General features: G+C 61.6%; 100 protein-coding genes and 5 pseudogenes (1 of these 105 cut by a window edge). 39 read left to right on the forward strand and 66 right to left on the reverse strand.

Annotated features, from left to right (window positions below):
- Positions 1–155: 155 nt before the first annotated feature.
- From gspF to gspG, 7 genes are all read right to left on the reverse strand, one after another.
- Positions 156–1367: a type II secretion system inner membrane protein GspF gene (gene gspF / locus ACR52_RS28025; protein WP_048731542.1), complete on the reverse strand. Its 1212-nt coding sequence runs from the start codon at positions 1365–1367 to the stop codon at positions 156–158.
- A complete protein-coding gene (gene gspE / locus ACR52_RS28030; protein ID WP_048731543.1) occupies positions 1367–2785 on the reverse strand; it encodes a type II secretion system ATPase GspE in 1419 nt (472 codons plus the stop codon). The genes gspF and gspE overlap by 1 nt, the downstream gene beginning before the upstream one ends.
- Before the next feature lie 472 nt (positions 2786–3257).
- The gene (gspD, locus tag ACR52_RS28040) at positions 3258–5591 is read right to left on the reverse strand and encodes a type II secretion system secretin GspD (RefSeq protein WP_048731547.1); all 2334 of its coding nucleotides are present in this window, start codon (positions 5589–5591) and stop codon (positions 3258–3260) included.
- Complete coding sequence (gene gspM / locus ACR52_RS28045; RefSeq protein WP_048731549.1) at positions 5588–6100, reverse strand: type II secretion system protein GspM; 513 nt, start codon at positions 6098–6100, stop codon at positions 5588–5590. The genes gspD and gspM overlap by 4 nt, the downstream gene beginning before the upstream one ends.
- A complete protein-coding gene (gspL, locus tag ACR52_RS28050) occupies positions 6093–7175 on the reverse strand; it encodes a type II secretion system protein GspL (protein ID WP_048731550.1) in 1083 nt (360 codons plus the stop codon). Before gspL ends, gspM begins: the two co-directional genes overlap by 8 nt.
- Entirely contained in the window at positions 7172–8062 is an 891-nt protein-coding gene (gene gspK / locus ACR52_RS28055) for a type II secretion system minor pseudopilin GspK (RefSeq protein WP_048731551.1), read from the reverse strand. The genes gspL and gspK overlap by 4 nt, the downstream gene beginning before the upstream one ends.
- Positions 8063–8070: 8 nt before the next feature.
- Entirely contained in the window at positions 8071–8520 is a 450-nt protein-coding gene (gene gspG / locus ACR52_RS28060; RefSeq protein ID WP_048731553.1) for a type II secretion system major pseudopilin GspG, read from the reverse strand.
- Positions 8521–8668: 148 nt separating this feature from the next.
- On the opposite strand from gspG, the gene gspI reads away from it, so the two are divergent.
- On the forward strand, positions 8669–9034 hold the full coding sequence (gene gspI / locus ACR52_RS28065) for a type II secretion system minor pseudopilin GspI (RefSeq protein WP_048731555.1): 366 nt from the start codon (positions 8669–8671) through the stop codon (positions 9032–9034).
- On the opposite strand, the gene ACR52_RS28070 is transcribed toward gspI, so the two are convergent.
- Positions 9021–9452, reverse strand: coding sequence for a type II secretion system protein N (locus ACR52_RS28070; protein ID WP_048731556.1), 432 nt, complete (start codon positions 9450–9452; stop codon positions 9021–9023). The genes gspI and ACR52_RS28070 overlap by 14 nt on opposite strands.
- A 93-nt stretch (positions 9453–9545) precedes the next feature.
- Between ACR52_RS28070 and gspH the strand changes: the two genes are divergently transcribed.
- From gspH to ACR52_RS28090, 4 genes are all read left to right on the forward strand, one after another.
- Positions 9546–9998 (forward strand): type II secretion system minor pseudopilin GspH, encoded by a 453-nt coding sequence (gene gspH, locus ACR52_RS28075; protein WP_048731558.1) that lies wholly within the window; start codon positions 9546–9548, stop codon positions 9996–9998.
- On the forward strand, positions 9995–10618 hold the full coding sequence (locus ACR52_RS28080; protein ID WP_048731560.1) for a type II secretion system protein GspJ: 624 nt from the start codon (positions 9995–9997) through the stop codon (positions 10616–10618). The genes gspH and ACR52_RS28080 overlap by 4 nt, the downstream gene beginning before the upstream one ends.
- Before the next feature lie 158 nt (positions 10619–10776).
- Positions 10777–15114, forward strand: coding sequence for an RHS repeat-associated core domain-containing protein (locus ACR52_RS28085; protein ID WP_082143270.1), 4338 nt, complete (start codon positions 10777–10779; stop codon positions 15112–15114).
- 1 nt (position 15115) lies between these two features.
- Positions 15116–15505, forward strand: coding sequence for a hypothetical protein (locus ACR52_RS28090; RefSeq protein ID WP_048731807.1), 390 nt, complete (start codon positions 15116–15118; stop codon positions 15503–15505).
- A 143-nt stretch (positions 15506–15648) separates the two neighbouring features.
- On the opposite strand, the gene ACR52_RS28095 is transcribed toward ACR52_RS28090, so the two are convergent.
- From ACR52_RS28095 to ACR52_RS28105, 3 genes are read right to left on the reverse strand one after another with little or no spacing between them, the layout of a single operon-like run.
- Positions 15649–16575 (reverse strand): FecR family protein, encoded by a 927-nt coding sequence (locus tag ACR52_RS28095; protein ID WP_048731563.1) that lies wholly within the window; start codon positions 16573–16575, stop codon positions 15649–15651.
- Between the two features lie 37 nt (positions 16576–16612).
- Positions 16613–17158 carry an RNA polymerase sigma factor gene (locus ACR52_RS28100; RefSeq protein WP_048731565.1) on the reverse strand — a complete coding sequence of 182 codons (546 nt, stop codon included), beginning with the start codon at positions 17156–17158 and terminating at the stop codon, positions 16613–16615.
- Entirely contained in the window at positions 17155–17799 is a 645-nt protein-coding gene (locus ACR52_RS28105; protein WP_048731808.1) for a secretin and TonB N-terminal domain-containing protein, read from the reverse strand. The genes ACR52_RS28100 and ACR52_RS28105 overlap by 4 nt, the downstream gene beginning before the upstream one ends.
- Before the next feature lie 212 nt (positions 17800–18011).
- Here ACR52_RS28105 and ACR52_RS28110 point away from each other — a divergent pair, with 212 nt between their 5' ends.
- The gene (locus ACR52_RS28110; protein WP_048731567.1) at positions 18012–18323 is read left to right on the forward strand and encodes a hypothetical protein; all 312 of its coding nucleotides are present in this window, start codon (positions 18012–18014) and stop codon (positions 18321–18323) included.
- Positions 18324–18337: 14 nt separating this feature from the next.
- On the opposite strand, the gene ACR52_RS28115 is transcribed toward ACR52_RS28110, so the two are convergent.
- Positions 18338–19405 (reverse strand): NAD(P)-dependent alcohol dehydrogenase, encoded by a 1068-nt coding sequence (locus tag ACR52_RS28115; protein WP_048731568.1) that lies wholly within the window; start codon positions 19403–19405, stop codon positions 18338–18340.
- A gap of 140 nt (positions 19406–19545) precedes the next feature.
- Here ACR52_RS28115 and ACR52_RS28120 point away from each other — a divergent pair, with 140 nt between their 5' ends.
- The 3 genes from ACR52_RS28120 to ACR52_RS28130 all read left to right on the forward strand — a co-directional run bounded on the left by ACR52_RS28120 (position 19546) and on the right by ACR52_RS28130 (position 22739).
- On the forward strand, positions 19546–20442 hold the full coding sequence (locus tag ACR52_RS28120; RefSeq protein ID WP_048731570.1) for a VOC family protein: 897 nt from the start codon (positions 19546–19548) through the stop codon (positions 20440–20442).
- Positions 20439–21830, forward strand: coding sequence for an alginate export family protein (locus tag ACR52_RS28125; protein WP_048731572.1), 1392 nt, complete (start codon positions 20439–20441; stop codon positions 21828–21830). The genes ACR52_RS28120 and ACR52_RS28125 overlap by 4 nt, the downstream gene beginning before the upstream one ends.
- Positions 21831–21920: 90 nt before the next feature.
- The gene (locus ACR52_RS28130) at positions 21921–22739 is read left to right on the forward strand and encodes an alpha/beta fold hydrolase (protein ID WP_048731575.1); all 819 of its coding nucleotides are present in this window, start codon (positions 21921–21923) and stop codon (positions 22737–22739) included.
- Positions 22740–22793: 54 nt separating this feature from the next.
- Here ACR52_RS28130 and ACR52_RS28135 read toward each other — a convergent pair whose 3' ends face one another.
- Together ACR52_RS28135 and ACR52_RS30730 are read right to left on the reverse strand one after the other, a co-directional pair.
- Positions 22794–23180 (reverse strand): DoxX family protein, encoded by a 387-nt coding sequence (locus ACR52_RS28135; protein WP_048731577.1) that lies wholly within the window; start codon positions 23178–23180, stop codon positions 22794–22796.
- Between the two features lie 81 nt (positions 23181–23261).
- A pseudogene (locus ACR52_RS30730) lies at positions 23262–23351 on the reverse strand (LysR family transcriptional regulator); the annotation flags it as partial.
- On the opposite strand from ACR52_RS30730, the pseudogene ACR52_RS31960 reads away from it, so the two are divergent.
- Both ACR52_RS31960 and ACR52_RS28140 read left to right on the forward strand, forming a co-directional pair.
- A pseudogene (locus ACR52_RS31960) lies at positions 23329–23502 on the forward strand (MFS transporter); the annotation flags it as partial. The pseudogenes ACR52_RS30730 and ACR52_RS31960 overlap by 23 nt on opposite strands.
- Entirely contained in the window at positions 23499–24497 is a 999-nt protein-coding gene (locus ACR52_RS28140; protein WP_048731578.1) for an NAD(P)H-quinone oxidoreductase, read from the forward strand. The pseudogene ACR52_RS31960 and the gene ACR52_RS28140, both read left to right, overlap by 4 nt.
- 224 nt (positions 24498–24721) lie before the next feature.
- Here ACR52_RS28140 and ACR52_RS28145 read toward each other — a convergent pair whose 3' ends face one another.
- The 3 genes from ACR52_RS28145 to ACR52_RS28155 all read right to left on the reverse strand — a co-directional run bounded on the left by ACR52_RS28145 (position 24722) and on the right by ACR52_RS28155 (position 27229).
- Positions 24722–25846 carry an alkene reductase gene (locus tag ACR52_RS28145; protein ID WP_048731581.1) on the reverse strand — a complete coding sequence of 375 codons (1125 nt, stop codon included), beginning with the start codon at positions 25844–25846 and terminating at the stop codon, positions 24722–24724.
- Between the two features lie 79 nt (positions 25847–25925).
- Positions 25926–26603, reverse strand: a complete 678-nt coding sequence (locus ACR52_RS28150; protein WP_048731584.1) for a type 1 glutamine amidotransferase domain-containing protein — start codon at positions 26601–26603, stop codon at positions 25926–25928.
- Positions 26600–27229, reverse strand: a complete 630-nt coding sequence (locus ACR52_RS28155; protein ID WP_048731586.1) for a TetR/AcrR family transcriptional regulator — start codon at positions 27227–27229, stop codon at positions 26600–26602. Before ACR52_RS28155 ends, ACR52_RS28150 begins: the two co-directional genes overlap by 4 nt.
- 174 nt (positions 27230–27403) lie before the next feature.
- Between ACR52_RS28155 and ACR52_RS28160 the strand changes: the two genes are divergently transcribed.
- Positions 27404–28345 carry a GlxA family transcriptional regulator gene (locus ACR52_RS28160; protein WP_048731589.1) on the forward strand — a complete coding sequence of 314 codons (942 nt, stop codon included), beginning with the start codon at positions 27404–27406 and terminating at the stop codon, positions 28343–28345.
- Between the two features lie 34 nt (positions 28346–28379).
- Here the strand turns inward: ACR52_RS28160 and ACR52_RS28165 are convergent, their stop codons facing one another.
- A complete protein-coding gene (locus tag ACR52_RS28165) occupies positions 28380–28886 on the reverse strand; it encodes a GNAT family N-acetyltransferase (RefSeq protein WP_048731810.1) in 507 nt (168 codons plus the stop codon).
- Positions 28887–29066: 180 nt separating this feature from the next.
- On the opposite strand from ACR52_RS28165, the gene ACR52_RS28170 reads away from it, so the two are divergent.
- Positions 29067–29939, forward strand: a complete 873-nt coding sequence (locus ACR52_RS28170) for an undecaprenyl-diphosphate phosphatase (RefSeq protein WP_048731592.1) — start codon at positions 29067–29069, stop codon at positions 29937–29939.
- Between the two features lie 86 nt (positions 29940–30025).
- Here ACR52_RS28170 and yghU read toward each other — a convergent pair whose 3' ends face one another.
- Together yghU and ACR52_RS28180 are read right to left on the reverse strand one after the other, a co-directional pair.
- Positions 30026–30859 carry a glutathione-dependent disulfide-bond oxidoreductase gene (yghU, locus tag ACR52_RS28175; protein WP_048731594.1) on the reverse strand — a complete coding sequence of 278 codons (834 nt, stop codon included), beginning with the start codon at positions 30857–30859 and terminating at the stop codon, positions 30026–30028.
- Between the two features lie 88 nt (positions 30860–30947).
- Complete coding sequence (locus ACR52_RS28180) at positions 30948–31715, reverse strand: SDR family NAD(P)-dependent oxidoreductase (RefSeq protein ID WP_048731596.1); 768 nt, start codon at positions 31713–31715, stop codon at positions 30948–30950.
- A 137-nt stretch (positions 31716–31852) separates the two neighbouring features.
- On the opposite strand from ACR52_RS28180, the gene ACR52_RS28185 reads away from it, so the two are divergent.
- Positions 31853–33001 carry an aldose epimerase family protein gene (locus tag ACR52_RS28185; protein WP_048731598.1) on the forward strand — a complete coding sequence of 383 codons (1149 nt, stop codon included), beginning with the start codon at positions 31853–31855 and terminating at the stop codon, positions 32999–33001.
- 218 nt (positions 33002–33219) lie between these two features.
- Here the strand turns inward: ACR52_RS28185 and araH are convergent, their stop codons facing one another.
- The 7 genes from araH to ACR52_RS28220 are packed head-to-tail and all read right to left on the reverse strand — an operon-like array spanning position 33220 to position 41625.
- Complete coding sequence (gene araH, locus ACR52_RS28190) at positions 33220–34188, reverse strand: L-arabinose ABC transporter permease AraH (RefSeq protein ID WP_048731600.1); 969 nt, start codon at positions 34186–34188, stop codon at positions 33220–33222.
- Positions 34189–34197: 9 nt separating this feature from the next.
- Positions 34198–35724, reverse strand: a complete 1527-nt coding sequence (araG, locus tag ACR52_RS28195; protein ID WP_048731602.1) for an L-arabinose ABC transporter ATP-binding protein AraG — start codon at positions 35722–35724, stop codon at positions 34198–34200.
- Positions 35725–35780: 56 nt separating this feature from the next.
- On the reverse strand, positions 35781–36785 hold the full coding sequence (locus ACR52_RS28200) for a substrate-binding domain-containing protein (RefSeq protein WP_048731603.1): 1005 nt from the start codon (positions 36783–36785) through the stop codon (positions 35781–35783).
- A 38-nt stretch (positions 36786–36823) separates the two neighbouring features.
- Positions 36824–37687 carry an SMP-30/gluconolactonase/LRE family protein gene (locus tag ACR52_RS28205; protein ID WP_048731605.1) on the reverse strand — a complete coding sequence of 288 codons (864 nt, stop codon included), beginning with the start codon at positions 37685–37687 and terminating at the stop codon, positions 36824–36826.
- Between the two features lie 15 nt (positions 37688–37702).
- Positions 37703–39283, reverse strand: coding sequence for an aldehyde dehydrogenase (NADP(+)) (locus ACR52_RS28210; RefSeq protein WP_048731607.1), 1581 nt, complete (start codon positions 39281–39283; stop codon positions 37703–37705).
- An 11-nt stretch (positions 39284–39294) separates the two neighbouring features.
- Positions 39295–40287, reverse strand: coding sequence for an AraD1 family protein (gene araD1, locus ACR52_RS28215; RefSeq protein WP_048731609.1), 993 nt, complete (start codon positions 40285–40287; stop codon positions 39295–39297).
- 15 nt (positions 40288–40302) lie between these two features.
- Positions 40303–41625 (reverse strand): MFS transporter, encoded by a 1323-nt coding sequence (locus ACR52_RS28220; RefSeq protein WP_048731611.1) that lies wholly within the window; start codon positions 41623–41625, stop codon positions 40303–40305.
- A 192-nt stretch (positions 41626–41817) separates the two neighbouring features.
- On the opposite strand from ACR52_RS28220, the gene ACR52_RS28225 reads away from it, so the two are divergent.
- Together ACR52_RS28225 and ACR52_RS28230 are read left to right on the forward strand one after the other, a co-directional pair.
- A complete protein-coding gene (locus ACR52_RS28225) occupies positions 41818–43554 on the forward strand; it encodes an IlvD/Edd family dehydratase (protein WP_048731614.1) in 1737 nt (578 codons plus the stop codon).
- Between the two features lie 47 nt (positions 43555–43601).
- Positions 43602–44324, forward strand: a complete 723-nt coding sequence (locus ACR52_RS28230) for a FadR/GntR family transcriptional regulator (RefSeq protein WP_048731616.1) — start codon at positions 43602–43604, stop codon at positions 44322–44324.
- 123 nt (positions 44325–44447) lie between these two features.
- On the opposite strand, the gene ACR52_RS28235 is transcribed toward ACR52_RS28230, so the two are convergent.
- Positions 44448–46574 (reverse strand): TonB-dependent siderophore receptor, encoded by a 2127-nt coding sequence (locus ACR52_RS28235; RefSeq protein WP_048731617.1) that lies wholly within the window; start codon positions 46572–46574, stop codon positions 44448–44450.
- A gap of 204 nt (positions 46575–46778) precedes the next feature.
- Positions 46779–47870, reverse strand: a complete 1092-nt coding sequence (locus ACR52_RS28240) for an NADH:flavin oxidoreductase/NADH oxidase (RefSeq protein ID WP_048731619.1) — start codon at positions 47868–47870, stop codon at positions 46779–46781.
- Between the two features lie 92 nt (positions 47871–47962).
- On the opposite strand from ACR52_RS28240, the gene ACR52_RS28245 reads away from it, so the two are divergent.
- Complete coding sequence (locus tag ACR52_RS28245; RefSeq protein WP_048731621.1) at positions 47963–48262, forward strand: ArsR/SmtB family transcription factor; 300 nt, start codon at positions 47963–47965, stop codon at positions 48260–48262.
- Between the two features lie 41 nt (positions 48263–48303).
- On the opposite strand, the pseudogene ACR52_RS28250 reads toward ACR52_RS28245, so the two are convergent.
- Positions 48304–49059: pseudogene (locus ACR52_RS28250) on the reverse strand (Fic family protein).
- Entirely contained in the window at positions 49056–49319 is a 264-nt protein-coding gene (locus tag ACR52_RS28255) for a hypothetical protein (RefSeq protein ID WP_048731813.1), read from the reverse strand. Before ACR52_RS28255 ends, ACR52_RS28250 begins: the two are co-directional and overlap by 4 nt.
- A 188-nt stretch (positions 49320–49507) precedes the next feature.
- On the opposite strand from ACR52_RS28255, the gene ACR52_RS28260 reads away from it, so the two are divergent.
- The 3 genes and pseudogenes from ACR52_RS28260 to ACR52_RS31970 form a co-directional block, all read left to right on the forward strand.
- On the forward strand, positions 49508–50398 hold the full coding sequence (locus ACR52_RS28260) for a bestrophin family protein (RefSeq protein ID WP_048731623.1): 891 nt from the start codon (positions 49508–49510) through the stop codon (positions 50396–50398).
- Between the two features lie 147 nt (positions 50399–50545).
- Positions 50546–51625: pseudogene (locus ACR52_RS31965) on the forward strand (HAMP domain-containing protein); the annotation flags it as partial.
- A gap of 327 nt (positions 51626–51952) precedes the next feature.
- Positions 51953–52489, forward strand: a pseudogene (locus ACR52_RS31970) (methyl-accepting chemotaxis protein); the annotation flags it as partial.
- A 177-nt stretch (positions 52490–52666) separates the two neighbouring features.
- On the opposite strand, the gene ACR52_RS28270 reads toward ACR52_RS31970, so the two are convergent.
- A complete protein-coding gene (locus tag ACR52_RS28270) occupies positions 52667–53842 on the reverse strand; it encodes a XylR family transcriptional regulator (RefSeq protein ID WP_048731625.1) in 1176 nt (391 codons plus the stop codon).
- A gap of 139 nt (positions 53843–53981) precedes the next feature.
- Between ACR52_RS28270 and xylA the strand changes: the two genes are divergently transcribed.
- From xylA to ACR52_RS28290, 4 genes are all read left to right on the forward strand, one after another.
- Positions 53982–55298 carry a xylose isomerase gene (xylA, locus tag ACR52_RS28275; protein ID WP_048731626.1) on the forward strand — a complete coding sequence of 439 codons (1317 nt, stop codon included), beginning with the start codon at positions 53982–53984 and terminating at the stop codon, positions 55296–55298.
- Between the two features lie 240 nt (positions 55299–55538).
- Positions 55539–56537, forward strand: a complete 999-nt coding sequence (gene xylF / locus ACR52_RS28280; protein WP_048731627.1) for a D-xylose ABC transporter substrate-binding protein — start codon at positions 55539–55541, stop codon at positions 56535–56537.
- 131 nt (positions 56538–56668) lie between these two features.
- The gene (xylG, locus tag ACR52_RS28285; RefSeq protein WP_048731628.1) at positions 56669–58213 is read left to right on the forward strand and encodes a D-xylose ABC transporter ATP-binding protein; all 1545 of its coding nucleotides are present in this window, start codon (positions 56669–56671) and stop codon (positions 58211–58213) included.
- Positions 58214–59350, forward strand: a complete 1137-nt coding sequence (locus ACR52_RS28290; RefSeq protein ID WP_048731630.1) for a sugar ABC transporter permease — start codon at positions 58214–58216, stop codon at positions 59348–59350.
- A 51-nt stretch (positions 59351–59401) separates the two neighbouring features.
- Here the strand turns inward: ACR52_RS28290 and soxR are convergent, their stop codons facing one another.
- Complete coding sequence (gene soxR / locus ACR52_RS28295; protein ID WP_048731631.1) at positions 59402–59854, reverse strand: redox-sensitive transcriptional activator SoxR; 453 nt, start codon at positions 59852–59854, stop codon at positions 59402–59404.
- Between the two features lie 88 nt (positions 59855–59942).
- Here soxR and ACR52_RS28300 point away from each other — a divergent pair, with 88 nt between their 5' ends.
- Positions 59943–61358: an MFS transporter gene (locus tag ACR52_RS28300; RefSeq protein ID WP_048731633.1), complete on the forward strand. Its 1416-nt coding sequence runs from the start codon at positions 59943–59945 to the stop codon at positions 61356–61358.
- A gap of 147 nt (positions 61359–61505) precedes the next feature.
- Here ACR52_RS28300 and ACR52_RS28305 read toward each other — a convergent pair whose 3' ends face one another.
- The 3 genes from ACR52_RS28305 to ACR52_RS28315 form a co-directional block, all read right to left on the reverse strand.
- A complete protein-coding gene (locus tag ACR52_RS28305) occupies positions 61506–62756 on the reverse strand; it encodes a glycoside hydrolase family 68 protein (protein ID WP_048731634.1) in 1251 nt (416 codons plus the stop codon).
- Positions 62757–63007: 251 nt separating this feature from the next.
- The gene (locus ACR52_RS28310) at positions 63008–63946 is read right to left on the reverse strand and encodes a pectate lyase family protein (protein WP_048731636.1); all 939 of its coding nucleotides are present in this window, start codon (positions 63944–63946) and stop codon (positions 63008–63010) included.
- 306 nt (positions 63947–64252) lie between these two features.
- On the reverse strand, positions 64253–65752 hold the full coding sequence (locus ACR52_RS28315) for a CoA-acylating methylmalonate-semialdehyde dehydrogenase (RefSeq protein ID WP_048731638.1): 1500 nt from the start codon (positions 65750–65752) through the stop codon (positions 64253–64255).
- Between the two features lie 109 nt (positions 65753–65861).
- On the opposite strand from ACR52_RS28315, the gene ACR52_RS28320 reads away from it, so the two are divergent.
- The 4 genes from ACR52_RS28320 to ACR52_RS28335 all read left to right on the forward strand — a co-directional run bounded on the left by ACR52_RS28320 (position 65862) and on the right by ACR52_RS28335 (position 69932).
- Positions 65862–66800 (forward strand): LysR family transcriptional regulator, encoded by a 939-nt coding sequence (locus ACR52_RS28320; protein WP_048731640.1) that lies wholly within the window; start codon positions 65862–65864, stop codon positions 66798–66800.
- A 403-nt stretch (positions 66801–67203) separates the two neighbouring features.
- On the forward strand, positions 67204–68151 hold the full coding sequence (locus ACR52_RS28325) for an ornithine cyclodeaminase family protein (protein WP_048731642.1): 948 nt from the start codon (positions 67204–67206) through the stop codon (positions 68149–68151).
- Between the two features lie 21 nt (positions 68152–68172).
- A complete protein-coding gene (locus tag ACR52_RS28330) occupies positions 68173–69306 on the forward strand; it encodes an NAD(P)/FAD-dependent oxidoreductase (protein ID WP_048731644.1) in 1134 nt (377 codons plus the stop codon).
- Complete coding sequence (locus tag ACR52_RS28335; protein ID WP_048731646.1) at positions 69306–69932, forward strand: helix-turn-helix transcriptional regulator; 627 nt, start codon at positions 69306–69308, stop codon at positions 69930–69932. The genes ACR52_RS28330 and ACR52_RS28335 overlap by 1 nt, the downstream gene beginning before the upstream one ends.
- Before the next feature lie 151 nt (positions 69933–70083).
- Here the strand turns inward: ACR52_RS28335 and ACR52_RS28340 are convergent, their stop codons facing one another.
- Positions 70084–70860 (reverse strand): ABC transporter substrate-binding protein, encoded by a 777-nt coding sequence (locus ACR52_RS28340; RefSeq protein WP_048731648.1) that lies wholly within the window; start codon positions 70858–70860, stop codon positions 70084–70086.
- 283 nt (positions 70861–71143) lie between these two features.
- On the opposite strand from ACR52_RS28340, the gene ACR52_RS28345 reads away from it, so the two are divergent.
- The 4 genes from ACR52_RS28345 to ACR52_RS28360 all read left to right on the forward strand — a co-directional run bounded on the left by ACR52_RS28345 (position 71144) and on the right by ACR52_RS28360 (position 76512).
- Positions 71144–72013, forward strand: a complete 870-nt coding sequence (locus ACR52_RS28345; protein WP_048731650.1) for an isocitrate lyase/PEP mutase family protein — start codon at positions 71144–71146, stop codon at positions 72011–72013.
- A gap of 455 nt (positions 72014–72468) precedes the next feature.
- Positions 72469–72924 (forward strand): (2Fe-2S)-binding protein, encoded by a 456-nt coding sequence (locus tag ACR52_RS28350; RefSeq protein WP_048731651.1) that lies wholly within the window; start codon positions 72469–72471, stop codon positions 72922–72924.
- On the forward strand, positions 72924–75155 hold the full coding sequence (locus ACR52_RS28355) for a xanthine dehydrogenase family protein molybdopterin-binding subunit (protein WP_048731653.1): 2232 nt from the start codon (positions 72924–72926) through the stop codon (positions 75153–75155). The genes ACR52_RS28350 and ACR52_RS28355 overlap by 1 nt, the downstream gene beginning before the upstream one ends.
- Positions 75156–75171: 16 nt before the next feature.
- A complete protein-coding gene (locus tag ACR52_RS28360) occupies positions 75172–76512 on the forward strand; it encodes a c-type cytochrome (protein ID WP_048731654.1) in 1341 nt (446 codons plus the stop codon).
- A gap of 8 nt (positions 76513–76520) precedes the next feature.
- On the opposite strand, the gene ACR52_RS31035 is transcribed toward ACR52_RS28360, so the two are convergent.
- Positions 76521–76670, reverse strand: a complete 150-nt coding sequence (locus ACR52_RS31035) for a hypothetical protein (RefSeq protein WP_173439354.1) — start codon at positions 76668–76670, stop codon at positions 76521–76523.
- Between the two features lie 214 nt (positions 76671–76884).
- Here ACR52_RS31035 and ACR52_RS28365 point away from each other — a divergent pair, with 214 nt between their 5' ends.
- Complete coding sequence (locus ACR52_RS28365) at positions 76885–77142, forward strand: hypothetical protein (RefSeq protein ID WP_048731656.1); 258 nt, start codon at positions 76885–76887, stop codon at positions 77140–77142.
- Positions 77143–77158: 16 nt separating this feature from the next.
- Here ACR52_RS28365 and ACR52_RS28370 read toward each other — a convergent pair whose 3' ends face one another.
- From ACR52_RS28370 to pstS, 6 genes are all read right to left on the reverse strand, one after another.
- Positions 77159–77746 (reverse strand): hypothetical protein, encoded by a 588-nt coding sequence (locus ACR52_RS28370; RefSeq protein WP_048731658.1) that lies wholly within the window; start codon positions 77744–77746, stop codon positions 77159–77161.
- Positions 77746–78444 (reverse strand): hypothetical protein, encoded by a 699-nt coding sequence (locus tag ACR52_RS28375; RefSeq protein ID WP_048731815.1) that lies wholly within the window; start codon positions 78442–78444, stop codon positions 77746–77748. Before ACR52_RS28375 ends, ACR52_RS28370 begins: the two co-directional genes overlap by 1 nt.
- A gap of 37 nt (positions 78445–78481) precedes the next feature.
- Complete coding sequence (gene pstB / locus ACR52_RS28380; protein ID WP_017847588.1) at positions 78482–79243, reverse strand: phosphate ABC transporter ATP-binding protein PstB; 762 nt, start codon at positions 79241–79243, stop codon at positions 78482–78484.
- A gap of 76 nt (positions 79244–79319) precedes the next feature.
- On the reverse strand, positions 79320–80213 hold the full coding sequence (gene pstA / locus ACR52_RS28385; RefSeq protein ID WP_048731661.1) for a phosphate ABC transporter permease PstA: 894 nt from the start codon (positions 80211–80213) through the stop codon (positions 79320–79322).
- Positions 80213–81178: a phosphate ABC transporter permease subunit PstC gene (gene pstC, locus ACR52_RS28390; protein ID WP_048731663.1), complete on the reverse strand. Its 966-nt coding sequence runs from the start codon at positions 81176–81178 to the stop codon at positions 80213–80215. Before pstC ends, pstA begins: the two co-directional genes overlap by 1 nt.
- A gap of 74 nt (positions 81179–81252) precedes the next feature.
- The gene (gene pstS / locus ACR52_RS28395; protein ID WP_048731665.1) at positions 81253–82284 is read right to left on the reverse strand and encodes a phosphate ABC transporter substrate-binding protein PstS; all 1032 of its coding nucleotides are present in this window, start codon (positions 82282–82284) and stop codon (positions 81253–81255) included.
- Positions 82285–82478: 194 nt separating this feature from the next.
- Here pstS and ACR52_RS28400 point away from each other — a divergent pair, with 194 nt between their 5' ends.
- Positions 82479–84896, forward strand: coding sequence for a DUF3772 domain-containing protein (locus tag ACR52_RS28400; RefSeq protein ID WP_048731668.1), 2418 nt, complete (start codon positions 82479–82481; stop codon positions 84894–84896).
- A 54-nt stretch (positions 84897–84950) separates the two neighbouring features.
- Here the strand turns inward: ACR52_RS28400 and ACR52_RS28405 are convergent, their stop codons facing one another.
- The 12 genes from ACR52_RS28405 to nac form a co-directional block, all read right to left on the reverse strand.
- Positions 84951–85784 carry an ABC transporter substrate-binding protein gene (locus ACR52_RS28405; protein ID WP_048731671.1) on the reverse strand — a complete coding sequence of 278 codons (834 nt, stop codon included), beginning with the start codon at positions 85782–85784 and terminating at the stop codon, positions 84951–84953.
- A 58-nt stretch (positions 85785–85842) separates the two neighbouring features.
- The gene (locus ACR52_RS28410) at positions 85843–86571 is read right to left on the reverse strand and encodes an amino acid ABC transporter ATP-binding protein (RefSeq protein WP_173439366.1); all 729 of its coding nucleotides are present in this window, start codon (positions 86569–86571) and stop codon (positions 85843–85845) included.
- Between the two features lie 23 nt (positions 86572–86594).
- A complete protein-coding gene (locus tag ACR52_RS28415) occupies positions 86595–87338 on the reverse strand; it encodes an amino acid ABC transporter permease (protein WP_048731674.1) in 744 nt (247 codons plus the stop codon).
- Positions 87339–87344: 6 nt separating this feature from the next.
- A complete protein-coding gene (locus tag ACR52_RS28420) occupies positions 87345–88046 on the reverse strand; it encodes an amino acid ABC transporter permease (RefSeq protein ID WP_048731676.1) in 702 nt (233 codons plus the stop codon).
- 110 nt (positions 88047–88156) lie between these two features.
- On the reverse strand, positions 88157–88909 hold the full coding sequence (locus ACR52_RS28425) for an SDR family oxidoreductase (protein WP_048731678.1): 753 nt from the start codon (positions 88907–88909) through the stop codon (positions 88157–88159).
- Between the two features lie 112 nt (positions 88910–89021).
- Positions 89022–89804 carry a LamB/YcsF family protein gene (locus ACR52_RS28430; protein WP_048731680.1) on the reverse strand — a complete coding sequence of 261 codons (783 nt, stop codon included), beginning with the start codon at positions 89802–89804 and terminating at the stop codon, positions 89022–89024.
- A gap of 16 nt (positions 89805–89820) precedes the next feature.
- A complete protein-coding gene (locus ACR52_RS28435) occupies positions 89821–90213 on the reverse strand; it encodes a biotin/lipoyl-containing protein (RefSeq protein WP_048731683.1) in 393 nt (130 codons plus the stop codon).
- Between the two features lie 12 nt (positions 90214–90225).
- On the reverse strand, positions 90226–91197 hold the full coding sequence (locus ACR52_RS28440; protein WP_048731685.1) for a 5-oxoprolinase subunit C family protein: 972 nt from the start codon (positions 91195–91197) through the stop codon (positions 90226–90228).
- Entirely contained in the window at positions 91194–91856 is a 663-nt protein-coding gene (gene pxpB, locus ACR52_RS28445; protein ID WP_048731687.1) for a 5-oxoprolinase subunit PxpB, read from the reverse strand. The genes ACR52_RS28440 and pxpB overlap by 4 nt, the downstream gene beginning before the upstream one ends.
- Positions 91853–93205 carry an acetyl-CoA carboxylase biotin carboxylase subunit gene (gene accC / locus ACR52_RS28450; protein WP_048731689.1) on the reverse strand — a complete coding sequence of 451 codons (1353 nt, stop codon included), beginning with the start codon at positions 93203–93205 and terminating at the stop codon, positions 91853–91855. Before accC ends, pxpB begins: the two co-directional genes overlap by 4 nt.
- Positions 93206–93236: 31 nt before the next feature.
- Entirely contained in the window at positions 93237–93665 is a 429-nt protein-coding gene (locus ACR52_RS28455; RefSeq protein ID WP_048731691.1) for an acetyl-CoA carboxylase biotin carboxyl carrier protein, read from the reverse strand.
- Positions 93666–93779: 114 nt separating this feature from the next.
- Positions 93780–94685 carry a nitrogen assimilation transcriptional regulator NAC gene (gene nac, locus ACR52_RS28460; RefSeq protein ID WP_048731694.1) on the reverse strand — a complete coding sequence of 302 codons (906 nt, stop codon included), beginning with the start codon at positions 94683–94685 and terminating at the stop codon, positions 93780–93782.
- A gap of 414 nt (positions 94686–95099) precedes the next feature.
- On the opposite strand from nac, the gene ACR52_RS28465 reads away from it, so the two are divergent.
- The 3 genes from ACR52_RS28465 to ACR52_RS28475 all read left to right on the forward strand — a co-directional run bounded on the left by ACR52_RS28465 (position 95100) and on the right by ACR52_RS28475 (position 99258).
- Positions 95100–96308 (forward strand): aspartate transaminase, encoded by a 1209-nt coding sequence (locus ACR52_RS28465; RefSeq protein WP_048731697.1) that lies wholly within the window; start codon positions 95100–95102, stop codon positions 96306–96308.
- A gap of 10 nt (positions 96309–96318) precedes the next feature.
- Positions 96319–97863, forward strand: coding sequence for an MFS transporter (locus ACR52_RS28470; protein ID WP_048731699.1), 1545 nt, complete (start codon positions 96319–96321; stop codon positions 97861–97863).
- A gap of 63 nt (positions 97864–97926) precedes the next feature.
- The gene (locus tag ACR52_RS28475) at positions 97927–99258 is read left to right on the forward strand and encodes an OprD family porin (RefSeq protein WP_048731700.1); all 1332 of its coding nucleotides are present in this window, start codon (positions 97927–97929) and stop codon (positions 99256–99258) included.
- A 172-nt stretch (positions 99259–99430) separates the two neighbouring features.
- Here the strand turns inward: ACR52_RS28475 and ACR52_RS28480 are convergent, their stop codons facing one another.
- The 8 genes from ACR52_RS28480 to ACR52_RS28515 all read right to left on the reverse strand — a co-directional run bounded on the left by ACR52_RS28480 (position 99431) and on the right by ACR52_RS28515 (position 109695).
- On the reverse strand, positions 99431–101674 hold the full coding sequence (locus ACR52_RS28480) for a TonB-dependent receptor (protein ID WP_082143272.1): 2244 nt from the start codon (positions 101672–101674) through the stop codon (positions 99431–99433).
- A gap of 150 nt (positions 101675–101824) precedes the next feature.
- Entirely contained in the window at positions 101825–102808 is a 984-nt protein-coding gene (locus ACR52_RS28485; RefSeq protein WP_048731701.1) for a siderophore ABC transporter substrate-binding protein, read from the reverse strand.
- Complete coding sequence (locus tag ACR52_RS28490; protein ID WP_048731703.1) at positions 102805–103587, reverse strand: iron ABC transporter ATP-binding protein; 783 nt, start codon at positions 103585–103587, stop codon at positions 102805–102807. The genes ACR52_RS28485 and ACR52_RS28490 overlap by 4 nt, the downstream gene beginning before the upstream one ends.
- The gene (locus ACR52_RS28495) at positions 103584–104534 is read right to left on the reverse strand and encodes an iron chelate uptake ABC transporter family permease subunit (RefSeq protein ID WP_048731706.1); all 951 of its coding nucleotides are present in this window, start codon (positions 104532–104534) and stop codon (positions 103584–103586) included. The genes ACR52_RS28490 and ACR52_RS28495 overlap by 4 nt, the downstream gene beginning before the upstream one ends.
- Positions 104531–105475 (reverse strand): ABC transporter permease, encoded by a 945-nt coding sequence (locus ACR52_RS28500; protein ID WP_048731709.1) that lies wholly within the window; start codon positions 105473–105475, stop codon positions 104531–104533. Before ACR52_RS28500 ends, ACR52_RS28495 begins: the two co-directional genes overlap by 4 nt.
- Complete coding sequence (locus ACR52_RS28505) at positions 105472–107241, reverse strand: ABC transporter ATP-binding protein (protein ID WP_048731711.1); 1770 nt, start codon at positions 107239–107241, stop codon at positions 105472–105474. Before ACR52_RS28505 ends, ACR52_RS28500 begins: the two co-directional genes overlap by 4 nt.
- Complete coding sequence (locus ACR52_RS28510; RefSeq protein WP_048731713.1) at positions 107235–109040, reverse strand: ABC transporter ATP-binding protein; 1806 nt, start codon at positions 109038–109040, stop codon at positions 107235–107237. The genes ACR52_RS28505 and ACR52_RS28510 overlap by 7 nt, the downstream gene beginning before the upstream one ends.
- 142 nt (positions 109041–109182) lie before the next feature.
- Positions 109183–109695 (reverse strand): sigma-70 family RNA polymerase sigma factor, encoded by a 513-nt coding sequence (locus ACR52_RS28515; RefSeq protein ID WP_048731715.1) that lies wholly within the window; start codon positions 109693–109695, stop codon positions 109183–109185.
- 228 nt (positions 109696–109923) lie between these two features.
- Between ACR52_RS28515 and ACR52_RS28520 the strand changes: the two genes are divergently transcribed.
- Positions 109924–112080 carry a condensation domain-containing protein gene (locus tag ACR52_RS28520; RefSeq protein ID WP_048731717.1) on the forward strand — a complete coding sequence of 719 codons (2157 nt, stop codon included), beginning with the start codon at positions 109924–109926 and terminating at the stop codon, positions 112078–112080.
- 43 nt (positions 112081–112123) lie between these two features.
- Here the strand turns inward: ACR52_RS28520 and basC are convergent, their stop codons facing one another.
- A complete protein-coding gene (gene basC, locus ACR52_RS28525) occupies positions 112124–113440 on the reverse strand; it encodes a putative histamine N-monooxygenase (RefSeq protein WP_048731820.1) in 1317 nt (438 codons plus the stop codon).
- A gap of 85 nt (positions 113441–113525) precedes the next feature.
- Positions 113526–115343: the 3' end of an amino acid adenylation domain-containing protein gene (locus tag ACR52_RS28530; RefSeq protein ID WP_236692213.1), read on the reverse strand. The gene runs 2511 nt beyond the window's last position; 1818 of the gene's 4329 nt are visible here — the last part of the coding sequence; its start codon lies beyond the right edge, outside the window; the stop codon is at positions 113526–113528.

Below are 115343 nucleotides of genomic sequence, written 5' to 3' on the forward strand. Positions count from 1 at the left end.
GAGGAACCCGAGGTTGGGCATGTCGCATCGGGATGCCAGACAATTTTGTTGAAGAAACACGGTTCAACTGTGGGGGGCTTGCTCCCGATAGCGGTGGGTCAGTCACCTCAGTTGTTGCTGACCCGCCGCTATCGGGAGCAAGCCCCCTCCCACATTCAGGTGACGAGTTGGTTGATCTCAATGATCGGCAACAGCACCGCCATCACGATCACCAGCACCACGGCGCCCATCACCACGATCATCAGGGGTTCGAGCAACGCGGTCATGCCCATGGCGCGGCGCTCGATATCCCGCGACAAGGTCTGCGCCGCACGCTCAAGCATCGGCGGCAGCGAGCCGGTTTTTTCGCCGCTGGCGATCAGGTGGATCAACACCGGCGGGAACACTTTTTCCACCGCCAGCGCCGGGGCCAGGTTGACGCCCTCGCGCACCTTGGCCGTGGCATCGTTGACGCACTGGCTCAGGCGGTCGTTGGACAGGGTTTGCCGCGCCGCTTCCAGAGCGCGCAGCAGCGGCACGCCGGCGCCGCCGAGAATCGCCAGGGTCGAGGCAAACCGCGCGGTGTTCAGGCCCAGCACAAAGCGCCCGATCAGCGGCAAACGCAGTACCCGACTGTGCCAGTTCAGGCGCGCCACGGGGTTGCGCAAGTACAGGCGCCAGCTCCAGAAACCACCCACGATGCCGGCAAAACACAGCCAGCCCCAGGCGCGGATAAAGTCGCTGGCGTTGAGCATCGCCAGGGTCAACCCCGGCAGGTCCTGGCGCGCCTGGGAAAACGCACTGACCACCTGGGGCACCACGTAACTCAACAGGAAAATCACAATGCCGATGGACACCAGCCCTACCACACCGGGGTAGATAAACGCCGTGAGAATCTTGCCGCGCAGGTTGTTGCGTTCCTCGATGTAGTCGGCCAGGCGCTCCATCACCTGGGCCAGGTCACCGGACTCCTCCCCCGCCGCGATTAATGCGCGGTAAATCGACGGGAAGTCCCGTGGCCGCGCCGCCAACGCATCGGCCAGGCGCATGCCGCCGCGCACATCGGCACGCACACCGGCCAGGGTCTGGGCGATATGCTTTTTCTCGGCCTGTTCCACCGTGGCGCTCAGCGCCGCTTCCAACGGCAAGCTGGCACCGAGCAGGCTCGCCAGTTGCCGCGTGGCCCAGGCCAGGTCGTTGTCCGACAGCTTGGCGCTGAACAAGCTACTGCCGCCCGCTGCCTGCTGATTGCCTTCGACCTGCACCAGCAGCGCGGTCAGGCCACGGCTGCGTAACGCGGCAAACGCTGCGCTCTGGCTGTCCGCCTCCAGGTGCCCGGCCTCGACCTTGCCGCTGGCGTCGGCGGCTTCATAACGATAGCGATTCATCAGGCGTCCCGTGTCACACGCAGGATTTCTTCGGCGGCGGTGGTGCCACTGCGCACCCAGCGCTCGCCGTCCTCACGCATGCTGAACATGCCAGCACGGCGTGCGGCGAGGCGCAGATCCTGCTCGCCGGCACCCTGGTGGATCAGGCTGCGCAGGTCGTCGTCGATGCAGAACAATTCATGAATACCGGTGCGGCCGCTGTAGCCCGTCTGGTTGCACTGCGCACAACCCACCGGGCGCCAGGTGCCGGGCGCGGCCGGGTCTTCCTGCTTGCACTGCGGGCACAGGCGGCGGACCAGGCGCTGGGCCAAGACGCCCAGCAATGACGAGGCCAACAGGAACGGCTCGACGCCCATATCGATCAGGCGGTTGACCGCCGACACTGCATCGTTGGTGTGTAGGGTCGCCAGTACCAGGTGGCCGGTGAGCGAGGCCTGTACCGCGATTTGCGCGGTCTCCAGGTCGCGGATTTCACCGATCATGATGATGTCCGGGTCCTGGCGCAGAATCGCACGCAAGGCCAAGCCGAAGGTCATGTCGATCTTGGCGTTGACCTGGATCTGGCTGATCCCCGGCAGGTCGTATTCCACCGGGTCTTCGACGGTGAGAATGTTACTGGTACTCGCATCCAGCCGGGCCAGGGCGGCGTAGAGGCTGGTGGTCTTGCCGCTGCCCGTCGGCCCGGTCACCAGCACAATGCCGTGGGGCTGGCGGATCAGCGTGTCGAGGCGCGCCAGCAACTGCGGCTCCATGCCGAGGGTTTCCAGCTGCAAGCGCCCGGCCTGCTTGTCGAGCAAGCGCATCACCACGCGCTCGCCATGCCCGGTGGGCACCGTCGACACACGAATATCAATCGGTCGCCCGGCCACGCGCAGGGCGATACGGCCGTCCTGGGGCAAGCGTTTTTCGGCGATGTCGAGCTGGGCCATGATCTTGATCCGCGACACCAGCGCGCCATGCAGCGCCTTGCGCGGCGACACCACGTCACGCAGGGTGCCATCGACGCGGTAGCGCACCACGGAATGGGTTTCATAGGGTTCGATATGGATATCGCTGGCTTCGTCGCGCGCGGCCTGGGTCAGCAAGGCGTTGATCATACGAATGACCGGCGCGCCGTCCTGGGTGTCGAGCAGGTCGGTGATCTCGGGCATGTCCTGCATCAGGCGGTCGAGGTCGACTTCGTTTTCGGCGGCGCCTACCACGGCGGCGGCGCTGCCAGTGTCGGCGTAAGCGCTGGCGAGGAGGCCATCGAGTTCGTCGTCGCGCACGTGTTCAAGGCGCGACTGGCCGAACTGGCGGTGGACTTCGCTGATCGACCAACCGGGGGTTGAGGGGCAGACGGTGAGCAGCATGCCGTCATCGCCGGGACGCAGGAGGATGCGTTGGGATTTGGCCCAGGCGTAAGGCAGCAGACTCATGGCGTTGCCTCGTTCCCACGCGCAGCAAAGGAATGCATCCCGTGACGCTCCGCGTCACCTTGCGCAGGGCTGGAGATAGGCGTCGACGTCAGGACGCGGAGCGTCCGGGGCGGCATTCCTTTGCCGCGCGTGGGAACGATCAGCGAGATCAGCGATGCGAAGCGAGCCGCTTTTGATCTTGATCTTGCTCTTGATCTTCGGCGCCCCGTTAAACCACGCTGGCCGAACGCAGGCTTTGGAGCGTGGGTAACCCGGCAGGACGCCGGGTTAGCCGCCCTGGGCCAGGGATGGCCCATGGCGGCGGCCCACGCTCCAAAGCCTGCGTTCGGGCACACCGAGCCTAGGCGAGGTGCCGAGTGGTGGGGCGAGGACCTTTTGGTTACTTTTGGGTCCTTCCAAAAGTGACCCGCTGTAAGAGCGGAACCATAAGCGGCCATTACCAAAGGAACGGATATGTACTCGGCCAAAAAGCTCACGGCCGCGCCCCCGAAACCGGCACCGGCACCGGCACCGCCCTGATCACCGCCCGCGGCCCCTGCTGCTGTTGCGCCCCCGGAATCGCCTTCTCCACCGAAGGCAACTGCGGCGCCTGCACATCCGGCATCGCCCAACTGCGCTCCGGCTGCAACCCACTCTGCGCCCGACGCATAAACTCATAGCGGTTCAACGTAATACTGCGCCCCGCCCCACTGTCCCGAATAATGTAGGGCCGCAAAAACACCATCAAATTGGTCTTGCTCACACTGCGCTTTTCGTTGCGAAACAACGCGCCCAACCCCGGAATATCCGACAACCACGGCACCGCGTCATTGCTCTGGCTGTAGCCGTCCTGCAACAACCCGCCCAGCACCATGATCTGCCCATCGTCCAACAAAATGCTGGTATCGATCGCCCGCTTGTTGGTCACCGTGCCCGCGTCCACCGACGCCCGCGAATCCACGCTGCTGACCTCCTGGTAGATATCCAGCTTCACCGTGCCGCCCTCGGAAATTTGCGGCCGAACATTAAGCTTGAGCCCCACCTCTTCACGCTGCACCGTCTGGAACGGGTTGTTGCTGGTGCCGCCACCACCGGTCACATAACTGCCCGTGACAAACGGAATGGTCTGCCCGACAAAAATGCTCGCCGCCTCGTTGTCCAGGGTCAGCAGGTTCGGCGTGGACAGCACGTTGGTGCCGCCCTTGCTCTTCAACGCGCGAGCCAGCACCTTGAGGTCGAGCACTTTGCCGATCCCCGGGATATCCACGGTGCCATCCACCAGGCCGATATTCAGGCCCTTGGGCAGCACATCGATGCTGGTCTTGCTGGTGGGCGTGGCATTCAGGCCGCTGCCGCCCAGGTTTACCCCACCAAAACCGCCCTTGCCGCCCAGGTTGCCCGCTTGCCACTGCACACCGAATTCACTGGCATCGTCTTCGCTGACCTCGACGATCAGGCTTTCGATCACCACTTGGGCGCGGCGCTGGTCGAGCATGTCGATCACTTCGCGCAGGTTGCGGTACAACGGGTCCGGCGCGGAGATCAGCAAGGTGTTGGTGGTGGCGTCCGCCTGGATCGTCACACCGCCGGCGCTGAACGCGGTGCTTTGATCGTTGGGGGTGCTGCCGGTCGCTTGTTTGTCCTGGCCATACACCGGTTGCACACCGTTGCCGGTGGGCGTACCGCTGCTGTTCTGTGCAGCGCTGCCTTGAGTGTTCTGGCTGTTGCCCCCCATGGCACTGAGCTTGCCACGGGACTCGTCGTTGCCCCCGGACTCGCTCTCGCCGGTCAGCAGCCCGCGCAACGACTGGGCCAATTTGCCCGCCTGGGCGTTGCGCAAGTACACCACGTGCATATTGCTCGGGTTGCTCTGGGCGTTATCAAGCTTGTAGATCAGGTTACGCGCCAGCTCCGTACGCTCGGGGCTGCCGGAACGAATGATGATGGAGTTGGAGCGCGGGTCACCGACCACGTTGATTTTCTGGGTCTGGTCGGCGCCCTGGGTTTCCAGCAGCTCGGCGACCATGGCGGCGATGTCCACGGCAATGCCGTTCTGCACTGTCACCACATCGGTGTCGATGGCGCTGGGGGTGTCGATGCCGTCGATGATCTGCGCCACCCGCGCGAGGTTTTCCGCGTAGTCGGTGATGACGATGCTGTTGTTGCCGGGGTAGGCATTGATCGGGTTATTCGGCGACACAATGGGGCGCAGTACCGGGATCAGGTTCACTGCGTTTTCGTATTGCAGGCGAAAGGTGCGGGTCTGCATGCCGCTGCTGCCGGCGCTGTAGATCGGCCCGCCGAGCAACTTGGCATCGGCCTCCGGCACCACCTGCGCCACCCCGCCCACGTCGACCACGCTGAAGCCCTGCATGCGCAGCGCCGCCAGCAGCATGTCGTAGGCCTGGTGCGCCGGCACCTGGCCTTCGCTGACCAGGGTGAGGTTGCCCTTTACCCGTGGGTCGACCAGGAACTGCTGGCCGGTGGCACGGGAGAGCGCGCGCACCACCGCCTGGATATCGGCGTCGACAAAATTCAGTTGCACCGGCTGGTCGCCCAGCGGGTTGCGCGCCTTGACGGCGGCCGGGGCATGGCCACGGGCGCTGTTGGTCACTGGGTGTTGTACGCGTGGCTTGGGCGCCAGCTCGCGTTGGCGGTCGAGCACGGTATCAGCACTACGCCGGGTGTCGGCGAGGGGCTGGCCGAGTTCGCTGTCCACCAGCAACGGCGGCGTGGGCGACTGGCTGGTGCTGCACGCGCTCAGCGCCAGCAACAGCAGCGGCGCGACCTTGTGAAAAGGCGCAGGGTTGGAGACTGACCACTTCATGAAGCTTCCTTAGCGCCAAGCGCCTGATCCATGCGAACGGTCCCGGACACAGTGCCGGCCGAGTTGTCTTCGGCATCCGCGCTACGCTGCAAGCGCGCCTCGGACACCTCCAGGGAAAACGCACGCGGGTTGCCCAGTAACCAGTCCACCACGGCATCGGCCGGGGCGTTGTCGAAGGTCAGGCGCCAGCCGCCAGGCTCCAGTGCCTGCACCTGATAGCGGCCTTGCAGACCGGCGCCATCCAGGGTTTGTCGCAGCGCGGCTTCGTCAGCGAGACGCGGTGCGGCGACCCCCTGTAACAGCCCTTGCAAGGCGTCGGCCTGGGCGCGCAACTTGGGTGTTTCAGCCTGCCAATACGCGATCTTCTTCAAGGGTGGCTGAATCAGCACCAGCCAGGTCAGCAGACTCGCCAGTACCAGGCCGGCGCCGGTCAACATGCGTTTTTCACGCAGGGCCAAGCCGCTCCAGAACACCTGGGCCTGGCCGCGCAAACGGCGCCATTTATTCATCGCCGGCTCCCGGTTTTTCTGTTGTCTCCACCGGGCCGAGGGTCCAGCCGTGGTCATCACGGGTCGCGGCAAAACCGGCCTGGGCCAGGGCGGCCTGCCAATCGCCAGCCACCGCCGGGCTGCGGCTGTCGGCCAGCAACCCGACGCGCAAGCGCCCCTGTTCGAAGGTCAGGCTGTCGACACTGCCGACCATGAACGGCAGGGTGCTGCCGGCGGTTCGCAGCAGGCCGGTGAAGCGCTGGCCAGGGTCGGCGCCAGCGCCGTTTTGCCGCGCAGCCAACTGTTGACGGGCCTGCTGCAAGGGGTTGAGCACCACCGGCAATTCGGGAAAGGCCTGGCGCACCTGCTGGCTCATCCCGGCCTTTAGCCGTTGGCCTTCGTCCACCTGGCGGGCGGCGTAGAGGTTCAGGCCGAGGGTCCAGACAGCGGTGGCCAAGGCAACACAGGCCAGCGCCCTGCCCCATCCCTCGGTCGTGGGTGGGTTGAGGCGGCCATGCAAACCCCAGGCGGGCACAGCACCACTCCAGCGCAGCGCGTCATCCACCAGCGGGACCGCCAGCCCTTCGTCCAACGCCTGCTGCCCCAGCGGATGCACAGCCGCTTGTTGCAGGCTCTGTCGCGTGAGCAAAAACCCTTCGTCCAGCGCCGCAGCGCCAACCGGCAAGGCATACGGCGCCGGGTAGACGCCGCGCACCTTCAGTTGCACCTGCGCCAACACGTGGCTCAGTTGCGCGAGCCCGGCCTTGGGCACCCAGGCCACCTGCACATGCCCATCGTTTTCACGCGGGCCATGGGCGACCTGCATCTGGTCCACCGGGCCCAGGATCAGCGCCTGCGCCGCGCAGGCCACAGCCGCAGCAGTTTTCGCAGGCGCTAACGGCGGCAGCTCCAGGCTGGTCAGCAGGCTGTCTCGGGGATGCAGAAAGCAGTCCACGGCCTGGCGATTTTTACCCAATTGGGCCAGGCGCTCATGGCCTTCGCCGACCACCACGCCACGGTCCAGCCAGGCAAATTTCACCCGGCTTTCAGCGGTCAGTTGATCGAGTGGCGGCAAGCTTATGCGCAAGCGTTTCATACGCCCACCCGTGACCAGATCACCTGGGGCTGACGGTCTTCGGGGCGATGCAACAGCGCGTCGATCGTCACCCGGCGTTGCTCGCGGCGGGCCTGGCCGTGCACACGAAACCACTCGCTGGTGATACCCACTTGCACCGTATCCACGGCCAGTTGAGGCATACGCAGACGGTTGACGAAATCGCCCCGGTTGATAAACCAGTGCCCGCTGTCGCGCTCGGCCACCAGCGCCTGGGCCTGGGACAGGCTGAGCTGCGGCACCACGGCGCTGAGCACTTCGGCGCTGGCGGTGTTGCCGTTGACCCAGGTCGTGCGGGGCAGCACGCTGAGGTAAGTTTGCATGCGCCGCAGCAGCACCGGGTCAAGCCCTTCGATACCACTCAAGTCATCCAGGCTGCGCAGCATCGGGTAGTGGGCGGGCAGTCGATCGTTGCCGGCGCGCTGATCATAGGAGGCGATAACACGCCGGCTGATACGTCGGCTCACGGCCGGATCAACGCCAATCAGCCGGCACAGGCGCTCGAAGCTCTGCAACTGCTCGGCATCCGGCTGCTGGCGGTTGACCAGATTGCGCAGGTTGAATTTGCCCTGCTCGTCGTCAATGCGCCCCACAAATACACCGCCCTGGGCGCGGGCCCAGGGTTGATCGAGGCGGGTCAGCACGTCCTTCTGGCGCGCGTCCCAGAGCATCTGGCGGCTATATTCAAGGCCACCCTGCAACAACCACTCGCCCTGGATGCGCGACTGCTCGGCTTCCAGGCTGCGGGTGAAGACGGTCTGGCGCGTCAGCATGGCGCCTGCGATCACCGCCACCACGGCGGCGATCAGCAAGGCGCTGATGATCGCCATGCCGCGCTGCTTCGCCGCTGCGGGCGAATACCGTTTCATCAGGCGCCTTACAACTGCCAGGAGCCGATATCGGCATTTACGCCGTCGCCATCCGGTTGGCCGTCGGCCCCCAGGGAAAACACATCGACCTCACCGTTGGCGCCTGGGTTGAGGTAGTGGTAAGGGTGGCCCCATGGGTCGTTGGGCAGGCGGTCGAGGTAAGCGCGCCAGTTGCTGTTCTTCGCATCTGCCGGGCGCTCCACCAGTACTTTCAAGCCCTGGTTGAGGCTGGGGTAAGTGCCGTGGTCGAGGCGATAGAGTTTCAGCGCCTGCATCAAGCCGCCGATGTCCTGTTTCGCCGCCGTGGCCCGTGCCTGGTCCGGGCGATCCAGCACCTTGGGCACCACCATCGCCGCGAGTATTCCGAGAATGACCACCACCACCATGATCTCGATCAGGGTGAAGCCACGCTGGCCGCGAGGGCCTGGCAGTGGGGACGTTAGGCGTGCGATATCCATCTCGACATTCCTTGGCTTGGGTGTATTTCGTGGCGCAGTGTTGCAAGAACACATGTCAGTCGTATTGAAAATCCTCGGGAGGTTCGGTCGCCAATCGGTCAACTCACGGCGCTAGTCTGCGGGCCTGTTTCCGGGTTTTGAGAACGCCATGTGCGGTCGTCGCAACGAGCAAGGTTTCACCCTGATTGAAGTGTTGGTGGCGCTGGCGATCATCGCGGTGGCCATGGCGGCAGCCATTCGTGTGGCCGGGTTGATGACCCAGGGCAACGGGCTGTTGCGCGACAAGTCCATGGCGTTGCTGGCGGCGCAAAGTCGGCTGGCGGAGTTGCGACTGGAGGGGCGTTTCAGCAACGGCACAAAGACGTTCAACTGTGATCAAGGCCGCTTGAAACTGCGTTGCGAGCAGACGCTCACGGGCGATGGCCGCCTGTTCCAGGTCAACGTGCAGGTGCTGGACGCCAGCCGCGAGGCGCCGCCCCTGGCTCGCCTGCAGACGCAGGTCAGGGTCGAGTGAGCAGCGGCAAGGCGGGCCCATCCGGCAACTTGTCGAGCTTGACGCGCAGCTTCTCGCCGCCGCGCTCGACCTCCACGCCGTCGCCTTCGATGGCCGTCAACCGTACACCCGGGCTGAGGCGTTCACCCAACAAAAAACTGCGCGGCGGGCCGTCGTTGAGGCTGAGAATCGCCACTGCACCGCGTGCGCCGGCGAGTACCCCGGTCACTTTGACCTGCAATGCCATCGGCGCATTGGCAAACCATTGCAACGCCGGGTTATCGCTACGCGCCGCCAAGGCCTGGGACGTGACTGAGGGCGTATGGGATTCGGCGGAGGTGAGCAGCAGCGGCGTCCATATTGCAACACCGGCCAAAGCCGCCAGCAATGCCAGGGCCTGCACGCCATGGGCGGGTGAAAAACCAAGGGGGAATGCCATGGGGAGAACCTCCTGTTTGTCCGTGGCACTAGCGTACAGGGCAATTCGCACGTTTTTATTTCACAAGCTCTCCAGTTCTCCAGGGGTCATCCGATGAAACAGCAAGGCTTCACCCTGATCGAGTTGATGGTGGTGCTGGTGATCATCGGTATCGCCAGCGCCGCCATCAGCCTGACGATCAAGCCCGACCCGCTGCACCTGCTGCGCAAGGACGCCGAGCGCCTGAGCCAAGTGCTGCAAGTGGCCCAGGCCGAAGCCCGCGCCGATGGCCGCGCCATCACCTGGCGCGCCGACGCCAAGGGCTTTCGCTTCAACCGCCGCAGCGATGACGGCCTGGGCGTGGAGTCGTTCCAGGGCGATTCCCAACTGCGCCCGCGCCCGTGGGAGAGCACGCCGATGCAAGTCAACATCGAACCCAGACAAACCCTGGTACTCGACGCCGAATGGATCAACCCCCCGCTGCGGATGGTGCTGTCCGACGGGCAGCACAGCCTCAGCCTGCAACGCGATGCCGCAGGCAGGATGCGCGTGGTGAGCCAGCCATGAACAACGCCCAGCAAGGCTTCACCCTGATCGAAGTGATGGTGGCGATCATGCTGATGGCGGTGGTCAGCCTCATCGCCTGGCGTGGCCTCGACAGCGTTACCCGTGCCGATCAGCACTTACAGGCCAGCACCGAACAGACCGAAGTGTTGTTGCGGGCGCTGAACCAACTGCAGCGCGATATCAGCTTGCGTGCCAGCGTCGAGTTGGCCGTACCGGCTACGACTGAAGACGCCATAACCAAAACCGATAAGCTCGCGGCCGTGACGGTGCGCAGTTCCGACAGCAAAGGTTTTCGGCTGGACGTGATCCGCAGCGCGCCGGTCGCGGGAGACGGTTTACAACGGGTGCGCTGGTGGCTCAAGGGCGACAACCTGTACCGCGCGGCGGCGCCTGCACGGGATCGCTTCCCATTGCCGGCAGCGAAGGACGCGGTGGTGGTGCTGACCGGGGTCAGTGATCTACAGGTGCGGGTCTGGGAGGCTGATAAGGGCTGGCGGCAGTTGAGCGGGAATCGGCGGGAAGATCCGCTGGGGATGGAGATCAGCATGGAGCGGCAGACGGCGCAGGGCGTGGAACGGTATCGGCAGGTGTTGGGGCCTTTCAGGAGCCAGCTTGACTGACTCGCGGCCTCGTCTCTTTCGCGATTGGAAGCGCCTTCTCTCTCTTTGCTGATGGTCTGCTTTGGGAAAACTCTTACGAAAACCTCGGAAAACACCACCTGAGCAAGGCAGCAACCGCGTGATTTGATCCGGGTCTTTTCGGACAGGGATCGTTGCGCATGACAGACACGCTGTGGGCCGCCCGCGAGGGTGATGCGCTTCTGCACAGTTTAATGCTGGCGGATGTATTGGGCGGTGTATTGGAGATTGCGGCCAGCGTGGCGGTGACTGCATTGGCGACTGCAGCGGTGGTTGCAGCGACAGGTATCACCGTGGCTACCGGTGGCCTCGGCTGTTTTGTACTGGGCGCCGTCGTCGGTGTGGTAGTCGGCATCGGCATGAGCAAGACCGGTGCGGATAAAGGCCTCTCACGATTATGTGAGTCTTTTGCCGATGCGCTGTTCCCGCCTGTCATCGATGCATTTATCCGCAGCGGTTCGCCCGACGTATTTATCAACGGCAAACCGGCTGCGCGCGCGGCCGGCAAAATTGCGGCTGTCGTCGAGGCGCCTGGTGATGCACCTGCTTATCTGGATATCGCAGAAGGTTTCTTCTCTCAGCTATGGCGCCCTGCGGTGGCTACCCCGGTGGCGGGCGCCGTGCCTAGTCCTGCCGATAAAGTCGACTGCAATAAACACCCGCCGATGCCGGAACAATACGTGGCCGAAGGCTCGAGCAAGGTGTTCATTAACGGTCAGCCCGCCGCACGCAGCGGGGACCGCAGTACGTGCGAGGCCAAGGTCGGGGCGGTCAAGGGGCTGATTTCGTCGAATGTGATCATCGGCGGAGCGCCCCTGGTGGTTCGCGAGATTCGCAGCGGCAAGACGCCCGGTGTGGGGCTGGCGGTGACGGCGCTGCTGACGTTGCGCGGTGGCGGCTCGAAATTTTTCAGCAAGCTGCCCTGTATGGCCGTGGGCGGGCTGGTGTCTTGGGGCACCAGTCAGGTGACCAACGCCATGACCTCGGCGGTCGTGGGTTCGCCCAACCCGGTGCACAGCGCCACGGGGGCGAAAATTTTGGACGGCGAGGATGACCTGGACTTCGCCCTGCCCGGTCTGCTGCCTATCGAATGGCAACGCTATCACAGCAGCCGTGATGAACGTCGGGACGGCTTTTTTGGTGCCAGTTGGAGTGTGATCTACGAGGTCTTCGTCGAAGTTGATGTACATCCCGAGGGCGGCGAAAGACTGATCTACACCGACGAGCAGGCCCGGCAGATCGATATGGGCTCCATCACCCTGGGTGGCGCGGTGTTCAGCGCGGGCGAAGGCTTGAGCGTACGGCGCGATACCAACGGCCAGTTGCTGATTGAAAGCGTCGACGGGCTCTATCGGCTATTCGAACCAACGCCGGGTAACCCGTCGCACCTGCGCTTGAGCCAATTGGGGGATCGCAACGACAACCGCATCCTCCTCGACTATGACGCCCAAGGCCGCCTGGGCCAATTACACGATCCCTTCAACGATGTACGAGTGGAACTGGGCTACAGCCAGCAATGGCCTGGCCGGGTCGCTCATATTGATCGCCTGTTCGCCGATCACAGCCGAGAAACCCTCGTCAGCTATGCCTATGACACGCGCGGCGACCTCGCAGAAGTGCGGGATACCACCGGGCATTTACAGCGCCGCTTTGCCTACGACAGCGGCCAGCGCATGGTCGAGCACCAACTGCCCACCGGCCTGCGTTGTTACTACGAGTGGGCGTGCGTGGAGGACACCGAGTGGCGCGTGGTGCGGCACTGGACCGATGAGGGCGATCATTACCAATTTGACTATGACCTGCTGGCCGGGATCACGCAGATTACCGATGGCTTGCAACGGGTCAGCACACGCCGCTGGAACCCGCAGTACCAAATCACCGAATACACCGACAACCTCGGCCAAACCTGGCAATTCGAATGGAATGACGAGCGCCAGTTACTCAGCGCCACCGATCCCCAAGCCGGTCAGTGGCGGTTCAGCTACGACGAGTCCGGCAACCTGTGCGATACGCAAGATCCGTTGGGCCGCATCGAGTCCACGTTGTGGCTGGAACATTGGTCACTGCCGTTGGTGGAGACCGATGCAGCGGGCCAAGCGTGGCAATACCGGTACGACCAGCGCGGCAATTGCGTCAGAGAGACCGACCCCTTGGGGCACGTCACGCGCTACCGCCATGACGCGTTTGGGCAGGTGGTGGAAATCACCGATGCCACCGGCAAGAGCAAAACCTTGCGTTGGAATGAATTCGGCCAGGTGACACACCACGCCGATTGCTCCGGCTACCCGACCGATTTCAAGTATGACCGGCGCGGGCACCTACGCGCTGTCATCGACGCCTTTGGTGAACATGTTCGGTATACGCACGACCCCCAAGGGCGCCTGCTGCACGTCGAAATGCCCGAAGACCGCACGGAACGCTACGTACGTGATACCTGTGGGCAACTGGTTGCCTTCACTGATGCCGCCGGCAGCACCACGCGCTACCAATACGGTCGTCGTGGGCAGATACGCCAACGCATTGATGCCCATGGCCGCCAGATCGAGTTCCGCTACGACGCCTATGGCCGCTTGCAAACCCTGGCCAATGAAAATGGCGAGCGCTACCGTTTTACCTGGGACGCCGCCGACCGGCTGCGCGAACAGCAAGACCTGGACGGCAGCGCCCGGCGCTACACCTATGACCCGCTGGATAACGTATCCGCAGTTGAATACGCCCCATCACCCGCTGACGAGGGGCCGACGCCAGCAACCTCCATCATCCATCGACTGGAACGGGATGCAGCGGGCCGACTGCGGGTTAAAACCACGGATGACGGCCGTACCGAATACACCTATGACCTCCACGACCAACTGACCGCCACCACCTTCACTGGCAACGACGGTCACACTCAGGCATTGGCTTTTGCCTACGACCCACTCGGCCAACTGCTCACCGAACAAAGCGCCGTCGGCAGCCTGAACCACCACTATGACGAACTCGGCAACCTGACTCAGTCCGAACTACCCGACGGCAGCTGGCTCAATCGCCTGTACTACGGCAGCGGCCACCTGCACCAGATCAACCTCGACGGTCGCGTTATCAGCGACTTCGAACGCGACCGCCTGCACCGCGAAGTACTGCGCACCCAAGGCCAGATCACGACGCGCAGCGAATATGACCGCAGCGGCCGCCTGCACTCGCGCGCCCGCCGCCCTACAGGCCACCCCCGGCAGCTGCCGGCGGCCCAACAAAAAAACTATGAGTACGACCCGGCCAACAACCTGATCGGCCGCCTGGAGTCGGACCAACGTCAATTGCTGCACTACGACGCGACCGGTCGGATCATCGCGACCCAGGACAACACCCTGGGCCAACGCGAAACCTTCGCCTACGACGCCGCCGCCAACCTGCTCGACGGCCCGCAAACCTCGGGCGGCTTGGTGCGCCATAACCGGCTGCTGACCTACCAGGACAAGCGCTACCGCTACGACGGCTTCGGCCGACTGATCGAAAAACGCAGCGCCGCGAGAGGCTTGCAACGCTTCGCCTACGACGCAGAACACCGCCTGATCGAAGTTCGAAGTCGAAAGGGCGAGCGCGAAACAGTCGTGAACATGACCTATGACCCGCTCGGCCGGCGCATCGCCAAAACCGAATACGACAGTCACGGGTATCCGTTGGGTGAAACCCGCTTCGGCTGGGATGGCTTGCGCCTGTTGCAGGAGCATCGGCATAGCCAGACCAGCCTCTATATCTATGAGGACGATGGCTATGTACCCCTGGCCCGAGTCGACGGGACGGGCGAACATCAGCGCGTGCGTTATTACCACAACGACCTGAACGGGTTGCCGGAACAACTGACAGAAGACGATGGAAAAACGGTGTGGCAGGCGCGGTATCAGGTGTGGGGTAACACGGTTGAAGAGGTGCGGGAGCCGTACTTTGTTGAAGGGCAGAATTTGCGGTTTCAGGGGCAGTACCTGGACCGGGAGACCGGGCTGCATTTCAATACGTTTCGGTTCTATGATCCGGATGTGGGGCGGTTTACGACGCCGGATCCGATTGGGTTGGCGGGTGGCTTTAACCTTTATCAATATGCTCCGAACCCTTTCGAATGGGTCGACCCCAAAGGCTTGGCGTGCGGCGCCTACAAGGGAAAACTGAATAAAAAATCCTCGCAGATGCGCGTACTAGCTAAAGGCTCAAAAGAGTGGAAGCAAGCCGTCGCAGATAACAGGATAGCCATGGCCAATGGAGAAAAATTTCAAGTAAAGGTAAATTCAAGCTCTGACGCAAAGGCTTTCTTGAACGATTCACAAGGTAATATGAACCGTTATAAGGCTCATACCCAAAGCGCTCGCGCCGATGGTGTAGCAAAATACCCGAAAGGCTACGAGCAACATATGGCTCCAGAGGGCGGCTTTGGGGATACGCCTCACATCAAGTGGTACAACAATGGAGGGGATGGTCATATTTTCTATGACATCCCAAACTAGCATGAACAATAATTATCGCTTTGAAAAACTTAAAAAACTTGAATTAGGCCCTAACGAAAATAAAGAAGACATCTACTCGCTGATGCTAAGGCCAACTCTGTCGGGCAACATAATTCAAGTTTTTGATTCGCTCGCGGAGCTGAAGCCTAACTTGAGTTCAGATTATTACTACATTGCGCACAACCTAGTTACGCGAAAAGGTAAAAAAATATTTTTTAAAGGTGATCTGTATAAAGCAAAAATACATGACCTTTTGAATTTTCTTGATGAGGCCATAAACTCAGATGACTTAAGAGAACTATTAATTTCTCCAGTCGAAGCAAACTCAACGAGAAAAGTATTCTACTGTTCAGAAGATGCATTTTATATGTACGCAGCAGAAGACAATTAAAAAATGCGCACCCCATAAGCCAAACGGGACAGATCTATTTACAGTCAACCGAGGCGAATGGCCGGACGGCCTGGAAGTCTCGGTAACCGATGCAGGGGAACGCTGACATCGCCAGGCACCGCAGCAATGGATCGGTCATCAAACTAACTCAACAACACAACGCCCCCCGGCAACTCCGTACACTTCGCCCCATACGCATCCCGAATCAACAACGCCACACCCGCCAGCTGTTGCAAACTGAACCGCGCCTGCACCCGCCGCTTGCCCAGTTCGGTGTTCAACAACACCAACATCCCCGGCCGATAGCGATTGATCTCATCGACCACCGTCGCCAACGTCGCGTTGTTGAACACCAATACCTGCTCACGCCACGCCACCACCGCCTGCGCGTCGACGGTTGCCGGCTCACCCACGCCGGCGGCGCCGTAGGTCAATTGCCGACCGCTCTCCAGGCGCACACTGCGCCCTGCGACATCTACCGAAAGCCAGCCCTCGATACAGGTCACGCAGACATTGCGGTCGGTATGACGCACATTGAACCGTGCCTGGGCCGCGCTCACCCAACCCTCCCCGGCCTGGACCTTGAGTGGCTGCGCAACGTGGGCAACCACCTCGACTTCGCCTTCAAGCAGTTCAATCCCCTGCCCCACCCGGCTGATGCGCGTTTGGGTGTTGAGCTCCAGGCTCACGCCCTCGCTCAACAGCACCTGGCGCTGCTCGCCGACGTCGGTGCGATAGTCTGCGGCCAACCCGGCAAACCCGCCCGGCACGCCGACGCGCACCATCACCAGCGCCGCCGACGCCGCAATGGCGCCGCCCAGGAACGCACGCCGACCAAAGTGGCGCGGGCGCTCCGACTGTTCAGCCGCGGCGCCCAAGTGCTGCCACAACGCCTTGGCCCGCTCGAACGCCTGGGCATGCTCAGGGCTTTGGGCGCACCACACGTTCAAAGCCTTGGCATCGGCCACGGTGGCGCGGCCGGAGGTCAGCAGCACCAGCCAGTCACGTGCTTCATCGTGCAATGGGCTGGCGGGTGTCTGCCGGGCGGTGGAGAGACTAAAAATATTCAAGCGCGCAAATACTCACGGTTTTATCAGGAACTCAACACTAAGACGGTTTTCCGGCCCCGGGACCGAACCGCTGAATCACTTTTCTTTCCAGGCGCTTGGCACAATGGCCCAGGGCGGCCTTGATTTCCTTCTCGACCATGCGTGTGGAAATGCCGAAACGCTGGGATATTTCCAGGTGCGGCGCCTCTTCCAGGCGCGCGGCGATGAGGATCTTGCGCCGGCGTGCCGGCAATTCGTAGAGGGCCTTGACCAGGGACTGGATTTCTTTCTGCCCGCCTACCACCCGCGAGGGGTCCTGGGCTTCGTCGGCGCGTTGCAGCAACTCTTCGACCTCACTGCCGGTGAGCAGCCGGGCATCGGCCTCGCGGCGGTCGGCGGCGATGTTCAAGGCCATGCGGTACAGGTAGGCATTGGGTTGCGCAATGTTTGGCGGCACCTCCATGCGGTCGACCCGCAGGTAGGTTTCATGCAGGACGTCGTTGGCCAGGTCCTCCGAGCCCAGGCGCTTGCGCAAACGCACCTTGAAGTCTTCGTAGGACGCCAGGAACAAACTGACCATCGTACTGTGCCCGGTGTTCTTCATCCGCCCGAGGCTCCTTTCCCTGCTGTGCAGTCCATGCGTGTTCCTGTTGTGTCAGGCATCAAAAGTAAAGTCACCGGCTGACGCAGTGAGCTGGGCGCAGGGCGTTCAACCCTGGCAGCGCCCAGGCTACGTACCAATGCTTCATCGCGTTGTTCATCGCCGGTGGAGCTGACCAGCCGGCTGTGTTCAATCATGCCGTCGGGGTTGACCCACACCTGCACCAGCGCCCTGAAACTGCCGGGCCGGGTCAACGGCGAACGGCACAAACCTGTCTCGATCGCCTGCTGCAACGCGGTGGCATAACTGGTGTTGATCCGTGCAGCGTTGCGTGCCGACGTACCACGGGACGCACGCGGCTGGCTGACCTCAGGCAGCTGTAAGGTAAACGCATCATTGCGTACATAACGCGCCATCAGGCCACTTCCTGTCAGCAGCATCGCCAGAGCCTCCTGCGCCGTGAAGCGCCCGCGCACACTGATGGCGCGCCGGCCCCGCGTCAGGTCACGGTCGACCAGCACGGCCATCCCGCTGGCGCGGCTGTACGCTTGCAGTGCGTGTTCCAGGTCTTGCGCCGGCAGGTCCAGAATCAACAGCGGTGTTTCTGCGTTTGCGGGCTGGGCAACCGCCAACAGCAAGACCAGCACGCCTACCGCGCGTCGCCAAGCCCCCTGTTCCCCCCCCGCGTTGCCTCGCTGCACGGCCGACGTGTCCTCGAAAACCGTCATCCTGAGGCCAGTTTATGAATCTGATGTTACGGTGATAGCAAAAAAAACATCACGGTGACGGCAAGCCCGTTGCACTACACTTCGCAGCGAAAAGGCCTACTCCCTCGGGCCCTGCCAGGAGGCCCAAGATGAAGCGGTTCCCGACCCTCGCCAGCCTGTTGTTGTGTGCACTGCTGCCGCTGATCGCCCATGCCGAAAACGCCGCCAATAGCTGCGCCGAAGTCACGGTGGATGGTTACAAGGCCCCCGACTATGCCTGCCTGGGCCAGCAGATGGGCAACACACCGAATGCGGCCAAGGCCACGCAGAAGAACCGCGAGGCCCAGATCGTGCCGGTACAGAAGCGGCCGCCGAATCAGGTGGGGTTGTCCACCCCGGCGACCACCGGTATCCGCATGGGCAATACCTTCGGGACTTCGGTCAAACCGCAGCGGCCGTGAGGGCACCACCGACGTCAAGCGGCGTGGCTTTCTTTCTTCAAACTCTCCATATCAATCACAAACCGATACTTCACATCGCCCTTGAGCATCCGCTCGTACGCTTCGTTGATGCCCTGGATATCGATCATCTCCACGTCCGAGACGATCCCGTGTTTGGCGCAGAAATCCAGCATGTCCTGGGTTTCCTGGATGCCGCCAATCAGCGAGCCGGCCAGGCTGCGGCGCTTGAAGATCAGGTTGAACACCGTCGGCGACGGGTGCGGGCTGTCGGGGGCGCCGACCAGGGTCATGGTGCCGTCGCGCTTGAGCAGGTTGAGGAACGCGTCGAGGTTGTGCGGTGCGGCGACGGTGTTGAGGATGAAGTCCAGGCTGTTGGCGACCTTGGCCATTTCGTCCGGGTTCTTCGACACCACCACCTGGTCGGCACCCAGGCGCAGGCCGTCTTCGCGTTTGTTCGGTGAGGTGGTGAATAGCGTCACATGCGCGCCCATGGCATGGGCGATTTTAACCGCCATGTGACCGAGGCCACCGAGGCCGACCACACCGACCTTCTTGCCGGGGCCGACCTTCCAGTGATGCAACGGCGAATACGTGGTGATACCGGCGCACAGCAGCGGTGCCACGGCCGCGAGGTTGGAGTCGTCGTGGGAGATGCGCAGCACGAACTTCTCCTTCACCACGATGCTGTCGGAGTAGCCGCCAAAGGTGTTTTCACCGCCGAACACCGGGCCGTTGTAGGTACCGGTAAAACCGTTCTCGCAGTATTGCTCCTCGCCCTCGGCGCAGGACGCGCAGTGCTGGCAACTGTCGACCATGCAGCCGACACCGGCCAGGTCACCGACCTTGAATTTACTGACATTGGCCCCGATCGCCGTCACGCGGCCGACGATTTCATGGCCGGGCACCGAGGGGTAAAGGGTGTTGTTCCACTCGTTGCGCGCGGTGTGCAGGTCGGAGTGGCAGACGCCGCAGTAGAGGATGTCGATCTGTACGTCATCCGCCCCGGGCGCGCGGCGCTCGAAGCTGAAGGGCTTGAGCGAATCCTTGGAATCCCGCGCGGCGTAGCTGTAAGTCTTGGCCATTTGGTTCACCTGTTGATTTGACGGTAGAGGTCAGTGGACCAGCATAGATGCTGAACCGTTCAACCGAGCACGCCCGTACAAGCCGCGTGACTGCCCTGCCCCTAAGCTCCTGACTTTCTAAAAAGCGCTGGAGAGTGGGCATGTGTAGAAAAGTACGGGCGGTATCACTGGCATTGACGCTGCTGACCGGCGCCATGATGAGCAGTACCTTTGCCGCAACGCCGGCCGTGGCCGTGGCGCCGCAATACGACACTAGCCACGTCTACGTCGCCCCGGCCGATGTGGATCGTTTTACCCAGAGTTTCCTCGCCACCTTCGGCGGCAAGAGCACGGCTCAGGTGGTGGTGAATGTGCTGCCGGTGCCAAGCAGCACCACCTCGCAATTGCTGCAAACACCGGCCGGCACCGTGTCGCTGTTCGGTTTCACCACGCCGATCCCGCACCCGTTCGGGCAGGAGCGTAACGGCTACCTGGTCAAGGACATGGACGCCGCCCTCAAGGCCGCCAGGGAAAACGGTGCAGCGGTGATCGTCAGCGATTTCCCCGACCCCATCGGGCGTGACGCGGTGGTCCAGTGGCCGGGCGGCGTGAACATGCAGCTCTACTGGCACACCAAGACCCCGGACTACGCGGCGTTCCAGACCGTACCGGAAAACCGCGTGTATCTTTCCGCCGACCGGGCTGACAGCTTTATCAAGTCCTTCCTGGGCTTCTCCCATGGCAAGGTCCTGGCGGATGACAAGCACGCCTCCGCCGTCGATGTGGGCCAGGCCGGCGGCACCTACCGTCGCGTCGATATCGAGTCGCCGTTCGGGCGTATGGCGGTGCTGGTCACCAACGGCCAATTGCCCTACCCCTTTGGCCATGAAACCACCGGCTACCAAGTGGCGGACCTGACGGCGACGCTGGCCAGAGCCACCGGCTCCGGCGCCAAACTGCTGGTGCCAGCCTTCGACAGCAAAGGCCGTCGCAGTTCGCTGGTGGAGTTCCCGGGCGGTTACGTCGCGGAGATTCATCAACTCAGCGCGGCAAAATGATCCGCCGCACAGGCTGGGGCCTGGCCGTGCTGTGGCCGCTGCTCGCCGGCAGCGTTCATGCCGACGAGCAACCGACACGGCCGACCATCAAGGCCAACCGCTGGCAGGAAGACTGGTCTGTGCTCAAGGACCCGGCGCTGCACACGCAACCGCTGGACAGCTTGAAATACATTCCGCTGTCCAGCGCCAACCCGTTCACGTACCTGTCGTTGGGCGCGACGTTGCGCGAGCGTTTCGAGATGAACGATGCCAGTGGGTTCGGCGTGAGGAACGTGGCGCGTGATCGTTACCTGATCCAGCGTTTCCAGGTGCACGCCGACCTGCACCTCAACGAACACTGGCGGGTGTTCACCCAACTGGAAGATGTGCGGGCCTATGACAAGACCACGGTCGGCGGTGCCGACCAGAACCGCGTCGACCTGCGCCTGGCCTTCGCCGAGTACGTGAACACCTTCGACAGCGGTACCTTCAAGAGCCGTGTCGGCCGCCAGGACTTTGCCTTCGACTTGCAGCGTTTCATCTCGTCACGGGACGGCCCGAATGTGCGGCAATCCTTCGACGCCATATGGGCCGACTGGGAGACCACCCACTGGCGCTTTATCGGCATCGCCAGCCAGCCGGTGCAGTACCAGGACGGCCGGCATTTCGACGACAAGTCCAACCGTGACGCACGCTTTCACCTGCTGCGGGTCGAGCGGCTGGTAGGCGGCAAGAATGAGCTGTCGGCCTACTACGGCGTGTACGAGCGCCGCGCCGCGCACTATCTGGACGCGGACGGCGATGAAACCCGCCAGCTGTTCGACGCGCGCCTGGGCGGCGCGGCAATGGGTTTTGATTGGGACATCGAAGCCATGCTGCAAGGCGGCTCGGTGGGCAGCAAGGATATCCGTGCGTGGGCCGGTGGCAGCCGCACGGGCTACACCTTCGACAGCCTGGCGTGGAAACCGCGCCTGGGCCTGCAACTGGACATCGCTTCGGGCGACCGCAAATCCGGCGACGGCACGGTCGGCACGTTCAACCCGCTGTTCCCCAACGGCTACTACTTTTCCCTGGCCGGCTACACCGGCTACAGCAACCTGATTCACGTCAAACCGTCGATCACCGTCAAGCCTATCGACAAGCTGAGCGTGCAGACTGCCGTCGGCCTGCTCTGGCGGCAAACCACCAGCGATGCGGTGTACACCCAGCCGAACCTGCCGGTGGCTGGCACCGCAGGCCAGGGTGAACGCTGGACCGGCGCCTACGGTCAACTGCGTACCGACTACGTGTTTACGCCGAACCTCACGGGCGCGGTCGAAGCGGTGCATTACGAAGTGGGCCGAACCCTGCGCGATGCCGGCGGCGATGACAGCAATTACCTGGGGGTCGAGCTCAAGTTCAGTTGGTGACCCCAGGCAAGCACACCCGTACAAGCCGTTTATGCGGCTTCGGGCGATAGTGATCCTGAATTTTCTTATCCCTCAAGCAAGGAGTTTTCCATGAGCACATTCGTTGCCAAAGACGGTACCCAGATCTACTTCAAGGACTGGGGCAGCGGTAAGCCCGTGCTGTTCAGCCACGGCTGGCCACTGGACGCCGACATGTGGGAATACCAGATGGAATACCTGAGCAGCCGCGGCTACCGCACCATCGCGTTCGACCGCCGTGGTTTTGGCCGGTCTGACCAGCCGTGGACCGGCAACGATTACAACACCTTCGCCGACGACATTGCCCAGTTGATCGAACACCTGGACCTCAAGGACGTGACCCTGGTGGGCTTCTCCATGGGTGGCGGCGACGTCGCTCGCTACATCGCGCGTCATGGCAGCGCACGGGTTGCCGGCCTGGTGCTGCTGGGCGCCGTGACGCCGATCTTCGGCCAGAAACCGGACTATCCGCAGGGCGTGCCGACTGAAGTATTCGACGGCATCAAGGCCGGCCTGCTCAAAGATCGCGCGCAGTTCATCGCCGACTTCAACCCGGAGTTCTACGGCATCAACAAAGGCCAGAAAGTCTCCGAAGGCGTGCTGACCCAAACCCTGCAAGTCGCCCTGCTGGCGTCGCTGAAATCGACGGTGGATTGCGTCACCGTGTTCTCCGAGACCGACTTCCGCCCGGACATGGCCAAGATCGACGTGCCGACCCTGGTGATCCACGGCGACGGCGACCAGATCGTGCCGTTCGAAACCACCGGCAAGGTGGCGGCCGAGATGATCAAGGGCGCTGAGCTGAAGGTTTACAAGGATGCACCGCACGGGTTTGCAGTGACCCATGCCCAAGCCTTGAATGAAGACTTGCTGGCGTTCCTGAACCGCTGAAACCGCTGACGTACCCTCTCCTTATTTGGCCGGGCTTGCCCGGCCTTTTTTTGTTCACGCAAACCGCTGACTGACCACAAGGCGACCCGGCCCGGCGATCAAAATGCTGGTGAAAATGATCAACAGCAGCCAGCCGAACTGCCCTTCAAACAACGTCCATTCCGGATGCACCACCAACATAGCGATCAACAACACGGCCAGGATTGGCAGGCACGCCAGGCGCACCCGCACCCCGGCGATGATCAGCAGCGGGCACAGTACTTCGGCAAAAATCGCCAGTAGCAGTGTGAGGTGAGCGCCGAGGTGAAACGGGTCTTCGATCAGCTTCAATTGCTCGCTGTAGCCAAACAGTTTGGGCAAGCCGTGCACCCACAGCAGGAACAGCGCCCCGCTGACCCGCAGAAACAACAGCCCTGTGTCCTGAGTTCTTGATTCATTCATAGCTCACCTACGCCTGTAAAAAAACACCGGCATCGATTGTGTTCGCAGAGGCGTGCGCAAACTTGCAAGCTTGTGCTGACCTCACTCCCCGGTACCCGCAAACCCCGCGACGATTTCATCGATCACCACCCGCACCCGCGCGGTTTGGCGCAGGTCGGCGCTGTTCAACAGCAGCGGCGGCCAGCATGCACTGTTGTTCATGATCGCGGCGGGGGCCATTGTGGTCGCCCTGGTGCTGGAACTGGGCATGATCCTGCTGAACCGTCGGCCGCTCGATGCGGTCCCAACCCATACGCTCATCGCTGCAGGAAATCTCAAATGACGCTCCCTAAAGAAATGACCCTGATCGAAATCACCACCCCCGGTGGCCCCGAAGTGCTGCAACCACGCCGGGCGGACGTACCGGTGGCGGGCCCCGGCGAGATCCTGATTCGGGTGCACGCAGCCGGGGTCAATCGCCCCGACGCCCTGCAACGCGCCGGCAAGTACCCGATGAAACCCGGCATGAGCCTGATTCCGGGGTTGGAAGTGGCAGGCGAAGTCGTCTCGCTGGGTGACGGTGTGAGTGAGTACGCTGTCGGCGACAAAGTGTGCGCCCTGACCAATGGCGGCGGTTATGCGCAGTTCTGCGCGGTGCCCGCCAGCCAGGCGTTGCCGATCCCCGAAGGCATGGACTGGATTCAAGCCGCCGCCGTGCCCGAAACGTTTTTCACCGTGTGGGCCAACCTGTTCGGCCTCGGCGATGCGCACACCGGCCAGCGTGTGCTGATCCACGGCGGCACCAGCGGTATCGGCACCACCGCGTTGATGCTCTGCCGTGAGTACGACATCCAAGCCTTCGCCACCGCCGGCAGCGCCGACAAATGCGCCGCCATCACCAAGCTGGGTGCCGAGCCGATCAATTATCGCGAGCAGGATTTTGCCGAAGTCATCGCCGAAAAAACCGATGGCCAGGGCGTCGATGTGATCCTCGACATCATGGGTGCCTCGTACCTGAACAACAACCTCAAGGCCCTGGCCATGGACGGGCACCTGGTGATGCTGGGTTTCCTGGGCGGTGGCAAGGCCAATGACGTCGACCTGCTGACTATCCTCGGCAAGCGCGCGGTGATCACCGGTTCACTCTTGCGCGCACGCACAAAAGATGAAAAGGCCGCGATTGCCGAGCAATTGCGCGAGTATGTGTGGCCGGTACTGGAGGCCGGGCGTTGCCTGCCGATCATCGACAAGGTGTACGAATACACCGACGCCGCCCAGGCTCATGCGCGGATGGAAGGTGGGGATCATATTGGGAAGATTGTGCTGCGGGTGGAGTAAGGGCCACTCGGGGCCATCTGTGGCTGTGGCGAGCGGGCTTGCCCCGCGTTGGGCTGCGAAGCGGCCCCAATACATAAGAACGCAGTGTGTCAGACACTCCTAAGTGGCTGGTTTTGGGGCTGCTTCGCAGCCCAACGCGGGGCAAGCCCGCTCGCCACAACAAGCCCGCTTGCCACAGGAAGCCCACTCGCCACAAGAGCATGGCCTCCTGTTAAGCGAGGTGCTTACTCGGCATACGTCGGGTAATCGATGTAGCCCGCCTCGGTTCCGCCGTACAGCCCTTCAGCCTTCAGCGGGTTCAACGGCCAGCCATTGAAAATCCGCTGCGGCAAATCCGGGTTGGCAATGAACGGTCGCCCGAACGCGATCAAATCCGCCAGGCCCGCTTCGACCAACCGGGCACCGCGCTCAGCGGTGTAGCGACCGGCGTAGATGATCCGCCCGCTGAACGTGTCACGCACAGCCTGGCGGAAGGTGTCGGGCAGGACGGGCGCGTTGTCCCAGTCGGCTTCGGCGATGGACACGTAGGCGATGCCCGACTCCTCCAGCACCTTGATCGCTTCGATGTAGGTCTGATGCGGATCTTCTTCTACCAGGCCAATGTAGACCCGGTCCTGATCAGTCCCGCTGAACAACGGCGAGAACCGCACACCGAGACGTTCCGGGCCGACCACCTTGCTGACCGCTTCGACGATCTCGCGAAGGAAGCGCAGACGATTGTGCAAGGAGCCGCCGTATTCGTCGTCACGCTGGTTGGCGTGGGCCGAGATGAACTGGTTGACCAGGTAACCGTTGGCCGAATGAATCTCCACCCCGTCAAACCCGGCGTCCAGCGCGTTGCGTGCGGCCTGTGCGTAATGCCCGACCAATTCCTCGATTTCCAGCGTGCTCAACGCACGAGGTACGGGTGGCTGCACCAACTCTCCGACGCCAGGCCCGGTTTCGATAAAGGCTTTCGCTTGCTCAGCCGCAATCGCAGACGGCGCGACCGGTGCGGCACCTTCTGGTTGCAACGCGTTATGGGACACACGGCCGACATGCCACAGCTGGGCGAAAATCACCCCGCCTTCGGCGTGCACCGCGTCGGTGACTTTACGCCAGCCGTCGATCTGCGCCGGGGCGTAGATACCGGGTGTCCAGGCGTAACCCTGGCCACGGGGCTCGATCTGCGTGCCTTCGCTGACCATGAAACCGGCACTGGCGCGTTGGCGGTAATACTCGGCCATCAGGTCGGTGGCGATATCGCCGGGTTGGGCGCTGCGCTGGCGGGTCAGGGGCGGCAGGACGATACGGTTGTTTAATAGGTGGTGACCCAGTTTTACCGGGGTACTTAACACATTGTCAGTCATTCTAATATTTCCAAATTCAAGACGAGCGAAAGGATTGGCGACTCGTGAGAGTCGCCAATCAATCAAACGATTTATTAATTTACGCGGTGAGTTTCAGCAGCGCTTTTGCAACGTCGCTGGAACTTGCAGGGTTTTGCCCGGTGATCAACAACCCATCTTCCAGTACAAAGGATTGCCAATCAGCGCCCTTCTCATACTTGCCGCCGAGGGTCTTGAAATCATTTTCAATCAGGAACGGCACAACATCAGTCAGGCCGACAGCCGCTTCTTCGGAATTGGAGAAGCCGGTGACCCGACGGCCCTTGACCAGCGGCTCACCGTTGACCGCCTTGACGTGACGCAAGGCGCCCGGTGCATGGCAAACAAAGCCGATCGGCTTGCCGGCACGCTCGAAAGACTCGATCAGAGCGATGGAAACAGGCGACTCCGCCAGGTCCCACAGCGGCCCGTGGCCACCTGGGTAAAACACCGTGTCGAAATCGGCAGCGTTGACCGTGTCCAGCTTGACGGTATTGGCCAGGGCCTGTTGTGCAGCTGGGTCGGCGGCAAAGCGGCGGGTCTGCTCGGTTTGTGCGTCCGGCTGATCGCTGACCGGGTCCAGCGGCGGCTGGCCACCGGCCGGGGATGCCAGCACCAGTTCGGCGCCGGCGTCCTTGAACACGTAATAGGGTGCAGCAAATTCTTCGAGCCAGAAGCCGGTCTTGCGGCCGGTGTCGCCAAGCTGGTCGTGAGAGGTCAGTACCATTAATACTTTCATTTTCCAGTGCCTCGATCGATGTGATTGTCAGTGTTTTCAGGGCGACCCAACAGCTGTCGGGTCAGCAGCAACGCCTCCTCAAAAGGCGCGAATGTTCGGGTGATCTTGCTCATGACGCTGGCGCCCAGCCATAACGCGTACAGCTGATGGGCCAAGTCCTGCGGGCGGTGTTCAAGCAACAACGAACCGTCTTCAACGCCGCGCTGCATGGCCACGGCGAGCAATTCGATGGTGCGTGAGGTGCCGCGATGCAGCGCCAGTCGCATGGGTTCTGAAAGGTCTGACACCTCAGCACCCAGTTTGACGGCAAGGCATTTGCCTGCATCGGTGCAGCCGGTCTGGTTGTCTATCCAGCATTGCCAATACCGCATCAACTTGGCGTGCTGGGTTAAACCGGGCTGATTAAAGAGTTGTTGCATGCCATTTACGTAGTTGTCGAAGTAGTTATCGAGCAACACAACACCGAACGCATCCTTGGAATTGAAGTAATGATAAAACGAACCTTTAGGCACCTCGGCGGCTTGAAGTATTTCGTTCAACCCCACCGCAGAAAATCCTTTACGACCCACAATTAATTGCGCCGTGTCCAGAATGCTCTGTTTTGCACTTTTAGTTTCGCTGCTCATTATTCATCCCGTCCGATTAGACCAGTCGTCTAGTTCGTTGGGTGAATGTTAGGAGCCGGGCCAAACTCGCACAATGTCATATCCGCAAGGATTCCGGACATGACGCAAAGCCGGTTGCCGTTTTCCCGGCAGCCGCCGACAATCCCCACCTTCCCACGCCCCTGGAGACATGCGATGCACAGCGTTGCGCTGATGGTTTACCCGAACTTCCAATCCCTGAGCCTCAGCCTGGGCTCGGTGTTCGAGTGCGCGAACCTGCTGCGGGGCGAGCCGGCCTATGAATTTCACCTGGTGTCGCAGAGCGGTGGCGCGGTGATGACGTCCCAGGGCTTCTCGGTGAATACCGCGCCGATCCGCCCTGAGGGCTATGACACGTTGATCGTCAGCGGCTACCTGGAGTTTCGCCTGCCGGAAGCCAACCTGCTGGAAATGGTCAAGGCCGCGTCCGCGCAATCGCGGCGGATCGCCTCATTGTGCATGGGCATTTTTGTGCTGGCTGAAGCTGGGTTGTTGGAGGGCAAGCGCGCCACCACCCACTGGATCCACGCACCGGCGTTCCGCAAGCGCTACCCGGATATCCGCCTGGAAGACGACAAGCTGTTCGTGGTGGACGGCCAGGTGTGGACCGGTGCCGGCATGAGCGCCGGGGTCGACCTGGCATTGGCGATGGTGGAGAACGACCTGGGCAGCGACCTCGCCCGCCGCATCGCGCGCAAGCTGGTGATCGCCCAGCGGCGGGGCAGTGAGCAGTCGCAGCTGTCAGCGTTGCTGGAGCTGGACCCCAAGTCCGACCGCGTGCAACTGGCCCTCGCTTACGCCCGCGAAAACCTCACACACGACCTGTCGGTGGAAGCCTTGGCCGACGTCGCCCGGCTCAGCCCGCGCCAGTTCAGCCGAGTATTTCGCGAAGAAACCGGGCAGACGCCGGCCAAGGCCATCGAATCCCTGCGCGTGGAAGCGGCGCGGGCGATGATGGAAACCAGTCGTCACCCGGTGGAAGTCGTCGCCCGTGAAACCGGCTTCGGCGACCGCGAGCGCATGCGCCAGGCGTTCCTGCGCGCGTTCGGGCAGCCGCCTCAGGCGATGCAGCAGGTGCTGTTCAATACGGGGGGCTAGGGACGGGCGGGCTCCTTTAAGTTCAACCTAGGGTTTAATGCAACACCGCCCGCGTGATCAAAAAGCTCATCAGTTGCGGGTCATCTTCCAGCTCGATGGTCTGCACCGGGCGCGGCAGATTATCCAGCACCGAACGCCAGAACGCCTGGGACACTTCGTCCTGGTCATAGAAGCGCACCAGCCAATCGACCTCGCCACTGCACAGCACTTGAGTGGCGATGGCGCGGCCGATGCCCTTGCGGCGATAGCGCTTGAGCACAAACAAGTCGGCCAGCTCCAGGGCATGGATGCCCGGCAGCTCGCTGCCTTCGATCAGCATGAAACCGGCAATAAAACCATCGACCAGCAGCAGGTTGGCGCTCCATTGCGGGTCTTGCCAGTAGCGGGTCAGGTGTTCGTCATGAATGTAGAAACGGCCGTCAGCCTCCACATCTTCCTGCTCCCAGTCCGACGACTCGTAGGCGTAGTACTGGTAGAGGTTACGGATCAGCTCGGACGATTCAGGGCCGGTCTGGATCAATTCAACAGTGGTTTCAGGCATTAGGCTCTCGGTCAAAAAAAGCAGGGCGCCATTGTTCACAAAAGTTCTACTCAAGCCAATCCATTGTCAAACCTTTCTACTTGCTGAACCGATTGCAGATAGGTGTTGGCTCGTCCGAATTCTTGAAACATTTCGAATAAACTTCGCTGGATTGCCACTTTTTCCTGAAGGACATGTACTTTGACCAACGTCTGTTCCGCCGGCCTGGATGTGGGCTTTGCCTCCCTGGATTACCTGCAGATTTTCATCCTGGGCGTAATCCAGGGTATTACCGAACTGTTGCCGGTGTCGTCCACGGCCCACATGCGCGTGGTGCCCGCCCTGCTCGGCTGGCAGGACCCGGGCTCGGCGTTTTCCGCCGCCATGCAGTTGGCGGCGCTGGCGGCGGTGGTCAGTTACTTCTGGCGTGATGTGCGCCAAGTGACCACCGGCAGCATTGGCGCGGTGCGCCGCGGTGACTACAACGACCGATGGTTCAAGCTGGCGGTGGCGATTGTGCTGGCGACCGTACCCATCGGCATCGCGGGCCTGGCCTTATCGTCGACCTTGAACAGCTGCAACTCGCCGTTGCGCGGGCTGATGGTGATCGGCATTTCCTGTGTGGTGATGGCGGTATTGCTGGCAGCGGCCGAGTTGCGCGCACGCCACACGCGGGACGTCAGTGAAATGCGCCTGCGGGATGCGTTGATCGTGGGGGTTGCACAGATTGGCGCGTTGATCCCTGGCGTATCGCGCTCCGGCTCCACACTGACCGCCGCGCTGTTTCTCAACTTCAAGCGCGAAGAGGCCGCGCGCTTTTCCTTCCTGCTCGGCCTGCCCGCCATCGCCCTCGCCGGCTTGAAGGAGCTGTGGGTGCTGCTCCACGCCGAACTGCCCGCCCACGCCTGGCCGCATTTGTTGTTTGGCCTGGTGGTGGCGAGTGTCTCGGCGTTTTTTGCGATTTGGGGCCTGATGAAGTTCCTTGAGCGGTTCTCCACCTGGCCGTTCGTGATCTACCGCGCGTTGCTGGGGATTTTCCTGATTGTGGCGGTCAGTACCGGCTTTCTAAACTGACCCCCTGTAGGCGCCAGGATCAGGACGCGGAGCGTCGGGGGCGGCATTCCTTTGCTGCGCGTGGGAACGAGAAAACGGATATGTACTCAGTCCAGATCACTCGCCTCATGCCGCTCCCGCACCTGCTCTCCAACCTCCCCCGACACCCGATTAACCTTACGCCCCCGCTGCACCGCCGGCCTTGCCTCAATCGCATCCGCCCAACGCAGCACATGCTTATACTCGTGCACCGACAGAAACTCCGCCGCCCCATACAACCGCCCTTTCACCAACCCGCCATACCAAGGCCAGATCGCGATATCGGCAATCGTGTACTCATCCCCCGCAATGTACTCACTTACCGCCAAGCGCTGGTCAAGCACATCCAGCTGCCGCTTGGTCTCCATGGCAAACCGGTTGATTGCATACTCCATCTTGCTCGGCGCATACGCATAAAAATGCCCGAAACCACCGCCCAGGTAAGGCGCGCTGCCCATCTGCCAGAACAGCCACGACAGGCACTCCGCACGCGCCGCAGGCTCGGTGGGAAAGAACGCCCCGAACTTCTCCGCCAGGTACTGCAGGATCGCACCCGACTCAAACACCCGGATCGACGTGGCGCCGCTGCGGTCGAGCAATGCCGGGATTTTTGAGTTCGGGTTGACCGAGACAAAACCACTGCCGAACTGGTCACCATCACCGATCTTGATCAGCCAGGCATCGTATTCCGCGCCGCTATGCCCGAGGGCCAACAGCTCTTCCAGCAGGATCGTGACTTTTTGCCCATTCGGCGTGGCCAGCGAATACAGCTGCAGCGGGTGTTTGCCCACCGGCAGTTGCTGGTCATGGGTGGCGCCAGCGACTGGCCGGTTGATGCTGGCGAAGGTGCCGCCGCTTTCGGTGTCCCAGGTCCAGACCTTGGGGGGTACGTACTCGGTCATGCTCACTGCTCCTGAAGCGCTTGCGATCAACGAAGCGCTCCAGACTAAACCAAAGGCTGCGGTGCTGGCCAATCCAGCGCGTTAACCCCTACACCCACCCACCATCCACAATAAAGTTCTGCGCCGAACACATCGCCGACGCATCCGACGCGAGGAACAGCGCCATGTTGGCGATGTGTTCGGGCAGTACGCTGCCCGGCAGGCACTGGCTGCGGCTGATCAATTCCCTGGCCGCATCGTCCACCCACATGGTCAGTTGTTTTTCCGTCATCACCCAGCCCGGCACCAGCGTGTTGACCCGAATGCGGTTGGGGCCCAGCTCACGAGCCAACGCGCGCGTCATGCCATGGGCTGCGGCCTTGCTGGCGGCGTACACCGGGTAACCGGCGGAGGCCATCATCCAGCCCACGGAGCCCAAGTTGATGATCGAGCCACCACCGGCGCCCTTCATCATCGGCACCACCGCCTTGGCGGCAAAAAATGCGTGCTTGAGGTTGACTGAAATCAGCTTGTCAAAGGTGTCCGAATCGACTTCCTCCAGTGTGTGTCGCACGTCATTGGCGGCGTTGTTCACCAGCACCGTGATCGGCCCCAGGGAATGTTCAAAGCGCCCGATCGCCGCCTTGTAGGCGATCTCGTCGGTGATATCGCAATGGCCGAATTCCACCGCGTGCCCCTGGGAATTCAACAGCGCCGCCAGCCGCTCGCCCTGGCTTTGCGCGCGGTCCACAAAGGCCACCTTGGCGCCCTGCCTGGCAAAGGCCCGCACCATAAACTCGCCAATGCCCGAGGCGCCTCCGGAGATCAGTACGGTCTTGCCTTTGAGGTCGGGATAAACGGCTTGCTCAGTACTCATGTCAGGGTTGCCTCGATCAATTAGTCTTATTTTATTTTACGAAACCGGGGTTAAAGGCTATAAATTCGCAGTCACACGACAAAATATCGCACATTAGTAGAACTATTCCACTCAAAACAACAAAAGGAAGTTCGACCATGAAGCACCCTCGATACCTGCTTTCCGGCCTGGCGCTGTCCATGATGATCGCCAGTGGCGGCGCCCAGTCTGCAGGACTCACCAGCGAACAAAAACCTTTCGGTAAAACCAACGACGGCACCGCTGTCGAGCAGTACGTGTTGCGCAACAGCCACGGCATGCAAGCCACAGTGATTACTTACGGCGGCGTGTTGCAGTCGCTGAAGGTGCCGGACAAACACGGCAAGGTCGACGACGTAGTGCTCGGTTTCGACGACGTGCAGGGCTACCAGAGCGGCACGGCGTTTTTCGGTGCGACCATCGGGCGCTTCGGCAATCGCCTGGCCGGCGGTGCCTTTGAACTCGACGGCAAGCGCTTCCAGGTGCCGCTCAACGATGGCCCCAACTCGCTGCATGGCGGCGCCCAGGGCTTCGACAAGCATGTGTGGAAAGCCGAGCCGGTCAAGGATAAGGATTCAGTCGGCGTGAAGCTGAGCTACCTGTCCAAGGACGGTGAAATGGGCTTCCCCGGCAATTTGAAAACCGAGGTCACCTACCGCCTCAATGACAAGAATGAACTGCACATCGACTACACCGCCACCACCGACAAACCCACGGTGCTCAACCTCACCAACCACAGTTACTTCAACCTCGCCGGCGCCGGTAATGGTGACATCCTCACGCAGGTCGCAACCTTGCACGCCAGCCACTACACGCCGGTGAATGCCACGTTGATCCCGACGGGCGAACTGGCCCCGGTCAAGGGCACGCCGATGGATTTCCTGAAGCCGACGCCGATCGGCCAACACATCAAGGCCGATCACCCGCAACTAAAATTCGCCGAACCGAAACAGGGCGGGTTTGACTTCAACTGGGCGCTGGATACAAAAGGCGACGTCAAACAGCTCGCCGCCGAGGTGCATGACCCTGCGTCGGGTCGGCGTTTGCAGCTCTATACCACGGAGCCTGGGGTGCAGTTTTATACCAGCAACTTCCTCGATGGTTCGGTGAAGGGCAAGGCCGGCAAGACGTATAAGCACTGGAGCGGGTTTACCCTGGAGACCCAGCATTTTCCAGATGCACCGAACCAGCCGAAGTTTGCTTCGACCCGCTTGAACCCGGGGCAGACCTACACCCAGAACACCGTCTTCAAGTTCTCCGCCGATTGATCTGGTAGGTGAAGAGCCCGCTTGTTGTGGCGAGCGGGCTGGTCGTGGCGAGCGGGCTTGCCCCGCGTTGGGCTGCGAAGCGGCCCCATTGAGGAAGAATGCGTTGTATCAGGCAAACCTCCGCGCCAGGTTTTGGGGCTGCTTCGCAGCCCAACGCGGGGCAAGCCCGCTCGCCACAACAAGCCCGCTCGCCACAACAGCCCCGCTCGCCACGACAATCAGCGTTGTTTCATGCGGTCGATGACCACGGCCAGCAACAGGATCGAGCCCCGGATGACGTACTGGTAGAAGGTATCGATATTCTTCAGGTTCATCGCGTTCTCAATGATCGCCAGGATCAACACCCCGGCGATCACATGGCGGATCATGCCCACCCCGCCACTCAGCGACACCCCGCCCAACACGCAGGCAGAAATCACCGTCAGTTCAAAACCCTGGCCGATCATTGGTTGGCCGGAGGTCATGCGCGAAGCCAGGATCACCCCGGCCAGGGCGCCGATCACGCCGTGCACGGCGAAGATCAGGATCTTGGTGCGGTCGACGTTGACGCCCGCCAGCAACGCCGCTTCCGGGTTGCCGCCGATGGCCATGGTGTTGCGCCCGTAGGTGGTGTAGTTGAGCAACCAGCCGAAAAATACAAAGCAGACGATTGTGATCAGAATCGGCACCGGCACGCCCAATAATTGGCCGTTACCAAAGATAAAGAACTGATCCTGGGACACCCCGACCGCCTTGCCATTGGCAAAGATGTACGCCAGGCCACGCACGATCTGCATGGTCGCCAACGTGGTGATCAGGGCATTGACGCGCAGCTTGGCGATCACGATGCCGTTGATCAGCCCGACGATCAGCCCCATCAACAACGCCGCACCGATGCCCAGCATGACGCTGTCGGTATCGCGCATCACAATCGCCGCCACCACGCCGGCACAGGCGATCACCGAGCCCACCGACAAGTCGAAATGCCCCGACGCCAGGCAGAACAGCATGGTGCACGCGGCGATGCCCACCGTGGAAATCGCCAGGCCCAGCCCGCGCATGTTCAGCGGCGAGAGGAAGTTGTCGATGAGCAAGGCGCACAGCAGGAAAATACTCACCGCCGCCAGCAGCATCGCCCAATTGTCGAGCAGCGCGCGCAGGTCCAGGGGTTTGCGTGCCGTCGGCAGCACGTTGTTTTGAGTTGTCATAGTGTTCTCTCAGTTCGCCAGGCCGCGCGGCAAGGCCAGTTGCAGCAGGTTGGATTCAGTGGCGTGTTCGCGGCGTTGCTCGCCGCGCATCGCGCCTTCACACAGCACCAGGATGCGGTCGGAGATGCCCATCACTTCCATCAGGTCGCTGGACACCACGATGACGGCAATGCCGCTGGCCGCCAGGTTATGGATGATCTGGTAGATCTCGGCCTTGGCACCGATATCGATGCCACGGGTCGGCTCGTCCAGTAGCAGGACCTTCATCGGCATCGACAGCCAGCGACCGAGAATGGCCTTCTGCTGATTGCCGCCTGAGAGGTACATGATCTTCTGCGCCGCGTTCGGCGTTTTGACTTTCATCGCCCGGATCTGCTGGTCGGCATTGCCCTTTTCCCAGCCGTCGCGCAATAGCCAGCCGAAGGTGGAATGGGCGCCACGGGCACTGATGTTGATGTTTTCGGCGACGCTTGCGAGCGGAATGATGCCCTCCTTCTTGCGGTCTTCCGGGCACAGCAACACGCCTGCGGTAATGGCGTCGCGCGGTGAACGCAGTTGCAAGGTTTGCCCGCAGAGCTCCAGTTGCCCGGCAGTGGTGCGCTCCAGGCCGCTGAGCAGACGGAACAACTCGGTACGCCCTGCCCCCACCAGGCCGAACAGGCCGAGGATTTCGCCCTTGTGTACCTGGAAGCTGACCGGTTCGCGCAAGCCCGGGCCGAGCAAACCGTCGACTTTGAGCGCCACTTCACCGTGCTCACGCGGGCGGTAGTCGTAGATGTCCTGGATGTCGCGGCCGACCATGCACGTCACCAACTGGTCGTGGGTCAACGTGCTCATGTCCTCGAAAGTGCGCACGTAGCGGCCGTCCTTGAACACGGTGACCGCGTCGCAGATGCGGAACACCTCTTCCATGCGATGAGACACGTAGAGCACCACTTTGCCCTCGTCGCGCAGGCGCGTGATGATCGCCATCAAGCGGTCGATCTCGCGGGCGGACAAGCTGCTGGTGGGCTCATCAAAAGCAATCACATGGGCACCACGGGACAACGCCTTGGCGATTTCCACCAGTTGGCGCTGGCCCAGGGACAGGCGGCCGAGCTTTTCCTGCGGGTCAATTTCGTCAGCCAGGCCCTTGAGACACGCCAGCGCCTGCTTGCGCAGCAACCCACGATTAACCACGCCGAAGCGCGACGGCAAATGCCCGAGGAACAAGTTTTCCGCCACGGTCATTTCCGGCACCAGATGCAGCTCCTGATGGATCACCGCAACGCCGCTGGCGATGCTGTCAGCGGCGCACTTGAAAGCCATGGTCTGCTCGCCGATCTGCAACGTGCCACTGCTGGGGATATAGGCGCCGCCGAGGATCTTCAACAGCGTCGACTTGCCCGCGCCGTTCTCGCCCATCAAGGCATGCACCTGCCCCGGCTGGGCGGTGAAGCTGATGCCGTCCAGCGCCTTGACCCCGGGGAAGGTTTTGCCGATGCCCGTGAAGCTCAACCGGGCGCCGGCGTTGTGTGTCTGTAATTGCGCGTGCATAACCACCTCTGAACACCGGTCAGGCGGCCCCGTTGCGGCGGCCGCCGGGGTAAAAATCAGTTCCACAAGCCGATTTTTTCCAGTTCCTGCTTGAAGTTGTCGCGGGTGATCAGCGTCACTTCATCCATGGCGGTGTACTTCGGGGGTTCCTTGCCGGTGGTGACCCAGTCGAACATCATCTTCGCGGTGTTGTAGCCCTCGATGTGCGGGCTTGGCAGCATCGAACCGAAGAAGCCGCTGTTGGCTTTCTTCAATTCGCCGATGGCGTCGGTGCCATTGATGCCGATGCCGATCACGTTGGCTGCGGCAAAGCCGGCGCTTTCCGTGGCGCGCACGCCGCCGAGCACGGTGTTGTCGTTCATGCCGCCGATGATCAGGTTTTTCGCACCGCTGGGCAGTTTGACCAGCGCCGAGTTGGTGGCGTCCATGCTGCCGGGTACATCGAGAGTCTTGGCGGCGGTGAACAGGATGTGGTCCTTGGGCATGCCGGCTTCTTCCAGGGATTTTACCGAGCCGTCAGTGCGTTTTTTGCCGGTGTCGAGTTCGTTGAAGGTGTTGATCACCGCGTAGGTGTCCTTCCAGTCCCAGCCGCGTTTTTTCGCCTCGGTCGCCATGGCGGCGCCCTGCTTCTGGCCGACTTCAAAGGCGGCCATGCCGAGGTACGGCACGTCCTCCATGAAGTTGCCCTTGGCGTCGACGAAGCGGTCATCCACGGCAATTACTTTCAAGCCGTTGGCCTTGGCTTTGGCGACGATGGCCGGGCCGAGGGACACGTCCGGCGGGCAGATCACGAAGCCCTTCGCACCGTTGGCGGCCAGGCTGTCGATGGCCGAGAGGGTTTTCTCGCCATCGGGCACGGCGATCTTGATCACGGTGAAACCATGCTCTTTGCCGGCTTTTTCGGCGAAGGCCCATTCGGTCTGGAACCATGGCTCTTCAGCCTGCTTGACCAGAAAACCGATCTTCACTTGCTCAGCGGCCAGCAGCAGGCCGCTCACGCTCAGGGCCGAGACCGCCACAGCGGCGCAGCACAGGGAACGCAAACCACGACGACGATTCATACGGGTGACTCCTTGTTGTTGTTTTTAAAGTCTTGGGTTTAACCAGCAAAGCGGTGACAGGGTGTGCCTGGCACGTCAACCTCGACGGCCAGTACCGCGCCATCCAGGGGGTGATCAAGGGGGCTAGCGGCGCTGGTGATGTAGAGGGTGGTGAGGTTCGGCCCGCCGAAGACACAACTGGTCGGGCGGCTGACGGGCAGTTCGAGGATGCGGTCGACCTCCCCCTCCGGCGTCAGGCGCAGCAGGCAACTGCCGTCCCAACGCGCGTTCCAGATATGGCCCTCGGCGTCCATGGCCGAGCCGTCCGGCCCACCGCGCGCGTGCGGGCCAAACCACACCTGAGCGTCGTGCAAACGGCCGTCAGGCTCGATTGAATGCTGATACAGCGTGCCATCCAGGCTGTCGCCAAAATGCACCTGGGTGCCGTCCTCGCTCCAGAGCAAGGTGTTGGGGATGCCCAGGCCGTGCAGCAGCGGCGTGACCTGCGCATCGGCGTCGATGCGAAACAGGCCACCGGAGCGCCGGGTGATGGGCAAATCTTCACCCTGCTCGCCGATGTTGTTCTGCATGGTGCCCAGCCACAGCCGGCCCTGGGCATCGCAGCGCGCTTCATTGCCACGGTTGCCCGGTTGCGGGTCGGCCACGCACAGCAGGGTCAAGGCTTCGGTCGCCAGGTCCAGCCGATAGACGCCGCTGCTCAGGGTCACCAGCGCATCACCGCTTTCACACGGGATAAACGCGGAGACATGCTCCGGCAACTGCCAAATCTGCAACTGCCCGCCCATCAGGCGAAGGGCCTGTTTGCCGGCAATATTGACCCAATACAGTGCCTGGGTCGGCGCGTCCCAGAACGGACCTTCGCCCAACTGCGCACGGTGCGGGGTGACTGCGTTCAACGGCATGCTGCCTCCTGTTTTTTACAGTGCATCGCGCGATGGCGTGCCATCCACTAGCCGCTGGATACGCAACGGGTTGGCGTTTTTCAACGCGTCGGGCAGCAGGCTATCAGGGTAATTCTGGAAGCACACCGGGCGCAGGAAGCGGTCGATGGCCAACGTGCCGACCGAGGTGCCACGGGCATCGGACGTCGCCGGGTACGGGCCGCCATGGACCATTGAGTCGCAGACTTCCACGCCGGTTGGATAGCCGTTGAGCAGGATGCGGCCGACTTTCCGCTCCAGCAACGGCGTGAGTTGGGCGAACTGCTCGAAGTCGGCCGGCTCGCCGATAATCGTTGCAGTGAGTTGGCCGTGCAGGCCATTCAGCGCGGCGCTGAGTTGCGCCTCGTCGGCCACTTCAACGAACACTGTGGTGGGGCCGAACACTTCTTCCTGCAGCACTTCATCACCGTCGATCAGCAGGCGCACGTCAGCCTTGAACAACTGCGGCTGCGCCTGATTGCCCGCCTGGGCGCTGCCGGCCAGATGTTGAATGCCAGGGTGCGCCAAGAGTTTTTCCAGGCCCTTGCCATAGCTGCTCAAGGTGCCGGCGTTAAGCATGGTCTGCGCCGGTTGATCACCGATCAGTTGCGCCACCTGTTGGGTAAATGCAGTGAATGCGGGCGACGCGATCCCGATCACCAGGCCGGGGTTGGTACAGAACTGACCGCAGCCTTGCACCACCGAGGCGGTCAGGTCGCGGGCGACGCTTTCTGCTCGCGCCTGCAACGCCTGAGGCAACACGATCACCGGGTTGATGCTCGACATCTCGGCGAATACCGGGATCGGTTGCGGGCGCGCCGCTGCCATGTCGCACAGCGCACGACCGCCCTTGAGCGAGCCGGTGAAACCGACCGCCTGGATCGCCGGGTGCTTGACCAGCGCTTCGCCGACGCCGCCGCCGAAGATCATATTGAACACACCCGCCGGCATCTCGGTGGCCTCGGCGGCCCGAATGATCGCATCGGCGACCTGTTCCGCCGTCGCCATGTGCCCGCTGTGCGCCTTGAACACCACCGGGCAGCCGGCCGCCAACGCAGCAGCGGTGTCGCCGCCTGCGGTGGAAAATGCCAGGGGGAAATTGCTCGCGCCGAACACCGCCACCGGGCCGAGGCCGATGCGGTATTGGCGCAGGTCCGGGCGCGGCAGCGGTTGACGGTCCGGCAGTGCCTTGTCGATGCGTGCACCGTAAAAATCGCCGCGACGCAGCACGGTAGCGAACAGGCGCATCTGGCCGCTGGTACGCCCGCGTTCGCCTTTGATACGCGCAGCGGGCAGCGCTGTTTCACGGCAGACCAGTTCGATGAAATTATCGCTCAGGGCATCCAGTTCGTCGGCGATCGCATCCAGGAACTGCGCGCGGCGCGCGGCGCTTAACACCCGGTAAGCCGGGTAAGCTGCTGCGGCAGCCTTGGCGGCAGCGTCGACTTCTTCCGGGGTGGCCTGGTAGAAGTCCTGAGGCAAGGCTTCGCCAGTGCTGGCATCGACGCTTTGCAGCTTGATGCTGCCGTTGGCGCTGCGCTGGCCGCCGATGTAGTTGTGGCCGAGGAACTGGGTCATGTTGATCTCCTTTAAAGGGTGACGACGTTGCCGGGTTCGAATGCCGCATGGGCGCTGCCGACACTGTTGATCAACGGCGCGCCGAACTCCGCCTGGCTGATCTCGAACACATCGCCCGGTTGGGTACGTATACCATCGGCGAATGACAGGGTGGCAGTGCCGAAGAAGTGGATGTGCACGTCTCCCGGCTTGAGGAACTGGCTGTATTTGAAATGGTGGTACTCAAGGTTTTCCAGGCTGTGGCACATATTGGCCTCGCCACTGAGGAATTCGTTCCGCCAGATCTCCTCACCGTTGCGCAGGATACGGCTGGTGCCGGCCAGGTGCTGGGGCAACTCGCCCACGCGCAGTTCCGGGCCATAGCTGCAACTGCGCAGTTTGGAGTGCGCCAGGTATAGATAATTTTTGCGCTCCATCACATGGTCGGAGAATTCATTGCCCACCGCGAACCCGAGGCGATAGGGCTTGCGGTCGTGGCCGATCACGTACAGGCCGCCGATCTCGGGCTCTTCACCGGCGTCTTCAGCAAACGGTGGTACCGGGAAAGCCTGGCCAGGGCGCACGACGATGCTGCCGTCGCCTTTGTAGAACCATTCCGGTTGTACGCCCGCCTGGCCCTCCGCTGGTTTGCCACCTTCCACGCCCCATTTGAAGATGCGCATGGTGTCGGTCATCGCGCTGTCATCACCGGCCTGCTGGTGCATTTTGTCCCGCGCCGAGGCGCTGCCCAGGTGGGTCAGGCCGGTACCGCTGATCAGCATGTGGGCCGGGTCCGGATGGTCCAGCGGTGGCAGGATTTTCAGGTCGGCCAGCAGCGCGGCGTAGTCGTAACTGTCGCCCAGGCCCAGGCTGTCCACCTGTTGCTGCAACTTGACGCCCGCCTCGATGGCCGCCAGCGCCAACTCGCGCACGCTGCGGGCCGTCTTCACTTCGCGCAACTGGGTGCCTTCCACCACACCGACGCGGCGCTCGCCGTTGCTTAACTCGAACTGAACTAAACGCATGAAGCTTCTCCTGGATTAAGTACGTGTGGCGCCACGAGCACTGGCGGCGAATTGGTCGGCGGGCAGCACATGCTTACGCTCCAGCAGGCGGTAGACCACGCCGGTCAGCAGCAGCCCGAAGACCATGACGGCCGACAGGAAGTACAAGCCCGAGGCCAGGTTGCCGGTGTATTCCTTGAGCGCGCCGATCACGAACGGACCGATATAGCCGCCGAGGTTGCCCACCGAGTTGATCAGTGCAATGCCCGCCGCCGCACTGGCACCGGCAAAGAACCGCCCCGGCAAGGTCCAGAACACCGCCGTGCAGGAAAACATCGCGAACGCCGCCAGGCACAGCGCCGCCATCTGCAATACCGGCACGCTCAGCCAGGCACTGAGGAACAGGCCGATGGCGCCGAGCACGTAGAGCACGGCGAGATGGCCGTAGCGGTCGTTCAAACGGTCGGAACTGCGCGGAATGATCAGCAGCCCGATGATCCCGAAGATGTACGGCACGGCGGAGACGAAGCCGGTGGTCAGGTCACTGCCGCCGAACTGTTTGATCAGGGTCGGCAACCACAGGCCCAGGCCATAGATGCTTAAGGTCACCGGCAGGTAGAACAGCGCCAGCAGCAACACGCGCTTGTCCTTGAGGGCGTGCAGCGGGTTGCCGTGGCGCGTCTGGCCGTAGGCTTGCAGGTCTTTATTCAGCTCGTCGGTGAGCCAGGCCTTTTCGTCCTCGCTCATCCACTTGACCTGCTTGGGGCCATCCGGCAGGTAGCGCAGCACCGGCCAGGTCAACAGGATCGCCGGGGTGCCGATCACGATAAACAGCCACTGCCAGCCGTGCAGGCCGAAGATGCCGTCCATGCCCAGCAGGCCGCCGGACACCGGGCCGGTAATCATCATCGCGATGGGTTGGGAGAGGATGAACAGCCCGAGGATCTTGCCGCGATGGCGCACCGGGAACCACTGCGTAATGTAGTAGAGGACGCCCGGAAAGAACCCGGCTTCAGCCGCGCCGAGCAGAAAGCGCATCACATAGAAGCTGTGTGGCCCTTGCACAAACGCCATGCCGATGGTGATGGCGCCCCAGGTCAGCATGATCCGCGCGAACCAGCGCCGCGCGCCGAAGCGGTCGAGCATCAGGTTGCTGGGGATCTCGAACAGGAAATAGCCAATGAAGAACAGCCCCGCGCCCAGACCATACGCGGCGTCGCCGATACCGACGTCGGCGCCCATGTGCAGCTTGGCGAAACCCACCGCCGAGCGGTCCACGTAGGCGATCAGGTACAGCAGGATCAGGAAGGGAATCAGTTTCAGCGTGATGCGCCGTATAAGCCGCAGTTCCTGGCTCATGGGGTCGATCTCCGATTGTTGTTTTTATAGAAGCTCGGGGCACGCCTCTCGCGAAAATTCGCCAGGGCCATACCTCAGTTAAGACCGACTATATAGTATGACTATTTGCAAAACAACACTTCCAAAGCTTCGATTTTGCGCTTATGTTTAGCTACGCATAGATCATATAGTCATACAATAAGAGAAACCGACATGCCTGATAAAAAGCCCGGCCTACGCTCCGCCCAGTGGTTTGGTACCGCCGACAAAAACGGCTTCATGTACCGCAGCTGGATGAAAAACCAAGGCATCGCCGACCATCAGTTCCACGGCAAACCGATCATCGGTATCTGCAACACCTGGTCGGAGCTGACCCCGTGCAACGCGCACTTCCGCCAGATTGCCGAGCACGTCAAACGTGGGGTGATCGAGGCCGGTGGCTTCCCCGTGGAGTTCCCGGTGTTCTCCAACGGCGAATCGAACCTGCGCCCCACCGCCATGCTCACCCGCAACCTGGCGAGCATGGACGTGGAGGAAGCGATTCGCGGCAACCCCATCGACGGCGTGGTGCTGCTGACCGGGTGCGACAAGACCACCCCGGCGCTGCTGATGGGTGCGGCCAGTTGCGACGTGCCAGCCATCGTGGTCACCGGCGGGCCGATGCTCAACGGCAAGCACAAGGGCCAGGACATCGGTTCGGGCACGGTGGTGTGGCAGCTCAGCGAACAGGTCAAGGCCGGCACCATTACCCTGGATGATTTCCTCGCAGCCGAGGGTGGCATGTCGCGCTCGGCGGGCACCTGCAACACCATGGGCACCGCGTCGACCATGGCCTGCATGGCCGAAGCACTGGGCACCTCCCTGCCCCACAACGCGGCGATTCCTGCGGTGGATGCGCGGCGCTATGTGCTCGCTCACATGTCCGGCATGCGCGCCGTGGAGATGGTGCGTGAAGACTTGAAGCTGTCGAAGATCCTCACCAAGGAAGCTTTTGAAAACGCGATCCGCGTGAATGCGGCCATCGGCGGCTCGACCAACGCGGTAATCCACCTCAAAGCCATCGCCGGGCGTATCGGTGTCGAGCTCGACCTCGACGACTGGACCCGCATGGGCCGCGGCATGCCGACAATTGTCGACCTGCAACCGTCGGGGCGTTTCCTGATGGAGGAGTTCTATTACGCCGGTGGTTTGCCCGCCGTGCTGCGCCGCCTCGGTGAAGCCAACCTGATCCCGCACCCGAACGCCTTGACGGTCAACGGTAAGTCTCTGGGCGAGAACACCAAGGACTCGCCGATCTACGGCCAGGACGAAGTGATCCGCACACTCGACAACCCGATCCGCGCGGACGGCGGCATTTGTGTGCTGCGCGGTAACCTCGCGCCGCTGGGCGCCGTGCTCAAGCCCTCCGCCGCCAGCCCGGAGCTGATGCAGCATCGTGGCCGCGCCGTGGTGTTCGAGAACTTCGACATGTACAAGGCGCGCATCGACGACCCGGAACTGGACGTGGATGCCAATTCGATCCTGGTCATGAAAAACTGCGGGCCCAAGGGTTACCCGGGCATGGCCGAAGTCGGCAACATGGGCCTGCCGGCCAAGCTGCTGGCCCAGGGTGTGACCGACATGGTGCGGATTTCCGATGCGCGCATGAGCGGCACGGCGTATGGCACGGTGGTGTTGCACGTGGCGCCGGAAGCTGCCGCCGGCGGGCCGTTGGCCACGGTGCAGGAAGGCGACTGGATCGAGCTCGATTGCGCCAATGGCCGCCTGCACCTGGACATCTCCGATGCAGAGTTGGCGGCGCGCATGGCCGACCTGAAACCGCCGCAAAACCTGATCGTCGGCGGCTATCGCCAGCTGTACATCGACCATGTGCTGCAGGCCGACCAGGGGTGCGACTTTGATTTCCTGGTGGGTTGCCGTGGGGCCGAAGTCCCCCGTCATTCCCACTAAGTGGGATGCTATGATGCCGCCTATTTAGCCAGAGCATCGCCCCTGTTATGGATCACCAGCCGCCCAAGCCACGCAAGAGCATGCACGCCCAAATCGTTCAGGACTTGGGCATGCACATCGTTTCCGGTCGCTTCAAGCCCGAAGAACGACTGCCCATGGAAGCCACGCTCTGCGAGGAATACAAGGTCAGCCGCTCGGTATTGCGCGAAGCGACCCGAGTGCTCAGCGCCAAGGGCCTGGTGTATTCCAAGCCACGGGTGGGCGCGGTGGTGCGGCCACGCTTGAAGTGGCATTTGCTCGACCCGGACGTACTGTCCTGGCTGATGCAGTCCACGCCCCACAGCGAATTTTTCAACACCCTGGCCGGTGTGCGGCGAATCCTCGAACCGGAAATCGCCGCCATGGCCGCGACCACCGCCACCGACGACGACATCACCACCATCGAAAAAGCCTACCTCGGCATGGAAACCGCGAATACCCACGAAGAGCTGTTGCAGGCTGACCTGGACTTCCACCGCGCGATTGCCGACGCCACCCGCAACGACTTGCTCGCCTATATGTGCAACATGCTGTCGTTGCCGTTGCGCGAGTCGATCAACATCACCAACCGCCGCCCGGATATCCAGGGCCTGAGCCTGCCGCGCCACAAGGCGATCCTCACCGCCATCCAGAACCGCGACGCCCTCGGCGCCCGGCATGCGTCGCTGGTGCAACTGGATGACACGCGCGTGGCGCTGGATACGGTGATGAATGTGCTGACGCCGCTTTAACGCCAGGTGAAAAAATGTGGGAGGGGGCTTGCTCCCGATGGCGGTGGATCAGTCACAGCAACATTGACTGGTCTACCGCCATCGGGAGCAAACCCCCTCCCACATTGGGTTCGGCGTGGGCCGTTACAGGGTGTAGGCGATTCCTACCTGCACTGTACGCGGTGCGCCTGGGTAAGCGTAAATGTTGCCGAACGCACCCTCTTCAAACTCGCGGTTGAACAGGTTCTTCACATCCAGGTTCAGCCGAACTTTCTCGTTGACCTTGTAGTAGCTGAGCAGGTCGACCACCGTGTAGGCATCCATCGAGAACGCAGTGTTGGACGTCTGCCCGGCGCGTTCATCCACGTACTTGGCACCCGCGCCAAGCCCAAGGCCCTTGAGGGCGCCGTCCTGGAATTCGTAGACGTTGAGCAGGCTGAAGCTGTTGCGCGGAATGTTCAGCAAACGGGTACCGGAGCGGATCGTGTTGTCCTTGGTGACTTCGGCGTCCACATAGGCATAGCCACCGATCACGCGCCACTCAGGGGTGATATTGCCGGAGATGTTGAGGTCAAAGCCACGGCTGCGCACTTGGCCTGCGGCGACGTTGAAGGTTGAGACCACGGGGTCGGTGGTGAGGACGTTTTTCTTCTCGATCTGGTAGATCGCCGCGTCAACACTCAATTGGCGATCCAGAGCTTCCCACTTGATGCCCATCTCGTAGGACTTGCCTTTCTCTGGCTCGAACCCGCCACCGAGACGCGCAGCGCCGGTGTTGGGCTTGAACGAGCGCGCGGCGTCGGCATAGACCGCGACGGTGTCGGTGAGGTCGTAGATCACGCCCACGCGTGGAGTGACGGCATTGTCCGCCGCCTGAAAACTGCCAGGCCCCTGCAAGTAGGACGTGTAATCATGTTCAAAACGTTCGAAGCGCGCACCGGCCAACACTTTCAAGCGCTCGGTCAGCGCCACTTGGTCCTGGACGAAGGCCGCGTACGTCTTGAGGTTTTCCTTGTCGTGGGTCGTTGTGCGCGTCAGCGGTGGACGCGTCTGGCCATATACCGGGTCGAAGATATCGATCGGGTAAGTGCCGGCTGTGGCGCTGGAGCGCTGGATGATCGAATTGTAGTCGTAGTCTTCGTACTCGATGCCGGTCAGCAAGGTGTGATCAAAGCCACCTGTTGAAAAATGGCCCGTCAGGTTGAGTTGGTAGTCCTTGTCGGTCCACTCAAGCTTGCGGTAGTTGAAGTTGCGTTGCAGCGTGCGGCCATCTGCGCTCAGGCCGTTGGCTTCGATGGCGTTACCTTGCAAGGTGCCGTCCAGCCATTGGAAACCGCCGCCAAGGGTCCAGTTTTCATTGAGCAGGTGCTCAAAACGCAACTGGGCCATGTTGTTGTCGTTATGGAGTTTGCCGACATCTTTATCGCCCCAGAAAGTATCGCGCGACGCGGTGCCTTTCTGGTTGGGATAACGCGTCAGCCCACGGTCAAGCGGGTGATTGTTGCGCATAAAATCGCCTTCGAAGATCACCTTGGTGTCATCGCTGGCTTGCCACGTGATAACAGGCGCCACGCCGTAGCGCTCAGTTTCGACATGGTCACGGAAGGTGTCGCCGCCCTCGCCCACCACGTTCAGCCGATAGGCCAGGCGACCTTGCTCGTCCAGCGGGCCTGCGGCGTCGAGCGTTGCACGCTGCATGCCCTGGTCGTTGAGCTGGCTGCCGAGGGTCACCGTCGGTTCGGCCAGCGGTTGCTTGGAGACCACGTTGAAAGTGCCGCCGGGGTCGCCTCGGCCGTAGAGCATGGTCGCTGGGCCGCGCAGCACTTCCAGACGCTCGATGGTATTGGCGTCCGGCATGTTCGGGTAGCCACGATTGATCGGGAAACCGTTGCGGTAGAACTCGCCCGTGGTAAAGCCGCGCACGGTGAAGGTGGTGAGGCCCTGCCCGCCGAAGTTGTTCGCGCGGCCCACGCCACCGGCGTAGTCCAACGCATCCTGCAGGCGCGTAGCGCCGATGTCCTCGACCACTGCTTTGGACACTACGCTGATCGACTGCGGTGTTTCATGAATCGAGGTGTCGGTACGCGTCGCACTGGCCGAACGTGTGGCGTGGTACCCCTGCACCGGCCCTTGCGCCGTCTCGTAGTCCGCCGCGCCGGTTACAGTGGTCGCTTGCAGCTCAAGACTGGTTTTTTCGGAGGAGGCAACGTCTGCCCATGTGAAAGGGGAAAACGCCTGAAGCACGCAGAGGGAAATCAGGGTACGACGCATGGATGTTGGACCTAGTGAATGAGCCAGTTGGGGCGGCATATCTGCCAATAAATCGCCGCGTATCGTATACCAAACAATTCTTGTTTGATATGAATTCTCATTCACTGCTTTTTGAATAACAGCTTTTTACCAAACCCCAACCCGACAAACGTCCAGCCGAAAAAAAGCCACTCAATTGAGTGGCTTATAAAACCGCATAGCGCCTCAGCGATAGCGTTCCAGCCAATGCGCGTAAGGGGCGGGCAAGGTCCAGGAGGACTTCTCGACGCCCAGCTCTTTCGCCGCAAAGTAAGCCCAATGCGGATCAGCCAAGTGCGCGCGACCGACCGACACCAGGTCGAGTTGGCCGGCCTGCAATGCGCCTTCCGCCAGTTGCGGCGTGCCAAAGCCCCAGGCCGACGTCACCGGGATACCGGCTTCACGGCGCACGCGCTCGGCGATAGTGCCCATGAACGCGGGACCCCACGGAATGTTGGTGTCGGGGATAGTGAAGCCGACGCTGACGCTCAGCAGGTCCAGGCCGCCAGCCTTGAAGCGGCGGGCCAGTTCGATGGATTCGGTGAGGGTCTGTTCGTCGCGGCCGTCGTATTCGATCACGCCGAAACGTGCGGTCAGCGGCAGGTTTTCCGGCCAGACTTCACGCACGGCGGCCAGGGTTTCCAGGAGGAAACGGCTACGGTTGTCGAAGCTGCCGCCGTAAGCGTCGGTGCGCTGGTTGGAATGTTCGGAGAAAAAGCTCTGGCCCAGGTAACCGTGGGCGAAGTGCAGTTCGATCCACTCAAAACCGGCGTCACGGGCGCGGCGTGCGGCATCGACGAAGTCCTGGCGCACCCGGGCAATATCCTCCAGGGTCATGGCGCGTGGCACTTGGGGCAGGTTGGCACCGAACGCAATCGCCGACGGTGCGATGGTTTCCCAGCTGCGCGCATCGGAAGTCGGCATGTGGTCGTCGCCTTCCCACGGGCGGTTGGCGCTGGCCTTACGACCGGCATGGCCGATCTGGATGCCCGGCACCGAGCCTGCAGCCTTGATGGCCTTGACCATCGGCACGAAGGCCTCGGCATGCGCGTCGCTCCAGAGGCCGGCACACCCTGGGGTGATACGGCCTTCAGGGCTAACGGCGGTGGCCTCAACGACGAGCAAACCGGCGCCGCCACGGGCCATGCTGGCCAGGTGCACGAGGTGCCAGTCGTTGACGATGCCATCGTCGGCCATGTATTGGCACATCGGAGGGATGGCGATGCGATTGCGCAGGGTCACGTCTTTGAGTGTGTACGGTTCGAACAATGCGGACATGGGTGAGCTCCCGAGAGTTGATGTCTGTTTCGATAGTTCGATGGTAATCGAACTATGGTGTTAAACGATACCCCCCTGTTATCATTCAGCTCATGCGAGCCTTTAAACACCCCCCTCTTCAAGACCTGACACTCGAACGCCTGCTGTATGCGTTGAGCGACCCGGTGCGCCTGGAAATCGTACGCTGCCTGGCCGGCGTGCCCGAGGCCACGTGCGGCGAACTGGACGGCGGGCGGCCTAAGTCCAGCATGTCCCATCACTTCCGGGTGCTGCGCGACGCCGGGCTGGTGCACACCCGCAGTGCGGGTACCACTCATCTGAATTCGTTGCGCAGCGATGTGCTGGAAGAGCGGTTTCCCGGGTTGCTCGCCAGCATTCTTGCCCAGCGGTAGGTAGGGTCAATTCAGCAGGTCTTGAGTATTAACTCACTGCCCTATTTTGCGGACGGGGGCACATCGAGCATCTGCGCTCTATAGACTTTGTAAATCTGTTGCACTTCAGGATTATCTAGGTTTTCGTAGGTAATCCCTTCCTTATCGAGGCCATCCAGCCCCTTGATACCACCAATCATTCCTGGCCACTCATCACGGTGGGCAATATCTACCACGAAGGGTTTCAGGTAATTATTCAGATGCCCTTTGAATGGCGCCCCTCTCTCTTCACTGAGTGCTCGAAGGTAGTCGTCCTTGTTCGTTCTCGACCACTCAATCGCGAACTTTGCTCGATAACAAAGTTCCATGAAAACAAGCAGAATCGTGCGGCCATTTCCATCGAGAAAAGGATGAGCAAATGCCAATTGACCCATCACATCGCCAGGATGATCTCTAAAGCGCTTCTTGTTCGAAGCCAGTTCAAGGGCATAGTCAACGGAGAGCTTGATCGAGCCAGGATGCTCGAAGACAGTATGGCGGGGATCGTCCTGTGAACCCTTGAAAACTGCAAGATGCGGTACGAGATCATTTCGGTCTTTACCTGCCCAATGATAGAAGTCAGAGAACAAGATCTCGTGCACTCTAAGTAGGCACTTATAATCAATCGGTTTTTTCTTAGCCAAGTACCCAAGCGCATCTTCCATGCTCAGTTCAAACGAAAGATGCTCGGACTCTTTTACCTCGACGGGATCTTTAAGCTGTAAAGCATTTTGAAGATACCCAGCGGTTTAAAAATCGCCGAAGGGATCAAAACTCATGCGCTGAGTTTCTTCTTCGAGCGCCGCTTCTCCTGAAGATAGCTACCCTGAAGAGCCAGGGTTTCTGACTTGCTCAGAATGCCTTTCCTCTTAAGATTTACCAACAACTGCTCCACACCATCCAATTCAACTACATCCCCAGCCAATCCGGTGATCGCCACAGCCATACGGCTTACAACGTCACGTTCAGCAGTGACATGATGAGCTTTCGCCAGCCTGCGCACTTTGCCAGCAACACTGTCATCGGTTGTTTTAGTCATCTGAAATCCCTCAATTTGCCCTCCGAGCATAGCATGGCGGCGGCCCTTACTCTCAAGCCAACTCAAAGAGTGCATAGCTGATTTTATCCGCAGCTGTGGCCATGGTTACCCACCCCCACCGAACCTTTCACGTTAAACCAGCGTCCGAGCTAAGGCACTGTTGCTTACCGCTCGCGCGAGGTCCTCGTTTGAAAGCCGCCATCATCAAAAAATACCGCCTGATCATCAAGACCATGGGCTACGTGGGCTGGGCCCTGTTCTGGCTGTTGCTGTGGGACGTCGCCGTCACCGTGGACTTCATGCTGTTTCTCACCGCCAAGATCAACCTGCCGCTGATGCCCCTGACCTTGCTCGGCTCGGCGCTGGTGGTGCTGATCAGCTTTCGTAACAGCAGCGCTTACAACCGCTGGTGGGAAGCCCGCACCCTGTGGGGGTCGATGGTCAACAACTCGCGCAGCTTTGCGCGCCAGGTGCTGACCCTGATGGACGACCCGGACGGCGAAGTGAACCCGGTCAAGGCCACCTTGCTGCGTCGCCATGTGGCCTATGTGAACTGCCTGGCCGCGCACCTCAAGGGCGAACCCTGCCCCCAGGAAGTACGGGCCTTTATTCCCTCCGAGGAATTTGCGCGCAACGGCGCCACCAACAACTTTGCCAATGACATCCTGACCGGCTCGGCGGCGCTGCTGGCCAAGGAATACAAGGCCGGGCACCTGGACAGCATTCGCCTGGCGCGGCTGGAGTCGACCCTGGTGGACCTGTCCAACGCCCAGGGCGGCATGGAACGTATCGCCAACACGCCGCTGCCCTACCCTTACGTGTATTTCCCGCGGCTGTTTATCTCGCTGTTCTGCCTGATCGTGCCGGTGGGCCTGGTGGAGTCCCTGGGCTGGTTCACCCCGCTGGCCTCCACGGTGGTGGGCTTTATGCTGCTGGCCATCGAACGCATCGGCACCGACCTGCAAAGCCCGTTCCACTCCAGCGAACACCAGATCCAGATGGAAACCATCTGCGAAACCATCGAGAAAAACCTGCAGTCGATGCAGCGTGATGCGCTGGGTGGCGAGCGCATCGGCTAAACACCCCCTTTCGGCCTCAAGTGCTTGCCCCCGCAGTCGATATAGTGGGGGTACGCATGGGCCACACACCCCCTCCTAAACAACACATGCGACGCTCATCGCTACCGTTTTTCCTTGCCAAAACTATAAATACCCGCGGGAGAAGTCATGAATATCAAGCAGAAGCTGACCTGGGCGTTTGCCACCATCGCGTGCCTGCCAGTTATCCTGGTGGCCGTGCTCGTTGTGCTGAATGTGCGCGACGGGGCCCTGGCCAATTTCCTCGACAGCAGCGGTCGCGAGATTCGCCAGATCGACAATGGCATGAAGCAGTTTTTCGACGGCATCAGCCAGAACGTCGACTTTGTGGCCAAGGACCCGCGCGTTGTCGCGGCCAAGGACCTCAAGAGCTACGCCGGCGCCGACGCCGCGCAAATCCCCCTAACCCCTACCAACAAAGACCTGTTGGCGATTTTCGACCAGTTCGCCAAGAGCCACCCGAGCACCGCCTACCTGTCCCTGGGGCTGAGCGACGGCGGCTACGCCAGTTGGCCTGACGACACCAAACTGAACAACTACGACCCGCGCGTGCGCCCCTGGTACAAAGCTGCCATCGCCGCGCCGGGCACCACCGTGCGCACCGGCGCCTACTACTGGGCCCCGGACGATGTGGTACTGATCGGCACCGTGCACACCGTCGCCGACGCCACCGGCAATATCCTGGGCGTGGTCGGCCTGGATGTGTCGCTCAAGCAACTCACCGAACTGGTGCGCAACATCAAGCTGGGCGACAGCGGCTACCTGATGCTGGTGGAAGCCAACGGCAACGTGCTGGTGGACCCCAGCGACGCCAAGCACAACTTCAAGCCCCTGGCCGATATCGGCCCCAACTATGCCGAACTGGCCAAACGCGGCGATGGCGTGACCCAGATCGAGATCAATGGCGTGCCGTACATGGCCAACGTGGTCAGTTCCCAGGGCCTGGGCTGGCGTTTTATCGGCTTGATCAAGCGTGACGAAGTGATGGCCGGCGCGACCAGCCTGACCTGGCTGATCGCCGCTATTGCGGCGGCACTGGCCGTGGTGTTCGCGATTGTCGGCGCCAGTTTCGCCAGCGTGATCGTGCGCCCGATTCGCGGCGTGGCCGACGGCCTGCAAGAGATTGCCGAAGGTGAAGGCGACCTCACCCGCCAGCTCAAGGTGCAGGGCAAGGACGAAACCGCCAGCCTGGCGGGCTGGTTCAACCAGTTCCTGAGCATGATCGCTCAACTGGTGCAGCGCATCGGCAACGCCTCCTCCGACCTGCAAACCGCCGCCGCCGATACCCGTGAAGTCGCACACAACATGAACCAGGCCGCCGGTCGCCAACGCGAAGCCGTGGAACTGGTGAGCACTGCGTTCAACGAAATGGTGGCCACCTCAAACGAAGTCGCCCGCTCCTGCAGCGCCGCCGCGACCAGCGCCGACGAAGGCTATCGCGATGTGCACAACGGCCAGCAGCACATCGGCGAAGCCACTGGCAGCGTGCTCAAACTGAGCGAAGACTTGCAAAAGTCGACCCAGACCATGCAGTTGCTCGAACAGGACAGCAAGAACATCAACACCATCCTCGACACCATCCGCTCCATCGCCGAACAGACCAACCTGCTGGCACTCAACGCTGCGATTGAAGCCGCACGCGCCGGTGACCAGGGCCGTGGCTTTGCCGTAGTGGCCGACGAAGTCCGCGCCCTCGCCCGACGCACCGCCGACTCCACCGGCGAGATCGACAGCCTGCTCGGCAACCTCGCCCGCCGCACCCAGGAAGTTACCCTGCAGATGCAGGGCAGCCTGCAGGTCTCGCACACCAGCGTGGAACGCATCCAGCAGGCCCGCGACAGCTTCGACAAGATCCTTGGCTCGGTGGACTCGATTCGCGACCAGAACACCCAGATCGCCACGGCCGCCGAAGAGCAACACCAAGTGGCCGAAGAGATCAACCGGCACATCGCGCAGATCCATGCCGATGCGCAGTTGGTCGAGGAATTTGCCCACACGGCGCAAACCGGGTCCGGGCGGTTGACGGATATTTCGGGGCAGCTCAAGGGCTTGGTGGGGCGGTTCAAGTTCTAAGCGCGTTAACGAGGGGTGAACCGTTCACCGCCTTGACTCTCCCCTGCAAACTTTAGGAGATGGTGCCGTCGCAGAACAAGGCCCTGGCCTGCAGGCGGTGCGCGTCAGTCGACTGACCGTGGTGACTATGTGATCGCGTACGCGCTGCCGTAGCCGCTCAGGGCACCTGGCGGTGTTCTAGCCGGCGCCCTGCTGATACTCCCGAGGCGTACAGCCAAACTCGCGACGAAACACCGTGTGCAGGTACTGCGCCGACTTGAAGCCGCACTTGGCCGCAATATCGGCAATCGCCAGCTCATGGTTTTCCAGGCCCTTGGCCGCGGCTGTGAGTTTGAAGCGCAGGATCTCGTCGTGCACGCTGCAACCGCGCACCTTGCGAAAATGCGCTTCCAGGGACGACCGTGATACGCCGACATAGGCCGCGACTTGTGCGGTCTTGATGCCCTGGCAGGCGTATTGACGGATAAACAGCAGCGCCTGCATCACGTACGGATTGCCCAAGGGTTGATGCAGGCTGGAGGCTTGCACGTTGATCGCGTCCGGCGGTACCAGAATCTGCGTGCCCGCGCAGGGTTTGCCGTGCAGCATTTGATGCAGCAGGGCCGCAGCGGTACGGCCCATGGTCTCGGTGCCCTGGATCACTGAACTCAGCGGTACGCGCGTGAGGGTGCGGGTCAGCGGGTCGTTGTCGATGCCGATCAACGCGACCTGCTCCGGCACCGCGATGCCGGCGGTGAGGCAGGCCTGCAGCAGTTGCCGGGCGCGGGCGTCGGTGACAGCGATGATGCCGATGGGTTTGGGCAGGCTCTGCAGCCAGGCGATTTGCTGTTCGACGGCGCTGTCCCACAGCGGCGCGCTGGTGCCCAGGCCGCGATAAACCTCAACGTGCAAACCATCGCGTTGCAGCAGTTGGCGAAAGGCTTTTTCGCGCTCCTGGGCCCAGCGATTGGCTTGGGCTTGCGGCAGGCTGAAGCAGGCAAAACGGGTCAGGCCGGCCTCGATCAAATGCGCGTACGCCAGTTTCATCAAGGCATGGTTGTCGGTGGCCACGTAGGGAATGCCCTTGGGGTAGGCGCGCGCATCCTGGTAGGAACCACCCACCGCCACCACCGGCAGCTTGATGTCGGCCAGCGCCTCGCCGATCAGTGGGTCGTCGAAGTCGGCAATGATGCCGTCGCCCTGCCAGCGCTCGATGCCTTTGAGGCGGCAGAGAAAATCTTCTTCCAGGAACAAATCCCACGAAGCGCGGGTGCTGCTCAGGTAATTGCCGATGCCGGTGATGATGCCGCGGTCGTAGATTTTGCTGCCGTTGAACAACAGGGCGATACGGTGAACGGGCGGTAGGGTTTTCATTGTTTTTGTCCTGAGGCCTGTCGCTACAGACTAGCCCCCACCACTCAAAATCGCACTACGCTTTGGTGATTTTCATAATCGGCAGGCCCTATGCCGTTGCTAGTATCGAGACACCGCCAAGAACAATAAGGAAAACGCCATGCAGTACTTCCCCGGTGTCGAGAAGGTTCGCTTCGAAGGCCCTGCCAGCGACGCCCCCCTCGCCTTTCGCCACTACGACGCCAATAAGCTGATCCTCGGTAAGCCCATGCGCGAACACCTGCGGATGGCTGCGTGTTATTGGCACACCTTTGTCTGGCCGGGAGCGGACATGTTTGGCGTGGGCACCTTCAAGCGCCCGTGGCAGCGCAGCGGCGACCCGCTGGAACTGGCGATCGGCAAGGCCGACGCAGCGTTTGAGTTTTTCTCCAAGCTGGGCATCGATTACTACAGCTTCCACGACACCGACGTCGCGCCGGAAGGCAGTTCGCTCAAGGAATATCGCCACCACTTCGCGCAGATGGTCGACCACCTGGAGCACCATCAGGAGCAGACCGGCATCAAGCTGCTGTGGGGCACTGCCAACTGCTTCAGCAACCCACGTTTTGCTGCCGGTGCGGCGAGCAATCCAGACCCGGAAGTGTTCGCCTACGCCGCCGCCCAGGTGTTCAGTGCGATGAACGCTACCCTGCGGCTCAAGGGCTCGAATTATGTGCTGTGGGGCGGCCGCGAGGGCTATGAAACCCTGCTCAACACCGACCTGAAACGCGAGCGCGAGCAGCTCGGGCGCTTCATGCGCATGGTGGTGGAGCACAAGCACAAGATCGGTTTCAAGGGCGACCTGCTGATCGAACCCAAGCCCCAGGAGCCGACCAAGCATCAATACGATTACGACAGCGCCACGGTGTTCGGCTTCCTGCATGAGTACGGCCTGGAACACGAGATCAAGGTGAATATCGAGGCCAACCACGCGACTCTGGCGGGGCACAGTTTTCATCACGAGATTGCCACCGCCGTGTCCCTGGGGATTTTCGGCAGCATCGACGCCAACCGCGGCGACCCACAGAACGGCTGGGACACCGACCAGTTCCCCAACAGCGTCGAGGAGATGACCCTCGCCACTTATGAAATCCTCAAGGCCGGGGGCTTCAAGAATGGCGGGTACAACTTCGATTCCAAGGTGCGCCGCCAGAGCCTGGACGATGTGGACCTGTTCCACGGGCATGTGGCTGCCATGGACGTGCTCGCCCTGGCGCTGGAGCGTGCGGCGGCGATGGTGCAGAACGACCGGTTGCAGCAGTTCAAGGACCAGCGTTATGCCGGGTGGCAGCAGCCGTTGGGCCAAGCGGTGCTGGCCGGTGAGTTCAGCCTGGAGTCGCTGGCCGAACACGCGTTTGCCCATGAACTGAACCCGCAGGCGGTGAGTGGGCGCCAGGAGATGCTTGAGGGGGTGGTCAACCGGTTTATCTACACCTGACGGCAAGTCGCTTTTGTGGCGAGGGAGCTTGCTCCCGCTGGGCTGCGAAGCAGCCCCATTCCAGGCTATGCGCTTGCACCTGACACACCGCAGTGTCAGGTTTTGGGCCTGCTTCGCAGCCCAACGCGGGGCAAGCCCGCTCGCCACAAAAAAGCCTGCTCACGCTCATTACAGTGTTCGTCTACAGTTCTACCCGCATCACGCTGTGTCTATCCAACAACAATAAAAGGACGCACCACCATGAAGTCATTCAAACGCACCCTGCTCGCTACTGCCCTGGCCCTGCTCGCCCTGCCGGTGATGGCCGATTCCGCCCACCCGAAAATCGGCTTCTCCATCGACGACCTGCGCCTGGAGCGCTGGTCACGCGACCGCGATTACTTCGTCGCAGCGGCGGAAAAGCTCGATGCCAAAGTCTTCGTACAGTCAGCCGATGCCAACGAGCAGAAGCAGATTTCACAGATTGAAAACCTGATCTCCCGCGGCGTCGACGTGATCGTTATCGTGCCGTTCAACGCCACGGTGCTGACCAACACCGTCGCCGAAGCCAAAAAGGCCGGGATCAAGGTGGTGTCTTACGACCGCCTGATCCTCAACGCGGATATCGACGCCTACATCTCCTTCGATAACGAAAAAGTCGGCGAGATGCAGGCCAGTGGCGTGCTGCAAGCGGCGCCCAAGGGCAACTACTTCCTGCTCGGCGGCGCGCCTACCGACAACAACGCCAAGGTGCTGCGCGAAGGCCAGATGAAGGTGCTGCAACCGGCCATCGACAAGGGCGATATCAAGATAGTCGGCCAGCAGTGGGTCAAGGAATGGAACCCCACCGAAGCCCTGAGCATCGTCGAAAACGCGCTGACCCGAAACAACAATAAAATCGACGCCATCGTCGCCTCCAACGACGCCACCGCCGGCGGTGCGATCCAGGCCCTGGCCGCGCAGAAGCTGGCGGGCAAGGTGCCAATTTCCGGCCAGGACGCCGACCTCGCCGCGATCAAACGCGTGATCGATGGCACCCAGACCATGACCGTATACAAGCCGCTCAAGCTGATCGCCACCGAAGCCGCCAAGCTCTCGGTACAGCTGGCACGCAATGAAAAGCCTACCTACAGCTCGCAGTACGACAACGGCAGCAAGAAAGTCGACACCATCCTGCTCACCCCGACCCCGCTGACCAAGGCCAATATCGACCTGTTGGAGAAGGACGGGTTTTACACCAAAGAGCAGATTGGCCTGTAGGCACCCGCTTGCTCGCGAAAGACGTCAACGATAACGCAGCGCTATCCGGTAGCCCATGTCGCTTATGCGTTCTTCGCGAGCAAGCTAGCTTCTACAGTACGTTTCGTCAGCCTTTTGTGTGAGCCTTAACAATGTCCGACTACCTGCTGCAAATGAACGGCATCGTCAAAACCTTTGGCGGTGTCAAGGCGCTGAACGGCATCGATATCCAAGTGCGCCCGGGGGAATGCATCGGCCTGTGCGGTGAGAACGGCGCCGGTAAATCGACCTTGATGAAAGTGCTGTCGGCGGTCTACCCCTATGGCACCTGGGAGGGTGAAATCCTCTGGGACGGGCAGCCACTCAGGGCCCAGTCCATCAGCGAAACCGAGGCAGCGGGCATCGTCATCATTCACCAGGAGCTGACCCTGGTGCCGGACCTGTCGGTGGCCGAAAACATCTTCATGGGCCACGAACTGACGTTGCCCGGCGGGCGCATGAACTACCCGGCAATGATCCATCGTGCCGAAGCGTTGATGCGTGAACTCAAGGTGCCGGACATGAACGTCGCGCTGCCGGTGTCGCAGTACGGCGGCGGCTACCAGCAACTGGTGGAGATCGCCAAGGCCCTCAACAAAAAGGCGCGCCTGTTGATTCTCGACGAGCCCTCCTCCGCCCTGACCCGCTCGGAAATCGACGTATTGCTCGACATCATCCGCGACCTCAAGGCCAAGGGCGTGGCCTGCGTGTACATCTCGCACAAGCTCGATGAAGTGGCCGCCGTGTGCGACACCATTGCCGTGATTCGCGACGGCAAGCACATCGCGACCACGGCCATGGCCGACATGGACATCCCGCAAATCATCACGCAAATGGTCGGGCGCGAGATGAGCAACCTCTACCCCACCGAGCCCCATGAGGTGGGTGAGGTGATTTTCGAAGCGCGTAACGTCACCTGCTATGACGTCGACAACCCCAAGCGCAAACGGGTCGACGATGTGTCGTTCGTGCTCAGGCGCGGGGAAATCCTCGGCATCGTCGGGCTGGTCGGCGCCGGGCGCACGGAGCTGGTGTCGGCGCTGTTCGGCGCCTACCCCGGCCGCTACAGCGCCGAGGTTTGGCTGGACGGCCAGGTGATCGATACGCGCACGCCGCTCAAATCGATCCGCGCCGGGCTGTGCATGGTGCCCGAGGATCGCAAGCGCCAGGGCATCATCCCCGACCTCGGCGTGGGCCAGAACATCACCCTGGCCGTGCTCGACACCTACGCCCACCTGACCCGCATCGACGCCGAAGCCGAACTGGGCAGCATCGACCAGCAAATCGCGCGCATGCACCTCAAGACCGCCAGCCCGTTCTTGCCGATCACCAGCCTGTCGGGCGGCAATCAGCAAAAGGCCGTGCTGGCAAAAATGCTGATGGCCAAGCCGCGCGTACTGATCCTCGACGAGCCCACGCGCGGGGTGGACGTGGGTGCCAAGTATGAGATCTACAAGCTGATGGGCGCGTTGGCGGCCGAGGGCGTGTCGATCATCATGGTCTCGTCGGAGCTTGCCGAAGTGCTCGGCGTGTCCAACCGCGTGCTGGTGATCGGCGACGGCCAGTTGCGCGGCGATTTCATCAACCAAGGGCTTACCCAGGAACAGGTACTCGCCGCCGCGCTCAGCCAAAATAATAACCATCGGAAGACCGCGTAGATGAATCAGGTCAAACACCTTTTCACCCGCTACAAAATGCTCGCGCTGGTGATCGCCGTGGCGTTCATCTGGCTGTTTTTCAGCTGGCAGACCGAGGGCGGGTTTCTGACGCCGCGCAACCTGTCCAACCTGCTGCGGCAGATGTCGATCACCGGGATCCTGGCGTGCGGCATGGTGCTGGTGATCATCAGCGGCGAGATCGATTTGTCGGTAGGTTCGTTGCTGGGATTATTGGGCGGGCTCGCGGCGATTCTCGACGTGGTCTATCACATCCCGCTGTTGGCCAACCTCAGCCTGGTGGCGTTGTGCGGGCTAATGATCGGTTTGGCCAACGGCTACATGACCGCCTACCTGCGCATCCCGTCGTTTATCGTCGGCCTGGGCGGGATGCTGGCGTTTCGCGGGATTCTGTTGGGGATTACCGGCGGCACCACGATTGCGCCGGTGTCGCCGTCGCTGGTGTATATGGGCCAAGGGTATTTGCCGCACACGGTGGGCGTCGGGCTGGGCGTGTTGCTGTTTGCGCTCACCCTGTTTCTGACCTGGAAGCAGCGACGCAACCGGGCGCTGCATGGCTTGTCGGCACACTCACTGGTGCGCGATGTACTGCGCGTGGTGGTCATCGGTGCGGTACTCGCCGGGTTCGTCACGACACTCAACAGCTACGACGGCATCCCCGTGCCGGTGCTGTTGTTGCTGGTGCTGCTGGGCGTGTTCAGCTACGTCACCCGCCAGACCGTGTTCGGCCGCCGCGTGTATGCGGTGGGCAGCAACATGGAAGCCACGCGCCTGTCGGGCATCAACGTGCAGGCGGTGAAACTGTGGATCTTCGGCATCATGGGCGTGATGTGCGCACTTGCCGGCATGGTCAACACCGCACGCCTCGCGGCGGGCTCCCCTTCGGCGGGCAACATGGGCGAGCTTGATGCCATCGCGGCGTGCTTTATTGGCGGCACGTCCATGCGCGGCGGTTCGGGCACGGTGTATGGCGCGCTGCTCGGGGCGCTGGTGATTACCAGTTTGGATAACGGCATGTCGATGCTGGATGTGGACAGTTACTGGCAGATGATTGTGAAGGGCAGCATTTTGGTGTTGGCGGTGTGGGTGGATGTGAGTACGCGGGCAGGTCGGCGATAAGCATCATTCTCACCGACACCACATAACCCTGTGGGAGAGGCACCGACCGCCTCACTTTCCCAGCAACACGGCTCCATCCCCCAACTGCCCCAAGCGATCCCCCGGATTGCGCAGCGGGCAATCATCCAGCGACAGGCAACCACAGCCGATACAGCCATCGAGCTGGTCGCGCAGTTGAGTGAGGCTATTGATGCGCTCACTCAACAGGTCGCGCCAGCGTGTGGAGAGCTGTGCCCAGTCCTTGGCCGTCAACGGCCGTCCTGAAGGCAGTTCGTCCAATGCGTCCTTAATAGTCGCCAACGGAATGCCCGCGCGCTGCGCGACCTTGATCACCGCAATCCGGCGCAATACGTCGCGCTGATAGCGACGCTGATTGCCCGCGCTGCGTTGTGCGTGGATCAACCCCTTGGCCTCGTAGAAATGCACCGTGGCCACGGTCACACCACTGCGGCGGGCCAATTCGCCCACGCCGAGAGGGATGCGCACATCGATTTTCGCTTCCATCCAGCTCTTGACCTCATCTATACATGAGGTTTTATAAAGGGTGTCGGCTTGCCTTGGCAAGCCTTCAGTCCTTTGAATCGGAGCCTACATGGACACACCTCAACCCTCCCCCTCCAACTGGGCCGCCCTGTTGTCCGGTGCCAACGGCGTACGTTCGCTCGCACTGGCAGGCGGCGTGGTGCTGCATGCGATCAACGTGTACATCGCCACCACGATTCTTCCGTCGGTGGTCCAGGACATCGGCGGTATCGACTATTACGCATGGAACACCACGCTATTTGTCGCCGCCTCGATCCTCGGTTCGGCGTTGTCAGCGCGCCTGCTCGGTAGCCTCGGGCCGCGTGCGGCGTACCTGGTCGCCAGCCTGGTGTTTGCCGGCGGGGCCTTGGCCTGTGCGTTTGCGCCGTCCATGCCGGTGATGCTCGTTGGGCGGTTGGTGCAGGGGCTGGGCGGTGGGTTCTTGTTCGCACTGTCCTACGCGATGATTCGGTTGGTGTTCGATGCAAGCCTGTGGCCGCGCGCCATGGCATTGGTGTCGGGGATGTGGGGCGTGGCGACGCTGGTCGGCCCAGCGGTGGGCGGGGTGTTTGCCGAGTGGGGCATATGGCGCGCGGCGTTCTGGTCGTTGATTCCGGTGGCCGGGTTATTCGCGGTGCTGGCGGCGGCGGTACTGCCCAAGCGCGGCACTGATAGCGCTGAGCCGACTCCGCTGCCACTCGCCCAACTGTTGCTGCTGACGGCGGCGGTACTGGCGGTGTCGGCCGGCAGTGTCTCGTCCACCCTGCCCCTGAACCTGCTGGGGCTGGCCGTGGCAGCGGTGTTCACCACGCTGCTGATCATGACGGAAAGCCGCACCCGCCATCGGCTGTTGCCCGCCGGGGCCTTTCGGATCACCACCGCACTCGGCGCGTTGTACGCCACGATGTCGTTGCTGGCAGTCGCGGTGACCAGTGGCGAAATTTTCGTGCCGCTGTTTCTTCAAGTCCTGCACCACCAGTCGCCGCTGGTGGCCGGTTATCTTGCTGCACTGATGGCGGCCGGCTGGACGCTGGGGTCAATCGCCAGCGCGGGTGTGACGGGCAGCAACATTCGACGGGCGATCCTGGCCGGGCCGATCCTGGGCGTGGTGGGCATGGTGGCGCTGGCCATCTTGATGCCCGTCGAAAGCAACGGCAGCGGGCAGACGCTCACACCGATCTGCCTGGCGCTAATCCTGATTGGCTTGGGCGTGGGGCTGGCATGGCCGCACTTGCTGACCCGGGTGTTCCAGGTGGCGCCGGCCGGTGAGCAGGACCTCGCCAGCGCGTCGATTACCACCGTGCAGCTGTTCGCCACCGCGTTTGGCGCAGCACTGGCGGGCATGGTAGCGAACGTCGCCGGCCTCACTGAACCCGGCGGTGTCGAAGGCACCGCGAGCGCTGCCGTGTGGTTGTTTGGGGTGTTTGCACTGGCACCTGTGATGGGTGTTCTGATTGCCAGGCGGGTGGTTCGCATGATCGGTTAGTGGCACCTGCTGGAGATAGCCAAGACCACAGTGGATCGCTGCATCAACTGTCTGAAACGCGGTCAAAAAAATGTGGGAGGGGGCTTGCCCCCTCCCACATTTGGATCGGTTTACACCTGATGAATCAGGCTGGTTTTTGCACTGCGCTCACTGGCTCAACACCACGTCCCGCATCGCCGGAATGTAACCGTAGTCGTAAGCCTCCTGCACAAACGAGCGAGCGCCCTTCAACACGATCCTGACCGTCGGCGCTTCGGTGCCGCCGATGCGGTAGTCATCGCCGGTGGTGGGCACGCTGTCGATAAACGACGTCACCAGGCCGTTGGGCATCACGCAGTGGGAGTACGTCTGGAACGGCTGCGAAGGCGGGTTGCCAAGTACCAGCCCCGACGCATTCATCAGCGTATAGGGGCCGAACAAGTGATCGCTGACGAACCCATAGACGCCATCCGGCCCCGTCACGCCATCCGCATAGGTGAACTTGTGACTGATGGTGAACAGGTAGTACTTGTTGTCCTGGAATACATAGTGCGGCCGTTCGGTTTGATCATTCACCCCGACGGCAGTCACCAGCGGCGGCAAAATCTCCCACTCATCACCGTTGAGGTCTTTGGCAACCGCGATGCCGATACAGCCCACCTGATAACGCGCACCGCCTACATCTTCATGCCCTGGCGGCACCAAGCCTATTTCATTCGGGCCCACTTCGTGAGTCCCGCGTTCGCCGGCAACATTGCCTTCGAACACCATGTACAACTTGCCATCTACGGGATCAATAAAGGGGCTGGGATCGCGAAAGTTCCAGGTCGCGTTCTGCGCTTCGGTTTGGTAATAAGTGCCGTCGGCATCGAACAACGACTTGACCTGAGTAAAGCCTTGCAGCTCGACACCGGTATCCGAAGTGACAACCTGGCCCCTGACTTTGGCAATCGTGGCACCCGGTGTGACACAGGTGTAGTACAGGTCGATGTCACCGTTGTTATTCAACAGGATCGGCGTGCCCGCCCATTCACGCGTGGTCGGCGAAACCCCTTCGGCCATGACACGGCCGCCGAAGATCCAGTCCTTACCGGTGCGCGAATACCAGTAGCAGATACGCGCATGACCATGGCGGTCTTCCCAATCGCGCTTGATGTCGTAACGGCCATCGGCATTGATGAATTGTGGATCATGGGGGCGGCGGTCGGCGGTCAGTGTGAAAATAACTGACCAGCCATCGACCGATACCACCGTGCCATCCAGTTCACGCAATGGCATGGTGTCCCAAATAAAGACCGTGTCGCTCATGACAGGAAAGTCAGGACTCACTAACGGCTGTGTCGTCGTCGGGTCATTCTCATTAACTTTCAGCGCATCGGCCCGTGTCCAGCGAGTGGGTGTGTGATTCGCATGTTTCATGATGATGTCCTTTTGCTAACGCTTAAGTGACAAGCGAAGATTAAATAGCACCTGGCAGCCAGCAACTTAATACCGACTGAAAGAGCAAGTGATAGTTGGCTCTGCAAGTGCGCACCAAGGTTTAACATGGGCACCCGCTTATCGCAACATGAAGAATTATTTAGATTACAAAGGCCATCACTGTATTTATATCCTTGATATAAATACAGTGGCACTTGCAATAAATGACAGCTAAGTAGAAAGCTGGCCACTCAACTACCAAACACCAGCGGCGCTGCCTGAGCCCCTGCATTTTTCTGTGTAAAGTCCTTGGCTTGCGCCGCCGTCTTCAAGGTATAGGCGTAGTTGGAACTTGCCGTCCATTGTGCTTTGGGCGACTTCTGGTTGGTGATCGGCGGCACACTGTTTGTATCAGTGAACGTCCCGGTGCCTTTATCATCCAACATGCCTTTGTTTTGGCTGCCTTCGCCAAAGTAATTACTTTCAGAAAGGATATTGGCATTCTGCGCCAGGGTGAAACCGAGGTGGAAGTTATTGATGCAGTTGTTATACACATGGAAATAACCGTAGCGCATCAAGCCGGGCGCACGCACTTCCATGTTGTCGAAGCGGTTATGGCACAACGTCAGACGCGGATAACCGTTGAACTCTGCCTTATTATCATCCGCCGGGTGACCGAAGATCAGCCCGTACTTGTGACTGCCAAAGAAGCAGTTGCTGATGGTGGCATAATCAGCCTTTTCACCGATATACAGCAGTTTGTCTTCACTGCCGTCAGTGGTGGACCAGCTGTGCCCAACAAACGAGCAATGGTCAATCCAGTACTTGCTGCCGTAGTTCAGGTACACCTGAATATCGTCATTGGCCTTAATGCTCGCCGAATGCTTGAAGATAATATTCTGCAGGATGATGTTCTGCGACTGCGCGGTTGCACGCAGGTGAATATTCTCCAACGTGCGGTTCTGGAACGAACCGATCAGGGTCTTGTTGGCGCCCATGTTGACTTTGGTCAGGCTCGACGCCGAGATATTACTGTTGATCACCAGTACCCGTGGGACGGTGTCGCCAATATTGGCCTTGAGTTGATCCAGGGTGGTGATACTGACCACAGGGCCGGACCAGCCGCCGGTCACTTTTGCCGCTAGGGCGAAACCGGTCAAACCGGTGAGTTTGCTTTCTGGATACGACATGAGTTCCCTCTCTATAAATAAAAACGGCTCGGTAGAACGAGCCTGAGCAATAAGTTAATCCATTAACTTACACACGGTGTTTGGCATGGCTGAGGTTGCCAGGGTTTGGTTGGTCAGCGCCTAAACACTGTGTTTATGTACAGTATTCTGCATTCGCCTGGCCGTCAACCCTCAAGTGAAAAACAACCAAAAGTGGGAGGGGGCTTGCCCCCGATGGCGGTGTATCAGGCACATATACAGTGACTGTCACTCCGCTATCGGGAGCAAGCCCCCTCCCACATTTGCCCTACGGTGTTCTTCCAAGCGTTATTTGGACACCGGCATCGCAAACTCCGCACCCTGCTCGATGCTCTCCGACCAGCGCTGCATGATCGATTTCTGCTTGGTGTAAAAACGCACACCCTCAGTGCCATACGCATGCATGTCGCCGAACAGGCTCTTCTTCCAGCCACCAAACCCGTGCCAGGCCATCGGCACCGGGATCGGTACGTTGATGCCGACCATGCCCACTTCGATCCGTCGCGCGAATTCGCGGGCGATGTTGCCGTCGCGGGTAAAGCAGCTGACGCCGTTGCCGAACTCGTGGTCGTTGACCAGTTTCACCGCCTCGGCAAAATCATTCACGCGGACACACGCCAGCACCGGGCCGAAGATTTCTTCGCGGTAGATGCTCATGTCTTTGGTCACATGGTCGAACAAGGTTGCGCCGAGCCAGAAGCCGTTTTCCAGGCCGGGTTCGGTGGGCACGTAGTCACGGCCGTCGAGCAGCAATTGCGCGCCGGCTTGCACGCCTTGTTCGATGTAGCCGCTGATGCGCTCAAGGGCGGCACGCGAGACGATCGGGCCCATTTCGGCCTTGAGATCGCGGCCGTCGGTGATGCGCAATTGCTTGGCGCGCTCGGTCAGGGCGGCGATGACTTTATCGCCCACATCACCGACCAGCACCGCCACGGAAATCGCCATGCAGCGCTCGCCGGCACTGCCGTACGCGGCGCCCATCAGGGCGTCGACAGTGCGGTCGATGTCCGCGTCGGGCATCACCACCATGTGGTTTTTCGCGCCGCCCAGGCCTTGCACGCGCTTGCCGTTGCGCGCGCCGGTTTCGTAGATGTATTGGGCAATCGGCGTGGAGCCGACGAAGCTCACCGCCTTGACGTCCGGGTGTTCGATCAGCGCGTCCACCGATTCCTTGTCGCCCTGCACCACGTTGAACACACCTTTGGGCAAGCCGGCTTCACGCAGCAGCTCGGCCATGAACAGTGCGGCGCTCGGGTCGGTCGGGCTTGGCTTGAGGATGAAGGTGTTACCCGCAGCGATGGCAATCGGGTACATCCACATCGGCACCATCACCGGGAAGTTGAACGGTGTGACGCCGGCGACCACACCCAGCGGTTGGCGCATTGTCCAGTTGTCCATGCCACGGGAGACCTGGTCGGAGTGTTCGCCCTTGAGCAAGTTGGGGATGCCGCAGGCGAATTCGAGGATGTCGATGCCACGGTCGACTTCGCCCTGGGCGTCGGTGAAGACCTTGCCGTGTTCGGCGACGATGATGCGCGCCAGGTCGTCCTTGCGTTCACGCAGCAGGTGCAGGTATTCGAACAGCACGCGGGCGCGGCGGATGGGCGGCGTGTCGGCCCAGTCGGCGAAAGCGGCCTGGGCGGCGGCGACGGCTTCGCCAACGGTCTGGCGGCTGGCCAGGGCGACGCGCCCGGTGACTTCACCGGTGGCCGGGTTGTAGACGTCCTGATAACGATCATCGCGGCTCACGCGCTGGTCGTTGATGTAATGCTCGATTGTTGTGGTCATGGCAGTAGATCCCAGGTGGGTAGCGATGGGACACACGATAGGCTTTCGATTTGTTCCAAACCAGAGCAGAATCCAGAACTTATTGTCCATACAAGCGAACAATAGAATCATGGAAAAGGCTGAGATCGAAGGGCTGTGGACCCACATTCACTGGCTGTCGGTGCTGGAAGAACAAGGCACCTACACCGCCGCCGCTGCGCGCCTGGGCGTGAGCAAATCCGCCGTCAGCCAACGCATTTCAGACCTGGAAAAAGCCACCGGCACGCGACTGGTCACTCGCACCACGCGCAGCGTAAGGCTGACGGATGCGGGGTTGTCCTTGACCCGCGAAGTGCGCAGCGCCTATGAGCAAATCGCCCGCAGCTTCTCGTCGGTACGCGATTCTGCCGGAGAGATTCGCGGCCTGGTGCGCCTGACCGCGCCCGTGGCATTCGCCCGGCAACAACTGGTGCCGCACCTGTCGGAGTTCCTGCAGCAGTACCCGCAAGTGCGCATCCAGCTGGACGTGTCCGATGCCCTGAGTTCGCTGGCCGCCGAAGGCTACGACCTGGCGGTGCGGCACGGTTTCCAGGTGCCGGAGACCCATGTGGCGTGGAAGCTGTGCGACACCACGTCGGTGTTGGTGGCCACGCGCGATTATCTGCAGCTTCACGGTGAACCGCGCCAACCCGCCGACCTGACCGCGCACAACTGCCTCTACTATCCGCGCGGCACCGACCAGCCCGCCTGGACGTTCGAGCGCGGCGTCAAAAAGGTCGAGCGCGTCACCGTGCCTATCTCCGGCAGCTTTTCGACCAACAACAGTGAGGCGCTGCGCGACTCGGCGCTCAACCACCTGGGCATCGCCCTGCTCCCGGACTTCAGCGCCCATGCCGCGCTGGCGAGCGGCAAGCTGGTGCAAGTGCTCAAGGACTGGACGCTCAAGGGTGCGTTTGCCGATGAAATTTACTTGATACGGCCGTACTCACCGCATGTGCCCAAGTCGGTGAGTGCGTTGGTGGGGTATTTGAAGGAGAAACTGTCGGGAGGGTTTCGCTTCATGGGTTAACGTCCTGCATGACCTGGCCTTATCGCTGAACGGGCACTGGCGTGCTCGTTTGGACGGGCGGCAGATACGTGGATCGTTCGATCACATCCGTACGTACCGCCGAAGGTTGGCCCGCTGCGTTACGTGCGTAGCTGCACACAGTAACGGGTAGCTGCGATACCGGGTAAGTCGTACCGCCGTTGGCCAAGGTATAACGGGCGTCGTCGTTGTCCGGGCAGGCTGCCTTATACGATGCGTCCACATAGAAGTATGTGATGTGGGTCGTGCGTTGCTGGGTATTTGAAGAAGAAATTGTCGGGGGGCGGTCTGTTGGGGTAGGCCTGACAGCTTTTTTTCGCTGGTATATTGCCCGCAAGAACTAAAAGTCCATAATGGACAAAATAGTTTACCCGCGGAGACACCGATGCCCAGCACGCCTTACGTGATCAATCAGTCCCAGGCCCGCGAATTACTCGCTCAGGTCGATGTGCCACACATCCTGCGCAAGCTGTTCCGCGACCTGGCCGTCGGGCACGCGGTGCAGCCGGCACAGCAACTGGTGGAGTTCCCGCAAGGTGCCGGCGACTTTATCAACTACCTGGGCGTGCTGGCCGAGGACGGGGTGTACGGGGTCAAAACCTCGCCGTATATCGTGCGGGAACAAGGGCCGCTGGTGACGGCGTGGACGCTGTTGATGTCGATGCACACCGGCCAGCCGTTGCTGCTGTGTGATGCAGCCGAACTGACCACCGCCCGCACCGCTGCCACCACGGCACTCGCGGTGGACGCGCTGACGCCGTTGTCGGCTCGGCGCCTGGCGATCATCGGCAGCGGCAAGGTCGCCCAGGCGCACCTGCACTATGTGCAAAACCTCAGAGATTGGCAGCACATCAGCGTGTTTTCGCCGAGCCTGGCCCACACCTGCGCCGATGCAATCGCACAACTCAAGAGCCTGGACCCGCGCCTGGTCATCGCCGATACCTGCGAGGCCGCCCTGCACGACGCGGACGTTATCCTGCTGTGCACCTCGTCGGCCGGGCCGGTGATCGACCCGGCGCGCTTGAGCAAACCGGCGCTGATTACGTCCATCAGCACCAACGCACCGCGCGCCCATGAAGTGCCGCCCCACTGCCTCAACGACATGCAGGTATTCTGCGACTATCGCCAGACCACTCCCGGCTCGGCCGGCGATATGCTGATCGCCACCGAACACCATGGCTGGGACAAGCGCGCGGTGGTCGGCGACCTGCCCGAGTTGCTCAGTGACAAGGTCCAGCGCCCGGACTACGACCGCCACGTGTTTTTCCGCTCCATCGGGCTGGGCCTGGAAGACATCGCACTGGCCAATGCCCTGTACCAACTCCAGCGCTAACTCACTTTTCAGGAGATGTTCATGAGCGACGCAGATTTCATCATCATCGGCGGCGGCATTGCTGGCGCGTCCACGGGTTTTTGGCTGGCGCCCCACGGCAAAGTGCTGGTGCTGGAACGTGAATCCCACCCGGCCTATCACTCCACCGGGCGTTCGGCGGCGCTCTACACTGCCGCTTACGGCACCCCGCAAGTGCGCGCGTTGACCCTGGCCAGTCGTGACTTTTTCGACAACCCGCCGGCCGGTTTCTGCGAGCACCCGCTGCTGACACCACGCGGCGAGATGACCGTCGACTTCATCGGCGACCCGGCCGAGTTGAACGCGCAATACCTCAGCGCCAAAGCCACCGTGCCGCAGGTCGAACAACTCAGCGCCGACGAGGCCTGTGCGCGGCTGCCGATCCTGCGCCGCGAGAAAGTCCACGGCGCCCTCTATGACCCCACCGCCAGCGACATCGACACCGACGCCCTGCACCAGGGCTACCTGCGCGGTATCCGTCGCCACCAGGGCGAGGTGCGCACCGACAGCCATGTGCTCGGTTTGAGCCGTGACAGCGCAGGCCTGTGGCATGTGCGCACCCAGCGCGAAACCGTCACCGCGCCGGTCATCATCAATGCCGCCGGGGCGTGGGCCGACCATATCGGCGGGCTGGCCGGCGCCGCCTCCATCGGCTTGCAACCCAAGCGGCGCTCGGCGTTTATCTTCGCTGGCCCCGAAGGCCTCGATGCCCATGACTGGCCGATGCTCGTGGCGCTCGACGAAGCCTTCTACATGAAACCCGACGCCGGCATGTTCCTCGGCTCGCCGGCCAACGCCGACCCCGTGGAACCCCAGGACATTCAGCCCGAAGAACTGGACATCGCCATGGGCATTTATCAGATCGAAGAGGCCACCACCCTGACTATCCGCCGCCCGACCCGCACCTGGGCCGGCCTGCGCAGTTTTGTGCACGACGGGGATTTGCTGTCCGGGTTTGATCCTCGGGTGCCCGGGCTGTTCTGGGTGGCGGCGCAAGGCGGCTATGGCATCCAGACATCCCCCGCCATGGGCCAGGCCAGTGCAGCCCTGGTGCGCGGCGCCCCGTTGCCGGAGCAACTGACGCGGTTCGGCCTGGACGCTGGTATGCTCTCCCCCGACCGCCTGGAGCCGCATTGATGAGCAGCGCTGAACACGAGAACGTAATCCGAAATTTCCGTGCGATCGCCGATGCGATCGCCACGCTGTTCTTCCCCCATGCGGAAGCGGTGCTGCATGACTTGCGCACACAAAAGGTCGACTACATCGCCAATAACCTGTCCAAACGCAGTATTGGTGACGACTCGGCGCTGGAGGACATGCTCAGCGATGACGTCAGCGAAGTGAACATCGGCCCCTACGAAAAGCTCAACTGGGACGGTCAGAAAATTCGCAGCCTGAGCACCGTGCTGCACGACCACAAAGGTAAGCCGCTGGCGGTGCTGTGCATCAACCTGAATATTTCACTGTTCGAAAACGCCAAGGCGGCGCTGGATTTGTTTCTCTCACCAAGCAAGCTGATCCCGCAGCCGGACTCGCTGTTTCGCGATGACTGGCAGGAACGCATCAACACGTTTTTGCATGCCTGGATGCGCGAGCGCCAGTTGAGCCTGAACCTGCTGACCCGCGACCACAAGCGCGAGCTGGTGCTGGCGCTGCACGCCGAAGGCGCGTTCAAGGGCAAAAGCGCGTCGAACTACGTGGCCAATGTGCTGGGCATGGGGCGGGCAACGGTTTACAAGCACCTGAAGGAATTGAAGGGCTAACACCTGATGCGCACTATTGTGGCGAGGGCGCTTGTCGGATCGCCGCACCGTCCCGCTGGGCTGCGTAGCAGCCCTTGAAAAAGCCGGGAGCGCTTCGCACGCCAACGCGAGCAAGCTCGCTCGCCACAATTTCCCGCTTCACAGGGATCAGTCAATCGCCGTAAATATCGGACTTGAAGTAGTGCTCAGAGATCTTCTGGTACTCGCCACTCGCACGGATGCCGTCGATGGCCGTATTCAACTCGCCGACCAACTCGGTATTACCTTTGCGCACCGCGATCCCCGAGCCCTCGCCCACGTATTTCGGGTCCTTGAGTTCCGGGCCGACAAACGCGTAGCCCTTGCCCCGGGGCATCGACAGGAAATCCTGCAGGGGGATGGTGTCGGCAAAGATAGCGTCCAGGCGCCCCGCCGCCAGGTCCATGTAGATTTCTTCGTTATTGCTGTAGCGCTTGACGTTGATGCCCTTGGGTTCGAACACCTCGGTGGCATAACGGTCGGTGGTCGTCGCGCGTTGCACGCCGATGGTCTTGCCCTTGAGGCTGGCGTACTGGTCATCCACCTGCGCCCCGTCTTTCATCACCAGGCGCGATGAGGTGAAGTAATACTTGTGGGTGAAGTCCACCGACTTCTTGCGGTCTTCGTTGATGGTCATGGACGACAGGGCCATGTCGATTTTCTTCACTTTGAGCGAAGGAATCAGGCCGTCGAACTCGCCCTCGACCCACACGCATTTGACTTTCATCTGCGCGCACAGCGCATTGCCGATGTCGTAGTCGAACCCGACAATCTTGCCGTCCTGCGTCTTGGACGCGAACGGCGGGTAAGCCGCCTCGATGCCGATGCGCAGGGTTTTCTCGGCGGCCAACAAGTGGCTGGAAGCCAACAGGCTCAGGGCCAGGGCGGTGATAAGGGAGCGTTTCTTCATGATCGTTTACTCGCAAGTTGTTGTTGATTTGGCAAGTTTTAAGATAGAAATGAAGCCGTTTTTTGTACTTATAATTCCATAATGGACTTTTGTGTATTTTGCGTCAATCCGCTTGACAGCATCAAAGCGCTCCCCCGAAGCGCAAGGACCAGCACACGCCTATGTGCTTGACGCATGGCCTATTCTCAAACGTCATAACTCTGTGTTTTTCGGCATGGTAATCTCGTCGGATTATGAATAGGCATAGATCGTAATTCGATGATGGCCAGAACCAGGAAAGATCATGCCAAAAATTTCCCACTCAGCACTTCGTCGCAACTTCCGTGAACTGCTTGCCGCCCAAAAGTGTGTAGAAACGGCGTCTGTGTTCGACCCGATGTCTGCGCGGATTGCGGCAGACCTGGGCTTTGAAGTCGGTATCCTGGGCGGCTCCGTCGCCTCCCTGCAGGTGCTGGCAGCCCCCGACTTTGCATTGATCACCCTGAGTGAGTTCGTCGAACAGGCCACCCGTATCGGCCGCGTCGCCCAGTTGCCGTTCATTGCCGACGCCGACCACGGTTACGGCAACGCCCTGAACGTGATGCGCACCGTCGAAGAACTGGAGCGGGCCGGCGTTGCGGCACTGACGATTGAAGACACCCTGCTGCCTGCGCAATTCGGGCGTAAATCGACTGACCTGATTTCCATCGACGAAGGCATCGGCAAGGTCAAGGCCGCCCTTGAAGCCCGGGTCGACCCCAAGCTGTCGATCATCGCACGCACGAACGCCGGCGTGCTGCCGACCCAAGCCGTCATCGAGCGCACCAAGGCCTATGAAAAGGCCGGCGCGGACGGAATCTGCATGGTCGGTATCAGCGACTTCGAGCACCTTGAACAGATCGCGGAAAACCTCACGGTACCGCTGATGCTGGTGACCTACGGCAACCCGAAGCTCAACGACGCCGAGCGTCTGGCCAGCCTGGGCGTGCGTGTCGTGGTAGCCGGCCATGGCGCTTACTTTGCGTCGATCAAGGCCACCTACGACAGCCTCCGCGCGCAACGCCAACTGACCCACAGCACCTCGAACCTGAGTGCCACAGAGCTGACGCACACGTACACGCTGCCTGAAAGCTACGTGGCCTGGGCCAAGGAATTCATGGACGTGAAAGAGTAGTCCTCACCCGACGGCCACTCCACAAACGACGACCGGGGGGCGCCTGTCCCCCAAACGTTGCAACCCGCTGGAACCCTGGCCTTCTACTGACTTGGGCGGCTTTTCATGCCTGATGCGCCGATCACACTGATAAACGAAAAGCGCCTTGAGCAACCTGACTCCGCAAGAGCTGGAGGCAGAAGTCGTGGGAATAGGCACGGCCGAGACCACGCTGTGTCAAAGCGAAGAGCGCGCATCTGCTCGCAGGTCGCGGCGTTGATCGGTTAATCAGGCAGGCGCAGCCCTGCACTGACACGATCCTCTTGAATACTTGCCTGATCCTCCGAATTGGCAACTATCGGATAGTTAGCCCTTGCATCGTGGTCTAGAGTTCGACAATGAGCGGCCATCGCAAACACCTATTAAAAAGGCCGCACCCACCGAAGATCTGCCGATGAGCCATGGAGCCACGAATCATGGAGCTAAGAATCAACCAGAAGGCCTACCAGGTCGATGCCGATGCCGATACACCGTTGCTGTGGGTGATCCGCGATGACCTGGGCTTGACCGGCACCAAGTACGGCTGCGGCCTGGCCCAGTGTGGCGCGTGTTCCGTGCTGGTGGACGGTAACGTGGTGCGGTCCTGCGTCACCCCGGTGGCAGGGGTGGTGGGCCGTGAAATCACTACCATCGAGGCGATCGAAGCCGATGACGTGGGCAAGCGGGTGGTCGCGGCTTGGGTCGAGCACCAGGTGGCGCAATGCGGTTACTGCCAGTCCGGGCAAGTGATGGCGGCCACTGCGCTGCTCAAGCACAACCCTGCACCCAGCGATGCGCAGATCGAAGCGGCGATGGTCAACCTGTGTCGCTGCGGCACTTATAACGCCATCCGTACGGCGGTGCATGACCTAGCCAAACAGGAGAGCGCCTGATGACCACGCGCTACGAACTGCCCAACCTGTCATTGGACGCACCGGTCAACCTGTCGCGGCGGCATTTTCTCGTCAGTACAGCGGTGGGTGCACTGGTCATCGGCTTCGGCCTGCCGCTGGGCTCAGCCAGGGTGCAAGCCGCCACTGCCGCAGAACGCGGGACCCAAGTACCTGCTTTTCTGGAGATTCGCCCGGACGGTAGCGTGCGCCTGCTCAGCCCCTTTATGGAGGGCGGGCAAGGTACCCACACCGCCATGGCGCAGATCGTCGGCGAAGAGCTGGATGCCGACCCCGCCACCTTCATCGTCGAAGCCGCGCCGCCGGGCGAAGCCTATGTGGTGATGGAAAACGGCATGCGCATCACCGGCGGCAGCATGTCGGTACGCATGAGCTACCCGACCATGCGCCGCCTCGGCGCCCTGGCGCGGGCCATGCTGCTGCAGGCCGGTGCGGAGCAGTTGGGCGTGCCGGTGGCCGAGCTGACCACACAACCCGGCCGGGTGGTGCACGCCGCGTCCGGACGCTCGCTGGGCTACGGTGAGTTGGCGGCTCGTGCCCTCGACATGCCGGTGCCTGACCCGGCCAGCATTACCCTGCGCGACCCAAGCCAGTTCCGCTGGATCGGCAAGCCAGTGAAGCGTCTCGATGCCTATGACAAATCCACCGGCAAAGCGCAATACAGCATCGACTTGAAGGTCGACGGCATGCTCCACGCGGCCGTGCAGCACGCGCCCCGCCTGGGTATGACCGTCGGCAGCCTGCGCAATCAGGCGCAGGTCGAGGCCATGAAAGGCGTGCACTCCGTCCACACGTTGCCCGGTGCGGTGGCGGTGGTGGCCGAACGCTGGTGGCATGCCAAGCGTGCGGTGGAGGCGATCCAGGTCGACTGGCAGGAACCGACGGCTGACTCTAAAGTACGCGCCATGCCGGCGGATTTTTCCAGCGACGGCTTCCGCGATTTTCTCGCGGCCCAGCAAGGCCCGGCCCGTGACGACGAGAATGAGGGTGATGTGGCCGCCGCGCTGGCAGGCGCCAAGACCAAAGTCGAGGCCACCTACCACAACCAGTACCTCAACCATGCCCAGTTGGAGCCGCCGTCAGCCCTGGCACGCTTCAACCCGGACGGCTCACTGGAGATCTGGCTGCCTAACCAGGCGCCCGATATGTTCCGCGCCGACATCGCCAGGCGCGCCGGCCTCGACCCCACGCAAGTCACCCTGCACTCGCCGCTGCTGGGCGGTTTCTTCGGCCGGCACTTCCTCTATGACTCAGCCAGCCCCTACCCACAGGCCATCGTATTGGCCAAGGCGGTAGGTCGCCCAGTCAAGCTGATCTGGAGCCGCGAGGAAGAGTTCCTGCGCGATGTATTGCGCCCGGTCGCCGTGGTCAAGTTCCGCGCCGCGCTGGATGACAAAGGCCTGCCGATAGCCATCGAGGCGGTGAGCGCCACCGAAGGCCCAACCGAAGCGATCGCCGGCAAACAGGGCGAAAAACTCGACCCCACGGCCCTTGAGGGTCTGTCAGGCAAGGCCTATGCGATCCCCAACAAGCGCATCGCGCAGATCTACGTTAAAGGCCCGGCGATGCTGGGCTATTGGCGCTCAGTGGGCAATTCGCTCAACGACTTCTTCTACGAAGCATTTCTCGATGAACTGGCGGACAAAGGCGGCCATGACCCCTTTGAACTGCGCCTGCACTTGTTGCGCGACAACCCACGACTGACCACCCTGCTGCAAGCGGTGGGCGAGCAGTCGGGTGGTTGGAAACGTGGCCCCTACACCGCAGAAGACGGCACCCGACGCGCACGCGGTGTGGCCATGGCTTCGCCGTTCGGCTCCCACGCTGCGGTGATCGCTGAAGTGTCGATCGACAAGGGCCAGGTCAAGGTTCATCAGATCTGGGAAGCGATCGACCCTGGCAGCATCGTCAACCCGGCGATCATCGAGGCCCAGGTCAATGGCGCTGTAGCCTTGGGGTTGTCGCAAACGTTGCTGGAGGAAGCGGTCTACGTAGACGGCAAGCCACGGGCACGCAACTACGACCTGTACCCGATCCTGCCGCCCTCACGGATGGCGCAGGTGCATGTGCGGATTGTCGAGAGTGGTGAAAAAATGGGCGGCATCGGCGAGCCACCGTTACCGGCAGTGGCGCCGGCAGTGGCCAATGCGGTCGCCCAGTTGACCGGCCAGCGTATCCGCAGCCTGCCCTTGAGCCGCTACACCTTCAGTTGACCGACAAGGACCGCCCATGAGCAACCGTCGATTCGCAAGAACCGCAGGCTGGCTGGCGCTGGCCTGCCTGGTCGCGGCAGGCCTGCTGGCCTGGTACGCCACCCGCCAGCCCGCGTCACCTTTCGCGCAGGAACAAGCTGCCAGCGTCGACCCCTCCCAGGTCAGTCGCGGTGAGTACGTCGCCCGCCTCAGCGACTGCGTGGCCTGTCACAGCCTGGCGGGCAAGGCGCCCTTCGCCGGCGGCCTGGAAATGGCTACGCCGCTGGGCACCATTCACGCCACCAACATTACGCCGGACCACGACACCGGCATCGGCGCCTACAGCCTGGCTGACTTCGACCGCGCCGTGCGCCACGGCGTGGCACCGGGCGGCCGTCGCCTCTACCCGGCCATGCCCTACCCGTCCTACGCCAAGCTGAGCGACGACGATATCCGCGCGCTGTACACGTTTTTCATGCATGGCGTGCAACCGGCCAAGCAGCCGAATATCCCCAGCGATATCCCCTGGCCGCTCAACCTGCGCTGGCCCATCGCGCTGTGGAACGGCGTGTTCGCCCCGACGGCGACCTACGCTGCCAAACCCAGCCAGGACGCACTCTGGAACCGCGGCGCCTATATCGTCCAGGGCCCCGGCCACTGCGGCAGTTGCCACACGCCACGCGGCCTGGCCTTTAACGAGAAAGCGCTGGACGAGTCCGGCGCGCCGTTCCTCGCCGGCGCCCTGCTCGATGGCTGGTACGCACCCAGCCTGCGCCAGGATCACAACACCGGTTTGGCGCGCTGGAGCGAGCCGCAGATCGTCCAGTTCCTCAAGACTGGACGCAACCTGCACGCTGTGGTCTACGGCTCGATGGCCGAAGCCTTCAACAACTCCACCCAGTTCATGCAGGACGAGGACCTCGCGGCCATCGCCCGTTATCTCAAGTCACTGCCCGGCGACCCACGGCGCGACGGCACGCCTTGGCAGTACGTGAACGCCGATACGCATCAGGACATCCCAGGCGCCCACACCTACGCGACACGCTGCGCCTCCTGCCATGGCCTGGACGGCAAGGGCCAGCCCGAGTGGATGCCCCCTCTGGCCGGCGCCACATCGGCACTGGCCAAGGAAAACGCGTCCGCGATCAACATCACCCTCAATGGCTCACAGCGCATCATCACCGCCGGCGTGCCGGATGCCTACCGTATGCCAGCGTTTCGTGAGCAATTGTCCGACGAGGAAATTGCCCAAGTACTGAGCTACGTGCGCAGCACCTGGGGCAACCACGGTGACGCGGTCGACGCCAAGGCGGTAGGCAAGCTTCGCGGGCATACGGACCCGGCCAGCAGCAGTCCGATTATTTTGCAGATGCGTTGAAGAGGTGCTCACTTGCTCTCGTCTGCCTTGCCCTCCTGCATCTGCACCGAGGACTTGCTGCCGCTGGTGTTGTCCTTGGTGGTGTTCTGCGAACTGTCGAAACAACCGTGCAGCAGGAACACGCTGCACAGGCTCAGGCACAGAGTGAGTTTTTTCATGATGGTTCTCCCGCGGGTAAGGTTCTCAAGGCAAAGACCCTTTTCTATCTGTCTGTAACGACCGCAGGCTCGTTCAACAAAGGCGGGCATTGCCTGACGAGCGGTCGGGCTGCCGACGTGTACTAATTTGAACGAATTTGCCCCTGGCACGATCCATACGTAATGACACGAGAAAGGCTTGTGTCCGTCCTATGGCGAGCTTGAGGTGAAGGGCATGGAAGCGAACAGGCGTGCAACATCAAAACAATTCGACCCGCAAGAAGAACTCACCAGAAACACCGAACTGTTCTATGAGGCTGACCGATTGGAAAAGGCGGCCTACGACATCATTGGCACCAGCCTGGCCAATGCCGAAGCCTGGCTGCGCTTCAGCGAGGAGAAGCGCGTGGCCGATGCGAAACGAACCGAGGCGTACCAGGACCTGATGCGCATTCGGCGGAGTGTGTTGGTAGCGCCCAAAGGTTACCCGTAAGCGCCACACAGGGGACTCAGGAAGAAAACACTTGCGAGCGTGGCCGCGAAGGCAGCTTGTAATTGCGCGGTTGCTGGCGGGCAAACTGCGCCTGGACTTGCGCGACGGCATCGAGAACCCGCTGTGCCCAGTTTTCGTCCTGCGGATCTACCACCACCACGCGAAAACCATGGTCATGGCCTTCACTGCGCACGCCTTCGGAATCATCGACATGCAAGTCGATATCAAATGCCGGCGGAAATTTGGAGGGGGCGTTCGACAGCCCACGCACAGCCAGGGCGCGGTTATGCAGCACGCTATTGACCACGCCGTCGACACGGATGCCGTACAGCAAAAGCCAACGGCGGATGTAGGACGGCGTGCGACCGGACGAGGTGTAGACCCAGACACTACAGCCCTGGCGGCGCAGCTCGCGAGTCAGGGAGCGTGTGCCCATGCGTAACGGCTCACCGAGCCAACGGTGAACGCAGGCCGGCAGCCGGCTGTGCTCAACGGCGCTATGGTGGAGCTGACAGGCCAATGTATCGTCGATATCGAACGAAATACGAATGCGCGGGCGCTTGAACAGACGCTGGAGGGTGTCGAGCACTGAATAGGTTCCCATCAAAGGCCTCCCTGAAAGACAGGCATGGGGGTGTCGTGCAGAAAAAACTTCCTGGGATCGGGGGCTTGCTCTTCCAGGAAAGCGGCGTATTTTTTCTTGATCTTGGGCAATTCGTACAAAGCCTTGACGCCATGTTTGGCGGAGTTGCGAATGACCGAAGACGGGTTGAAGTAGCCCTCGGCGTTTTCCAGCGTGAGCACGAACGGGGGCAGCCCGGCACGCATGAGCAAATAGCTGACAATCAGCGATCCACTGCGGTTGTTGCCTTCAATGAACAACTGCGGCTTGCTGAGGATTCGGACATAGACACCGGCCGCACGCTTCCAGACTGACTCGCTGCGATACGCGCAATACCAATTGAACAGGTCCTTTATGCCGCCCTCCACGTTGTTGAAGAAGTGCTCCTCGGTCGCCGCCAGGTGCTGGGCATATTCCAGCCGGCGCACCGGGTCGCGGCCACAGAGCACGGTGGCGTTGATCTCCAGCATCAGGTCCAGTTGCTGAAGGTCAAACAGGTCGACGCCGCGTGCGACGTAGTCGTCAATCAGCGCATACCCTTCAAGCACATTCTGCAGCACCTCGTCGGTCAAGGGGTCGCGCGGCTCTGTGAAGTGCTGGCTGAGCGCGGCAAAGCGGCCCTGCACTTCACGCAGGGCACGTTCGATCGCGGTTAAATCAAGACGACGCGTTGCAGACATTGGCATTACTGGGTAACCCTGGATAAGAAGGTGTGGCTTAGCTGAATTTGCCGCTGATGTAGTCACCGGTCATTTGTTCGCGCGGGTTGTCGAAAATCTGCGCCGTCGGGCCCATCTCCACCAGGTAGCCGGTGCGCGTCCCCTGGGAAATATCCACCGAGAAGAACGCCGTCGTATCCGCCACACGGATCGCCTGCTGCATGTTATGGGTAACCAGCGCGATGGTGTAGTCCTTCTTCAACTCAACCATCAATTCTTCGACCCGGCGCGTTGCGATCGGGTCGAGCGCCGAACAGGGCTCATCCAGCAACAGCACTTCCGGTTCAGTCGCGATGGCACGGGCAATACACAGACGTTGCTGCTGGCCGCCGGAGAGCGACAGGCCGCTGACCTTGAGCTTGTCCTTGACTTCATCCCACAACGCAGCGCCCTGCAGCGCGTGCTTCACGCGGTCGCCCAGGTCGCCTTTGTAGCGATTGAGGCGCAGGCCAAAGGCGACGTTGTCGAAAATGCTCATCGAGAACGGGTTCGGCTGTTGGAACACCATGCCGATGTAGCGGCGCACGACCACGGGATCAACGCCCTTGCCGTAGACGTCCTGCCCGAGGAAATGCACATGCCCCTCGAAACGAAAGCCTTTGACCAGGTCGTTCATGCGGTTGAGGCTGCGCAGCACGGTACTTTTGCCGCAGCCCGAAGGCCCGATGAAGCCGGTGATCTTGTTCTTTTCGATTGGCACATGGCTGTCACGTACAGCCATAAAGTTGCCGTAGAAAATCTTGTCCAGTTTGCAGTCCATGACTACAGGTTCCTGGGTGACAAACGGAGCAGCTATTTGCGCAGTGGATACGTTCAAAATTCAGATGCTCCCGTTTTCAATACTTAGGCTTGCCGAAAATACGGCTGACAATGTTCACGACCAGCACGATCATCACCAGCACCAGCGAGGCTGCCCATGCGAGCTCAAGCTGGTTGTCGAAGGGCATGCCGGAGAAGTTGTAAATCAGCACGGCCAGCGATGCCGTGGGATTCATCACCGCCAGGCTGCCGTCGTGGTAGATCCAGTAGTTGCTGAACAGCGCGGTAAACAGCAAGGGGGCGGTCTCGCCCGCGGCGCGTGCCACGGCCAGCATTACGCCGGTGAGGATCGCCGGCATGCCGGTCGGCAAGATAATTTTCCAAATAACCTGCGAGCGGGTGCAGCCCATGCCATAGGCGGCGTCCTTCATGACCTTGGGCACCATCCTCATCGACTCTTCAGCCGTTAGCACGACGATGGGCAACATCAGTACCGCCAGTGCCACGCCCCCTGCCGGTGCCGAGTAGGTCCCGGTGGTCATGACGACCAAGGCGTAGGCAAATACCCCGGCCAGAATGGAAGGCAGGCCGGTGAGCATCTTGGCGGCAAAACGCGAGGCGTTTGCCAGCTTGCTGTCGGGGCCCAGTTCAGCCAGGAAGATGGCTGCCATGATGCCAACCGGCACCGCGATCGCGGCCGCGATACCGACCATCACAAAGGTACCGGCCATCGCGTTGCCGAACCCGCCGCCCGTCTCGAAGCCCGTGGGCGGCAGCTCGGTGAACACCTCCAGGCTCAGGCGTGCCCCGCCCCGCGTGATCAGCATGTAAAGCACGGAAATCAGCGGCACGCTGGCCAGCAGCGCACCGGTCCAGACCAGCGTGGTCAACACCAGGCTGCGCAGGGCACGACCTTCGAACCGGCGCTGCAGGCTGGGCAAGGTGGCTATCGGAGAAGTGAGGTTAGTCATCATTTAGTCCCACGTTGGGCATAGACCATAATCATGGAGCCGATGACGTTCACCAGCAGGGTGATGAACATCAGCACCAGTGCGGCGTACATCAACACCTCGATCTCGTTCGGCCCGGCTTCGGGGAAGTTCAGCGCCAACAAGGCCGCCAGCGTATTGGCCGGAGCAAACAGAGAAAGGGAAATGTTATTCGCGTTGCCCACCAACATAGCCAGCGCCATGGTTTCACCCAGCGCGCGACCCAGGCCGAGGACCAGGGAGCCAAAAATGCCGGTAGCAGCAGATGGCACCATCACCTTGAGAATCGCTTCCCAGTGGGTGGTCCCCATGCCGTAGGCAGCCTGCTTGGTTTTCATCGGGACGGCGGTGAGGGCGTCCTGCGAAACGGCGGCAATGGTCGGCAGAATCATGATGGCCAGTACCAGCGCCGCCGGCAGCAGCCCCGGCCCGCTCAAGGACGTGCCGAAAAAAGGAATCCAGCCCAATTCGCTGTTCAGCCACGCAGTGAGCGGGCGAATCGCCGGGATCACCACGTAAATCCCCCACAGGCCATACACGACGCTGGGGATGGCTGCGAGTAATTCGACAATGGTGCGAAACACGGCTGCCAGCTTCGCCGGCAGGAAATCCTGGGTCAGGAAAATCGCCATGCTGACGCCGAAAAAACCCGCGATCAGCAACGCGATAAAGGCACTGTAGAGCGTGCCCCAAATGGCTGGCAGAATGCCGTACTTGCCTTGGTTAACGTCCCATACACTGCCGAAAATTACGTCAAAGCCATGCTTTTCCATGCCTGGAAGGGCTTTGCGTCCCACCTCGAATACCAAGGCGAAGACCAACGCCAGAATCAGTACCACCCCTATTCGCGCAAGCGCACGGAAGGTGCGATCAACCAGGAAATCCTTCGTAGAGGGCGGTTGGCAGGCGGAATCCGGGTTAACCGGTACGACAAAAGGTGTGTTCATTGGCTAATTCCGGAACAGGGGGGAAACTCTCCCGGCGTGGCTGAGCGCCCACACCGAGAGAGGCCTCACGAGCGTTACTGAATGTTGGCGGACGCTTTGCGAACCTGATCGACAACCGATTTCGGCAGCGGGATGTAGCCCATCGAGTCGGCGATTTTCTGACCTTCGGTCAGGCTGTACTCGACCATTTCACGCATGGCCTTGGCCTTGGCCGGGTTGCCGTTGTCCTTGCGGAAGATCATCCAGGTGTAGGACGTGATCGGGTAGGACTTGGCGCCATCCGGATCCGGCAGCCAGGCCACCAGGCTTTCCGGCATTTTCACCGCAGCCAGGGCTTCGGCACCGCTTTCTGCGTTTGGCACAACGTAATGACCGGCCTTGTTCTGCAACTGGGCAAAGTCAACCTTGGCCAGTTTGGCGAAGCCGTATTCGATGTAGCCGATGGCACCCGGGGTCTGGCGTACGGTGGCGGTTACACCATCGTTTTTAGGCGACTTGATGAACTTGTCGCTGGCTGGCCAGTTGACGGTGTTGCCTTCACCCAATGCCGATTTGAACTCTGGGTTGATAGAAGCCAGATGCTTGGTGAAGACCGCAGTGGTACCGCTGGAATCTGCACGCACCACCACGGTGATCGGCGTATCGGACAGTTTCAGGTCCGGGTTGGCGGCGACGATCTGCGGATCGTTCCACTTGGTGATCTTGCCCAGGAAGATGTTGGAGTAAACGTCGCGTGGCAGCTTCAGACCCTTGGGATTGCCCGGCAGGTTATAGGCCAGCACGATTTCACCGGCAGTCATCGGCAGCAACTGCACGCCTTCGGCAACCTTGGCGATGTCTTCGTCTTTCATGGCCGAGTCACTGGCTGCGAAATCGACGGTTTTGTTCAGGAAGTCCTGTACACCCGCGCCGCTGCCCTTGGATTGGTAATCCACAGTGACACCCGCGGTTTTTTTGCTGAAATCCTTGAACCAGGTCAGGTAGATCGGGGCCGGGAAGCTCGCGCCTGAACCTGTCAGACGGACACTTTCCTCAGCAAAAACCATCGAGGTTGCACAAAGAGAGACCGTAACGGCGAGCGCAGCAGACTTCATCAAACTTTTCATCGAAGGAACTCATTGTGATAACGGGCTCCCGCACTTTGCAGCAGACTTGTTACGCTTTTATGAACGTTGAGTGGCAGGTACCCTCGAACCCTGTTTTTTTGCCTCAGCAAGGCCTTTTGAGGTGAGTGGCTGGCTTTCGCACCGTAGAATATCGACGCAAATCAATTTCTAGCGACTGTAAAAGGGCATAAAGCATGCAGAGAGTCATCACGAAGCGTTTTTTTACCGGGCTGTTCGCCCTGCTGATGCTGTGTGTCATCTTGCCGGCCCTCGTACAGGCAGCGCCCGCCCCGGTCAGCGACGTGCGCGCCCTGCCCTCGCTGGACGAAAGTGCGAGCGTTGCGGACCTCAACGATCAACTCGACCTGATCCGCCAGAAAGTTACCGTCAGCGCCAACGATGACTTGCTTTCCAGCCTGCGCCAGGCGGCCTTGCAGGTGCAAAAACAGGCCGACGCCCTGAGCGCCAGGCAAGCCATCGATCTTGAGCACCTGGAAGACCAGCTCAACGTGCTCGGCCCGGTGCAGGCGGATGAAACCGCGAGTTTCACCCAGCAACGCACCGCGCTGACCAAACAGAAAAACGCATTGGCCAATGAGCAGCGCCAGGCCAGCACCCTGAGTCAGTCCGCCCGCGACCTGGCGACCCAGATCTTCAACCTGCGCCGCAGCCTGTTTGATTCACAGATCAGCACCCGGTCGGCCAGCCCGATCAGTGTGGTGTTCTGGTCCAACATCATTCGCCCGACGGATGACGACCTCTCACGTTTACGTGGCCTGTACGCCGATGTCAGCAGCGTTGTGACGACCGCCGTGGCGCCAGGCAACCGCTGGTTTTTCGCGGCCATGGTGTTGAGTGCATTGTTGGTCTGGGTCGCGGGCCGACGCGTGCTTGAGCGCTTCCTGCTGGTGCGGCTGATGGTGCGCTGGATGCCGGAGGGCCGCCTGCGCCGCAGTGCGTTGGCGCTGGCGGTCGGGTTGTCGACCGTACTGACCATCAGCGTGGCGACCTCGCTGCTGCGCTGGGGCGTGATCAGCGACAGCACGCCCAGCGCTGACGTACTCAACCTGCTCGATCAGTTGCAGACCCTGGTGGTGTTCTGCGCCTTTATCGTCGGCCTCGGCCGTGCCCTGCTGATGCTGCCCCACCCTTCCTGGCGCTTGCCGCCGATACCCGATCAGATCGCCACGGCCATGGGCCCCTTCCCCGTATTGCTGGCGCTGGCACTGCTGCTTATCGGCACCCAGGAACGCATCAACAGCGTGATCGCCAGTAGCCTGGCATTGACGGTGGCGGTGAACGGCCTGACGGCGCTGGCCGTCGCGCTGGTGTTCTTCTTTGCCCTGCTGCGCTACCGGCGCACGCGCCGCCAGTGCCAGCTGGAGCGCATGAACGGTATCGCGGGGCTGGTGCCCTTTGTGGTGGCCGTGTGGGTCGGAATCAGTCTGCTGGCGCTGTTGAGCGGCTACCTGACCCTCGCCTACTTCCTCACCGTCAAGCTGCTGTGGATGAGCGTGGTCGCCGCGACGGCTTACCTGCTGATTGCCTGCTTTGGCGATGTCTGTGAAACCCTGCTTTCGCCCAAACAACCGGGCGGCCTGGCACTCGGCTCGGCGCTTGGCTTGTCCGAGCGGCACCAGGCCCAGGCAAGCACGATACTGGCGGGCGTGGGCCGCACGCTGCTGCTGTTCACCGCAGTACTGCTGGCGTTCCTGCCGTCCGGCTCCAGCCCGGGCGAGTTGCTGGCCGGCTTGACGCAACTCGACCTCAGCAGCAAACCCCTGGGCAACCTGAACATCGTTCCGGGCGACATTCTGCTCGCCCTGATTATTCTGGTGGTGGGGGTATTCGGCGTTCGCGTGCTTAAAGAGTGGCTGGGCGAACGGCTGCTGCCGGAAACCAACATGGATGCCGGCATGCGCGCTTCGCTGGTGACCCTGGTGGGCTACATCGGCTTTGTACTGGTGGTTGTGGTGGTGATGTCGACGCTGCACATCAGCCTGACCAACCTGACCTGGGTAGTCAGCGCCCTGTCGGTGGGGATTGGTTTCGGCCTGCAAGCGATTGTGCAGAACTTCATCTCCGGCCTGATTTTGCTCACCGAACGCCCGGTCAAAGTCGGCGACTGGGTGAGCCTGGCGGGTGTCGAGGGCGATATCCGCCGGATCAATGTGCGCGCCACCGAGATCCAGATGTCCGATCGCTCGACGGTGATCGTGCCTAATTCGCAGTTCATCACCCAGAACGTACGCAACGTGACCATGGGCAATGCGCTGGGCGTGGTCGGCATTACGCTCACCCTGCCGCTGGAAACCGACGTGCTGCAAATCCGCGAGCTGTTGCTGCAGGCGTTTACCGAACACGAAGCCATATTGGATGCGCCGGAGCCTTCGGTGACGTTCAAGGACCTGACCACCACAGGGGTGATCATCAGCGTCAGCGGTTACGTCAACAGCCCGCGTTCTGTAGGCGGAGCCCGCAGCGACTTGCTGTTCACCGTCCTCGGCCGGCTGCGTGAACTGGGCATTGCGCTGTCTTCGCCGCAGAGCATGGTGCTGATCAATGAAGAGGTGGAAAAGGTACGCGCTGCGGATCAGGAAAAACCAGACTGACGCGCCACAGGCAAAAAAAAGCCACTCAACCGAGTGGCTTTTTGGGTTTTACGCTTACGGCAGCGGATCGAATTTCAGCGCGCTCAGGCTTTGCACCTTGTCTTCACGCACCATCTTGTACTCGGTGTTCGGGCCAATCCAGCGGTCCCAGATCGCGTCGATCTCCCCGGCCTTGTCCATCGCAATCAACGATTCGTTAACCTTGGCCAAAAAGGCCGGTTCGTCGCGGCGCATGCCCGCGCCAATCGGTTCGAGGGCCATCGGCTCCTTGGCCAGTGCCAACTCGACACCGCTGGCCTTGGCCTGGTTGACCAGCTTGAGCGCGGTCATGGTGTTGGTCACCAGCCCCACCACCTTGTTCTGTTGCAGGGCCATGTATGCCGAGCCGGTGTCCTGGAAGGTCACGGGGATGGCACCGGCGATGCGGATCGACTGTTCAGAGGTCGAACCCTTGGTGGAGCTGATGCGCTTGTCCTTGAAGAAGCTTTTCGGCTGGTCGGCATTGGCCGCGCGCACCACCAGGGTTTCCTTGGCGATGTAGTACGGGTCGCTGAACTGGATCTGCTCGGCGCGCGTCTTGGTGTAGGCCAGGTTGGCAAAGATGATGTCGACGCGGCCCATCTTCACTTCAGGGATGCGCGCTTCAACAGACAGCGGCTTGAGTTCCAGGGCCACGCCGAGGGTCTTGGCCAGGGCCTTGCACAAATCGACATCCATGCCCACCAGCTCGCGGGTCTTCGGGTCGGGGGCGGAGAACGGCGGCACGTCGGCGTACACGCCGCAGCTCAACGACTTTTTGGTCATGATGTCGCTCAACTGGTCGGCCTGCGCCACCGCAACGGCCAAAGGGGCCAAGGCCAACGCGATAAAAAAATACTTCATACCCATGGAAAAACTCCTGAAAAGTGGTCAATCAAAATGGCAGAGGGAGCAACACCGCCGCGGCTCAGTGGGCCCGCAGGTCGGCGATAAAACGCTGCGCTCGCGGGTGCGAGGGCTGCAGGAAAAAGGCCTCGGGCTTGCTCTTTTCCAGAATCTGCCCGGCGTCCATAAACCAGATGGTGTCAGCGACTTCACGGGCGAAGTTCATCTCGTGGGTCACGCACATCATGGTCATGCCGTCCTTGGCCAAGCCTTTCATCACGCTCAGTACTTCGCCGACCATTTCCGGGTCGAGGGCGCTGGTGGGCTCATCGAACAACATCACCGGTGGCTCCATGGCCAGCGCCCGCGCAATCGCCACGCGCTGCTGCTGCCCACCGGAGAGCTGCGCCGGGTAAGCCCCGGCCTTGTGGGCCAGGCCGACACGGTCGAGCAATTCCATGGCCTTTTGCTTGGCCGCTGCGCCTTTGAGGTTGCGGATCTTGCTGGGGGCCAGGGTGATGTTTTCCAGCACCGACAGATGCGGGAACAGGTTGAAGCTCTGAAACACAAACCCGACCCGGCTGCGCAGCCGGTTGATCTGCGCGTCGGTGCCGTGCACGTCCTGTCCGTCGAACAGGATCTGGCCGTTCTGGATGTCTTCCAGGCGGTTGACCGTGCGAATCAAGGTCGACTTGCCCGAGCCCGAGGGACCACACAGCACCACCACTTCGCCGGGTTGCACTTGGGCGGTGATATCGGTGAGCGCCTGGTACTCGCCGTACCATTTATTGATTTTCGAAAACATGATCATTGGATGCATGGACGCAGCCCTCTTCAATTATCGGTGGCCAGCAACGGCCCGCTCGACGCGGTGTGCCCGCCATCGCCCAGGCGCTTGCGCGCTATCCGGCGCTCGACCCAGCCGGCCAGGTGGGTCAGGCCAAAACAGAGCAGGTAGTAGATGATCGCCAGGATGAAAAACACCTGGAACGGTTTGGTCAGCAGCTGGTTGTTGACCTGGTTGGCGGCAAAGGTCACTTCCTGGACATTGATCACATACCCCAGGGAGGTTTCCTTGATGATCGAGATGAACTGGCTGATCAGGCTGGGCAGCGCGTTGTACAGCGCCTGGGGCAGGATCACCCACACCGTGGTGCGCAGGTAGCCCAGCCCCAGGGCGCGGGAGGCTTCGTACTGCCCGGCCGGCAACGCCTGGATGCCGCCACGAATGATTTCGCACAGGTAGGCGCTCTGGTAGATCACCAGGGTGCAGAGCATGGTCATGAAGCCGGTGATGTTGTGCCCGATCAGCAGGGGCACCAGAAAGTAGGTCCAGAAGATCACCATCAGCAACGGGATACCGCGCAGCACGTAGACCCACGTCGTGGCGACCCAGTACACCCCTTTCCAGGGCGAAACCCGCGCCAAGGCCAGCAGCAGGCCGAACGGGAACGCCAACAACAGCGCCAGCGCGGCGAGGATCAAGGTACTTGCCAGGCCGCCCAGTGGGCCGTGGGGATACTGGCCGATCAGAAACAGCGTCCAGTTCTGCTGCACAATTTCAACGATATCGAACATCAGCCTCTACCTCGCCAAGGCTTTGCTGAAGTGCCGGGCAAGCAACGCCCCGGCCCCCATCAGCAGCAGTGAAAATACCAGGTAGAACACCGTTGCCACCAGGTACGACTCGAAGGTGCGGAAGGTGTAGTTCTCCACTTCGCGGGTGGCGTAGGTCAGCTCCATCACGCCAATGGCCATGGCCAGGCTGGTGTTCTTGAACAGCAGCACCGTGTGGTTGATCAGCGACGGCAGGCAATTGCGCACGCCTTGGGGCAGGATCACGTAGCGCATCGAGCGCACGTAACCAAGGCCCAGGGCCCTGGAGGCTTCGGTCTGGCCGGAGGGAATTGCGCGCAGGCCGCTGCGGATGTCTTCACAGAAATACGCGGCCTGGCACAGGCCCAGGGCAATCACCGAGAACAGGTATTCGGTGTTGTGGTTGGCCAGCCACAGCTGCGTTGACTCGCTGAGCAACGTCGGTACGCCGAAATACCACAGCATCAGTTGCACCAGGGTCGGCACGTTGCGATGGTAGGACACGTAGGCGGCCACCAACCGGTCGGCGAGCTTGTTGCCGGTCAGGCGCACGGTCACCAGAAAAAGCGCCAGGGCCATCGCCAGCAGCCAGGCAAACAGCGCCAGTTGCAGGGTCATTTCGATGCCCTTGACGATCAGCTCGGCGTACTCGCCTCGCAGAATCGCGGCCAAATCGAAGTCATGCTTCATGGTCAATCCCTATCGGCATTGGGCTAGGGCAGAAATAAAGTCACCCGGCAGAGCCGTGGCGGGGGTCCAGCAATGACGGATCGATCCGTTCTTTTGCAGTGGCTGAGATGTCAGCCCTGGTAATCGTGCGGCCGCGCGGTCGAGAGCCCGCCGGGTACTTGCAAGGTCGGGGTGATTTCCATGTGCCCGATGTTGACTGCAATCGGCGCGGCAATCGCGAAGGCGATGGCGTCGGCAATGTCCTTGGCGACCGGCAGTTCAAAGCCCTCGACAAAGCGCTTGTAGGTTTCTTCGGAGTCACCGTGCACATGCGCAAAAATATCGGTGGCCACGCGGCCCGGGCAGATCTCGGTGACCCGCACGCGCTTGCCGAAGGCGTCAATGCGCAACTGGCGCGAGAGCATGCTCACCGCCGCCTTGGTCGCGTGATACGTCGAGTTGCCGCCAAAGTTATAGGCTGCGGCAATCGAGCTGATGTTGATGATGTGCCCGCAGTCACGCTCGACCATGCCCGGCAACGCCAGGCGCGCCAGGTGCAATACCGCACGCAGGTTGACGTCGATCAGCAGGTCGATGCCGTCGGCATCGGCCTTGAGGATCGAACCGGGTTTATCGACACCGGCGTTGTTGACCAGAATGTCGAATCGCTGGGTCTCAAATAAACGGGTGAGCCCGGCCAGGTCGGTCACGTCGATGGCGTGCGCGATGCAACCGGTCTTGGCGGCCAGTGCTTCGAGCTTGTCGGCGCTGCGGGCCAGGGCATGCACCTGCACGCCTTCCTGGCACAGACGCTCGACCACGGCAGCGCCAATCCCGGAAGAGGCGCCGGTGACCAGCGCGGTGGTGTAGTCTGAAAATGGCATGTCGCTGTCCTCATGTACGTGTGGATCACCTCAGTGATCGCGATGTCTTTGACTCTATCCAGCACGGATGCCGGCGACCAAGACGGAATGACTGTGTGGCAATAAGCCCTGCTTATGACGCAGCCAGCAGCTGCGAAATCGGCGTGATGCAGCCACCCGCCTGCTCGATTTCACGCCGGATGGTGCGTGCCAGCTCAACGGCGCCGGGGGTGTCACCGTGCAACAGGATCGAATGCGCCGGCACCGCAAGGCGCTTGCCGTTGAGGCTGGTCACGGTGCCCTCCTCCAGCAGCTGTCGAACCCGCTGCAGCACTGCCGCCGGTTCCTTGATCACCGACCCCGCCACTTTGCGCGGTACCAACAGACAGTCATCGTCATAGGCGCGGTCAGCGAGAAAGGTGGTGGCGACTCGCAGCCCGTGTTTTTCAGCGGCGTTTTCGATGGCGCGGCTACTCGATGAACTGATGATCAGCGTTGGATCGAACGCGGCCACCGCGGCCACCGCGGCCACCAGTGGCTCAGCCATTGCCGCGTCGGCCGCGACCCTATTGCCCAGCGCGCCGTGAAAGCTCATGTGCGTCATGCGGTGGCCATTGACTGCCGCCATCCCCGCCAGCGCACCGAGCTGGTAGATCACATAGGTCGCCAGCTCCTTGAGCTCGATGTTCATCTGGCGCCGACCGAAGCCCATCAAATCGGGGAAGCCCACGTGGGCGCCCAGGTCGATGCCGCCGGCCTTGGCCTGGCGCACGGTGTTGTGCATGATCAGCGGGTCACCCGCATGGAAACCGCACGCGACGTTGGCCGAGGAAATCAGACGCATCAACGCCTCGTCCTCACCCATGCGCCAAGGCCCGAAGCCTTCGCCCAGATCAGCATTCAAATCGATCTTCATCAGTTTTTCTCCCGGCTCATGCCGCGTCCAGGCGCATGAATGCTTCGCCATACCCGACGGTGGTGCCGCACGGGGTCAACACTGCCGCTACCCGCCCCGCCTGCTGGCTGCGCACCGGCAACAGCAGATCGCCGATTTGCAGAAAAGCCACCAGTTGCCCCTGCGCCACTTGGCTGCCAACGGCTACCAGTGCCTCGGTTTGATCGGGATGGGTGAGCAGCAAACGGCCCAGGCCCGGCGTCTTCAGCAACGGCTTGTCTGCAGCCTTCACGGGCTGGGGGACGACAACGGCGACTGCGTCGCTGCTGCGCTTGAGCACCAGATGCATCCCCGGACGGCGCAATTCCGCACCCGCCAGGTGGTTTTCCTTGAGCCATACCGCCAACTGGCGGATTTCCTGATTTGTCATGGTCGATTGTCCTTAACGCGAAGCCAGCCCGTGAAGATCAACCAGGCGGCTGACCTCCGCGAGATAGCACTGATTGTCTTCCAGGGCGGCGATGGCTTCGGCATAGCTGCATTCGATAAACCGCACCTTGCTGCCAATCGGCGCCTGACCGAGGCGCCACAGATCGGCCTCGATCACCGTGCCGAATTTCGGGTAGCCACCGCTGGGCTGCGCGTCGCGCATCTGAATGATCGGCTGGCCGCCGTGGGGCACCTGGATCACGCCCGGTACGATGCCGTGGGAGCGGATTTCCATGGGTGCCTTGGGCAGGATCGGCGCACCTTCGAGCCGGTAGCCGTAACGGTTGCTCTGGGTCGTGACCTTCCACTCGCCCGCCCAAAAGGCCGCGCGGGAGTCCTCCAGGAAGCAGTCGTACTCGGCTGCCGGCAGCACACGCATGGCCGGCAAACCATCGCGTTGCAAGGGCAACGCCTGGCTCGGAGAAACCACGCCAAAATCCGTCGGCAGCGTGCTCACGCCGGGGCGCAAGGCCGCAATCCGGTCGCCCTGCTGCAAGGCCCGGCCATGCAAACCACCGAACTCACCGCGCAACTGCGTGCTGCGTGAACCGAGTACCGACGGCACGTCGACACCACCGGCCAGGCACAGGTAGGCGCGACTGCCGGAGGTCGGGTAGCCGAGGCTCAACACCTGGCCTTCCCTCGCCTGCGCCACCCAGTACGGCGGCAATGGCTGACCGTCCAGCGTGGCTTCGCAGGCCGCACCGGTCACCGCGAACGCGCAGTCCTGGGTAAACCGCACCTCAAACGCAAACATCGGAATTTCCAGGGCGGCGGCGTCCTCGGGATTACCCAACAACAGGTTGCCCAACGCCAGCGCCAAATGGTCCATGGCGCCGGAGGTGCCGACCCCGTAACCGAGGCTGCCGAAGCGGCCAACGTCCTGGACAGTGGCCAAGGCCGTGGTCGATAAAATCTCGATCATCGAATGATCCTCTCGATGCGCAAACGCAACATGTCGCCCGGCCGGAGCATGGCCGGAGGGTTTTGGGTCGGGTCGAAAAACGACATCTCAGTGCGGCCAATGGTGTTCCAGCCGCTGGGGCCGGCCGAGGCGGAGACACCGGTCTGTACGCCGCCGATCGACACCGAGCCGGCCGCAATGCTGATCACCGGGACCTGGCGCCGGGGCGTGGCCAACCGCGCATCCATGCCACCGAGGTAGCAATAACCCGGGTGACTGCCCAAGGCGTACACCGGGTACAGCGGCTCGCAATGCAGGTTGGCGATGGTTTCGATGTCCAGCCCGGTGTGCGCGACCACGTCCTGCATATGCGGGCCGAACTCGCCGCCGTAGACCACCGGCAATTCAACAATGCGCCCCTCGAGCGGCAACGGCGGGCAGTTCTCCCAGGATTGCAGCAAGCGCTCGCACAGCCTGTTGAGGTCGCGCGGCGGCTTGATGAAAGTGAGCATCAGGTTGTTCATGCCCGGCACCGCTTCGTGAATCTCGGCCCACTCGCCAGCCTGCAAGGCCAGGTTCCAGATGCGTTGTTGCGGCGCCAGGTCGAGCTCGCCCGGCGCTTCGAACAACAGCGCCGTGGAGCCGAGCAGGCTGATGCGGGGTTCAGAAGCAATACTCATGTCGGACTCCGTTGCTGCAACCAGCGCTCCAGGTGATGAATGTCTACGCCCCCGGCGCAAAAGGCCGGGTCGTCAAGAATTTCGCGGTGCAGCGGGATATTGGTGGAGATGCCTTCCACGCAGAGTTCGCTCAAGGCCAGGCGCATACGGGCCATGGCCTCATCGCGCGTCGCGCCGTGGGTGATGACCTTGGCCACCATCGAGTCGTAGTAAGGCGGCACCCGATAGCCGGTGGTGACGTGGGAATCGACCCGCACACCAAAGCCACCGGGGACTTCCCAACGCTGGATCAGCCCCGGCGTCGGCATGAAAGTGACCGGGTCTTCGGCGTTGATCCGGCACTCCAGCGAGTGACCGTTGAGTTGCACATCCGCCTGGCGCAGCTCCAGCACTTCGCCGCGGGCCATGCGCAATTGCTGCTGGACGATGTCGATGCCAGTGGTCATTTCCGTCACCGGGTGCTCGACTTGCAGCCGGGTGTTCATCTCGATGAAGAAGAACTCACCGTCTTCATACAGAAACTCGAACGTACCGACGCCGCGATAACCGATCAGCCGGCACGCGGCGGCGCAACGCTCACCGACCAGGGCGATCAGCGCTGGATCAATCCCTGGCGCGGGCGCTTCTTCGAGGACTTTCTGGTGACGGCGTTGCAGCGAACAGTCGCGGCAACCGAGCCAGATCGCATGGCCGTGTCCATCGCACAGCACCTGGATTTCTACATGCCGTGGATGGCCGAGAAACTTCTCGATGTAGAGTTCTGGATTGCCAAAGGCCAACCGTGCTTCTTCACGAGTCAGTGCAATGGCGTCCAACAGCTCGCCCTCTTCCTTGACCACGCGCATCCCACGACCACCGCCACCGCCGGCGGCCTTGACGATCACCGGATAGCCGATTTCACGGGCAATCGCCTGGATACTCGCATCGTCGGTGGGCATCACGCTGTCGGGCCCCGGTACGCACGGCACACCGGCTTCGCGCATCGCCCGTTTGGCCGCGACCTTGTCGCCCATGGTGCGAATGCAGGCAGCGCTGGGTCCGATAAAGGTCAGGCCGGCGGCTTCGATGCGCTCGGCAAATCCGGCATTCTCCGACAGGAAGCCGTAACCCGGATGGATCGCCTGCGCGCCACTGACCTTCGCCGCAAACAACAACGCCGCCTGGTTCAGGTAACTTTGAGCGGGTGAGGCAGGCCCGATGCACAACGCCTGATCGGCGTTGCGCACATACTGCGCATCCCGATCAGCCTCGGAGTGCACGACCACGGTCTTGAGCCCGAGGCCATGGCAGGCACGCTGAATGCGCAGGGCGATTTCGCCACGGTTGGCGATCAGCACTTTGTCGAACATTGAATTCACCTGAAAGAAAAAATGCTGGGGATCAGCCGAGGCGGAACAGTGCCTGGCCGGCTTCGACTTCGGCGCCGCTGCGGGCCAGGATCGCGGTGATCTTGCCAGCGGCCTTGGCCTTGACCGGGTGGAACATTTTCATCGCTTCGAGCACCGCCAGGGTTTGCCCGGCTTCGACCTGGTCGCCCACCGCCACAAACGCGGCCTCGCCCGCAGCGGGGGTCAGGTGCAGCACGCCATACAGGCTCGCCTTGACCTCAATTGTCGCGGCGGAGCTAGCCGGGGCCGGGGCTGCAACCACTACTGGCGTTGGTGAAACGTCGGCCAGCGACTCGGTCGCTACGACCTTCCCGGCCTGCTTGAACAAACGAAGCGTACTGTCGCCTTCGGTGAGGCTCAGTTCGAGCAGATCGGATTCGGCGAGCAAATCGATCAACCCCTTGATGCGTTCTGAATCCATGCGTGGCCCCCTGCCTGCCCTGCGTGTCTGAGTGGATGAAGCCAATGTAGCGAGCCCGTCCGCGCACGACCAAGACGCTTTGGCTTTGGGGTGATAAGCCGTGCTTATGACCGCTCAGAGCAGGCTGCCGCGCATCTCCGCAACCAGCTCCAGGAGGATCGCCTTGACCGCCTGGGCAGGTACGGACAACGGCAAATGGCCGGACAAACACAAGGCCAATGGCGCTTCGACCTCGGGCTCGACAATGCGACACATGTGCACCGAGGTCGCGGCAACCATCACCCGCGCAGACGACTCGGGCAGGATGGTCGAACCGAAGTGCTCGGCGACGGCGGCAGTCAGGGTGATCGACGATTCAACCTCCGCCACCACCCGTGCGCTCAGGCCGATACGCTGGAACGCCTCATCCACCAGGCGCCGCATGACGTTGTAAGGCCGTGGCAGGAGCATGTCCATGTCGGCCAGATCGGCCAGGGCAATCTGGTCGAGGGTGCTGATGGCGGGGTCGGCGCTGACCAGGTAGAGGTGCTCGCGCAGCAGCGAAACAAAACTCAGGCCGTGCACTTCGCGCCCGCCATACAGCACGGCCATGTCCATGCGGCCGTTCATGATCAACTCGCTCAAGGTGGTGCCGAAGTTTTCATTGAGGTACAGCAGAATGCCCGGATGACGCTCACGCACCCTGCGCAACAATGGCAGCGATAGCGTCGAGGCTGCGGTGCCCGGCGCCAGGCCGACCGAGACTTGCCCGGACAAGGCGTGGCCCGTGGCATTGATGTCGCTCTGGGCCTGCTCGCACTGACGCAAAATGATTTGGGCGTGACCATAGAGCACCTTGCCCGCCTCGGTCGGTGTGACACCGCGCTTGGTTCGAATCAACAGCTGTTGCTGCAGCTCCGCTTCGAGCGTGGCCAGTTGCTGACTGAGTGCCGGTTGCGCCACATGCAGCACGTCGGCGGCCTGGGTCATGCTGCCGATATCGACGAGTTTCACGAAATACTTCAAACGGCGCAGGTTCACGGTGGCGATGCTCTTGCTCGAAAAAGGGGGCCAACCCACAGGCGTTAGCAAGAGCCAGGCCAGCCGCTGGATGTGGCAACGGGCTTGCTCGCGATGAACCCTCAGACGCCGCATTCATCCAGGCTCTGCGCGTCACCGTTAACGACCATCGCGAGTAGGCCCGCTCGCACGTTGGGAACCGGTTCCTCCCGATAAGCCTGGTTAAACCATAAGCCTTTGCTATGGCTGGATCGCCGGTGCGGAGCTGCACGGCTACTTCGAGCCCACGGGCCTGGGCGCACCAATCGGGTGCAAGCCGTGTTCAGTTCCAGCCATAAGCGATTCCTATCCGACCAGAACGATATTGTCTTATGGCAGCTCCGGGAGCGGCTCGTACTGTAGGGCCTCGTCAACGTCACCAACGAGGAACGCCACGTGACCGCCTCCCGCATCGCCGCCCGTGTGCAACGTATCAAGCCGTCCCCCAGCAGCTCCGCTTCTGACCGGGCGAACGAACTTCGCAGGCTTGGCCAGTCGATCATCAACCTGGTGGTCGGCGAACCGGACTTCGATACCCCGCTGCATATTCGGCAAGCGGCCAACGCCGCCATCGAGCGCGGCGAAACGCGCTACACACAGAACGCCGGCACGCCGCAGTTGCGCCAGGCGATCGTTGACAAGCTGGCCCGGGAAAACGGCCTGACGTACGGCGCGAATCAGGTGCTGGTGACCAATGGGGCGAAAAGCGCGATCTTCAACGCCTTCGCCGCGACCCTGGGCGCCGGCGATGAAGTGCTGATTCCGGCGCCGTACTGGGTGTCCTACCCCGACATGGTGCTGGCCTGCGAAGGTGAACCCGTCACCCTCGCCTGCCCGGAAGAACACGCCTTCAAACTGACCCCTGATCAACTGCGTGCTGCGATCACTGACCGCACGCGCTGGCTGCTGCTCAACTCGCCGAGCAACCCGACCGGTGCCAGCTACAGCGCTGGCGAACTGCGCGCATTGGCCGATGTGCTGCTCGACTACCCGCATGTGCTGTTGATGACCGACGACATCTACGAACACATCCGTTATGAAGGCCTGGAGAACCCGCACATCCTCGCCATCGAACCGGCACTCACCGAACGCACCGTGGTGGTCAACGGCGTGTCCAAGACCTACGCCATGACCGGTTGGCGCATCGGCTACGCGGCTGGCCCCGCTGATTTGATCGGCGCCATGGCGACCCTGCAATCGCAATCGACCAGCAACGCCTGCTCGGTCAGCCAGGCCGCTGCCGTCGAAGCACTCAACGGTGACCAAAGCTTCGTCAAGGCCAGCGTGACCGTGTACCAGCAACGCCGGGATCGCTGCCTGGCGCTGCTCAACGCTATCGACGGCCTGAGTTGCCGCACACCCGACGGGGCGTTCTACCTCTATGTGAACTGCTCTGGTTTGCTGGGTAAATCGACGCCTCAAGGCAAGCGCCTGGACACCGACTACGACGTGGTCATGTACCTGCTCGAAAGCCAGGGGGTGGCGGTGGTGGCCGGCACCGCGTACGGGCTGGCGCCGTTCTTCCGGATGTCGATTGCCACCGACATCAAGACCCTCGACGAAGGTTGCTCGCGCATCGCCGCGGCCGTTGCGGCACTGAGCTGAGGAGCCGACGATGACCGTGGTCACCCACCCTCCCCTGAGCTTTCGGCAAGCCCTGCTGGCCATGCTGGGGATCTCGCTGGTGCTGATGCTCTCGGCACTCGACCAGACGGTTATCGGCAACGCGTTGCCGAGCATCGTCGCCGAGTTGAAAGGGTTCGAGCTGTATGCGTGGGTGGCAACCGGCTACATGCTTGCCTCGATCGTGACCATTCCGATCTTCGGCCGGCTGGGCGACTACTACGGGCGCAAACCGTTTGTGATGGCCGCAACGCTGATCTTCACCCTGGCGTCACTGGCCTGTGCGGTAGCGACTGACATGGTGTGGCTGGTGCTTGGCCGGGTGTTGCAGGGGGTTGGCGGGGGCATGTTGATCGGCACCGCGTTCGCGTGCATCCCGGAGCTGTTTCCCGACACGCGCCAGCGCCTGCGCTGGCAGATGTTGCTCAGCGCCCTGTTCAGCGTGGTCAACGCCATCGGGCCGGGCCTGGGTGGGTATTTGACCGGTGCCTACGGTTGGCGCTCAGTGTTTTACATCAACCTGCCGCTGGGCTGCCTTGCGCTGTTTTTTGCCTGGCGTTACCTACCTTATTACCGCCCGCTGCAGCAGGCGAAAATCAGCCTCGACTGGCCCGGTGCGTTGCTGATTGCCCTGGCGCTGGGCAGCCTGCAATTGTTTGTCGAATGGCTGGGGCATTCGAGCCTGATGCTGAGTGCGGCCCTGGGCGTTGGGTGTGTTGCGGCCACGCTGGCCCTGTGGCGCTGGGAGCGACGCTGCCAGCACGCATTGTTGCCGGCGGCCCTGCTCCGCTTGCCGAGCATGCGCCTGCTGTTTGTGCTGTCGATGGCTGCCGGGGCGATCATGTTTTCGTTGTTGTTCTACCTGCCATTATTGCTGCAAGGCAGCTACGGCTATTCGCCTCAGGACGCCGGCCTGTTGATCACCCCGCTGGCGCTGAGTATCACCCTGGGCGCGATCGTCAACAGCCGCATCGTCACGCGTTTGCGTAACCCCAACCTGTTGCCGCTGGGCGGTTTTGTGGCGCTATTGCTGGCCTGCCTGGGTTTGGCCATCGCCGGGCGCAGTGCGTCTTTCAATGCGCTGCTGGGCTTGATCCTGCTTGCCGGCCTGGGCCTGGGGTTCATCCTGCTCAATCTCACGGTGTTCACCCAGACCCTCGCCGAGCGGCAGTTCCTGGGGATCGCCACCGCGCTCACCCAATCGCTGCGTCTTGTCGGCGGCTTGCTCGGCACGGCGTCAATGGGCGCGCTGGTCAACCTGCTGTACAGCGCGAACCTGCAACGCCTGTTTATCGCCCAAGGGCAGGCGGACGGCCTGGCGTTGTACGCCGACCCACAGGTGCTGTTGCGCCCCGCTGCCGCGCTGCTCGAACAGCCGCAGTGGCTGAACCTGGCCCGCGATGCGCTGGCCCAGGCGGTGGGCGTCGGCCTGCTGCTCTGCGCGGCCCTAGGCGTACTCGCGCTGTTTTTTCTGTACCGCTTGCCGCCTGTGAGGCTGAACGTCTCGCCGGCCACCGTCGCTCCTGAAAAACAATAAAAACCTTTACTGCCGCTTTTGACTGCCTCTCACAACACTTCACAACTCATGGGGATGACTCCGATGGAGATTTTCAATCGCGCACCTAAAGTAATGGCCGGCATTTGCGGCCTGCTCATCGCTCAACAGGGTTACGCCGCCGGCCTGGTGGAAGACAGCAAGCTCAACGTGCTGGCGCGTAACTTTTTCAGCAATGCCGACAACCGCAGTGGCGCGGCCGACCCCAACTACACCCAGGAATGGGGCCAGGGTTTCATCGCCAACTTTCAGTCCGGCTATACCCGGGGCACAGTCGGCTTTGGTGTGGATGCGATCGGCATGTTCGGTATTAAGCTGGACTCCGGCAAGGGCCGGCACTACAACCCGCAAAGCACGGCGTTCAACGGCAACGTGTTCCCCACCGACCATGACGGTCGCGCCGTCGATGAGTTCGGCAGCCTGGGCCTGACGGCCAAGGCGAAATTTTCCAATACCGAGTTGAAGTACGGCACGCTGGTGCCGATGTTGCCGGTGGTGATGTCCACCGATCGCATGCTGCAACAGACCTTCAACGGCGGGCAGGTCCAGTCCAAGGACCTGGACAATTTCACCTTTACCCTCGGCCAGCTGGAGCACGTCAAAGGCCGCGGTTCAAGTAACCAGATGGGCATGTCCATTCCCGGCGCAAACAATGCGCAGACCGGCGAGTTCGTCAACAAGTTCTACTATGGCGGCGTGGATTACAAAGCCAGCAAAGACCTGACGCTGCAGTACTACTACGGCAACCTGCAAGACTTCTACAAACAGCACTTCCTGGGCCTGAAATACGACTGGAAAGTCGGGCCTGGCACCCTGCGCACCGACCTGCGTCACTTCGATAACCGCTCCGACGGTGCCAATGGCCACGACCCGGACTTCTACACCTTCGGCTACTACGGCAACGGCGTGACCAAGGGCAAGGTCGACAGCCGCCTGAGCAGCGCGCAGTTCACCTACCTGGTCAACGGCCACACGATTGCCGCCGGTCTACAGCAAGTCAGCGGTGACAGCGATGCGGTGTGGTTGAACCAGGGCGATGGCTCCACGGCGTACTTCATGACTGAATCGATGATCGGCAAATTCCAGCGCGCCGGTGAAACCACCTGGCAAGTGCGTTACGGCTATGACTTTGCGCAGGTGGGTGTGCCGGGCTTGAGCTTCCTGGGGATGTACGAAAGCGGCTCGAATATCCGTACCCCCACGGGCGACAAAAAAGAGTGGGAACGCAATGTGACCGTGAGCTATGTGGTTCAGCAGGGGCCGCTCAAGGACTTGAGCATCGCCTTGCGCCATGCATCGTTGCGTACCGAAGTGTCGACGCAGCGTGACAGCGATGAGCACCGGGTTATCGTGAGTTACCCGCTGAATATTCTGTAGGCTCGGCATCGGGGGTGACGCGCATCGTTGCCCCCCTGCGCCAAGGCAACGACCCAAGGATTGGTGTCGGCCTGCAAGCGATTGTGCAGAACGTCATCTGCGGTCTGATCCCGCGCACAAAAAAAAGCCTGCATCGCTGCAGGCTTCTTTTTATGCGTTGCTCCAGGCCCTGTCAGAAATCAACGGTACCCGAGACCAGCAAGGTACGCGGTGCACCCAAGCCACCGGAAAGGCCGCTGCCATCACCGCCGTTCCACGAACCCAGCCAGTACGCCTTGTTGGTGACGTTCTGCACGGTGGCGCGCAGGGTCACCGGCTTGGTCTCGACCTTGAACGCATAACGCGCGCCCACATCGTAGGTGGTGTAAGCGTCCAGCGAGACCCGATGGTCGTTGGTCGCGTATTGCTTGCCAGTGTGGTTGACGTTACCGGTCAAGGTCAGCCCGGGCACGTCAAGCAGGTCGTATTCGGTGCCCAGCTTGGCGATCACCTTAGGTACGCCGGTGACTTGCTCGCCTTTGACGCCGCCGGCGACCACCTTGGTCATTTCAGCCTGGGTGTAGGTCGCGCCCCCCATCAGGCGCAGGCGCGGTTGCAGTTCACCGAAGAACGACCACTCCACACCACGGTTACGTTGCTCGCCGTAGACGCCGAAGATATTGGTGGCCGGATTGGTAAAGGCACTCGGTTTCTCGATCTGGAACAGGCTGACGGTGTGGGCGAACGTGCCCAGGTCGACCTTGGCCCCCACCTCGTATTGCTTGGTCTGGTAAGGCTGCATGACCGCACCGGCATTCGCTGCCGCATCAGGTGCCGTAGCGCCCTGGCTCAGACCTTCGATGTAGTTGCCATAGAGCGACACCTTGTCCGTCACTTTGACCAGCAGCGCAGTGGCCGGTGAGACGCGGCTTTCGTCGTAGCTGACTTTCGACGCCCGGGCACCGAAGTTCTCGGTGGTGTTTTCCACGCGCTGGCGGCGGGCGCCCACGGTCCATTGCACGCGGTCATCGGCGAAGGACAGGGTATCGGCGAGCGCATAGCTGCCCAGGGTCGCGCGGGTTTGCGAGGTGGTCACACCGTAGCCGGGGAAGGTCGGTGCGTTGCCAAAGTCCAGGTGGTCGAAATTGGTGGTACCGGGGATGCCGGCCCTGTCGTCCTTGAAGCTGTTGTCGGAGGTGAAACGGGTGGTGGCGAGGGTCCAGGCGTGGCCCACAGGCCCGGTCTGGAATTTGCCCTTCAGGCCGACTTCGCCGGATTGCTGGGTGCCGCTGCGGATCGAGCGAATCGCCGAAGAACTGATGTCACCCACATTGTTGATCAGGGTGCTGGAGTTGATCAACGCGTTGTAACCCCCATCGCGCTGCCCCCATGCCGCGTAGGCCGTGACGGAATCTGACAAGTCATATTCGCCGCGCGCCATGGTGGTAGTGGTGTTATTGATCGTGTAGGCCCACTCCGGCGCCAGCGCATAATCGCCCTTCTTCGGGCTTGGCAGGCGGGTCACGTTGGTACCGATCGTGTTGATACCGAAGTAGTTGAGGCCGTCGATACGCTCGCGTTGCTTGTAGAAGTCGAGCGAGATGCGCGCACGCTCGCCGCGCCAATCCAGGCCCAGGGACGACAGCGCCATTTTGTGCTGCTGATTATCCACGGGCGTGTCGCCGTCACGGTAGACACCGTTGAAACGGATACCGAACTGTTTCTTGTCGCCGAAACGTTGCCCCAGGTCCGCATGCACGCCGCCCAAACCACGGGATTCGTACGTGGTAGTCAAGCGTGCAAGAGGCTCATCACCCGCGCGCTTGGGCACCAGGTTGATGCTGCCGCCTACGGTGCCGCTGGGTGGCATGCCGTTGAGCAACGCCGATGGCCCCTTGAGCACCTCGATACGCTCGGCCAGTTCGGTGGAACCGCGCATGTTTGGCGCCATGCCGACCAGGCCGTTGTAGGTGATGTCATCGGCGTTACTGTAGAAGCCACGAATAAAGAAGGTTTCAAAGTTGCTGCGCTTGGTCGGCACGTACACCGAAGGGTCGGTGGCGCCGATCAACGAACCGATGTCCTGAGCCTGGCGGTTCTGAATGTACTCATCGGTGTAGCTGATGATGTTGAACGGCGTCTCCATGAAGTCCTTGTTGCCCAGCAGCCCGACACGGCTGCCGGAGGCAACCTGCCCGCCCGCATACACCGGCGGCAAGTCGTCGGCGGTGTCCATGCTGCCTTCCACCAGCGTTTCGGTCAGCTCCAGCGTTTGTTGTTTGGACGGCTCGGCAGGTGGCGCAGCGGCCGCCCCCATGGAGGTGGTGCCCAACCCCAGCAATAGCGCCATGTGTACGGCAGTGAATGTGCGACTGAAGGTAAAGCGTTGCGCAGCCTGCATTAAATCAGGGGTGGCGTGGCGACAGCGTTCCGACATGCTGGATTCCTTTCAATTCGGAGAGTTAGTAGATATTCACTAGGTTCTCCGAACCAGAAGGCTAAACCCTCAATAGCAATCATTAGCATTTGTATATTTTTTGAAAAAAGGCGGATACCTGAATGGCACCCGCCTTTTTTGCCTCAGCGATTAGCCCTTGTAACCCTGGACCACCTCGTCAGCCATGCGATTGAGGCACGTCACGCTGGCGGTACACAGGTACCAGGTCTGGGCATCGACGAAGATCACATGCCCATTGTTCCAGGCCTTGGTCTTGCGCAGCAGCGGGTTATCCAGGCTCTTCATGTCCAGCGCCGGCCGGCGTTCCATCACCGCCGTGCGGTCGATCACATAAAGGATGTCGGGGTCGGCCTGTTGGATGAATTCATTGGAAATCGGCTGGCCATGCAAGCCGGCCTCGATGTCACTGCTGGCCGGTTTCACGCCCAGGGTGTCGAACACGAAGCCATAGCGCGACTTCACGCCATAGGAGGTGAACGCGCCATTGTTATGCAGCACGATCAGCGCTTTCTCCGGGCGCCCTTCGGTGACGCGGCGAGTCTGCTCGACCTTGGCGTCCATTTCCGCAACCTTTTGGCGAGCCAGTTCTTCCTTGCCGAAGATGCGCCCCAGGCTGGTCAAATGGTTTTTGGCCGTGGTGATGAGATTGCCGTGCTGGTTGGTCAGGTCCACGTCGTCATAGACCGTCGGCGCGATCTGGCTCAGCTCGGCGTAGCTTTGTGCCTGGAGCGGCGAGATCAGGATCAGGTCAGGCTTGAGGGCATGCAGGCGTTCGAGGTTGGGCTGGATCGTGGTGCCGACGTCCATGATGTTCGGGTCGTCGCGGTACTTGACCAGGAAACTGGCGACGTAGTCCTTGGCAATGCCCACCACCGGCGCGCCCAACTGGTCGAGGGTGTCGAGTTCACTCATGTCAAAGGCCACCACCCGCTCGGGCAGCTTGGTAATCAGCGTCGTGCCCAACGGGTGCTCGATCTTGATCGGTTGGTAATGCGCCTGGGCAGTCGCAGCCGGCGTGGCTTGTGCCGCCGGCTTGTCACAGCCTTGCAGCCCCGCCGCTATCGCGATTGCCAGCAGTGCTCCACAGCATCTTGTTGCGTTACCGGTACTCATATCAGCTCCCTTGACGGTGTTGGATTGAAGTAGTTGCAGACGAACCCTTGCTCGCTGTGCAGGATCTCGAAATCCAGGTCGAACAGCTCCCGCAGGCGCGCCTCGGTGACGACTTCCGTGACCGGGCCACGGCAATGCACTGCGCCGTTTTTCATGGCCACGATGTGGTCGGAATAGTTGGCGGCGAAGTTGATGTCGTGCACCACCAGAATCACCGTGCGCCCCTGCTCGTCACACAAGCGCCGCAGGGCGCGCATGATCTGCACTGCGTGTTTCATGTCGAGGTTGTTGAGCGGCTCGTCCAGCAGCAAGTAATCGGTTTGCTGGGCGATGGTCATCGCCAGAAATGCCATCTGCCGCTGCCCGCCGCTGAGTTCGTCGATGTACGCCAAGCGCAGCCGCTGCAACGACAGGAACTCGATAGCTTCATCGATAGCCTGGCGGTCCTGAGCGGTGAGCGCGCCACGGCTGTAGGGGAAACGTCCGAAAGCCACCAGTTCCTCGACGGTCAGGCGCAGGTTGAAATCCGGCGATTGGCGCAAGGTGGCCACGCGCTTGGCGTAGTCGCGGATCGGCACCTCCAGGAGGTTGCGGCCGCCAATCAACAGTTCGCCACGCGTTGGCGCCAGCAAGCGTGCGATCAGCATCAGCAGCGTGGTTTTGCCGGCGCCGTTGGGGCCGATCAGCGAGGTGACCTGCCCCAGGGGAAACTGCACGCTGACGTCACTCAGGACGTGCTTGTTGCCATAGGCCTTGTAGACGTGACTGAGGGAAATCATGGGGCGCCTCGGGTTCGAACCATCAGCGCGAGAAAATACACGCCACACACCAGGTTGATGAGAATGCTGACGGAGGTGTTGTAGTTGAACAACTGCTCGACCAGGTACTGGGCGACGATGAAGATGCCGATGGCGATGGCGCAGCTCATGGGCAGCGTGACCCGATGCCGGGCGGTTCGCGCCAGCGCATAGGTGATGTTCGCGACGAACACGCCCATGAACGCGGTCGGCCCGACGAGGCTGGTGGACACCGCCACCAGAATCGCGATCAGCGCCAGTTGCAGGCGCACACTGCGCTGATAGTCGACCCCCAGGGAGATCGCCTGGTCGCGCCCCAGGGACAGGACGTCGAGCGTCGGCAGGCTGCGTTGGGCGATCAGGCACACCGTCGCCACCAACAGGCCCGAGTAGATCACTTGCGCCGGTTGCGCCTTGTTGAAAGAGGCATAGTTGAAGCCCTGGAAAATCGAGAACTCGCCGGGGCTGATTTTCAGCTGGATAAATTGGGTAAATGTCGCCATCACCATGCTCAGCACCAGCCCCAACAGGAGCAACAGGTAGACGTTGTTGCGCCCGTCGCGAAACAGCCAGCGATGGATCAGCCACGAATAGCCGAGCATCAACAGCACCGACAGCAACACATTGCCGTTACGCCCCAGCAGCACCAGGCTCTGGGTGCCCAGCCACAGGATCAGCAGGGCCTGGAGCAACAGGTAGATGGCTTCATAGCCCATGATCGCCGGCGTGAGAATCCGGTTGCCGGCGATGGTCTGGAAAATCACCGAGGAATAGGCAATGCACACCCCGGTAATGCCCATCGCCGCCAAACGAGTGAGCCGCTTGGGAATGACGTACGCGAAGTCAAACCCCGAGCCCAGTAACAAGAATGCAATCGCCAAGGCCAGGACCACCAGCCAGACGCCGAAGCGGGTTGCCATGCCGTTCATGTGTACTTCCTGATCAGCAACACAAGGAACAGCACCCCGCCCACGCTGCCCGCCGTCAGGCCGATGGGCACTTCGAAGGGATAGATCAGCAGGCGACCGAGGATGTCGCAGGCCAATAGCAACGACGCGCCGCACACCGCGACGATGGGCAAGGTTCGCTCCAGGTTCTCGCCGTAATGCAGCGCCACCAGGTTGGGAATCACCAGCCCCACAAAGGGAATGGCGCCCACGGTGATCACCGTGGCGGAGACGGTGACCGCCACCAGTATCAGCCCCAGCGCCGCGTTGGCCGCGTAGTTCAAGCCGAGGCTGCTGGCCATGCCCTCGCCCATGCCCATCACCGTAAAGCGATGGGCGAAGAGGTAAGTGAGCACCACGATCGGCAGGATCAGGTAGATGATTTCGTAGTTGCCCTGGACGATCTTCGAGAAGTCGCCGAGCATCCAGCCCTGCATGCCCTGCAGCATGTTGTGCCGGTAGGCATAGAACTCGGCGATGGCGCTCAACACGCTGCCGTACATCAGGCCGATGACGGGCACCATCACGGTGTTCTTGAACTTGATACGACGGATGATCGCAACATACAGCAGGCTCGCCCCGAAGCAGAACGCCAGGGCAAACAGCATCCTGCCGGCCGCACCCGTGGCAGGCGCCACTGTCAGCGAAATCAGAATGCCCAGCTTCGCCGCGTCGAGGCCGCCGGAGGTGGCGGGCTCGACGAAGCGATTGCGCACGATCTGTTGCAGGATCACGCCGCAGATGGCCAGCCCTACCCCGGTCAGGATCAACGCCGCCAGACGCGGCAAGCGGCTGGCCGTGAGGGTCAGCCAGGCATCATCGGAGAAGGTCAGCAGCGCGGTCCACGAGACCTGCTTGACGCCCACCATCAGCGACAGGCAACACAGCGCGGCAAACAGTAGCAATAAAGCTGCACGACTCAAGAACCGCCCTCACTGTCCGACGCTCCGGCAATCCGCCAGCCTTTCGCGGCCCGACGTTGCGCGAGGAAATGCGCGTAGAGCCCAGGCTCGGTACTCAGTGCCGAGTGAGCACCGCGCTCGCTGATGCGGCCCTGGTCGAGCACCACGATCTGGTCGGCCATGGCCACCGTGGACAGTTGGTGGGCAATCACGATCAGCGTGCGGGTGCCACGCAGACGCGCCAACGCATCGGCGATGACGGCCTGGTTCTCGGCATCGAGGGCAGCGGTGGCTTCGTCGACCAACAGAATCGGCGCGTCCTTGATCAGCGCACGGGCGATGGAAATTCGCTGGCGCTCTCCGCCGGACAGCCGCGCGCCGCCCTCGCCCACCGGTGTCTCCAGGCCCTGTGGCAAGCGTTCGATGATCTCGATAACACCGGCCTGCCGTGCCGCCTCCATCACCTGGGCATCGCTGGCATCGGGTTTGCCGATGCGGATATTGTCGGCAATGCTGCCCTGGAACAGGTAGGCGTCCTGGAAAATCTGACTGATCTGGCCGGCCAGTTGCTCACTGGACATCTGCCGCACATCCACACCGCCCAGGATCACGCTGCCCTGCGTCACGTCGAAGAATCGCGCAATCAGCCGCACCAGGGTGGTCTTGCCCGAGCCGGAGGCACCCACCAGCGCGGTCATGCTGCCGGGCTCGATACGCAGGCTGATATCGCGCAGTACGTCAGGCTGATCGTCGGCGTAGCGAAAGCTCACATGGCGCAGTTCGACCGAGCCCTCTATCGGCGCTTGTGGCGCCTCGGGCTGGGGCAGTGGCTGAACCGCAAAGATCCCGCGCACAGCCTCCAATTGGCCGCGCGCGCCACGCAGCACCTCGCTGTAACCGGCGACTTCGAGCAGCGGATCGATGAAACGGCTGACCAGCAGCAACGACACGATCACGGCAATCACCGAACCCGCTTGCAGGTTGGCGCCCAGCTGTTCGCCCAGCGACAGCGTGGCGGCGACCAGCAAGGCGGCGAAACCGGCCTGCACTGCCCAGGCATTGAACACCACTGACATCGCCGAGACATGAATCAGGCGCTTGGCCGACTGCTGCTGTCGCGCGATGGCCTGTTCCAGAAACTGAGTGCCGCCGTCTTCGCCGTTGAAAGCGCGCAGCACCGATTGCGCCTGGGCGAACTCGACCATGCGCTGGCTGGTGAGGGCCGCGTTGTGCTGGAAGCTTTGATCGGCACGCTGGCCCAGGTGAGCGGTGAACGCGAAGACACCGAACAGGATCGGCAGCGTCACCAGCGCGATCAGCCCCATCTGCACATTCAATGCAAACAGCGCGACGAGGATCACCACCGGCGTGACCACGCCGGTGATCAGCGGGGTGAACACGTGGGCGGGCAACTGGGCCATTTCCATCATGCCCTGGGATGCCACATGACTCAGCCGCGCGGTGTTTTGCGCGCTGAACCAGCCGACCGGCAGGCGCGCCACATGGTCGCCGAGCCGATGACGGCCACCTTGCAGGACGGCGATGCCGACACGGATACCGGCCTTCTCCACCGTGCGCCGCAGGGCCCAGCACAGCGCCACACCGATCACCAGCACCACCAGCCATTGCGCCGCCGAACGCAACTCGCTGCCCAACAGGTGGGTGAGTACCGGCACCAGGGTGACTATCGTCAGCCCGCAAAGCAGGCCATAGACCAGCGTCATCCAGAGGTAGCGGCGCAGTACCGGGGCCTCTTCGCCCAGCAGTTGAGTAAAGGTTTTCAGCATGACGATACCGCCTGTTCACTGCCCTGTTCAGAGCCTTGTTCATAACCGCCCAGCGCCCACAGACGGGCGTAGCGGCCGTTGCGCGCGAGCAGTTCGTGATGACGGCCCTGTTCGCAGATCGTGCCGTTGTCGATCAGGATGATCTGATCGGCATGCATCACCGTATCGAGACGGTGAGCGATCACCATCAAGGTGCGGCCCTGGGCGAATCGCGACAGGGCTTGCTGCAGCTTCACCTCGTTCTCGGCATCGGCTGCCGCCGTGGCTTCGTCGAGCACCAGCACGGGCGGGGCGAGCAACACGGCGCGGGCAATGCTCACGCGCTGCAACTCGCCACCGGAGAGCTGCACGTCCTCGCCGATCACCGAGTCGTAGCCCCGTGGCAACGCGAGAATGCGTTCGTGAATGTTGGCGGTGCGCGCGGCGTCTTCGATTTCCTGCTGGTTGGCCGAAGGGCGGCCCAGGGCGATGTTGTCGCGCAGGCTGGCATGGATAAGGCGTACTTCCTGCAGCACAAAGCCGATACGTCGATACAACTGCGCGCTCTCGATCTGCCGCAGGTCAACGCCACCCAAGGTGATACGCCCCTCGCTCGGATCGAAGAAACGCAACAGCAAGCGCGCCAGGGTCGACTTGCCAGAACCGGACGCGCCGACAATCGCCGTGACAGTGCCGGGCTTGAGGGTGAAGCTGACGTCGCTGAGTACCGGGTGCTCTGCGTCGTAGCTGTAGCCGACGTGTTCGACGCGTATTTCAGCCTGAGCAGGTAGCGTTGTTGCCTCGCCCGCCAGGGTTTCCAGCACCGGGGTTTGCAGCAACTTGTGCACGCGCTGGGCGGCGCCGGTGGCGTTGTTCAAGTCGTGGGTGATGTAGCTCAGCAGCAACAGCGGCGCACAAATGCCCGGCGCCACCAAGGCGAAGGGCAACACCTCCACCGGCGTGATCCAGCCCTGGCTCACGAACAGCGTGCCAAAGGCCAACACCACGCCGAGCACCGCCACCGGGGCGATCATCGCGTGGGCGTTGGCCATTGCGCTGACCAGAGGCCGCGTGAAGTCGGTGAACGCGTCGGCAAACGCATCCACCGCTTCACGGTAACTGCCGTGGGCCTTGCCCTCGACGCCAAAGGCCTTGACCACGGGAATGCCGTTGACGAACTCGACCACCGCATTGTTGATACGCGCCATGCCGGCGCCAAACGACTGCATGTTCGCGCCGCTGGCTTTGGTGGCCCTGGAGAAAAACAGGAAAAACAGCGGGAACGGCAGCAGCGAGACGATCGCCATGCGCCAGTCCATGGCAAACAGGTAAATCATCGAGATAAGAATCGCGCCGAGGGTGCGGCCCAGGGTGGTGTAGAAATGTGCCGTCAGGCTGTGCAGCGTGCCGATGTCATCCTGCATCGCCTGCTTGACCTCGCCCGATGCCCGGCTGGTAAACCAGCCCAGTGGTACCTTGGCCAACCGGCGGGTAATCGCCAGGCGCAAACGGCCGGTGATGTGATTGTCGGCCAGGTGCGCGACCATCTCGCCCATCGAGATCAACGTCAGCCCCAGGAACAGACACCCCAGGCTGATGATCACCACGCGCCAGACGGGGCCCTGCATCTGCGCCCACGCCGTGGCCATTTCTGCCTGACCCATCGCGAACTGGGCGATGTGCGCGATGCCGGCCAGGGGCACCATCGTCAGCATCGTGCCGATGGCGGCCAGCAGGCCCGCGACGATCAGTCGTCCGCGTATGGGCTTGAGGACCTGGGACACCGAGCCGGTGTCTGCGGATGGTTCGTTAACACTCATGAGCTCTCCTGAATAACCACTGCAGGCAACCCGAGGGCATGCCTGACTTCCTTGACGCTCGAAGGCTTTGCGCACTGCGTACCTTGTATTCCGGACAGCAACGCAAAATCCTCAATCGAAACGTTCATTAATCGGTGAGGGGTCATGGCCCGGAGACAAACGGGGAGCAGGCCCGCAGACCACTGGCGATGTACTTTTCGACGGAAGACACCGACACCTTCAACTCGGTGGCGATGTCGCGATGGCCCATGCCATGCAGCTTGCACAGCAGCAGTGCCTGGCGGGTCTTGACGGGTTTGCGGTGCAGCGCGCTATCGATTTGGGTCAGGGTTTCCGTGACCAGGGCGCGGACTTCTTCGGAAGGCGCCAACGGTTCGGCCTGCAGCTTGAGCCCTTCGAGGTGGCACGCTTCAAGGCGACGGCGGCGATAGAGGTCGATCACCATGCCCTTGGCGATTTGGGTCAAGTGGCAGCGCGAGTCTTCGATCGAGGGCACGCAGCCTTTTTTGATGAGGTTGAGATAGACGTCGTGGGCGAGGTCCGCAGCATCAACCGGGTTGCCCAGCTTGCGGCGCAACAGGCTGCACAGCCAACTGTGATGGTCGACATACAGCCTTTCAAATTGCTGCTTAAACGCGAACGCTCCGTTGTCCACTTCACCTCTCCTGAGACGCTGATATTCGCGATCAACTTTTGACTAATGCGAATAGGTATGATTATTATTTGAATCATACGGCGTTCATAGAGCCCCTGCAATGCAACGTGCCTACGCCTCTTCCTGTGCCCGGAATCCCGGGCGTTACCACAGACCCCGGATGGGTCTGTCGGCACTCGGTGCCATCTCTATTTCTGACTGTTCAGTTTGATAAGGCGGGAAATTTCCATGATGGAATCCAATCCAGATACGTTTTCGAAACTATCTGCCACGCGTTACGAAGAGCATATCTGGCTCTTGCAGCAGCAATACCCCGAACGCATTCTCAAACACCTCAGCGCCTGGCAACTCGACGCGGATATCGATGTTCCAAAGCTTGAGCGGGCGATCAAGACTGTTATCGAAACTTTGCCTGATCTGAACGCGCGCTATCAGTTCAACGACGACGGTGAAGTGGACAAAGTTCACGCCATTGACTGGCAATCCTGCGTTGAGCTCATTCGCTCACACTCCGATGCGAACGCCACCGAGCAATTGCTCGCGCAGCAGTCGGCGCCCTGGGATGCGCAAACTCAGCCACCGCTCAGCGCGCTGATTGTTCAAACCGGGCAGCACGTGATCCTGGCGTTCGTGGTGCACCAGATCCTCGACCAGACTTGCCAGGTAATCGATCTGTATCGCGGGGTGCTGAACGCTTATGTCGGGCACTCGGCCAGCGACACACCGTGGTTGCAGCGCCAAGCGGATGGCACTATTAGTGCGCCTGCCGTCAGCGCCCTGCCGGCGACTGCCAACCATGATGTCGAGGCCATTATCCTTGGCGAATTCCGTGGCGCACTGGCCGAGCCCGACATGCAACTGACGGACGATTTTTTTGATTTCGGCGGCCATTCCCTGCTGGCGACCCGCATCATCGGCAAGCTGTTGAGCAACCACGGCATTGAAGTCCAGTTCAATGACTTTTTCAGTGCTCCGTCTGCAGCGGCCCTGGCATCACGGGCCAACGTCATCGCGCAGAACGATGGGGCAACGGCTGCCAGGAACGTGCCGCAAGACGTGCAAAAAGCACCGTTCGCCCTCGCCCAGGCGTCCCTCGGCCGAGCCTATGTGGCCTATGAGTTCGGGACGATTTTCAACCTGCCGTTTGCCCTGGACTTTCTCGACGGTGTGGACGAGGCGCTGTTCGAGCAGGCCTTCAGTGACCTGCTCAAGCGCCACGCGAGCCTGCGCACCACCTTCCACTTTGAGGGCGATGCGGCCTACCAGCAGATCGTGCCAATCGCACAACTGGCGGACTACAAGTGGTTCTGGTCCAGCCATGAAAGCCTGCGGGCGACCCTGGAAAGCGAGGCCACTTATCAATTCGACCTGTCCCGCGAACTGCCCCTGAGGGTTCGCTTCATTTACGACGTACAACGCCAGCGCCAGACCCTGTCACTGCTGGTTCATCACATGGCCATTGATGAGTGGTCGCTCAACGTCATGATGGAAGAGCTGGCACAGGCCTACCTCGCCCGCGCCGCCGACAAGGCACCCACTTGGGCAACACCCGCGCGCTCATTCCATGAGTTTGCGTTGCGCGAGCAGGCCACCGGCATCAATCAACAACATCTCGACTATTGGACGAGTATGTTGCGCGATGCCACCCGTGGCTTGACGCTGCCCTCCCCTGGCTCCCAGGCGAGCGCGCCCATAACGGTATCGTCGAAAGCGCAGTGGTTTGAGATCAAGCCGGACCAGACGCTCACCGACAACCTCTACACCTTCGCCAGGCAGAACAATTCGTCTTTGTTCGGTGTGGTCTATACCGCCATTGCGCTGTCCCTGCACAAGCTGGGTGACTTGAAAGATCTGGTGATCGGTACCTCGGCTTCCGGCCGTACCGACCCCGGCTTCTACGAGACGGTGGGCTACTTCACCACGATGGTCGCGCATCGGGTGCAGTTCGATCCCCGGCAAGCCATTGGCGCCCTGGTTGAAAACGTCACCCACCTGATCAACGACTCCATGGCCTATGCCGACGTGCCACTGGAACTGATTCAACACGCCCTGGGCATGACGCCCGCCGACGGCCTGCTGTTTGACGTGTACATCCAGATCCACGCCAACAATGCCTTGAACGGTGCCCTGGAAACCCCCGACGCCAGGGCGATCCGCTACCGCCAGATTGACCCGGACAAGAGCCAGTCGATGTTCGGGATTCAGTTCGAGATCATGGAAAACATGATTGATGGCAAACGCTCGTTGCGCCTGGTGATTACCTACCTGTCGGACCGCTACAGCGCCGAACAGATGGCGCGTCTGAGCGCGACGATTGATCAGGTGTTCACGCTGTTCACCATGCCCGATGCTGCCGGCATCGTGGTCGATCACATCCGCGTATAAACCTCCAGCCGGATCTTGTTAACAAGACCCGGCATTTCAACTTCTACCCTTCATGCATCCCGTAGCGCTGGAACGACGAGCGTTTGGGCAAGCGGTAGTGCGGCTGGCCCAGCAGCTGGTTGGCAATCGTCGCATTGCGAATGGCGGCAATCCCCAGGTCCGGTGAACCCACGCCATGCTGGAAGATTTCCGCGTTCTGCACAAAAATGCGGCCCACGCCTGCATCGCAACGACGCGCCGTAAAATCCTCCTCGACGATGCAGTCACCGTACTCATCGGTTTCCAGCACACCGCCCTTCAGCCGTTCAAACCACTGCGGCCAGACATGCCCGTAACCCGTGGCCGCCACAATCGCATCGGCTTCGAAGGCGCTGACCTGATCCAGTTCACGGTGCCGGTAGGCAATGCGCAGTGTGCCGTCGATATCCTCCACGGTCTCCACCTCGCAGTTGGAAATCAGCGTCAGGCCCGGGTCACTGCCGCCAATCGAACGCTCGTAGATCAGGTCGTAAATGTCGGCGATGGTCGAGAAACTGATGCCCTTGTACAGCAAGCCCTGCCCCGCCACGATGTCCCGGCGGCGCTCGCGGGGAATGCTGTGGAAGTACTCCATATAGGACGGCGTAAAGCACTCCTGCCCAAGCTTTGAATACTCCATGGGGTGAAAGCCCGGCGAACGGGTAACCCAGCGAATCGAAGCGCCCGCCGCGATGCGTTCCGGGGTCAATTCGTTGAACAGCGCCAGCACGCACTCCGCCGCACTTTGGCCGGACCCGATCACCGTGACCCGCTGACACTGCGCCAGTTGCGCCTGACGTTTACCGAACTCCGCCGAATGCATCACCGGCGCCGTGCTCTTCACCTGCGCCCACTTCGGCAACAACGGCACGGTGCCTATGCCAATGGCCAGGTCGCGGCTGTAGTAATGACGTTTGAAGCCCGACACCGACTGGCTCTCGATGAGGAACCGGTCGACGCTGGCGTCATAGCTCACCTCACAGATGTCTTCCCCGAAGTGGCAGTCGGGCAGTTGCTGCGACGCCCAGCGGCAGTAATGGTCGTATTCGCGGCGAGGCACCTGGAAGTTTTCGTAGTAATAAAACGGGTAGAGGCGATCGTGCTGATGCAGGTAGTTCAAATAACTCAGCGGGTGCGTGGGGTCGGCCATCGTCACAAGGTCCGCCAGAAACGGAACCTGCAGCGTGGTACCGGGCAACAGAAGCCCTTCGTGCCAGCGAAACTCTGCTTTGCGATCGAGGAAAATACTTGTCACGCCAGGATGCCTGGACAGTAACGCGGCCAGCCCGAGATTGAAGGGCCCGATGCCGACTCCGGCAATATCAACATGTGGTGTATCCATCATCCCATCCATCTCCATAGGTACTGGTTGGCAGTGGCACGGCTTTCAGACGCCCACTGCGCTCATATCAAATTCCGCTACCGGCTCAGGCACCCTCGGCCATAAGCAGGCGTTCAACGTCTTGTGCATTGCGGCAACGCAAGAGTTGCCCGGGTGACAGTGCGACCGAAAAGTCTTCGCGCACCCGCGCCGAAATAGCCTTCAAATGCTGGGGACGCAAGCCCAGGCTAATGAAGTCCACCCCGTCATTGGCGCCGTCTTCCAGCGACCGACCCAGCACGCTCAGGTATATATCCAGCACCTTGTTGCGCGGGGTCGCGCAAGGTTCGGCGGCGTCATTGGCTGTTGCGCGGAGCAGGTCGCGCGCCCGCTGGCGATCCGGCTTGCCGTTTTGCGACAGCGGCAACGCATCCACCCTCAGGAACCGCGTCGGTACGTGAGACTGCGGCAGATGCTGACGGGCATAGTTACGCAACGCGGCGGTCGTCAGCTCGGCAGCGTGCGGCTGAGCGACATACAGCGCACCAATGCCGACCTCGCCCTGGCGCTGCTCGCCAACATCGACCACCAGCACGTGCCGGACCGCTGGGTGATTGATCAGCTCGATCTCGATATCCGGCAGCGACACGCGCACACCGCGCACCTTCACATAGCCATTGACCCGGCTGTCGAAGATCAGGGTGCCGTCGCGGCGGTAGCGCCCGCAGTCGCCGGTGCGGAAGGCACGAACGGGCTGACCGTGCTCATCGAGCACTGTCACGAACTCGCTCTGGGCCAGCGCGCCGTTTTCCAGGTAGCCCAGTGCGAGGTTGACGCCGGCGGTGTGGATTCGGCCCACCACGCCCACAGGGCAATGCGCGCCCTGAGGGTCGAGAACGAAGTAGCGGTTACCCGGCAACGGCCTTCCATAAGGGATCAGCGCACGGTCGTGCGCCGAGATGTCGTGCCAGATGCTCCAGATCGTGGTTTCCGTCGGCCCGCCCAGGGAAATCAGACGTGACGACGGCAGCAACTCGCGCAACTCGGCAATCACGCCGGGTTTGATGTAGTCACCGCCCTGGGCAATCAGGCGCAGGCTCTTCAAATCATGTGTCGCGCGGCAAGACAGCAGCATCTCCAGGATCGCCGGCACCGAGCACCACAGTGTCACCTGATGCCGGGCGATCAACTGGTTCCAGCGCACGGCGTCCTTGTCTTCGCCGGGCTCCGGAAGCACCAGGGTCGCCCCTGCCGTCAGGCAGCCCAACACGTCGAACACCGACATGTCATGGTGCAGCGGCGTCACGGACATAAACACATCACACTCGTTCACGGCCCAGTGTTCGAGGGTGCTGCCGATCACGTTGGCTGTGGCGCGATTGCTCAGCAGCACGCACTTGGGCTTGCCGGTGGTGCCCGAGGTGTAGAGGTAATACGCCGGCGCTTCGCTCAACGACAGGTCATCCAGCGCGGGCGCGGGCACTGCCGGCCCCGACAGAAGTTCGTCCGGTGTGGCGAAGGGATGTTCGACCGGCTCGCCTTGAGCAATCACCACCAGGTCGGGTCGACAGTTTTCCAACAGGTACTGCCGTCGTTCGCCAGGTGCCGAGGCATCAATCGGCACCCAGATCAGGCCGGTCAAGGCGCAGGCCAGGGTCACTATCGTATGCTGCGGGCTGCGCGGCAGGCAGATCGCAACCACCTGGCCGCGAGACAATCCGCGCATTTGCAAGGCCGCAATGACCCTGCCTACCGCGTCGCCGAGTTCGGCGTACGTGAGGTGCTGGTCCCCGGCGATGAGGGCGGTTCGGGTGTTCCCGGGATCAAAGATGTGGCTCGCGATTCGTTCGAGAAAACCCGTTCGCGACGCATCACTGAGCGGGCTGTTCAACCGGTAGTGGCGGCTGTCGATAATCGTCGAGGT

It is taken from the genome of Pseudomonas fildesensis (genome assembly GCF_001050345.1).
GTDB lineage: Bacteria > Pseudomonadota > Gammaproteobacteria > Pseudomonadales > Pseudomonadaceae > Aquipseudomonas > Aquipseudomonas fildesensis.

Excerpts from the sequence above, each read along its gene's own strand:
- gspF (WP_048731542.1), bottom strand. The coding sequence starts at position 1,367 with ATGAATCGCTATCGTTATGAAGCCGCCGACGCCAGCGGCAAGGTCGAG.
- gspE (WP_048731543.1), bottom strand. The coding sequence starts at position 2,785 with ATGAGTCTGCTGCCTTACGCCTGGGCCAAATCCCAACGCATCCTCCTG.
- gspD (WP_048731547.1), bottom strand. The coding sequence starts at position 5,591 with ATGAAGTGGTCAGTCTCCAACCCTGCGCCTTTTCACAAGGTCGCGCCG.
- gspM (WP_048731549.1), bottom strand. The coding sequence starts at position 6,100 with ATGAATAAATGGCGCCGTTTGCGCGGCCAGGCCCAGGTGTTCTGGAGC.
- gspL (WP_048731550.1), bottom strand. The coding sequence starts at position 7,175 with ATGAAACGCTTGCGCATAAGCTTGCCGCCACTCGATCAACTGACCGCT.
- gspK (WP_048731551.1), bottom strand. The coding sequence starts at position 8,062 with ATGAAACGGTATTCGCCCGCAGCGGCGAAGCAGCGCGGCATGGCGATC.
- gspG (WP_048731553.1), bottom strand. The coding sequence starts at position 8,520 with ATGGATATCGCACGCCTAACGTCCCCACTGCCAGGCCCTCGCGGCCAG.
- gspI (WP_048731555.1), top strand. The coding sequence starts at position 8,669 with ATGTGCGGTCGTCGCAACGAGCAAGGTTTCACCCTGATTGAAGTGTTG.
- ACR52_RS28070 (WP_048731556.1), bottom strand. The coding sequence starts at position 9,452 with ATGGCATTCCCCCTTGGTTTTTCACCCGCCCATGGCGTGCAGGCCCTG.
- gspH (WP_048731558.1), top strand. The coding sequence starts at position 9,546 with ATGAAACAGCAAGGCTTCACCCTGATCGAGTTGATGGTGGTGCTGGTG.
- ACR52_RS28080 (WP_048731560.1), top strand. The coding sequence starts at position 9,995 with ATGAACAACGCCCAGCAAGGCTTCACCCTGATCGAAGTGATGGTGGCG.
- ACR52_RS28085 (WP_082143270.1), top strand. The coding sequence starts at position 10,777 with ATGACAGACACGCTGTGGGCCGCCCGCGAGGGTGATGCGCTTCTGCAC.
- ACR52_RS28090 (WP_048731807.1), top strand. The coding sequence starts at position 15,116 with ATGAACAATAATTATCGCTTTGAAAAACTTAAAAAACTTGAATTAGGC.
- ACR52_RS28100 (WP_048731565.1), bottom strand. The coding sequence starts at position 17,158 with ATGAAGAACACCGGGCACAGTACGATGGTCAGTTTGTTCCTGGCGTCC.
- ACR52_RS28110 (WP_048731567.1), top strand. The coding sequence starts at position 18,012 with ATGAAGCGGTTCCCGACCCTCGCCAGCCTGTTGTTGTGTGCACTGCTG.
- ACR52_RS28115 (WP_048731568.1), bottom strand. The coding sequence starts at position 19,405 with ATGGCCAAGACTTACAGCTACGCCGCGCGGGATTCCAAGGATTCGCTC.
- ACR52_RS28120 (WP_048731570.1), top strand. The coding sequence starts at position 19,546 with ATGTGTAGAAAAGTACGGGCGGTATCACTGGCATTGACGCTGCTGACC.
- ACR52_RS28125 (WP_048731572.1), top strand. The coding sequence starts at position 20,439 with ATGATCCGCCGCACAGGCTGGGGCCTGGCCGTGCTGTGGCCGCTGCTC.
- ACR52_RS28130 (WP_048731575.1), top strand. The coding sequence starts at position 21,921 with ATGAGCACATTCGTTGCCAAAGACGGTACCCAGATCTACTTCAAGGAC.
- ACR52_RS28135 (WP_048731577.1), bottom strand. The coding sequence starts at position 23,180 with ATGAATGAATCAAGAACTCAGGACACAGGGCTGTTGTTTCTGCGGGTC.
- ACR52_RS28140 (WP_048731578.1), top strand. The coding sequence starts at position 23,499 with ATGACGCTCCCTAAAGAAATGACCCTGATCGAAATCACCACCCCCGGT.
- ACR52_RS28145 (WP_048731581.1), bottom strand. The coding sequence starts at position 25,846 with ATGACTGACAATGTGTTAAGTACCCCGGTAAAACTGGGTCACCACCTA.
- ACR52_RS28150 (WP_048731584.1), bottom strand. The coding sequence starts at position 26,603 with ATGAAAGTATTAATGGTACTGACCTCTCACGACCAGCTTGGCGACACC.
- ACR52_RS28155 (WP_048731586.1), bottom strand. The coding sequence starts at position 27,229 with ATGAGCAGCGAAACTAAAAGTGCAAAACAGAGCATTCTGGACACGGCG.
- ACR52_RS28160 (WP_048731589.1), top strand. The coding sequence starts at position 27,404 with ATGCACAGCGTTGCGCTGATGGTTTACCCGAACTTCCAATCCCTGAGC.
- ACR52_RS28165 (WP_048731810.1), bottom strand. The coding sequence starts at position 28,886 with ATGCCTGAAACCACTGTTGAATTGATCCAGACCGGCCCTGAATCGTCC.
- yghU (WP_048731594.1), bottom strand. The coding sequence starts at position 30,859 with ATGACCGAGTACGTACCCCCCAAGGTCTGGACCTGGGACACCGAAAGC.
- ACR52_RS28180 (WP_048731596.1), bottom strand. The coding sequence starts at position 31,715 with ATGAGTACTGAGCAAGCCGTTTATCCCGACCTCAAAGGCAAGACCGTA.
- ACR52_RS28185 (WP_048731598.1), top strand. The coding sequence starts at position 31,853 with ATGAAGCACCCTCGATACCTGCTTTCCGGCCTGGCGCTGTCCATGATG.
- araH (WP_048731600.1), bottom strand. The coding sequence starts at position 34,188 with ATGACAACTCAAAACAACGTGCTGCCGACGGCACGCAAACCCCTGGAC.
- araG (WP_048731602.1), bottom strand. The coding sequence starts at position 35,724 with ATGCACGCGCAATTACAGACACACAACGCCGGCGCCCGGTTGAGCTTC.
- ACR52_RS28200 (WP_048731603.1), bottom strand. The coding sequence starts at position 36,785 with ATGAATCGTCGTCGTGGTTTGCGTTCCCTGTGCTGCGCCGCTGTGGCG.
- ACR52_RS28205 (WP_048731605.1), bottom strand. The coding sequence starts at position 37,687 with ATGCCGTTGAACGCAGTCACCCCGCACCGTGCGCAGTTGGGCGAAGGT.
- ACR52_RS28210 (WP_048731607.1), bottom strand. The coding sequence starts at position 39,283 with ATGACCCAGTTCCTCGGCCACAACTACATCGGCGGCCAGCGCAGCGCC.
- araD1 (WP_048731609.1), bottom strand. The coding sequence starts at position 40,287 with ATGCGTTTAGTTCAGTTCGAGTTAAGCAACGGCGAGCGCCGCGTCGGT.
- ACR52_RS28220 (WP_048731611.1), bottom strand. The coding sequence starts at position 41,625 with ATGAGCCAGGAACTGCGGCTTATACGGCGCATCACGCTGAAACTGATT.
- ACR52_RS28225 (WP_048731614.1), top strand. The coding sequence starts at position 41,818 with ATGCCTGATAAAAAGCCCGGCCTACGCTCCGCCCAGTGGTTTGGTACC.
- ACR52_RS28230 (WP_048731616.1), top strand. The coding sequence starts at position 43,602 with ATGGATCACCAGCCGCCCAAGCCACGCAAGAGCATGCACGCCCAAATC.
- ACR52_RS28235 (WP_048731617.1), bottom strand. The coding sequence starts at position 46,574 with ATGCGTCGTACCCTGATTTCCCTCTGCGTGCTTCAGGCGTTTTCCCCT.
- ACR52_RS28240 (WP_048731619.1), bottom strand. The coding sequence starts at position 47,870 with ATGTCCGCATTGTTCGAACCGTACACACTCAAAGACGTGACCCTGCGC.
- ACR52_RS28245 (WP_048731621.1), top strand. The coding sequence starts at position 47,963 with ATGCGAGCCTTTAAACACCCCCCTCTTCAAGACCTGACACTCGAACGC.
- ACR52_RS28255 (WP_048731813.1), bottom strand. The coding sequence starts at position 49,319 with ATGACTAAAACAACCGATGACAGTGTTGCTGGCAAAGTGCGCAGGCTG.
- ACR52_RS28270 (WP_048731625.1), bottom strand. The coding sequence starts at position 53,842 with ATGAAAACCCTACCGCCCGTTCACCGTATCGCCCTGTTGTTCAACGGC.
- xylA (WP_048731626.1), top strand. The coding sequence starts at position 53,982 with ATGCAGTACTTCCCCGGTGTCGAGAAGGTTCGCTTCGAAGGCCCTGCC.
- xylF (WP_048731627.1), top strand. The coding sequence starts at position 55,539 with ATGAAGTCATTCAAACGCACCCTGCTCGCTACTGCCCTGGCCCTGCTC.
- xylG (WP_048731628.1), top strand. The coding sequence starts at position 56,669 with ATGTCCGACTACCTGCTGCAAATGAACGGCATCGTCAAAACCTTTGGC.
- ACR52_RS28290 (WP_048731630.1), top strand. The coding sequence starts at position 58,214 with ATGAATCAGGTCAAACACCTTTTCACCCGCTACAAAATGCTCGCGCTG.
- soxR (WP_048731631.1), bottom strand. The coding sequence starts at position 59,854 with ATGGAAGCGAAAATCGATGTGCGCATCCCTCTCGGCGTGGGCGAATTG.
- ACR52_RS28300 (WP_048731633.1), top strand. The coding sequence starts at position 59,943 with ATGGACACACCTCAACCCTCCCCCTCCAACTGGGCCGCCCTGTTGTCC.
- ACR52_RS28305 (WP_048731634.1), bottom strand. The coding sequence starts at position 62,756 with ATGAAACATGCGAATCACACACCCACTCGCTGGACACGGGCCGATGCG.
- ACR52_RS28310 (WP_048731636.1), bottom strand. The coding sequence starts at position 63,946 with ATGTCGTATCCAGAAAGCAAACTCACCGGTTTGACCGGTTTCGCCCTA.
- ACR52_RS28315 (WP_048731638.1), bottom strand. The coding sequence starts at position 65,752 with ATGACCACAACAATCGAGCATTACATCAACGACCAGCGCGTGAGCCGC.
- ACR52_RS28320 (WP_048731640.1), top strand. The coding sequence starts at position 65,862 with ATGGAAAAGGCTGAGATCGAAGGGCTGTGGACCCACATTCACTGGCTG.
- ACR52_RS28325 (WP_048731642.1), top strand. The coding sequence starts at position 67,204 with ATGCCCAGCACGCCTTACGTGATCAATCAGTCCCAGGCCCGCGAATTA.
- ACR52_RS28330 (WP_048731644.1), top strand. The coding sequence starts at position 68,173 with ATGAGCGACGCAGATTTCATCATCATCGGCGGCGGCATTGCTGGCGCG.
- ACR52_RS28335 (WP_048731646.1), top strand. The coding sequence starts at position 69,306 with ATGAGCAGCGCTGAACACGAGAACGTAATCCGAAATTTCCGTGCGATC.
- ACR52_RS28340 (WP_048731648.1), bottom strand. The coding sequence starts at position 70,860 with ATGAAGAAACGCTCCCTTATCACCGCCCTGGCCCTGAGCCTGTTGGCT.
- ACR52_RS28345 (WP_048731650.1), top strand. The coding sequence starts at position 71,144 with ATGCCAAAAATTTCCCACTCAGCACTTCGTCGCAACTTCCGTGAACTG.
- ACR52_RS28350 (WP_048731651.1), top strand. The coding sequence starts at position 72,469 with ATGGAGCTAAGAATCAACCAGAAGGCCTACCAGGTCGATGCCGATGCC.
- ACR52_RS28355 (WP_048731653.1), top strand. The coding sequence starts at position 72,924 with ATGACCACGCGCTACGAACTGCCCAACCTGTCATTGGACGCACCGGTC.
- ACR52_RS28360 (WP_048731654.1), top strand. The coding sequence starts at position 75,172 with ATGAGCAACCGTCGATTCGCAAGAACCGCAGGCTGGCTGGCGCTGGCC.
- ACR52_RS31035 (WP_173439354.1), bottom strand. The coding sequence starts at position 76,670 with ATGAAAAAACTCACTCTGTGCCTGAGCCTGTGCAGCGTGTTCCTGCTG.
- ACR52_RS28365 (WP_048731656.1), top strand. The coding sequence starts at position 76,885 with ATGGAAGCGAACAGGCGTGCAACATCAAAACAATTCGACCCGCAAGAA.
- ACR52_RS28370 (WP_048731658.1), bottom strand. The coding sequence starts at position 77,746 with ATGGGAACCTATTCAGTGCTCGACACCCTCCAGCGTCTGTTCAAGCGC.
- ACR52_RS28375 (WP_048731815.1), bottom strand. The coding sequence starts at position 78,444 with ATGTCTGCAACGCGTCGTCTTGATTTAACCGCGATCGAACGTGCCCTG.
- pstB (WP_017847588.1), bottom strand. The coding sequence starts at position 79,243 with ATGGACTGCAAACTGGACAAGATTTTCTACGGCAACTTTATGGCTGTA.
- pstA (WP_048731661.1), bottom strand. The coding sequence starts at position 80,213 with ATGACTAACCTCACTTCTCCGATAGCCACCTTGCCCAGCCTGCAGCGC.
- pstC (WP_048731663.1), bottom strand. The coding sequence starts at position 81,178 with ATGAACACACCTTTTGTCGTACCGGTTAACCCGGATTCCGCCTGCCAA.
- pstS (WP_048731665.1), bottom strand. The coding sequence starts at position 82,284 with ATGAAAAGTTTGATGAAGTCTGCTGCGCTCGCCGTTACGGTCTCTCTT.
- ACR52_RS28400 (WP_048731668.1), top strand. The coding sequence starts at position 82,479 with ATGCAGAGAGTCATCACGAAGCGTTTTTTTACCGGGCTGTTCGCCCTG.
- ACR52_RS28405 (WP_048731671.1), bottom strand. The coding sequence starts at position 85,784 with ATGGGTATGAAGTATTTTTTTATCGCGTTGGCCTTGGCCCCTTTGGCC.
- ACR52_RS28410 (WP_173439366.1), bottom strand. The coding sequence starts at position 86,571 with ATGATCATGTTTTCGAAAATCAATAAATGGTACGGCGAGTACCAGGCG.
- ACR52_RS28415 (WP_048731674.1), bottom strand. The coding sequence starts at position 87,338 with ATGTTCGATATCGTTGAAATTGTGCAGCAGAACTGGACGCTGTTTCTG.
- ACR52_RS28420 (WP_048731676.1), bottom strand. The coding sequence starts at position 88,046 with ATGAAGCATGACTTCGATTTGGCCGCGATTCTGCGAGGCGAGTACGCC.
- ACR52_RS28425 (WP_048731678.1), bottom strand. The coding sequence starts at position 88,909 with ATGCCATTTTCAGACTACACCACCGCGCTGGTCACCGGCGCCTCTTCC.
- ACR52_RS28430 (WP_048731680.1), bottom strand. The coding sequence starts at position 89,804 with ATGAAGATCGATTTGAATGCTGATCTGGGCGAAGGCTTCGGGCCTTGG.
- ACR52_RS28435 (WP_048731683.1), bottom strand. The coding sequence starts at position 90,213 with ATGACAAATCAGGAAATCCGCCAGTTGGCGGTATGGCTCAAGGAAAAC.
- ACR52_RS28440 (WP_048731685.1), bottom strand. The coding sequence starts at position 91,197 with ATGATCGAGATTTTATCGACCACGGCCTTGGCCACTGTCCAGGACGTT.
- pxpB (WP_048731687.1), bottom strand. The coding sequence starts at position 91,856 with ATGAGTATTGCTTCTGAACCCCGCATCAGCCTGCTCGGCTCCACGGCG.
- accC (WP_048731689.1), bottom strand. The coding sequence starts at position 93,205 with ATGTTCGACAAAGTGCTGATCGCCAACCGTGGCGAAATCGCCCTGCGC.
- ACR52_RS28455 (WP_048731691.1), bottom strand. The coding sequence starts at position 93,665 with ATGGATTCAGAACGCATCAAGGGGTTGATCGATTTGCTCGCCGAATCC.
- ACR52_RS28470 (WP_048731699.1), top strand. The coding sequence starts at position 96,319 with ATGACCGTGGTCACCCACCCTCCCCTGAGCTTTCGGCAAGCCCTGCTG.
- ACR52_RS28475 (WP_048731700.1), top strand. The coding sequence starts at position 97,927 with ATGGAGATTTTCAATCGCGCACCTAAAGTAATGGCCGGCATTTGCGGC.
- ACR52_RS28480 (WP_082143272.1), bottom strand. The coding sequence starts at position 101,674 with ATGTCGGAACGCTGTCGCCACGCCACCCCTGATTTAATGCAGGCTGCG.
- ACR52_RS28485 (WP_048731701.1), bottom strand. The coding sequence starts at position 102,808 with ATGAGTACCGGTAACGCAACAAGATGCTGTGGAGCACTGCTGGCAATC.
- ACR52_RS28490 (WP_048731703.1), bottom strand. The coding sequence starts at position 103,587 with ATGATTTCCCTCAGTCACGTCTACAAGGCCTATGGCAACAAGCACGTC.
- ACR52_RS28495 (WP_048731706.1), bottom strand. The coding sequence starts at position 104,534 with ATGAACGGCATGGCAACCCGCTTCGGCGTCTGGCTGGTGGTCCTGGCC.
- ACR52_RS28505 (WP_048731711.1), bottom strand. The coding sequence starts at position 107,241 with ATGCTGAAAACCTTTACTCAACTGCTGGGCGAAGAGGCCCCGGTACTG.
- ACR52_RS28510 (WP_048731713.1), bottom strand. The coding sequence starts at position 109,040 with ATGAGTGTTAACGAACCATCCGCAGACACCGGCTCGGTGTCCCAGGTC.
- ACR52_RS28520 (WP_048731717.1), top strand. The coding sequence starts at position 109,924 with ATGATGGAATCCAATCCAGATACGTTTTCGAAACTATCTGCCACGCGT.
- basC (WP_048731820.1), bottom strand. The coding sequence starts at position 113,440 with ATGGATACACCACATGTTGATATTGCCGGAGTCGGCATCGGGCCCTTC.